We start from the raw sequence: 115,343 nt of genomic DNA, 5'->3' as shown, positions 1-115,343 counted from the left end.
AGTAACATCAGCTGCTTTTCCGATTACTGTCGTGTTGGCAACCAAACAATCATCATAAAAAACCGCAATAAAACGTCGTGTAATAATGTCGTAAACTTGCTGCTGATTGTATGCCAAATTGTTCTGAACGCCAGTCGGAATAATTGCGTGGTGATCGGTTACTTTTTTATCGTTGAAAACCTTTGGCGATTTCTTAATTTTCTTTCCTAAAAGAGGTTCAGTCAATTCAGCATAATTGGTTAATTTTTGCAGAATTCCCGTTACTTTCGGATAAATATCTCCAGGAAGAAAAGTCGTATCTACTCTGGGATACGTGATTACTTTTTGCTCGTATAATGTCTGTGCAATTTTCAGTGTTTCTTCTGCCGAAAATCCAAATTTCTGATTGCAATAAACTTGTAAACCAGTCAAATCGAAAAGCTTTGGAGCATACTCGTTTCCGTTCTTTTTATCAACAGAAACAATTTCGAAATCACTTTCTTTTACTTTTTCGGCTAAAATTTCTCCGTCTTCTTTTTTCAAAAAACGGCCTTCTTCATAACTAAAAAGCGTTTCTCTGTACAAAGTCTGCAATTCCCAATACGGTTGCGGTTTAAAGTTTTCGATTTCTCTAAAACGGTCTACAACCATCGCCAGCGTTGGTGTTTGCACGCGTCCGATAGATAAAACTTGTTTGTAACCGCCATGTTTTACGGTATAGAGACGTGTTGCATTCATTCCTAAAAGCCAATCGCCAATCGCTCTCGAAAATCCAGCGTAGAATAAATTATCGTAGTTTTCAGATGGTTTTAAGTTTTCAAAACCTTCTTTTATGGCTTCTGTTGTAAGTGACGAAATCCATAAACGTTGAATTTCGCCTTTGTAATGCGCTTCGTTCATGACCCAGCGCTGAATCAGTTCTCCTTCTTGTCCAGCATCCCCGCAGTTTATCACCACTTCGGCTTTTTCAAAAAGACTTTTTATGATTTTAAATTGTTTCTGAATTCCAGAATTTTGAACCACTTTGGTTTCGAACTTTTCTGGAAGCATCGGCAGATTATTCAAATCCCAGCTTTTCCAGTGCGGTTTGTAATCGTTGGGCTCTTTTAAAGTGCATAAATGCCCGAAAGTGTAGGTTACCGCATAACCATTGCCTTCATAATAACCATCGTGTTTGGTATTGGCACCCAAAACGGCTGCTATTTCTCGTGCGACACTTGGTTTCTCGGCAATACAGACCTTCATTCTTTCCTTTCTTAATTAAGGAGCGAAAATAAGGATTTTTGGAGAAAGGGACAAAGGTTCTTTTGGTTTTGCCACTAAGACGCTAAGGCACTAAGTTTTTAATTATTGAATAATTTCAATTAAAATTTGTTAGAAATTTTTGTTTAAAATTATCTTAAAATAACAGAAAAACTCTTCTGGATGTGTAATTAAATTTCCTATTTTTGACCGTAACCAAAAACAAAATAATTACCCAAATGACTAACTCTACTCCAAAATCAAGCTTGCCTAAAATTTACAGTACTACCGCATTGGTTGCTTATATTTATGCCGTTTTTACAATTGTTTTTTTAGTCTACAAAGAATTTTTCTATGTAGATCAAACTTGGTTTCATGGATTAATGGCAAATGGTTTGGCTGTTATAAGTACTTTTGTTTGGTTCGGAATATTGATTGTCTTTAAACTTTTTCTAAATCAAATACTTCATTATAAAAAAGCAGATTCTTTAATAATTGCGTATTTAGTTTTCTTGGGTATATCAATTTATTCAGTTGGTAAAGTCCTGCTAGATTCTATATTACTATTTATGTCTTTAGGAAGCGGAGATGAATTAAATGCTTCAATGGCTTTCGCTACGACATCTTTTTCTGGTGTGATCTGGCTGATGCTTTCAACTGCTGTAATGATTTTGCTTACTATTTTATTAGGAAACAGAATTCGAAAAATTACTATTGTCCACAAAAATCTTTTCAAAATTTTAGGTTTTTCATTGATCGTATTAGGCGTCTGTTCAGCGCTTGAGTTATTTCGTGTTGTCGAAAGCGAAATTATCGTGTTTTTACCAAAAGCATTTGTGGTTGCTGTATTAGGTTATATTTTAAATGAAACCAGCAAAATGGAGATAGCCGATTTACCATCTTTACCAGAACCAGTAATAAACAATGTAATTCATTCTAAAGCAAAAGTTTCGTCTCAAAATGAATCTATAAAAGCAGAGAAAACTAAAAGCAAAGAATCTGTTCCAGAACAGATCATAATTCCAAATGTTGATCTTAACGAACTTGAAAATAAAGAAGCAGTTCTTTCGTACTTTGAAAATCTTTCAAGAGAGGAAATAAACAGACTGGAGATTGTGGTTTCTAAAAAATACGATCATATTCCAACAGGCGAACAATTGAAAAATCTGATTATTAACCATATTGCCGAAAAAAGACTTTATGATCATAATCGATATGCACCGCAATAGTAGTTGCTGTCCTAATTTAAGATTTCAAATATTTGAATAAACTTTTCTTCAAATTTCTTCTTTTTAAAATTCATCAGTAAATTAACAATTGTACCTGTGATTGCTATAAATAAATTGAATATTATGAAGACTATAGTTGGTGCGTTCTCAATAATAAATATGGTGTTAAATATGAAGAAAGCTACAATAGGAAGATAACGATTCCAATAATAGCCAAATTTAATTGGAATTATTTCGTAAAAAATTTCAGTTTGATTTTTATTCAAAGATTTAATTTTTCCTTCTAAAATAAAAGGTATAGGATGTAATACCGCATTTCTGGTAATTTTAAAATCATTTTGATTTATTGATCCGAAAAATAATTTGTCTTTTTCTCCTATCATATTAAATGCGTGAAAAGGAGTTCCGCTAATTTTAGGATTGCCACGTTTAGTATTTGTTTTCAGTCTTTGTCGGAATTCCTCAATTCCAATTTGTGAAATCATTATCTTAATTATTAATCATCGGATCCAAATTACTGTCTTTATTTCGTAAATCTAATCCTCCTTCGTAAACCGATTTCAGATTGGTCAGATAAAAATGCCAGCCGTTGGAACAGCCCAATCTGATGTATTGTTTAGAATAATCATCTGTTGGAATATTGTGGTGGCGAAGTTCAACTATGGTATAACCTTCTGCTTCGCTTAGTTTTATATCCACTAGACAGCTTCCCTCAAAAGTAAACTGCAATTGGTCTTGTCCGTTGGCAGAAACGATTTTTCCTTTCATGGCATCTTTGTACAAATGCCAAATCCATTCGTAAGTAGTGTCTGTTACAGCATTTTTGTCTTTGTCTAATGGTTGCTGAGTGGCATCAAAAAAAGAAACTTTTTCTAGAAACCATTTTTCCAATTCATTGGCTTTTGTCCAAGCATTATAAATATCTGAAAGAGTAGCTTTTACAGCTATTTTTTTTGTGAAAGAAGTCCAGTCGAAGTTTTCCATTACTGATTTTTTTAGTTGTTATTTTTTATTCTTATGACGCTTTGGTAATTAGTTTTTTTAAGGGTATTTTTTAATATTCTGTAATAATTTCCAATCAGGACATTCAAGATTTGCGGTTTTCAGCTTCAGATTTTCAATTCCGCCCAGATCTATAATCCAGTTTTCGATTTTCTCTTCAATATCAAAAACATTCCCTATCATATCTGATTTTCCACGAATTCCAATTGCAGGATAACTTTGTTCTAAAAAGTTGTTGAAAGAAATTAGAAAGACTTCTATATCATCGCTATCTACGTTTAAAATAACTGGTATTTCTCTTCGAATACATTCCAGGCAGATTACAATTAAATCATAATCCCAATTTAATTTTTCATAAATATTAAGTTCGATAGGAGTAAAACCAATATTGTTAGTCGATTCCATAATTGAAAGTGTTATGAAATATCACTTTTTCAAATGATTATTTGTTAACTATCAAATATATAAAATAGAATTTACTTTTATCTTTTATTGCTAATTACATGTTTGACTAAAACCGTCTGTGAATATTTTAGAAGCACTTCTCAATTATATAATCAAGTAGATTGTTTTTCTTTTTATAAGAAAAAAGTCATATCTTGCAAACTGATTATAATCGTATTATGATAACGGCAAATACATATTTAGTAAACAGTTCTTTAATGTGCTTAATGAGCGCATTGCTGTATTTGCATGACGATACTTTCTTAAAAAGCTCAAAAGACTTTATTCCATTTGCCCTGTCCTAACTCTAGACAGGGAATTTTCCATTAGTTATAGTTCGTTTTATAAATTTCCATTTTATTCAGGATATGATACGCTGAATGAGATAGAACTGCTAGCTATTCAGTGAAGAGTTGCATTTCATGCCTATGTAAAATGGAACAAATAAGAAAGTCATGTTACAAAATATAATACTAACAACAGGAACATACGATTTAATAAAAGACCACGTAAGAAGAAAAAAAGTTACCGTACAAGAAGAAGAATTATTGCTGAATCAATTAAAAAATGCCTCTCAGGTATTGCGAAAAAATCTGCCTGAAGACATTGTTTCGATAAACCGAAAAGTTACTTATAAAGACCATTTGAAAAATGAAGAAAAAACGATTCTTCTAGTTGGTCCTGCAGAAGCAAAAGCAAGCAAAAACAAGATCTCGGTTCTTTCAGACGAAGGAATTGCAATGTTGGGTTACAAAGTAGGTGACGTTGTAGAATGGCCAGCTAAAAAAGGAAATTTAAAATTAGAGATTTTAAAAGTAGAAGCTTAATATCTTTTTTAGTTTATTAAAAAACATCCCAAAAAGAAGATTTCTTTGCGGGATGTTTTTTTATGATAAAAATATGGAATGTAAAATCTTAATAACAAGATGTATACTTCAAAATCATCGTTCATTGAATGATTAAAATAAGTAAATTAGTTGCTCCAAAATTAAATATAACCAATTGTAAATGAGTATGAAACAAGCGGGAACTATAAACGAAGTCATTCTGTTATTGGACGAAATAATAGAAAGATCAAAACTGGAGCAAAGCAATCTCGGTTTATTTGCGATTCTGTATCGTGAAGTTACGGTAAAAGTAAAGGAAGGTATTAGCGTAGGCGCTTTTCAAAACGGCGAAAGAATGGAAAAACTAGACGTTATTTTTGCCAATAGATATCTGAAAGCGTATTATCAATATCAAGCCAAAGAAGAACCATCTGAATGTTGGGGATTTGCCTTTGAACAAGCCGAAAATTTCTGGCCAATAGTTCTGCAGCACTTACTGCTCGGAATTAATGCGCATATCAATCTTGATTTAGGCATAGCTTCGGCTGAGGTAAGCACGATAGATGATATCGAAGAATTAAAACATGATTTTGACCAGATAAATTTCATTCTTAGCAATCTAGTCGCAGGTGTAGAAAAATGCCTGATCAAGATTTGGCCAACGCTCACGTGGATTCTAAAAGCAACAGGAAAAATAGACAATTTCTTTATCGATTTTAGCATGGAAACCGCCAGAAATGGAGCATGGAAATTTGCCAACGAATTTGTAGCGGTTCCAGAAAACGAAAGAGAAGCCTGCACGCAGTTAAGAGATAAAAGAATAACCGAAATCGCCCGATTGGTTTCGAACCCTGGATATTTTGTTAGCGCCGTTTTCAAAATCATTCGCGTATTTGAAAGAGGTACTATCGCTCAAAAAATAATGGATATGCAGATTATGGAAGAGAAGAATATGGAGTGTGTGGCGGCGTGATTTGAGAAAAACAGCTGGAATTTTGAAGAAATGTCTAGTCAAACCATAAAATAAAGGGTTAATCCAAAAAAGGTAAAGAAACAAATATAATCAAGGAACGTCACCTTCCTTTCATCTAAAAGATCATACTTACCGTATTTTGCTGGTACAACTAACTCTTTTTTCTGAATTGTTAAGCTTATAAATCGTAAAAATTGGTAAAGTAATAATGAAATAATAGTGCTTCTTAAACCAAGAGATGCATGGCCGTTTACAAAAGCTAATTCAGGATCATTTCTAAGAGAAAGAAATAGACTAAAATGTATAATTCCTATTGTAAGCCAGATTAAAAAATAATAAAAATTTCGAAGCGCTCTATATTGACCACCATAAATAAAAAATTGAGTTCCAAAAGTATAGAAAAACAATACTTGTTTTCGATCAAACTTGTTTAAGAGGAAAAAAGTCAATAAGAAAAAAGAAAGCAACAAATAAACACTAAGGGTAATGTAATTCCATTTGTTTAATTTGTAGCAACGAAATAATTTTTTTTCCATTAATGACGATTTGTTTTTTACTTTTCAATGCAATTTGCTTATAAATCCTTTAATCAATTCGCTTGGATGAATTGTTGAAGCTTGAGCAATTTTAAACAAAGTTTTCGATTTTATTTAATACTTTCTCTCTAATTGCTATAATAAGTTCTTGATAATTCTCAAAATGATCTGGGCTAATTAATAATTCTTCACCATTTTCTAGATATAGTTTGCTTTCAAAGTAACCTGTACTTATTTGTCCTGCACGAGAATAAGATCCTTGAATACGTTCTGTTTGAACTTTTAAAACGGAAGAAAAAGGGATAAACTCGACTTTGGACGAAGCTAAAGTTGTTCTTTCTATTCCTTTTTCTAAAACAGCAATTTCGTTAACCGAACTAAGTTTATTAATATGAAAAAATATACTTAAAGCTAAAAAGAAAACCGATGCTAAAATTACGGTATAGTCCTCAGTACGAAAACTGCCAAAGAAATTAGACAGACAAAAGAAATCAAATATGACGAAAAGTATGTTTATCCGAATCAAAAATAAGGTTCGAAATTTTGAATGTATTTTCATTTAGTAATGTTTCAGCGTAACGATTTACAAATCCTTTATCAATTCACTTGGATGAATTTTTAAAGCTTGAGCAATTTTAAATAATGTACTTACTTTCATTTCTTGCGAGCCTTTAATATATTTTCTTAGATTTTCTACATCCAATTCAGCATCATGAGCAACTTCTCTCGGCTTTAATTGATTACTGTCAATCACATTTTTTATCTTAATTCCAAGTTCTTTTACAACTTCTGGAATTTCACTTTTTCTCTCTCTTTTCATAGAAATGAAAGTACAAGTAATAGATTGTTTTGATATGATTGTTAAAAATCGATTGTTTTCAACCGAAATTTTGTATATTTGTTTGAAATATAAACTAACTCTTATATAAATAATGGAGACGCAAAACCAAGAAAGAACCGAAGAATTGTTAGAATTAATAAATAAAGGAAGATATTTTACGAAACTAAAACCAGAGCCTAAAGAAAAGAATTCGTATACAATAACGCTAAAAATATCTTCTTATACCGAATTAAATCTAATGGTTTCAGATTTGCTAAAAGCCAGTATTATATTGCTTAATCCTGATGCTAAAGGTTTGTCGAGTTTTACAAAAGGCAATGATCTTAATGTAATGACTTTGCTTGAAATTGCTTTGCAGTTATTGCCAGATAATGAAATGGAATTGTTGGACGAGGTTTATAAGGTTGGGGTTTGATATTTTTGGGTATAAAAAAAGCTACATGATTTATTGTAGCTTTTGTTTTTATGATTTGTATTGTAGTTATTGTTGTAGGTAGAGATTGCAAATCAGCACTATCTAGTTTTATGCAATTTGAATTAAAACATGTTGCGATCTTTTCTGTTTGTTAAGCCAGATCATTAAATATTAAATCTTGTAGATAACTGCTGATTTCTTCTCGATCATTCACAGTAAATAATTTATATAATTTTTGATCGCCCAATATTTTACGTAAACATCTGCGAATAATTTCATCAGTATCTTTTGCCGTTTCTAATAACAATTTAGCATCATTTTTTAAAAATTTTGATTGGATGCCATCACCATGAACAACAGCAGATCTTATATCGTATGCATTTTGCAGATTTTTATAAACATTCTTTTTTTTAATGAATTCTTTTTCTATGAAGAATGCTACTGTTTCGGACAGACGATGTTTAAGTTCCGAGTTTGAAACAGAAAAAATGCTTTCCAATACAGAACAGTACAATGAAATTTTTGTTCCAATATCAACGGCAGTTCTTGCAGAGTGTATAAAAAAAAGTGCTCTAGAAAGACGTGAGGTTTTAGAAGTTAATTTTATTGCTTCGTTAGCAAGAGGAGTATGTAGTTTATTAATTTTCAAGATGATTTTATATAAAGTTATCGCAGTTCTTATTTCGTCGGATGTAAAAGTTACTTCGTCTAATTTTCCTAAAGAATCAGTATAAAACGAAGCCCAAAGATTTGAATGAATAGCACGTTGCTTATCGTTGTTATATATTAAGTATGCTAATTCACAGTGGACTGCATTGTCTTTTACTAGCCATAATGCATGGTAAAACATTTGTAAATGAATCAAAGTGTTTATAAGGAACTTCCTGTCGTCAAATTCATTAAAATCAACGTGACATGCATTTGTCTGGTAAAAAATGCATTTTGAATTCTCCAAAGAATGTGATTCATTAAATCCAATCATCATACGACATTCTTCGTCACTAAGTAATTCGTGTAAAGGTTTTATATTATTTGTAATGAAAAGATTTAAGCTTTCTAATACATTTTCAGTACATTCTTCTTCGATTTCAAGATAAAAAATTGAAGTGAAAATTTTTGAGTATACCATTCTCTTCTCTCTTAATATTTAAATAGAATTTCTGGTCATGAACTCTAAGATTGAATTTAGAGCCAATTCTACTTGTTCATGTTTATATTCAGAGTATTTTCCATGTGCAGCTTTATTTCTTAGATCTAACCAAGCTGTTACATTTTTTTGATCTAACATATTGTAAATGTTTCCTTTTGCCAATTCACTGTTTAGTAAGTCTGCTTTTTTAGGAATATTTTTGATTCCTCTTAATTCCGTGGTTGCAATACCATTTTTAATACATAACTGCCTTAAATGTTCTTCTAATACGCTTCCAATCATAACAGCAGCAGGATCTTTGTAATTTTCTGAAAGTAAGTGCTCTGCCATTTCAATGAAATCAACAAAAATTTCAGATGATACCAATCCTCTTAAAGTATTTAGCCAACCATTTTGAATTTCAATTTTTATAGATGTAAGAATTCCTCTTCCAGCCTTTGCATCGTATGGACTACTTCTTTTACATTCCTGTTTGAATCCTTCAAAATATGGATGTTTACTTCCATATAAATTGGTTATAAAGGATAGAGAAGCATTTTTAAATTCTGTAAAAATTTCATGATCAACAGAAGAAATTGTAAGTGATCCAGTGCCTCTTTTTTCAGTTTTTAATACATTATCAGCTAATTCTAATAACTGTGTAATGCGTTTTAAAAGCTTATCATTTGTATTCATTTTTTTCTTTTTAAGAATTACAGTTAACATAATCTTCTCAAATCTTATGTGTTTAAATATTGTGAGTTCTATAGCTTTTAGTTTCTTGAAAGAATGGTTTTATATCATTTTTTATTTGATGATACATGTCATTTCCAAATTGCTCCATTAAAGTAATTGATTCTTTGTTAGCGAAATCTAGCTCTATATATTTTGCATGGTCAGATTGAATATTACTGCTTTTAATTCTAAAATACTGAAGGGATGACGTTCTTTGTAATGATTCCAAAAAATTATGTGTGAATTCACTTTGACCAATAAGTGTTAAATCAAAAATTCGGGATCTCCAACCGATAAAAGATCTTTTTCTGCGTGCATATGGTTTGATTTTTGTTCCCACATTTAAACTAGAAATAGATAATAATTGTATTTTGTCATAGTCACGTTCTTCTCCTACAAAATATCTTAATGCTTCTGAGTAACCAATAATAGATGGATTGTTTGCCCAAATTCCACCATCAACATATTGTCTGTTTTCATGCTCTTTAATTTGTGCAACTGGAAAAAAAGTAGGTGCAGCAGATGTAGCCAATGCAACATCTTTCATTAATAATTTATTATCTCTACTCAAATTTCCTTCGGGATGATCATATTTAAATATTTCATAAGTTCCGTGAGACAAATCGAAAGTAGGTATGCATAAAAGACATTTACTGTCTCCAATCTTTTTTTCTTTAAAAATTTTATTCAAAGCATGTTTTAATTTTTTATCGTTATATTTTCCAAAAAATAATGTTTGCTTTAATATTGGTAAAAGACCTTTTGATTTTTCAAAAATCTTAGGTCCATGCTTAGTGTAAAATTTAATAATTATATCTGTAGAAATACCTGCGGACAATGCCAAGGCTATTAGGCCTCCTGTTGAAGTGCCGCAAATCAAATCAAAATAATCTACTATTCGTGCATTCTTATTTCCCGTTTTTTCTCTAATGTCTTTCTCAATTTTATTCAAAATAGTGGCGGAATAAAGTCCTTTAACTCCACCTCCATCAATACTCAAAACTTTAAATGTTTTTTTTGGTTTCATACTCTTCAATTATGGGTTTCCTAACATTCCAGGCATTTCATATATAAATTTTAGTAGCATTTCAACAAAAGTGAGAATTAATCTTGCTTCTTCTTGACTTTTAAATTCGATGCTATGATTGGCTTCATTACCTATTTTTCTTATAGTGTCTACCCAAGCTTTACCTTTTGGAGGAATGAAATTGTTTTCCTCCAAGTAATCTACATAATTTATATAAAATTTTCCTTCTTCGGCACCTTCACTAACTGCAATATTCATGAGCAATTTACGACAGCACATTACAGATGAAGTAAAAGCATTATAAGAAAAACATGTTCTTGCCTCTTCATATAACTTTTCAACATTTGCATCAGGAATATGATTTACAGGGTGACCAAATTGAGCTCCGGGTATTTGAATATCTTGATGGAAAAAAGTTGGCATTTTGCAAAAATGGCATATATAAATATATGCAGATATAATGTTTGATTCTTTACCAGTAAATCCAGTTTGAGCAGCTATTGGGTTTGCGCAGTGTCCGCAGGTATATGATTTTGATTGTAAGTTTGATAAATTTGACCAAGCTATGTTTGCCATTTTTTTACTTTATATTAATAAATTATATTAGTTAATAAAACATTAGTTTTTTTTAAGAGTTAACTATCACGCTTTTCAATTTCAGCTCTTAGATTTTCAGGAATATAGGTTTCATAAAAATCTTTAACTTTTTTTGGTTGACTAATCAATATTTCACAAATTATATTTATAAATCCAAAAAGAGCATATGCAATTTTAGCATCATCATTCAAATCAATTTTTCCAGGATGAACAGCATTATTGCCAATAACTCTAACACTATCCAAGGCTTGTTGCATTGTTTGAGGTAATCCTTTTTTTACTAAACTCTTTATGTCATCATTTATATTTGTACCTTTTTCACCTAAATGAATGCATAATTTTTGTACAGCAAGCCTTAACAAAGCGGCAGCTCCACGAGGAGATATGTTTACGATGTTTTTAGCTTCATTATAATCATTTTTAATATCTTCTGGTAAATCAGAATTTGCCATTTCTACATTTCCTGTTAAAGGAAAAACCATTTTCCCTTCATGCCACAATGAAAACGCATTACAATGTTTACATTTTGCAGTTGACGTATTTTTTAATATATAAAAATTATTCTGATTAGTTCCATTTGCTAAAGCTTCGACATAACCAGCATTTATACCTCTTGTTGACCAAGTTTGCTCAGCTAGTACGCCACAATGAGGACAATGAAATGAATTTGAGTTTAATGCAGGTGCAATATGTTTCATTTTTATTTATATTTTTAATGCTTAATTTCTTAAAAAGTCTTTAAATAATGTTTTACAATAGCCAAAAGCAAACATCGTTTTTAATTTAAATTAATCACCAAGTAAAAATACCTGATTTTGGTTAGAATTTATTTTTATCAAAATAAACTCCTTTCAATCCAATAATCTTACGGAAAACCATAATCCATCTTATGGAAATCAAAACCCTAGCCCTGATAGCAGTGGTATCCTTTTTAGGCAGACGAAAATTTCTTTAATTAATACCGCAGACTTATAGTTCCGATAGTTATCGGGACAGGAAATAGCTCCTAAAACCCCTTCCTAATTCCCCTAAACTTCCCCCTCCAAAAACACAAAAAATCAATTCTAGAATTTTCGATAAAAATTTTGTAATTTTGCAGTCCAAATAAAGGAAAAGAAAATGTTAGATAGACTTCAATATGTAAAGCAGCGTTTTGATGAGATTTCGGATTTGATTATTCAGCCGGATGTTATTTCAGATCAGAAGCGTTATAAGCAGCTCAACCAAGAATATAAAAGTATTAAGGCTTTGGTTGAAAAGAGAGAAGAATACATTATAGTTTTGGCAAATATCGATGAGGCTAACGAAATTATTGCTGACGGTAGTGATGCTGAAATGGTAGAAATGGCGAAAATGCAGTTGGATGAAGCTAAAGATCGTTTGCCAGAATTGGAGGATGAAATCAAATTTATGCTGATTCCTAAAGATCCTGAAGATGCTAAAAACGTGATGGTGGAGATTCGTGCCGGAACGGGTGGAGATGAAGCGAGTATTTTTGCAGGTGACTTATTCAGAATGTATACTAAATATTGCGAAAGCATGGGGTGGAGAACCTCTGTTGTAGATATGAACGAGGGTACTTCGGGTGGTTTCAAAGAGGTTATTTTTGAAGTTACTGGAGAAGATGTTTACGGAACTTTGAAGTTTGAAGCGGGTGTTCACCGTGTGCAGCGTGTTCCTCAGACAGAAACTCAAGGTCGTGTGCATACGTCGGCTGCTACGGTTATGGTTTTGCCCGAAGCGGAGGAGTTTGATGTTCAGGTTGATATGAACGATGTTCGTGTCGATTTCTTCTGTTCGTCTGGTCCTGGAGGGCAGTCGGTAAATACAACGAAATCGGCTGTACGTTTAACGCACATTCCAACAGGATTGGTGGCGCAATGTCAGGATGAGAAATCGCAGCACAAGAATAAAGATAAAGCTTTAATGGTTTTACGTTCTCGTTTGTACGAAATGGAATTGGCCAAAAAGCAAGAGGAAGATGCTAAAAAACGTAGTTCTCAGGTTAGTTCTGGAGACCGTTCGGCAAAAATTCGTACGTACAACTACGCTCAAGGTCGTGTAACCGATCATAGAGTTGGTCTTACACTTTACGATTTAGGAAACATTATGAATGGTGATATTCAGAAAATCGTTGCCGAGCTTCAGTTGGTTAATAATATGGAGAAATTGAAGGAAGCTTCTGAGGTGTACTAATCGTACACAGGTTCAAAGTGACAAAGTAACAAAGGTTCAGAGTTTCCTCTCTGGCTCTAAAATAAAAAAAGGCCGAACATTTTGTTCGGCTTTTTTTGTTTTGAAAATTTTCTAAAATTTATAGTGAAGCTTCGGTATAAGAATCTTAGGAACTTACTATTCTGTAGGGAAAGTATTTTCTTAAGAATTTTAAAATGTTAAAGAAAACTTAAAAAAATAACCTAAAAAATGCATTCCCAAAGTTTTGGGATAGTATCTTAGCGCTTCAGAAACTCTAAAATAAACCAACCAATCAATTTTTAGTTATGAAGAGAACTTTACTTTTATTTTGCTTCTTTGGAAGCTTTTTTTATGCGCGATCGCAATCGTATTTCGGATTTCGGGATGATAATTATGCTGGAATTCAGTCGGCATTATTTAATCCGTCGAATATTGTAGATTCTAAATACAGAGCCGATGTGACGTTTGGATCTATTAGTGCAACGGCACAGAATGACTTGTACGGAGTTAATTTTGCTAATGTTCTAGACGGCGGTTATGATCTGGATACAGAAGCGAGCAAAAATTTTAAATCGAACAACAGAGGAAATTTCAATATTGATATTATGGGGCCTTCTGTAATGTTCAATATTACGCCTGTACATAGTGTGGCAATTTTTACACGTGTACGAAGTGTTACCAATCTTGTCGGCATAAACGGTCAGCTTATTGATGAGGTGAACAAAGATGTCGATGCTTCTGAGAGTTTTTTAATCACGGGCGGAAATCCGAATGGGGTTACAAATTCTTGGGCTGAGATAGGAGCGAGTTATGCTACGGTTTTGTTCAATCGTGATGATCATTTTGTAAAAGGTGGTCTTACCCTTAAATATCTTATGGCAGGTGTTAACGGGTATATCAATGGAAATGATTTAAGCGTGGTTTTCAATAAAAACGATGCCAATCCTTCACAAAGCGAATATTATTCGACAGGAACTATAAAAACGGCTGCAAGTTATGATTATGAGAACGGAGATGATCCAAAATTTGATATGGCTTCGGCTGGAGTAGGAGTCGATTTAGGTTTTACTTACGAATATCAAACCAATTGTCACACTTGCGAAGGAAACCGTTATCAGTTTAAAGTGGCGGCTTCTGTAACGGATATCGGAAAGATAAATTACCACAATATTGTCGAGAATACGTATAGCCTGACAGGAAGTGTAACGCAGCAAGACATTGAAGATGCTGAAGATATTTTTGAATTTTTTGATGCCAATTATACCAAAGTTTCTTCTAGAAAAGGGGTAAAAGCAAATCTTCCAACGGCTTTGCACACCAATTTTGACTGGAACATCAACCAGAAGTTTTACTTGAATCTAAGTGGTGATTTTAGTTTAGTAGACGCCAAAAAAGTAAACGGAACGGCGATTGCCAATTCAGTAACTTTTACGCCAAGATACGAAACCAGACAATTTAGTTTCTACCTTCCTGTAACACACATGCAATACAGCGGAACAACAGTAGGAGCAGGTTTTAGAGCAGGTCCGTTGTTTATCGGCTCAGGAACTCTTTTCTCTAATTTGTTTTCGAATAATTCAAAAGGCTGTAATATTTACGCCGGTTTGAAATTGCCGATTTATCAAGATTATAGATAATAGTGACAAAGATTCAGAGTGCCAAAGTGCCAAAGGTTAAAAAGAACAAGGCGCAAAGGACAAAGAATTAATCTTTGCATCTTTGCACCTTTGTATCTTTGTGACTTATAAAAAATAAAAACCAACTTCCCCAAAAGTTGGTTTTTATTTTTTGTAAAATATATAGTGAAGGTGTTTTTTCATCAACCGTTTCCCCAAAAACGTATGATGAAAATTATACACCTAGAAATACTCTCGTATATTCAAAACATTTATATAGATTAGAGTAAACGTATACACCATTTTTTATCATTATTTCGCTAAACTTTTCCATAATATATAAATTTACGTTAACAAATTACTCTCTAGATGGTTCATATTGTGATGAATCTTCGTCTTCTTCAGAAGATTCTGGATGAGGTTTCGAAACCAGATTCGTTACGATAAGCTGAACGACTGAACCCAAAATTCCTTTAAACATCGAGTCGCCTTTTCCGACAATGAATCTTTTGGCGACATAACCAATTCCGATACTGATTACCGATTGTGCCAAGTGGCTTTTAAAACCAACTGTTTCGTTGATTTCTTCAACCGTATTTCGAATCAGGTTTATCGGTTTTAGGTTTTCCTTAAGCTCATCGATATGGTCTTTTATCGCGCACCATTCTGTATCCTGGCGAACTTCTAATTCCTCAATTTTTCGATTTAACTGATCAATATTGTAAATAGCCTCCATAGTCTTTTTATGTGTATTAATGTTAAATCTAGTTTTTAGTTTCTTTTAAAATACTTGAAATAATAGTATTTCCTATCGGCGTTTTAATCAATTTATGATGTGATTTTACCACAACAATTACTAGAATAAGATAAAATAGTGCCATGATAAAAAAGCCGTAGTAATACTCTCCAAGTTCTTTTCCAATCCACAAACTTATTCCGATGTTTAGGAACAAGGTAAAAAATGCAACAACAATGCCAATCGCTATCTTAGATGCTAATGATGCGGCACCATCAGCCACTGAACATACTGTTTTTAGTTTTAATAATTCTAAACTTGTTTTAGCATAGTTTTCAGCTTTTTCATAAAGATTTAAATCCTCGTTTGTTGTTGCATTTGGTTCCATGATATAGGGTTTTATGGTTTGAAAATTTCACTAATTAATACAATCTATTAATAGTTTGATTTTACTGTTTTAACGTCATCTTTGATTGTGTTAAAATCATCTTTAACTTGGTTAAGTTTAGATTTTCCTTCTTCGATAATATCTTTACCGTTTGAAGTGATTTTGTTTACTACACCATCAAATTTTGTTTTCAAGTTATCGCTATAATCTCTTGATTTATCTTTGATTTTTTTTCTTGTGTTTGACCCTTTGTCTGGTGCAAATAAAACACCTATGAATGCTCCCGCAGCTGCGGCTCCTAAAATTCCTAAAATTGTGCTACTAGTTTTCATAATAAATAATTTTAAATGATTAATATTGATAATTTGTTGATTTAATAAAATGTGATTTTTTAAATTTCCCGACCTTTAATAAGTCGAAGCAGTACGGCAATTATGGCAATTACCAGCAAAATGTGAATAATGCTTCCGAAACTGTAAACAAAGAACCCAAGAGCCCAAAGTATCACCAGAATCACTGCTAGTGTGTATAATAAGTTTGACATGGTTTTTTATTTTAGCGGTTAATAATTAATTTTTCGTTTAGTTTAACTTATACGATAGGTATAAAGTCAAGTTGCTGTTTCTAACGTCAGGAAAAGTAACTGGTTCTCCTAGTACAGTTCTTTCTTTACCAACGGTTGTTAAACCATAATTGTAACGAACTCCGATACTAATTGGATCAAAATCAACTCCTACACCTGCAGCAATACCTGCATCAAACTTGTTTAAATTGTCTCTGTCAACTTCTTCATTGATTTCAACTCCGTCTCCAGTTACTTTTGAACTTACTAAGTAAGAAGCATAACCACCAGCATGAACATTAAAGTTCTTTGTAATATTTACTCTCACAAGCAAAGGAACTTCAATATAATTAAGTCTGAATTTAGCATCACCTTCAAAAAAAACTGCATTATATTCTAGTTTAGCTCCTTTTGTAGTAAACAAAATCTCTGGCTGAATGGCTACAAAATCTGAAACAGGAAGTGTTGCATAAAAACCGGCATTAAAACCAGACAAAATATTATTGTCGTTTACATCATCACCGCTGTCGATTAAGTTAGACATGTTATATCCCCCTTTTACACCGAATTCGGTTGTTACATTAGTGTCCTGAGCGTGCAGCATTCCAAATGATGCTGATAAAAAAAGTGTTAAGGCGCATAAAAAATTGGCTTGTAATTTCATGATAAATAATTTAGTTAATAGATAGATAATAGGCGTTTATTCATTTTGTTTTTTTAATCTTTCAGTCTCTCGTAAGAGTTTATATTGTTCGGGCAAAAATCTAAGAACAAATTCGAGAATTGCTTTGTCGTTTGTTTCTCTAGAAATGGTCTCAAGCAGCTCAATCTGGTCGCAGATTCCTTCTGAAACGGCATCCAAATAAATAGCATTAAAATCGTTGCCGTTAGCATCAATGAGGTTGTACAGGTCTCGTTTGTGCGTGGCGTTTATTTCAGTAATGACAATGAGCTTAGATGTGGCCATTTTGTTAAGTTCTTGCAACAATTGGTTTTCTTGAACTTCGATTCTTTTGCTTAATTCCTGAACAATTATATCTGAACTTTTCTGCTGTGCAATTTGACTTTTTGAAATAATTGATTTAGTGATATTCGCCGTTGAAATAAAAAAGAATACTTCTGTTTCTTCTCTTTCATTTTTTGCAAAAGCCTGGTTTTTCAAAGTATTTTCAATCGGATTAATTTTTCTGCAAGACGTGATGCAAATAACTAACAAGAATGAAAAAAAGACTTTAAAATAAGCAGTCTTCATGGGGGGAATTACTTTCATTATTACTTCATAAAGTATTACATTACAAAGATGCTAACGAATGAAAGATTTTCCTTTACAGCATAAAAATGAAACGTTATATAATTCCCATAATAGAATTACATTTTGGTTTTATCCTTTTAAAATCAATGCTTTAAAGGGTTTTTGTTTAGAGCAAAAAAAAGAAATTACAGATTTGACTATAATTTCTTTTTCTTAATCGTATAAAAATGGAAAGATTTTTTTCTTACAATAATAGAGATCCTATTTATGTGATTGGGTATTTAAAATTTAATCGGGAAGAAATACGGTAAATACCGAGCCTTTGCCCAAAGTACTATCGGCTGTAATATGTCCTTTATGGTTTTCGACAATCTTCTTGCAGATCGCTAATCCGATTCCGGTTCCAGGATAATCTGTTTTGGAATGAAGACGCTGAAAAAGAATAAAAATTGTTTCTTTAAACTGCGGGTCAAATCCCATTCCGTTATCTGTAAAAGTAATTTTATGGAACTTCTTAACAGACTGTTCTAAAATTTCTGGATAATCAGAAGAGTTTACTTTTTCGCTAGAAATGGATATTTCTGGTCTAATATCGGGCTGGCTGTATTTTAGCGAGTTTCCAATTAAATTGATAAAAAGCTGCTCGATCTGATACGGAATTACAGAAAGTTTAGGAAGTTTTGGAGCCGTAATAACCGCTTTCTTTTCTTCTATCATTTCTGCCAGTTCAGATTCGGCATTATTTAAGAGTTCATTCAAGTTTACTTTAATGAATTCTTTTTTAGTCGTATTTGTTCTCGAAAACAAAAGAAGATCGTCTATTAAAACGCGCATTCTTTTTGCAGAGCTTTCAATTTTTGTGATATAATTTTTGCCGCTTTCAGACATTACTTCTTTATCCGCGTCTGAAACTCTGGAAATAAAAGTCTGTATTTTTCTAAGCGGTTCTTGCAAATCATGACTCGCTACGTGGTTAAAAGAAGCCAATTCTTTATTGCTTTTTTCCAACTCTTTATTACGTTCCTGAAGTTCGATATTAAGAAGATGCTCGTCTGTAATATCAAAATTAATTCCAAGCAAAATCTTACTGCCTTGCTGGTCGGTTACTAATTTACCAGTTGTTTTAAAGTAACGGACTTCAAAATCTGGGCGTATAATTTTATAGTATACAAACGGAAGATGTTTCTTGTCTATAATGCCATCTATTGCCTTTGCCACAGATTCTTTATCATCTGGGTGAACATATTTAAGAAGTGTTGCTTTATTTGGAGCAAAAGATTTTGGTTCAAGACCCAATAATCGGAACTGATTGTCTGAAAAATCTATTTTATCAGAATCTAAATCCCATTGCCAAGTGCTGAATTTACCAATGCTTTCAGATTCAGAAATTAAACCGCTAGAGATTAAAAGTCTTTTATTGAAAACTTTTAAACGCTCAAAATCACGGCTTATTTGTCTATAAGCTAGCAATATGAAACTTAAGGCAACTAAGAATAGCGAAATAGAAAAAAGCGGACTTAATGAAATTTCGTCATCGTAAATTTTAAGTCTTTTTTTGAGATATGTTTTTTCAATATCGTTCATTTCGTCGACCTTAAAACGGATGTTTTCCATTAAAATCCTGCCGCCAAACATGTGGTTGTCCAACTTTCTTTTGTCGTAAGTTTTAGGATCGCTGTACTTTAAACAATTTTCAAAAGAAACGAAACGCTGCGTAATGAGTTTAAAAAGTTTTTGCAGGTTTTCTTGCTGTTCCTTATTGTCGGCAGTCAGTTTTTTTAAGGTAATGAAAGAAGTATTTACCTTGTCACGCGAATAAATATAAGGCGTTAAAAAACGGGCATTGCGAGTGATAATATATCCTCGCTGGCCCGTTTCTGCATCTTTTATCGCCGACATTAGTCGCTCGAGCTGTATGTTAATTTCGTAAGTATGCATAACCAGTTTGCTTGATTCATTCAAGTCCTGATTATGTTTGTAAGCAATGGAAGATAGAAATAACAGAATGAAAACTGCGATTACAAAAATAACTCTCAAAGAGTTTGAAGAATTAAAATTTGGTATCCATTTCATTGGTATGCTCTTATTTTAGTCGCAGCAAGAAATTATCACGGTTTAATCCAGAGGTATGATAATGCCAGTTAACAGTCACGACTTCATTAATTATTTTTTTTAATGTATTGAAATCGCTTGGCTTTTTGATGTAAATATTAGCGCCTTGAATAAATGTATCTTCAATATCTTCTTCAGAAGAAGAGGTAGAGTAAATGGCAATAATTATATCTTTTAAATGGTCCGTTTTTTTGATTTCAATCAAACATTCCTTACCTGTTTTCTTAGGCATGTTCAAATCTAGAAACAAAATATCTGGAAGTTTATTGTCTGGGTTCATTAAATGATCCATCAACTGCATTCCGTCATGAACAAAATTTACATTTGTCTGTATTTTTATTTCTTCAAACGCATCTTTAAAAAAAAGACGGTCATCTTCATCATCATCGGCCAATAAAATGTGTAATGCGTTTTTTTGCATTTTGATCGTGGTATTTGGGTTTTATTTTAAATTTTCTCTTCGTTTCTTAATAATTCTCTGAAAAGCAGACGGCGTAATTCCAGTCGTGTTTTTAAACTGCGTACTCAAATGCGCAACACTAGAGTAATTTAGTAAAAAAGCAATTTCGGTCAAACTCATTTCGTTGATAATAATCAGCTGTTTTGCTCTTTCAATTTTCTGCAAAATAATAAAGTTTTCAATAGAAGAGTATGTTACTTCAGAGAAAACATTAGATAAATATCCGTAACTGTGATTTAGCTTCTCTGCCAAGAACACAGAACTTTTGTAATTATTGTTGTCATCCATAAATACAAGCTCAATAATAGCATCTTTTATTTTTTGAACCAAGACACTTTTTTGATTTTCAACTACTTCAAAACCGCACGGAGCCAAATTGGTTTTTAAATTCTCCAGTGCTTCGGCATCAAGATTGTCTTCAATCTCAATTTCGCCAAATCCCAGAGTTGTAAAATTTATATTATTTTGTTCCAGGTTTTGTTTTAAATAAAGAGAGCAAATAGTGTTAATGTCGAACTTTATAAATAGTTTCATTTTATAGAAATTTGGTTAAAGATACTTATTTTATTTGTTGTTTTTGCTTTTAAATGATATAGAATTACAAGTAAATGTGATTTTAAAATAATTTTTTCAAAAAAATACCGTCTAATATTTTTACTAGACGGTATTTCCCTGATTGAGTTGCAAGGATTTACAAATCTGACAGGATTTGATGAAATTCTTCTTTTGTTTTTCCCAGTTTCTGCTGAAGTCTTCCATACATTTCGTCTTCTTTTCCTTCAGCAAACATCAAATCGTCATCTGTTAATTCAGCATATTTTTGCTTTAATTTTCCTTTTAACTCATTCCAGTTTCCTTTTATTTCTGTAGTATTCATGATGTCTCTTTTTATATTTATTTGTATTGTAAAATTGCAATTTATCTGCCAGCTTTCTGTTACATTTATTTTTCTGACTGTTGCATAATTTTCATTTTTTTGAAAACTACTCCTGATATCTTCTCAGAATCCAAGCCATTTTTTCGTGTTGCTGCAACAATCCAGTTACAAAATCTGCAGAACCGGCATCGTTGGTTTCGTCTTCAAAAACAGGGAGATAACCTCTAAATTCTGTTATAAGCTGTTCATGATTTTCTAAAAGTTCAGATAGCATATTTTTTTGCGAAGCATATTCTTTTGGAGATTCTTTTATGGTAGAATTGTCTATAAACTCTTTCATTGTACCAATTGTTTTTTCTCCTAATTGATTAATGCGTTCTGCGACTTCATCAATATTGGCTTCCAGAATGCGATATTGTTCTTCAAACAATTTGTGAAGTTCCATAAAACTATTTCCAGAAATATTCCAGTGAAATTTTCTCGTTTTTACATATAATGTCATCTCGTTAGATAAAATCGTGGCAAGAATAGAAGCGCTCTTTTTTAAGTTTTTTGGCGTAATTCCGATATTTGGGCTCATAATTGTATTTTTAATGTTGTTTTTCAAAGATACTTTTCAAGAGTTTTTTCGCTTTACACAATTTTTAATAGTTGTTGTAGGAATTCAATGTTAATTAGAAAATTAGATAATGTGCCAATTGGAAATTGATTTAAAGACATCTATATATTTATTATCTAATTATTTAATTGGCACATTTTCTAATTATCATTTTGTAATTTTGCCGCACTATAAAATACAACGATGACAACACAACAACTACACGAACAAATTCTTCAAAAAAAATCATTTTTATGCGTTGGCTTAGATCCAGATTTAGCAAAGATTCCACAGCATTTATTAGAAACGGAAGATCCGATTTTTGAGTTTAATAAAGCCATAATCGACGCTACACACGATCTGACTGTTGGATACAAGCCTAACACCGCTTTTTTTGAAGCATACGGAATAAAAGGATGGATGTCTCTGCAAAAAACAATCAATTATATCAACGAAAATTATCCTGATATTTTTACGATTGCAGATGCAAAACGCGGCGACATCGGAAATACGTCTAGCATGTATGCGAAAGCTTTTTTTGAAGATTTGAATTTTGATAGTGTAACGGTTGCTCCTTATATGGGAAAAGATTCTGTTGAGCCTTTTCTGGCTTTCGAAAATAAACATACCATAATGCTGGCTTTAACTTCAAATGAAGGCGCTTTCGATTTCCAGACTTTAAATGCAAACGGAAAAGAATTGTACAAACAAGTTTTAGAAACTTCTAAAACATGGAAAAACAGTGAAAACTTGATGTACGTTGTTGGTGCAACAAAAGCAGAATATTTTACAGAAATTAGAAAAATTGTTCCCGACAGTTTCTTGCTTGTTCCTGGAATTGGAGCGCAAGGCGGAAGTTTGTCTGAAGTATGCAAATACGGAATGAATGATAAAGTTGGTCTTTTGGTAAATTCTGCGAGAGCTATTATCTACGCTTCTAAAGGAACTGATTTTGCTGAAAAGGCTAGAGAAGAAGCTTTGAAAGTACAGCAAGAAATGGAAGAGATTATTGGTTTAAAGTTTCAAGTTTAAAGTTCAAGTTTGCTTTATTTTGAACATAATCTAACCGCAAAGTCCGCAAAGGTTTTACGCTAAGAACGCAAAAGTTATTTCTTTGCGAACCTTGCGAAACCTTTGCGGACTTTGCGGTTAAGTTGACACTCCAATAACTTGAAACAAAAATAAACTTGAAACATGAAACAAATCATCGATCAGCTTGGAACTATTCATTCCTTTGAAAATACTCCAAAACGCATTATTTCGCTTGTTCCTTCGCAAACAGAATTATTATATGATTTAGGTCTCGAAGAAAAAATTATCGGAATAACGAAGTTTTGTGTGCATCCGTTTCATTTTAAATCAACCAAAAAGATTGTGGGAGGGACTAAGAAGATTCATTTTGAAAAAATAAAACTTCTAGAACCAGACATTATTATTTGCAATAAAGAAGAAAATACAGAAGAAATTGTAGCTCAATTGAGCACTATTTGTCCAGTTTGGGTAACGAATATTGTGACAATAGAAGATAACTTTCAAATGATTTCAGATTTCGGTCAATTATTCAATTGCAGAACCGAAGCGCAAAAGTGGAATAACAAACTGGCTTTCGCCTTGAGCGATTTCAAAAACTATGTTCAAGATATAAAGGAAAAAAAAGCGGCTTATTTTATTTGGAAGAATCCTTATATGGTTGCAGGAAAAGATACTTATATAAATGAATTGCTAAAACTGAATCATTTTAAAAATATTTACGAAGATAAAGGTCGTTATCCTGAAATTGAGTTGAAGAAAATGCGTCTCGAAGGCGATCCTGATATTGTTTTTCTTTCTTCAGAACCGTATCCTTTTAAAGAAGAAGATGCTTTTGAAATAGGAAGATTTACGCATCACGCCAAAACCATTTTCGTAGATGGAGAAATGTTTTCATGGCATGGAAGCAGATTGCTAAAGGCTTTTGCTTATTTTAAACTGCTTCACGAAAGGCTAAAAAATTAAAAATAAATTCCAATAAAAAAATTCCAAATTCCAATTTTCCCGCCCAGTAAAATTGGAATTTGGAATTTTTTTATTGGAATTTAATTTAAAATTATTGGTTTTAATGCAAAAAAATAATGCCGGCATCTCGAAGACGCCGGCATTTATTTAACTAACCAAAACCAAAATAATAAATAACCAGTTTATTACATTACAAATGTCCGACATAAATCAATATTATGCTGTTAAGGTCTTGTTATTACTTTGTTGGAGATAAGTTAATGTATATTATGAAAAAAAATCCAATATTTTAAAATTCCAAATTCCAATTGTAAAGTTGGAATTTGGAATTTTTTATTTGGGTCCTTAAAAAAAATGGAATTTCGCCAGAATTTGGAATTTGGAATTTTTTGATTGGAATTTAAATAAATCCTTCAGGATTTATCTAAAAAAGAATGCCGGCATCTCGAAGACGCCGGCATCATTTAACTAACCAAAACCAAAATAATAAATAACCAGTTTATTACATTACAAATGTCCGACATATATCAATTTTATGCTGTTAAGGTTTTGTTATTACTTTGTTGGTCATAAGTTAAGATTTGCCGAATCGCTGTTTTGAGCTTTCTGTAACGTAAAATAATTTTTGATTATTAAAATATAATAACAATCAATTTTGTTTATGAATATGGTAAGAATAAGTTTGTATATTTGATAAAACATTAAAAATCAGCAAAATGGAATCAAACAAAAAATTAACAACCGCAACAGGAACTCCCGTTCCAGACAATCAAAACATTCAAACAGCTGGCCCTCGCGGACCCGTCTTATTACAAGATTTTTGGTTTTTAGAAAAGATGGCGCATTTTGACCGTGAAGTCATTCCCGAAAGAAGAATGCACGCCAAAGGATCTGGTGCTTACGGAACTTTTACTGTAACACATGATATTACCAAATATTCAAAAGCTGACTTATTTTCTGAAATTGGTAAAAAGACCGAAATGTTTGTGCGTTTTTCAACTGTTGCAGGAGAGAGAGGTGCTGCTGATGCCGAAAGAGACATACGTGGTTTTGCCATGAAATTTTACACAAACGAAGGAAATTGGGACTTGGTAGGTAATAATACGCCAGTTTTCTTTTTTCGTGATCCGATGAAATTTCCTGACTTGAACCACGCTGTAAAACGTGATCCAAAAACCAATTTAAGAAGTGCTGATAACAATTGGGATTTTTGGACATTATTACCAGAAGCCTTACACCAAGTTACAATCGTAATGAGTGACAGAGGTATTCCGAGATCGTATAGAGAAATGCATGGATTTGGAAGCCATACATTTAGCTTTATTAATGCGCAAAACGAAAGACACTGGGTAAAATTCCACTTAGTTTCGCAACAAGGAATTGAGAATCTATCGGATGAAGAAGCTGCTTTATTAGTAGGACGAGACCGAGAAAGCCATCAAAGAGATTTATTTGATGCCATTGAAGAAGGAAACTTCCCAAAATGGAAAATGTTTGTTCAAATTATGTCAGAAGAACAGGCTAGAACGTACCGTTTCCATCCATTCGATTTAACTAAAGTTTGGTTAAAAGGAGATTTTCCGCTAATTCCAGTTGGAGAATTCGAATTGAACAAAAATCCAGAAAACTATTTTGCAGAAGTGGAGCAGGCTGCTTTTAACCCAGCGCATGTGCCGCCTGGAATTGGTTTCTCTCCAGACAAAATGCTTCAAGGACGTTTATTCTCTTACGGAGATGCACACCGCTACCGTTTAGGAGTAAACAATTATCAAATTCCAGTAAATGCTTCAAGATGTCCGTATAATACTTTCCACAGAGATGGAGGAATGCGTGTTGACGGAAATAATGGAGGCCGTAAACACTACGAACCAAATAGTTTTGGAGAATGGCAGGACACACCAGAATTAAAAGAACCGCCATTGGCAATTTACGGAGATGCTTATGCGCATAATTTTAGAGAAGACGATAACGATTATTTCACGCAGCCAGGTTTATTATTCAACTTGCTGACAGAAGAAAAGAAACAGCTTTTGTTTAAAAATACCGCTGGACAAGTAGGTGGAGCACAGAAATTTATTCAAGTTCGTCATATTAGAAATTGCTATAAAGCCGATCCAGCATACGGAGCAGGTGTAGCAAACGCTCTAGGAATGACAATGGAGGAAGTAAATGCTTTTGATGATCCAAGATTGAACATTGTTGCTCGTTAAGATGCAAAGAAACAAAGTGACAAAGAAACAAAGGTTTTTATACTAGATTTAAAAAGAAACCCGATAAGTATTTAACTTATCGGGTTTTATATTTTAGAACAGATATTTAAGATAGCCAATAAACTTTGTCTCTCTGTTACTTTGAACCTTTGTCACTTAATTAAGAAAACACCACCGTCTTATTACTATACACCATAGTTTTTCTTTCGGCGTGGAGTTTAATGGCTCTTGCTAAGACAATTCGTTCTAAGTCACGGCCTTTCATGATAAAATCTTCTACCGAGTGAATATGCGAAACTCTGGCAATATCTTGCTCAATGATCGGACCTTCGTCTAATTCTTCTGTAACGTAATGACTCGTTGCACCAATAATTTTTACACCGCGCTTAAAAGCCGAGTGATACGGTTTTGCTCCAGGAAAAGCAGGTAAAAACGAATGGTGGATATTGATGATTTTATTTTCGTAAAGTGAAATCACTTTCGGAGTAACAATCTGCATGTAACGCGCTAAAACAATAAAATTGATCTGATATCTTTTCAGAAGCTCAATTTGTCTTGCTTCACCCTCTTCTTTATTGTCTTTGGTAAAAGGAACATAATGAAACGGAATGTCAAAACGTTCTGCAATAGATCGCAAATCATTATGATTGCTTATAATCATCGGAATTTCGACACCTAATTCATCTGCGCTATAACGTCCTAAAATGTCAAATAAACAGTGATCGTATTTAGAAACAAACAAAGCCATTTTAGGTTTTTGTTCCTGATTGTACAAATCCCAAGACATATTGAATTTAGAAGCAAGAGTTTTGTCAAAATCTTCTTTAAAGCTTTCAATTGTAATTTTAGAGTTTGCAAACTCACATTCCAATCTCATAAAGAAAACATTTTGCTCAACATCAACATGCTGGTCAATGTACGTAATGTTTCCTTCAACTTTGGCAATAAATGTTGTCACTGATGCAATAATTCCTTTTTGGTCCTTACAGTGAATTAAGATGGTTATTTTTTGCATTTTGGTTGGTTTTTTGGTTTTGTTTGCCACAAAGGCACTAAACTCAAAGTTTTTTCTTAGAACCTTAGCCCCTTAGTACCTTAGCAGCTTAAAAAATTACTTCTTATCCTGCATAGCAAACACCTTTTGCAATAAAGGCGTTGTTCTAGCAGAAATATCATTTCGAATATCTTTTTCTTCAACAGCAATCATTTTAAAAACGCCAGTTAAAGCCTGATTAGTTGTATAATCTGTCAAATCTGGATTTACTTTTTTTACTAATGGAATTGTGTTGTATTTTGTTATAATTTTTGTCCAAACTGCATCGGCGCCTACTTTTGCAAAAGAGTTTTTTATCACAGGGCTAAATTTTCCATACAAAGCAGTAGTTGTGCTGTTTTGCAAGTAATTAGTAGCCGCATTGTCGCTTCCTAAAAGAATGTTTTTAGCATCTGTAAAAGTCATATTTTTCACAGCCGAAACAAAAATAGGAGTAGCTTCTTTTACAGCATCTTCTGCAGCGCGATTCAACATTTTGATTCCTTCATCTGCAAGAGAACTTAATCCTACTTTACGCAGGGTTGCATCTACTTTTTGCAATTCTTCTGGCATTAAAATTTTGACCGCTTCATTTTTATAAAAGCCATCTACTGCGGTTAATTTGCTCACTTGTTCTGTAATTCCTTTATTTAGCGCTTCTTTTAAACCAGAAGCGATGTCAACACCGCCAACCTGCGAAGAGATTTGTGGTAATTGATTTAAAATTTGTGGCACCTGCGCACAAGAATTAAGTGAAAAAGCAACGGCTAATAATAAAATTTTTTTCATTTGGGAGTTTTAATTTAAGTTTCAAAAATACTACTTATTCAAAAATAAAGCCATTATTTTATTTGATGAGCAGAAACAATTTGTTTCATAATTAACACTTGTCCCGCTATTCGTTGCAATCTTTTGCTTTTTAAAGAAAAAAGCAAAAGGATTTCCACTACTATCGGGGCTAGAGAAGAACATTTGGTTTTATAAGAAACAAAAAAATCACCTTATAAAAATATAAGATGATTTTAAAGGAAAGCTTTTAAAAACTAATTAATACGATAGTTTAGATTGCGGCTTGTAAATTGGCTTGTTGGTGTTTAAATCTTTTAATATAGTTTCAGTATAATCTTTCCCACCTTTTATGAGATAAAATAAAGATTTTAAGATATAAATCGGCGTGTAAGGAAAAATTCTCCAGCTTGCCGATAAGTTCAAAAAAAAGTGCTTCAATGCATATTTAAAAGTGCCCTCATTCGGGCGTATAAAGTAAATGTTAGACTCTTTAATCCTTTTTACCATTTCAGAAATAATAAAAGGATACATTATAAATTTTCCTCCCTGCTGAATTAAAACGTTTATCTCAAACATTGTAAGACCTTCTATATTATTTGTTTTCATAATAGTTTAGATTTTAAACATTTATAAAAAAAATGGGGCTTGAATATTATAGTGCAAAAAAAAGAAAATTCTAAAAACACGAGTACCCTTAAAAGATTTTAGAATAACACTTTACGGTATTGTTTTTGCCCATTTCGTAAAAATAATAGAGAGAATTCATCAAATCTAATTCTGATAAATTCTCTCTAAAATTATTGGCGTAAATTATTGATTTACAATAGCATTTTCTTGAAGTGGTTCACCATTTAGAATGGCATCTTTTTCATAAACATCTTGAAAGAAACCAACTTCGCCTTTTTCATTTACCAATGAAGTAAAATAAGTAATGTAAATCGGTACTTTTTTAGACAGTTTAAAACTGTTTTCTACTTTACCCGCCATAGCTTTATCAATTTTTGCTTGAGTCCATTCCGGATAATCTTGTAGCATCGCAACAGCTAATTCTTTAGCCATTTTCACATTAATACATCCGTGGCTGAACGTTCTTTTTTCAAAATCGAATAAAGTTTTAGATGGCGTATCGTGCATATAAATGTCATCAGGATTTGGAAACATAAATTTTACTAATCCTAAAGAGTTTTCTGGTCCTGGTTTTTGTCTTACTTGACCGTTAACCATTTCCATATTTTTCTCTGCAAGATAATTTGGATCTGCAGCAATTTTGGATTTCAATTCGTTTTGTACAATACTTTGCGGTACGGTCCAATACGGGCTAAAAACGATTCTGTCAATTTCTCCATCAAAAATGGTGGTTTTAGTTAAAGGTGCTCCAACAAATACAGGTGAAGTCAATTGAACTTTTCCGTTTTTTACATAAACCAATTCGAAAGAAGGTACATTTACCAAAACATACTCATCGCTTGTAGCAATTTTGACAGCAATTTCACGGCATCTTTCCATGTTCAATTTTAAAGTGGCAACCTTATCTTCTAGCGGAATATTCATTTCGTTAATATGTTCCTCTGCCAAAATATAATTAGGTTTAAAACCGTTACGAACTTTATATTTCATTACAGCATCCATCAATTCACGATCGTAAACATCGCTTTTAGAATCGGTTTTTAAATCTCCTAATAAATACAAACGGGTTCTAACTTGTGCAATTGTGCTCGAAACAGCATCTGGACGAAGTTCTTTGTATGGAGTTTCTGCTGGAACAATTGGTTTCCATTTGCGTGATTTTTCTAATTTTTTATATTTTTTCAGAACATCTTGCAATTTATAATATTGCTCATATTCCACTTTTGCATCAGATGCAACCGCTGTTGTTTCCTCTAAAGTGCTGTAGTTTAAAAAATCTTTCAGCATAGCATCATAAGCTAATCTTTTCTTATCAGCATTACTTTTTTTGGTGTAAAGCACATATAATGAACTCAAAAGCATATCTGCATCTGTTTGAGAAAGCGTACTTTTATCTGATGAAGCGCTAAATAATTGGTCAATTTCTTTTTGATAAGGAATTACCAAATCATTTGTTTTTTTTGCTTTTTCATATAAAACAGATCCAAATTCGTTAATTTCGTCTTCATCAAACCAGATGGTTCCTAGAGTTCTGGTTTTGTAAAGAGACATTACCTCCGATTTATATTTTTTCAAATCCGAATATCTTTTAAAGAAGTCGTTTGAAACTTCGTTTACATCATCATTGTTATGGTAAACGGTTAAATGGTTTGAAGCTTTATATGTATGGTTCTTGTTTTCAATTGTGTTAAAAGAAAATACAAAAAAACTCAAACTTAAAATTACGGTGAATGAATAAAATGTTCTCATTTTTTTAATTTTTACGTTATTACTTTTTACGTAAGTTTTTGGTAAAAATTTGGGGCTTTTCTACAATGCTAAATTAATTTAGGAGTGCTCTAAACACGTTTTCTTATTTTATTTAAATGTTGCGAAATTGCCATGTCTTTAAGCTTTCTTTAACTATATCAATTAGTTAGCAGATTTGTTACCCCTAAAGGCTACGAAATCAATTTATTTTTGTTAACATAAAGCTATAGTATTAATCAAATATTAAAATATTTTGTACATTGGTCGCTTAAAATTATCATATTCATAAAATGGAACAACAAATACCATATATTCCTAAAAATAAAGTAAGAATTGTTACTGCTGCTTCGCTTTTTGACGGACATGATGCTGCCATCAATATTATGCGCCGTATTATCCAGTCTACAGGTGTAGAGGTGATTCATTTGGGTCATGATCGAAGCGTTGAAGAAGTGGTAAATACCGCCATTCAAGAAGATGCCAATGCTATTGCCATGACTTCTTACCAAGGCGGACACAATGAATACTTTAAATATATGTATGATCTGCTTCGCGAAAAAGGAGCGGGACACATTAAAATCTTCGGAGGTGGTGGAGGAGTAATTCTTCCTAGCGAAATTGAAGAATTACATGAATATGGTATTACCAGAATATATTCTCCAGACGATGGACGATCTTTAGGACTTCAGGGAATGATTAATGATTTGGTACAACGTGCCGATTTCCCAATTGGAGATAAATTAAACGGAGAAATCGATCATATAGAAAATAAAGTTCCAACCGCAATTGCGCGTTTGATTTCTGCAGCAGAGAATTTTCCAGAAATTGCAAAACCTGTTTTCGATCAGATTCACGAAAATAATACAACGTCTAAAATTCCAGTTTTGGGAATTACAGGAACAGGAGGAGCAGGAAAATCTTCTTTGGTTGACGAATTGGTTCGCCGTTTCTTGATTGATTTTCCAGAAAAAACAATCGGATTAATTTCTGTCGATCCTTCGAAAAGAAAAACCGGAGGAGCGCTTTTAGGAGACAGAATTCGTATGAATGCGATTAATAATCCGAGAGTTTATATGCGTTCGCTGGCCACGCGTCAATCGAATTTGGCTTTATCTAAATATGTCGCCGAAGCGATTCAGGTTTTGAAAGCCGCAAAATACGATTTGATTATTCTGGAAACTTCCGGAATTGGGCAGTCTGATACCGAAATTATGGATCATTCTGATGTTTCTCTTTATGTAATGACGCCAGAATTTGGTGCGGCAACACAATTGGAGAAAATCGATATGCTAGATTTTGCCGATTTAGTGGCCTTAAACAAATTTGACAAACGTGGTGCATTAGACGCTTTACGTGACGTTAAAAAGCAATATCAAAGAAACCATAATCTTTGGGATAAAAATCCAGATGAAATGCCAGTTTTCGGAACCATTGCTTCGCAGTTTAACGATCCAGGAATGAACACGCTTTATAAAGCGATCATGGATAAAGTGGCAGAAAAAACCGATTCTGACTTGAAATCGACTTTTGAAATCACGAAAGAAATGAGCGAGAAGATATTTGTGATTCCGCCAGGAAGAACAAGATATCTTTCTGAAATTGCTGAGAATAATAGAAATTATGACGAAACGGCACTTGCACAGCAAAAAGTAGCTCAGAAATTATACGGAATCTTCAAAACCATAGAATCTGTTTCTGGAAAAGTACCTCAGATTACAAAAGCAGGAATCGACGACGATAGCGTCTTCCTGAGCGGAGTCGAAGGACTTAGAGCTGCCGAAACACACGATGAAAATAGAATCTTTTTAAACCTTTTACTAAATCAATTTGATAAAGTAAAAATGGATTTAGATCCGTACAATTGGGAAATTATCCTGAATTGGGCAGATAAAGTAGCAAAATATAAAAATCCAGTTTACAGCTTTAAAGTTCGTGATAAAGAAATTAAAATCGCGACACATTCTGAAAGTTTATCGCATTTACAGATCCCTAAAATTGCGTTGCCTAAATATGAAGGCTGGGGCGATATTCTGCGTTGGAATTTACAAGAAAATGTTCCTGGAGAATTTCCATTTGCTTCGGGATTGTATCCGTTTAAACGTGAAGGCGAAGACCCTTCAAGAATGTTTGCGGGCGAGGGCGGACCAGAAAGAACCAATAAACGTTTTCACTACGTAAGTGCGGGAATGCCTGCAAAACGTCTTTCAACCGCTTTTGACAGCGTAACTTTATACGGAAACGATCCAGATTTGCGTCCAGACATTTACGGAAAAATCGGAAATGCTGGGGTTTCAATCTGCTGTTTGGATGATGCTAAAAAACTATATTCAGGTTTCGATTTGGTTCATGCTTTAACATCAGTAAGTATGACGATAAATGGGCCTGCACCAATGCTTTTAGGTTTCTTTATGAATGCCGCAATCGATCAGCAATGTGAGATTTACATCAAAGAAAATAGTTTAGAAAAAGAAGTTGAGGCAAAAATCAACAAATTATACAAAGATAAAGGAATCGAAAGACCGAAATACCAAGGCGAACTTCCAGCTGGAAACAACGGTTTAGGATTGATGCTTTTGGGTGTTACAGGAGATCAGGTTTTACCTTTGGAGGTTTATAACGAAATAAAAGTAAAAACACTTTCACAAGTTCGTGGAACCGTTCAGGCCGATATTTTAAAAGAAGATCAGGCGCAGAATACCTGTATTTTCTCGACCGAATTTGCGTTGCGATTAATGGGAGACGTTCAGGAATATTTTATTACGAAGAACGTTCGTAATTTCTATTCGGTTTCCATTTCTGGATATCATATTGCAGAAGCGGGAGCGAACCCAATTACGCAATTGGCGTTTACGCTTTCAAATGGTTTCACTTACGTGGAATATTATTTGAGCCGAGGCATGAACATCAACGATTTTGGACCAAACTTATCGTTCTTCTTCTCTAATGGAGTAGATCCAGAATATTCAGTTATTGGTCGTGTGGCACGTAAAATCTGGGCAAAAGCCATGAAACTGAAATACGGAGCCAACGAAAGAGCTCAAATGCTGAAATATCATATTCAGACTTCAGGACGTTCTTTGCACGCACAGGAAATTGATTTTAATGATATTAGAACAACGTTGCAAGCTTTGTATGCGATTTATGATAACTGTAATTCATTGCACACGAATGCGTACGACGAAGCCATTACAACACCAACAGAAGAATCAGTTCGTAGAGCCATGGCGATTCAGCTGATTATTAATAAAGAATTAGGTTTAGCGAAAAACGAAAACCCAATTCAAGGTTCGTTCATCATCGAAGAATTAACCGATTTGGTTGAAGAAGCCGTATTGCAAGAATTCGATAGAATCACAGAACGTGGAGGCGTTCTTGGAGCAATGGAAACGATGTACCAGCGTTCTAAAATTCAGGAAGAAAGTTTGTATTACGAAACCCTAAAGCACAACGGAGATTTCCCTATTGTGGGTGTAAATACTTTCTTGAGTTCAAAAGGTTCGCCAACGGTAATTCCGGCTGAGGTAATTCGTGCCACAGAAGAAGAAAAACAATACCAGATTACGATGTTGGATAATCTGCATAATTTCCACGAAGCAAAAGTAAATGAGCATTTAAGCCAATTACAAGAAGCCGCAATTAAAAACGAAAACTTATTCGATTATTTAATGGAAGCTACAAAGGTTTGTTCGTTAGGGCAGATTACTTCGGCGTTGTTTGAAGTTGGCGGGCAGTATAGAAGGAATATGTAGAAGTACATTTCAACTGTCCGAAATTAGCGGACGTTTAATCAATATGAAAAAACCTCTCATGTAAATGGGAGGTTTTTTGTTTGTGTTTTCTTAGCTTTATTTTCTATTAGCTTAGCTAGCAATTTGAAATACTAGTTAGAAAAATTTGTAATGTAACTTTTTGGTAAAACAATTTTTATCAATTTGGTTAAATAAGATGAAAATAGTATTGCCAATAACAAAACTATAAAATAAACAATATCATTATTGGTAATATTAAAAAAGGCTGCATTTCTATAAAAAAGTAAACGACTAAGAAACCACAAGGGATTATTGCAGAATATTAATATTAAAAAGAATGTCAGCGATGTATTTATAAAACTATCGGCATTATCTAATTTTAAATTCTTTTTTGATACGATTATTAGAATAATAACTAATTGGATTATCGCAATGCTACAAGATGCTAAATCATTAGCAGTAAAATTTGTGTCATAATCAAAAAGTATAATAAAATGCCTTGAAACAGTAAGAAATATTAGTGCTATAAATAGAAATGAAGAACTATTTTGTAAAGATGGTTCTATTGGCTTTAATTTATTTTTAAACTGTAATTTTTCCAGTTTTTTATCTAGTATACGAGTTCTTGTAGATAAGAAAATTGATATAATGCCACATATTAAATACAAGTTAGTTGCATATTGATATCCATGCAAATATTTTAAAATGAAACAGAAAATAGATAAAGTTCCAATTATAGTAAATGCAAATTGTAAGATTGAAATGTTTTTAATTTTCGCAAAGAATGAATTAAGAGTTAAAAGGAATACAGGAAGTATCACATGAAGTGATAAATCTTTAATGAGATACATGTTATCTTTTTCATAATGAGGGAATTTAAATAAAAATTCTTGTAAATTATAAAGAAATAAAGTCCATAAAAATAAGATGAATACAAAATGATTACTATTAATTGATATATCTTTTTCTACTAACAATCTAAAAACTAATGGAGAGCTCAAAGTAAAAAGTAAGATGATAATACGGAAAGTAAATTCAAAAGGATTTATTGAAACAAACCCATAATCCCAGAAAAAATAAAAATATAAAAGAATTGAAATCATTGAAAAAACAAAAATATAATTCGAGTGTATTTCAGAATAAGAATTAATTTGTCTAATAATAAATTTTATGATGTTCCTGTGAAATAAAATTAAAACAAGAAGTATAATTGGTCTATTGGAGAATATTGCGCTCCAAAAGCTTATGTCTCTTGGAGTGAGGAAATAAATAAGAAATTGAAAAAAAATAAATGTTATAAAAATAATTTTTAAAATTCGATACTGATTTATCTCATTTAGTTCAACAATGTAATTTTTTAGATAAAAAAGGGAAGTCAGAAAATTTGAGTTTTTAATTAAAATTACAAAGCATAAAATGCAAATAAAGGCAACATTCCAATTTAAAGAATATCCGCCAGAAAGACCAGAAGTTATGCTATTTTTATTGATTTCAAACACAGCTTCTATTGTATATTTGAAGAGCAAACCATAGATTATAAATAGACCTGAAAGTTTAAAAATTAGATTGCTAAATTGCCTTAACTCCATTTTTTATATTATAATTTTTAGGTGAATATGAATTTTCAAATATAGTTTGTTTTTTAAAAAGACAACTATTTTTTGTGTATTAAAAAACTTTCATTTTATGCACGAGCGCGACGCTCGCGCCAGCAATAAATTTCATAAAGTTTGTCATTTCGACGTAAGGAGAAATCTCCACAAGTAGCTCCGTACAGAATGTCGTCATCTTTGTGGAGTTTCTCGCGAAGATTTGTCCTCCGTCGAAATGACAAGATTGTAGAAATATTATCTTAAAAAAATAAAAAACCTCTCATTTCTGAGAGGTTCATATATCTATTTTCAAGTTCTATTAAACTTAACTTTTTCTTGATGTTTTCGGTTTTCGTTTTAATTTTTCGATAAGAGCATCGGCTTTTTCATTTTCAGAAATAAAACGTAAAGATTCTGCGTAACGATAATAATAAACGGGATCTAAATCTGTGGTTAAAGCGAAGAGTTTAGTATACCATTCGGCAGCTTTTTCTAGTTCACATTGAGAATAAGAAGAATTTCCTAGTTTTTGAAATAAGTCGACAGATTTATAGCCCTTTGCTGCCACTTTTTCGTAAGTTTTTATAACATCGACATAAGCGTAATTTTCGCCGACTTTGTCAGTTTTATAAAAGGTTTCATTTTGTGCAGCTGCACGAAATGAAAATACGATTAACGGTACTAAAATGGCTAGTTTTTTCTGCATTGGTTTTAGTTTGAGTTGTGGTATTTAATCGTATTCTTAATTGTTTTTAAAAATCTTTTTTACTGCAAAAAACAGCTATCAGCAATAATAAACTGCAATTTTTTATTTTTATTATATGCTTAATACATTTTTTGCTGTACAAATATATGTAAATCAGGAACATAAAATGTTTTTGAACGATGTTTTTATAATTTCGTCGATTTTATAATATATTAAAAATCAATTGGTTTTGTTTGATTCAGATTTAATGTAATAACTTTATACTGCTAAAGAATATCAGGATGACTATAAAAGAATATCTGAATAAATTAGAATCTTTACAGAGTGAAAAAAATACATTTGTGTATTCTGATAATGCTGATTTGGAGTTTTGCATTCAAAAAATAAAACAAAATAGTGAGGAGCCGTCTTTTACTCTCGATATTTTTTTGAAGAAACAAAATTCAGAAACTACGATATTAAATCATGAGATAATAAAACTGTTTGAAAATAAGTTAGGATTGCTTTTTTTGGAAGAAGAATCTGGAAATGTTTGTTTTGCCAACAGCGACGAAGTGCGAGAAGAATATCGGCAGAGTTTTAAATTGATGGATCTGTTGGATTACATTTATGCTTTTGCACATTCTCTGTTTTTGCAGTATTTCAAAAAATAATTATACCATCTGAAACGGAACTTTTTTGGAAATTGGTAAAAATAGCGTCGAGTTTAAGAGAGGAATATAAATAAAAAAAGCAGCTCCTGGTACGAGCTGCTTTCTAATTCTTTGGGGGCAAAAAATTAACGACGGAAAGATGGACTCTGGTTAACAGATTGATCTAACTTTACAGTCTTTACTTTTTTAGCAGCAACTTTGATTTCGTGTTTCGCAACTTTGTCGTTTGCTTTCACTTCAAGAACATAAGTTCCAGCAGGAAAACTTTCTAAACTAATTGTTTTTGAAACTTCCAACTTGTCTGCTGCAGATTCTCCCGCATAAAGTAAGTTGTGATTCTCGTCGTAGATAGAGAAAGATGCATTTTCTACAGTGTCTAAAGTAAAGCTAACTACTTTTCCGTTTCCTGTTTTGATATTTAAAATGTAATCACCTTTTCCGTCTAAGGCATAGGTAAACACAGTCGCTAAAAAAAAGGCAGCAACTAAACCAGCTTTGGTAAATTTTGTCATGTTTTTTTTAAATTGTTAATTACTAAATGTGGAACGCGTAAAACTACAAATACAAATTTAATTTTTAGCAATAAATTAGCAATTTTAAATGCTTAAGTTGTTGAATTGTAATTATTTCTGTACTTTGTTTGAACTATGTACGTAATTACTGGGATTGCGGTTTTTTGAATTTTGAATTTTTTTTAAGTGTTTTAAAAGCACTTATTTAATTAATAAGAATACTTTCCTAAAATCAACCCAGAGTATATTTGTCATTACGATTAGAAACAAAAAAAAAACAGCTCGATAACCTCACAGAGCTGTTTTCTTTAAACGTAATTTCAATTTTTTCTAACCTTAATTATACCTTTTGAGTATAAATTTCTTATCGTGCAGCAACACTTGAATTTTTAGCAAAACCTGATTTGTAAACTGAAGAAATTGCATTTTTAGATAAAACGGCATTATCAGTAATTGTAATCTCATATTTTGCTTTTTTTACATTGTCTTCTACTTCTAAGAAATAAGTTCCTTCAGGAAATTCTTCTAGACTGAAAGTTCTTAAAATTCCATCTTTACCAGAGGCACTTTCAGAATAAATTAAAGTTCCGTCCTTGTCATAAATAGCTAAATTGGCTTTCGGTACTTTGTTAAGTGCGAAAGTGATCAGTTTTCCATTAGCTTTTAATACATGAAGATTAAATTCTCCATTTCCATCAATTGCGTAAGTGCTTATTCCTGTGAAAAGCAACGCTGCTACTAAACTCAATTTTGCAATCTTTTTCATGGTACTTAGTTTTTAAATTATTAGTTCTAATTCTCTGATGCTAAATTACTTATATAGTACTGTGAAAAATGCAACTGTATTTTCTTATTTCTATGCTATATTCTCATTTACGAAACCGTTATAGGTTAAAATTTGAATTATATTTATCGTTTTTGTTAATTCGGTTATTATTTTCTAACGTTTTTGTAAAATTTAGATTGGTTTTTGCCACAGAGATTCGCAAAGAAATAAAGCAGAGATTCACAAAGTTTTTATAATAATCCGATAAAAAAATGCTCGCAAAGTCGCGAAGTCGCCAAGTTTAGTTAAAGAAGATTTAATAGAAAAATCTTTGTGTCTTCGCGACTTTGCGAGATTAAATATAAGAATGGATTAAAAAATCTTTGCGAATCTCTGCGAGAATCTCTGTGTGTCTCTGTGAAATAAATCCTTCATAAAAAGCAAAAAAAAACAGCTCAATAACCACAAAGAGCTGTTTTTAAAACTTTTGAAAGTTTTTAAACTTACTAACTATCTAACCTCACTTTTATACTTTATGAAAGCATAACTTTTTTAGCGTGTTGCAACGCTTGTATTTTTATCAAAACCTGCTTTGTAAACAGAAGAAACTGCTTTTTGAGTTAAAACAGAAACATCATCACTTACTACGATTTCGTATTTTGCTTTTTTTGTATTGTCTTCTACTTCTAAGAAGTAAGTTCCTTCTGGAAATTCTTCTAGACTGAAAGTTCTTAAAATCCCGTCTTTACCTGAAGCGCTTTCAGAATAAATTAAAGTTCCTTCTTTGTCATAAATAGCTAAGTTGGCTTTTTGAGTTTGGTTAAGACCAAAAGTGATCAATTTTCCATTAGCTTTAATTACGTGCAGATTAAAATCCGCTTCTCCATCAATTGCATATGTGCTTATTCCTGTGAAAAGCAATGCTGCTACTAAACTCAATCTAACAATCTTTTTCATGGTATTTAGTTTTTAAATTAATAGTTCTAATTCTCTGATGCTAAATTACTTCTGTTGTAAGTAAAAAAACACAACTGTATTTTCCTATTTATATGCTATATTCTCATTTACGAAACCGTTATAGGTTAAAAATTGAATTATATTTATCGTTTTCGTTAATTCGGTTTTTATTTTTCAAAGATTTTGATGATTTTTAATTTACATTGAGGTAAAGATTTGTTTAAAAATGTAGGAATTTTTGAAAAGCTTCTAAGATGCTAAGGTGCTGAGCTTCTAAGTTTATTGAGTTTGGGTGTTTTAACGCAGAGAGCGCAGAGGTTTTCGCAGAGAACGCTAAGTTTTTGAGAGAACTTTATAAATAAAGAAGTTCGCAAAGCTATATGGATGAAGCTTTGCGAACTTTGCGGTTATTTTTTGTTCTGTATTTTAACGCAGAGGGCGCAAAGGTTTTTACGCAAAGAGCGCAAAGTTTTTGCAGTGAATTTTATAAATAAAAAAGTTCGCAAAGCTATATGGATAAAGCTTTGCGTTCTTTGCGTAAATTATTTTATTTGGCTTGAGTGTTTTAGCGCAAAGTTCGCGGAGGTTTTTCGCAGAGGGCGCTAAGTTTTTTGAGGAATTTTATAAATAAAAAAGCTCACAAAGCTATATGGCTAAAGCTTAGCGAACTTTGTATTTTATGAGCGTAATTTTAAAATAAAAATCTTTGCGAATCTCTGCGAAACCTTTGTGTATCTCTGTGAAACAAATCCTTATAAAAAAGCAAAAAAAAACAGCTCAGTAACCACAAAGAGCTGTTTTTAAAACTTTTGAAAGTTTTTAACTTACTAACTATCTAACCTCACTTTTTATACTGTATTAGAGTATAAAATTTTAAGTGCCGTGAAGAATTGCACTTAACCTTAATATTTTCTTAGTTTAATGAAGTAGTTCCTTTTGAAGACAAAGTAGAACTATCTGCATTTACTGTAATGTCGTATTTTACTTTTTTGAAGCTATCAGCAACTTCTAAAATATATTTTCCTTGTGGAAATTCTTCTAAACTGAAAGTTCTTAAGATTCCAGTTTTACCAGAAGCGTTTTCAGTGTAAAGTAAATTACCATTTGTATCATATATACTGATAACCGCTTTCTGTAATTGATTAATTCCAAAAGCAATTACCTTGCCATTTCCCTTTAATACATGAAGATTTAATGCTTCATTTCCATCAATTGCATAAGTACTCATTCCTGTTAGAAGTACTGCACATACTAAACTTAATTTCATAATCTTTTTCATATTCTATAGTATTAAATTTTTTTCTTTCATTTCTCTGATGCAAAGTTATAGCAGCATGTGTGGTATTTTAACATCTATATTTTCCAATTTATATGCTATATTCTCATTTACGAAACCGTTATATGTTAAAATTTGGCTTTAATGTTGTGTTTTTGTTAATTTGATTGTTTTTCTTCAAAGTTTTTCAAAAACTGCATACTTCATAAAATTTCCATTTTTCTTACAATTTTTAACATATTTGTATAAAATCAGGTTTTAAATAGGATAAATAGAAAAAAAGTCAAGAAAAAAAATAAGACCCTAAAAAAAATCGGATTTTGATATAGATTTCTCAGTGTTAAGAACGTTATTTTAATGTAAAATTCGCATTTACGAAACCGTTATAGGTTAAAATTTAAATTATTTTAGGTTTTTTTGTTAAATTTGCTATTATTTTTTAAAGAAATTATCATGAAGACTATTGCCCCAGCTCTTGAAGTGATAACTAACTCATACGGAAGTTCTTTTACCTACGCTAAACACGCCGAAAAGACCAATAGTAAAGCTCATTTATGGCACTATCATCCAGAAATTGAGTTGGTTTATATAAATGGCGGCGCAGGAAAAAGACAAATAGGAAGCCATGTTTCTTATTATACCAATGGTAGTTTACTTTTAATAGGAGCTAATTTGCCGCATTGCGGTTTTACAAATGAGCAGACAGGAAATACAACTGAAACTGTAATTCATATAAAACCTGAATTTTTAGGTAGCGATTTTTTTGTTGCTCCCGAAATGAAAAGGGTGCAGAATATTTTGAAACAGGCTAAAGGCGGAATTGCTTTTGGCGGTGAAACAAAAAAACGTATCGGAAAGAAAATTGAAATGATGGAAAACGAACCGCCATTTCAAAGACTAATAACGCTTTTGAGTGTTTTAGACGAATTGGAATCGGCTCAGGAATACACCATTTTAAATGCCGACGGATTTTCGATGGAGCTCCAAACTCAGGATAACGATCGTATGAATGTGGTTTTCAATTTTGTGAAAGATCATTTCCAAGAATCGATTTCTATAGATGAGGTTTCGAGTCTAGTGAGTATGACAACACCTTCTTTCTGTCGATATTTTAAGAAGATTTCAAACAAAACATTTACGGAATTTGTAAATGAATATCGTTTGGTGCACGCTTCTAAGCTTTTGGCAGAACAGCCAATGAGTATTAATGAAGTTTGTTTCGAAAGTGGATTTAATAATTTCAGCCACTTTAGTAAATCATTCAAACAATATACAGGTAAGAGCGCATCGCAATACCGACACGAGCATAAAATTATAATTAGCTAGTTTTTTAGCTGAGATTTTTTTTAGCCGCGAATTCACGATTTTTTTTAAATTAATTCGTGAACTCGTGGCTAATTTTTTTACGCCATAATTAGATTTTTTATCTGCAGAATCTCCAAAATCTGCGAGAGTAATTTTATATGCTCTCGCAGATTTAGCAGATTTAGCAGATTTTTATTTTTTTGCTATTGGGAAATCAGATTTTTTAGATTCTTAAGGATTACTGACTACAAATGTCAATTAGTGAAATTATGAGTGATAAATTACACAAAGTATTTAAAATAAAATTCGTGAATTAGTGGCTATCTTTTTAAGCACAAACCACAAGTCGGATTTTTCATATATTTTTATTCTGAAAAAAGTTATATTTACAAACCCTAATCAGAAAAAAAATATCAAAAATGAAAAAAATCAAAATGCTATTGTCTGCATTGTTACTTTGTCTAACCACGATGACATACGCTGCAAAAGTAGACACTTTACAAGTTGCCAGCACCGCTATGGGAAAAACCTATAAAGCTGCGGTAGTTTTACCAAATTCTTATGCAAAAAGCAAATCTAAATTTCCTGTTATGTACCTGCTGCATGGCGCTTACGGACATTTTGGCGACTGGCTTAAAAATACTCCAAACAAAAAATTGGTTCATAATCTGGCAGACCAATATAATATGATTATTGTAATGCCAGAAGGAGAAACGTTTAGTTTTTATTTGGATAGTCCCGTAAACAAAGAAAGTCAGTTTGAGACTTTTATTACGCAAGAGGTAATTCAGAAAGTAGATAAAACCTATAAAACAATTGCAAGCAAAAGTGGAAGAGTAATTACAGGTCTTTCTATGGGCGGACATGGGGCTTTATATTTATCTACAAGACATCCTGATTTATTTTGCGCAGCGGGAAGTATGAGTGGGGCAGTAGATATGGGAACGATGTTAAACAGAGAGTCATCTGCTCAAGTTGTAAAATTAATGCAGCCTGTTTTTGGAGATAAAAGCGGCAATACCGAATTATATGAACAGAATGCAGTAATAGGAATGATTGATAAAATAAAAGCGAATAAATTGCCACTTATTATCGACTGCGGTGTAGATGATTTTTTAATTGAACCCAACAGAGAATTGCACAGAAGATTGGTTTATTCTAAAGTAGATCATGATTATACAGAAAGACCAGGAGCGCATACTTGGGAATATTGGGAAAATTCGCTTCCGTATCACGCCTTGTTTTTTAATAAAATACTAGCTAAGAATCAGCTTGGTACAAAAAAATAAAGATATTTTTATTTGAAAATAAACCAAATCGCTTTTTTTGGTTTAATTTTTGGAATACCTTTATAGTATAATACTTAAAAAAATAAAATTATGAAAAAGATACTTACCTTATTTGCAGTTATCGGTTTAATTGCATTTTCTAGCTGTGAAGGACCAGAAGGGCCTCCGGGAGAACCGGGATATAATATAGTTGGAACTGTTTATGAAAATGTTCCGCCGAACTATTATAATTTCACAACAAGTAATAATTTTAGAGTTAGATATGTTTTCCCACAACGAATTTTGGATTCAGATGTTGTTTTAGTTTACAGATTTGGAGGCGTTGACAGTGGTAGAGACATTTGGGAGTTTTTACCTGAAACTCATTATTTTGATGATGGCACAAGAGATTTTTCTTTTGATTTTACATTTAGTGATTCATTCGTTGATATTTATTTGAATGGTGGAAATCTTACTGATCCAGCACTTGATCAATATAGACTTAATCAGATTTTTAGAATTGTAGTAGTTCCTGCTGATTTTGCTTCATCTGTAAATAAAAATAATATTAATGACGTAATGAAAGCTGCTAAATTAAGTGAGAGTCAAGTACAGAAAATTAAGCTTTAATAGCTTTATAGGATAGGTTAAAAAAAAGGAAATCATTTAGTTGATTTCCTTTTTTTTATACATATATGTTTCTGAAAACTATTCTTTATCAGAATCTGTCAATATTTTTTCCTTTCCAAATTTCAGAGAAACTAAGATTCCAACTAAAAGAGATAAGGCGATAAATCCTAAAGAAGCCCATTCTGGAACGTGGAAGAAATCATGAAGCAGCATTTTTAATCCGACGAAAGCTAAAATTGCTACTAAGCTATATTCTAAATAACTGAATTTTGCCAGCATATTTGCTAAGAAGAAATACATAGAACGTAGGCCAAGAATAGCAAAAATATTAGAACTAAATACTAAAAACGGATCTGAAGTAATTGCTAAGATTGCAGGAACACTATCCACTGCAAAAAGAACATCCATAACTTCAATCACAATCAGCGCCACAAATAAAGGCGTTGCAGCTTTTTTTGCAGTTTTGGTGGAAATAAAGAATTTCTCTCCATCCATTTCTGCGGTAATCGGCATCACTTTTCCTAAAGCTTTGTAAATAAAAGAGTCTTTTGGGTGAAAATCTTCTTCTTCGCCAGAGAATAGCATTTTTAACGCGGTGAAAATCAGGAATATTCCAAATACATAAGTCGTCCAGCTAAATTTATTGATTAGCATTACTCCAAAGAAAATCATCAATCCACGGAAAACGATGGCTCCGAGAATTCCCCAGAATAATACGCGGTGCTGGTATTTTTGCGGAATTTTAAATGAAGCAAAAATAATAGCTATAACAAAGATATTATCGACACTCAGCGAAAGCTCAATCAAATAACCGGTAATGAACTTCATTGAAGCTACGGCTGGTTTTAAGTTGTCTGGATTTGCAATATAATCTGTAGTATAAAGCCAGTAGATTACTCCTGAGAATAAAAAAGATAAGGTAACCCAAACGAGTGTCCATTTGCTGGCTTCTTTAGTACTAATAATATGTGGTGTTTTGTTAAAGACGCCTAAGTCTAAAGCAAGAATAAAAACTACAGCAAGTAAAAAGATAATCCAGACTATCATAATGGTTTTTGTTTAAATGATATACAAAGATAGCTTTTGATGTTAAACTTCAAAAATTAATTCAACTAGAAAAAGTTGTTTAAAGCTACTATTTTCTGCTTTATTGATTTAACTCAATAACTAAAACTATTGTCTCTATAATTTAGGAGCAAGAACTTTGTTAAAGTTTTAAACTTTGACAAAGTTGCACGTGTAATTATCTTCAAATCATTGAGAATGATAAAACAAAAACAAAAAAAGTGCCAGCAAATAAATGCTGGCACTTTAGAGTATAATTTAAGCTTTGAATTATAGAGCTGATTTAACAGTTTTGATAATTCTAGCAGCAATTTTGTATGGATCTCCGTTTGAAGCTGGTCTTCTGTCTTCCAACCATCCTTTCCATCCTTTTTGAACAGTCATTAAAGGAATTCTGATAGAACATCCTCTGTCTGAAACTCCATAAGAGAAATCGTGGATAGAAGCAGTTTCGTGTTTACCAGTTAAACGTTGGTCATTGTAAGCTCCGTAAACTGCGATGTGCTCAGCAGTAACAGGACGGAAAGCCTCACAAATTCTTTCGTAAGTAGCTTGATCACCACATGTTCTTAATACTTCGTTAGAGAAGTTAGCATGCATTCCAGAACCATTCCAGTCAGTATCTCCTAGAGGTTTTGGGTGATATTCGATATAGTAACCATATTTCTCAGTTAAACGGTCTAATAAGTAACGAGCAACCCAGATTTCATCTCCAGCTTTTTTAGCTCCTTTAGCGAATAATTGGAATTCCCATTGTCCGCAAGCAACCTCTTGGTTGATTCCTTCAAAGTTGATTCCAGCAGCGATACATAAGTCAGCGTGCTCTTCAACTAATTTTCTTCCGTGTGTGTTTTTTCCACCTACTGAACAGTAGTACATCCCTTGTGGAGCAGGGTATCCTCCAACTGGGAAACCAAGTGGAAGTTGAGTTTTAGTATCCATGATGAAATACTCTTGTTCGAAACCAAACCAAAAATCATCATTATCATCATCAATTGTAGCTCTACCGTTAGAAGGGTGTGGAGTTCCGTCTGCATACATAACTTCAGACATTACTAACCATCCGTTGATACGAGTTGGATCTGGATAGATTGCAACAGGAACTAAAAGACAGTCAGAAGAACCACCTTCGGCTTGTTTTGTTGACGAACCATCAAATGACCAATTTCCAAGTTCTTCTAATGTTCCTTTGAAATTCTCGTGCTCTTCAACTTTAGTTTTACTTCTAAGATTTTGAGTTGGTTCATATCCGTCTAACCAAATGTACTCTAACTTAATTTTAGCCATAATAATATAAATTAATTTTTTTGTTTTTTTTCGTTGGGTCAAATATAGATTTATTTTTTTAGTCCCAAAAATTAGGGGGCTATTTTGTTTTATGAACTATAATTTTTTGGATAAGCGCAATTTTGGCAGGGGTATATTTTAAAAAAAGCAATTTTAATAACCTTAAAAATACAAATTCGTAATAATTACGGCAGATTTTTGAATTTCTGAGTTAAGAAATTATGAAAAAATGTTTATTTAATCAATATTACCGTACAGTTTTGTTATATTTTTGTCATTTGTATTCATTATTCTTCATAAAAAGCATCTTCTGTTGAAAAATCGGTGACTAAAAATCTAGAATTAATGTTTAAAACAGGCTTATTTATTGTTTATATTTGTCACTTATTTTTTTAATGAAAATTAGTACGAATTTAAACTTTACATACCATGTCAACATTACGTTTTCAAGCTTTACAACAAGCTTCTAACAGAAAGCCGGTACATTTTGAAGAAATTGACCGAAAGTCTAATCTTTTCGGATCAAATGTGTTTAATGAGAAAGCAATGAAGCAATATTTGACTTCAGATGCTTTTAGAGGAGTGAGAGATGCTATTCAGCATGGTACAAAAATAGACAGAAAGCTTGCCGACTATATTGCCATGGGAATGAAAGAATGGGCACTTGCAAAAGGAGTTACACATTATACACACTGGTTTCAGCCTTTAACGGGAACAACTGCAGAAAAACACGATGCCTTTTTTGAAACTTCTTATGATGGAAGCGATCCTGTAGAGAAATTTGGCGGAGCGCAATTGGTACAGCAAGAACCAGATGCATCTAGTTTCCCGAACGGCGGAATCAGAAATACTTTTGAGGCGAGAGGATATACGGCCTGGGATCCGACTTCTCCAGCTTTTATATATGGTACAACTTTATGTATTCCAACAGTTTTTATCGCTTACACAGGTGAAGCTTTAGACAATAAAATACCTTTATTAAGAGCATTGTCTGCAATTGACGAAGCGGCAACAGAAGTTTGCAAATACTTTGACAAAAACGTAAAGAAAGTAACCGCTACATTAGGATGGGAGCAAGAATATTTCTTAATTGATAAAGCTTTGGCAAATTCTCGTCCAGACTTAATGATGACAGGAAGAACTTTACTAGGACATACTTCTGCAAAAGGACAGCAGTTAGACGATCACTATTTCGGATCGATTCCAACGCGCGCGCTTACTTATATGAGAGATTTGGAGCAAGAATGTATGCTTTTAGGAATTCCTGTAAAAACGCGTCATAATGAGGTAGCGCCAAATCAGTTTGAGCTGGCTCCGATTTTTGAGGAAACCAATTTAGCAGTAGATCACAACTCTTTATTAATGGATGTAATGCAGAGAGTTGCAGAACGCCATGATTTTAAAGTATTATTTCACGAAAAACCATTTAAAGGAGTAAACGGTTCTGGAAAACACAATAACTGGTCTTTGGCTACAGACACGGGAGTTAATTTATTAAGTCCGAGCAAAACGCCAATGAGCAATTTACAGTTTTTGACTTTCTTCATTAATACAATTAAAGCCGTAAACGATAACGAAACTTTATTAAGAGCTTCTATCGCAACAGCAAGTAACGATCACAGGTTAGGGGCAAACGAAGCGCCGCCAGCAATTATGTCGGTATTTATTGGAGCGCAATTAACTAAAGTTTTATCTGAATTAGAAAGCGTTACAACAGGAAAACTTTCGCCAGAAGAAAAAACAGATTTAAAATTGAACGTTGTTGGTAAAATTCCAGACGTATTATTAGATAACACAGATCGTAACAGAACTTCGCCTTTTGCTTTTACAGGAAATAAATTTGAGTTTAGAGCGGTTGGTTCAAATTCGAACTGTTCAAACGCAATGACAACTTTGAATGCTATTGTGGCAAAACAGTTAATCGACTTTAAAAATGAAGTAGAGAATTTGATCGACTCAAAAGACATGAAAAAGGATGATGCTATTTTCAATGTTTTAAGAGAATACATTAAACAATCTAAAAAGATTCTTTTTGAAGGTGACGGATACAGCGAAGCTTGGGAAAAAGAAGCAACGAAAAGAGGATTAAGCAATTTTAAAACAACTCCAGAAGCTATAAAAGCAAAAGTTTCGAAACAAGCTTTAGAGTTATTTGAACAATTAGGAATCTTTAATCATGTGGAAGCCGAAGCACGTTATGAAATCGAATTGGAAGAATACACTAAAAAAATCCAGATTGAAGGGCGTGTTTTAGGAGATATTGCGAGAAACCATGTTATTCCAACTGCAATTCGCTACCAAAATACATTGATTGACAATGTTAAAGGCTTAAAAGAAATTTTCGGAAAAGAATTTGAAACGATTGCAAAAGAGCAGATTGTTTTAATTAAAGAAATTTCAGGCCATATTGAAGGAATCAATTCAAAAGTGTTGGCAATGACAAATGAAAGAAAGAAAGCCAACCAATTGACAGATGCTCAAAAAATGGCAGAGGCGTATTGCAATAACGTAAAACCATACTTTGAAGATATTCGTAATCACTGTGATAAATTAGAATTATTAGTAGATGATGAAACTTGGACTTTGACCAAATACAGAGAATTATTGTTTACGAAGTAATATTTAGCTAACAATTTGTTAAAGCCTGTCTCAAAAAGACAGGCTTTTTTTGTTGTTATGTTAAAAATAAGATTGCTAATGAGTTTTTTTAGCAATTATATAGCTCTAAATGTAAATAAATTGTAATAAGTATCTTTTTTCCTATGAAAATTTTAGTGCATTTGGGCAGTTCATCGAGATAGTTTTACAGTTTATCGAAAAGAGGTTAATATCTTGTAAAATAGGTATTTATACGTGAACTTGTTTTGAATAAGTTTTTCTAATTTTGGTCATGAAGTTGAAAAAACAGATTTAAAATTTGTTTTTAAAACGGTTAAAAAGCCCTCTTTTTTTTCCTCCCCCGGAATACAAACCTACAGAACCTACATAATAAGTTGTATTAATAACCAATTAAATATATTTATTATGAAAAAAGTAATTTTAAGCATCTCAGCGATGCTGTTTGTAGGAGTAGCGGCAATCGCTCAAGGCAACACCTCTTCAGTAAACCAGGTTGGAAATTCTGACACAGGTATTGTAAATCAAAATGGTCAAACCAACGATTCTAAAATCGACCAATTAGGAGATTCAAACAAATCTGAAGTTTATCAAGGAATTCAGCCAGGAGTTTACAATGCTAAAAACAACATAGCAGACGTAAAACAAAAAGGTAACAGCAACACTGCTTTTGTTTCTCAAAGTAACCATGACAACAAAGCTTACCAAACTCAAACTGGAGATTTAAACAAAGCTACAATCTGGCAAGATCAAATCGCTGGCCCAAGCAATGCATTAGGAGGATGGGACAAAGCAACTCAAGTACAAACAGGAAAAAGCAATACTGCTACTGTTGACCAAGGAACTACAGGTAACGAAAAACCAACTGGACTTCCATTCAACGCTACTCAGTTAGGACACGTTGCTGCAGTTAATGTTCCATTTGCACCTCATAGCCAAAATGATGCAACTCAAACTCAAAATGGAGACAATAACACAGCTTATGCAAGCCAAGGTGGGGTGAAAAACGTTTCTTCTCAAACTCAAACTTCTCCTTCTGGAACTTCTGCTGCTGATGGTAATAAATCTAACCACTATCAATACGGGGATGAAAATAAAGCTACTTCTGTACAAAACGGTACTAAATTGACTGAGAATACATTACAAATTGGAAACAAAAATACTGCTACTGTAACACAAACTGGTGCGGCTCACAACAGTATTGCTTTCTCAAAAGGAAACATGAATACAATTACTGTAACTCAAAGCAACTAACATGCTATTCTAAAAATGTGATAGCCGTAGAACGGTTATCACATTTTTTTAATTTAAATCAATCAAGATGAAAGCCTTCATTTTAAATATTGTATTTCTATTTGTTTTCTGTCCCTTGCTTTCAGCACAGGAAAAAGAAGATAGTTCGGAGTTTAAAAATTATAGCTCATCACTTTTTAATTCAAAAGAGAAAGCCTTCAGTGTGGTTTCAAATTTGAATAAAAATGAACGTGAGGAGTTAAATTCTAGAATTCAAGCTGGTGTAGTAATACAACAAATCGGCGATTTTAATAAGGTTCAAGCTTCTTTAAAATCTAACGATACAAAACTTGCTGTAGATCAAAACGGTGACAAAAACGCGCTGATTTTAGATAAAAATGCCAAAACAATCACACAAAGCGTTATACAGCAGGGTGACAATAATAAAATTTCAGACTTTACATTGCATACCAATTACAATGTAAATATGGAAATGATTCAAAAAGGTGATAACCAAAGTATCCAAAATATTGGTACCAATTCACTGTCAAAAAACATGACAATTACCCAGACAGGAAACGGTGCATCAATAATTCTTATAAATAAATGATATGCATTTTTTTAACAGATATATAACCTCTTTTTTTCTGCTTTTTTCTTTTCTAATTTATGGGCAAGTTCCTCAGGATAAGATAAAAGCAAAATTAGAAATTGTACAAGTAGAAGGTACCGTAAAAATTACCGGTACAGCCGAAAATTTTACAGATGTAATTCGGAGTGCTGCGTACAGATTATCTGTAATAAAAAATAATAATAAAAGTAATAATCAGTCTAACAACGATCAAGTTGGTGTTTTTACATTGCAGCCCAATGAAATCCAAAAATTATCTAGCTCGCAGATTAATCTCTCGGCAGATGATGAAGTAATTGTTTTGCTATTGTTTTATGATGAAGATAAACAAATTATAGCAAAAGACAGAGTGGTGCTGGGTGAAGAAAAAAAAAAGATGATGTAATAGTGCTTCCCGTTGACGGATTTGTTTTGAAAGGTATTATAACCGATGATACCAAAACAAAAATGGGAAAAGATTTTTACGATAGATATTATTACAAATACAATGAACTTGGAATAAATGCAGAAAAAATAGTCACAATAGGTGAAGAATATAGTTTCGCGAGAAATACAGCCATTTCGATAATCATCGATAATGAAGTTATTTATGAATTTTTAGCACAGCCAAACGACGAATTTTTAGAAGCGGTTGCAGAAGAATCTGTAAACGCAACCTTTACTTATTTGAAAGAAAAAGAAAAAGAACGCAAATATTTCACTCAGTATTAATTTTATTATTAGCGCCATGAAATTTATTTTAACCTTCACAGTAGTACTCTTTATCTCTCCGTTTATAAATGCACAAGCTCTAGTTTATAAACCGGTCAATCCAGCTTTTGGAGGAGATACCTTCAATTATCAATGGCTTTTAAGTAGTGCCGAAGCACAAAATAAGCAAAAAGATAAAGCGGCAGAAACCAAAATGCAAACAGACTTAGAAAGATTTAAAGCCAATTTAAATTCGCAATTATTAAGTCAGATTTCCAGTTCTCTCTATAAACAGCAATTTGGTACAGATGGTATCAAAGAAGGCTCTTATACTTTCGGAAGTTATTCTGTCGATGTTTACCCTTCATCAGACGGATTAACGCTCAATATCTTAGATACCAATACAGGAGAACAAACCCAAGTAATCATCCCAAATCAATAACATGCGATTCCATTACTATCTAATCATTGTATTTGGATTTCTTTTTACTGGTTGCGGCGCTTATTATAACCAACCCACTGGAGTACAGAAAGCTGTTTTGGGAGAAGGTACGCCTGCGACTTCATTGCTAAAAGATTTGCCAAAACCTAAGGAACAAGTCGTGGTTGGTGTCTACAAATTTAGAGATCAGACAGGACAATACAAACCTCAGGAAAACGGAAGCAGTTTTAGTACTGCCGTAACTCAGGGTGCAACTTCAATTTTGATAAAAGCACTAGAAGACTCAAAATGGTTTGTGCCGATCGAACGTGAAAATATCGGAAACCTTTTGCAGGAAAGAAATCTTATTCGAGCCACCAGACAAGAATATATCAAAAATGCAAATCCGAACGAACCGCAATTAACGCCCCTTTTATATGCAGGAGTATTATTGGAAGGAGGAATTGTTTCTTATGATTCTAATATTATTACCGGCGGATTCGGAGCAAGGTATTTTGGCGCAGGAGCATCTGTAAAATACCGCCAAGATCGCGTTACGATATATCTGAGAATGATTTCTACCTCAAACGGAAAAATTTTAAAATCAGTTTATATCTCCAAAACCATTTTGTCTCAAGCTATTGATGAAAGCCTTTTTAGATATGTCAATTTTAAAAGACTTCTGGAAGTAGAAACAGGATATACAACCAACGAACCTGTGCATATGGCTGTAACAGAAGCCATAGAAAAAGCAGTAGAATCTTTAGTTATAGAAGGAATAAAAGATAATATCTGGGAAGCCGATGCACCAAAATGGCAAGTAGATAATTTGATCAAAGCCTATAATGAAGAAACCAGAACAGCAGAAGTAACCGAATTGTACGGAAGAACTCTTGAAAAAAGAAGAAGCAAATTTGGAATAGAACTTTCTGGTGGCGGAACTTTAATGGATGGCGATTACCAAGATCCGCTTTTCAGACCGTTTGGACGTGGAGCTCTAAAATTTATGCTTACACCAAGTTTTACAGTAAGCGCTTCTACCAATGTAGTGAATCTTGCAAACAAAAATCTGCTCGACGTAGGATATATATCATACGACTTAAATCTGGAATGGATTTTACTTCCTAAAGACCGATTTACTCCCTATCTCTATGGAGGAGGTGGATTTGCAATGAACAGAAAATTTGAAAACACCTATAGTAAAGTTCAGTTTGGTGCTGGTTTAGAATATATGGCAGCAGATTACTTAGGCATTAAATTGTTTGCAGAACAGAATATCAATTTTAGTGATAATGTTGATTACAAAATAGCAGGGACCAGAGATGATTACTATTATAAATTTGGATTAGGACTGACGTTTTATTTCGGCGTGAAGAAGAAATAAGACCGTATTTCTGAATTTAAAAAGTAATTAAGTTTAAAATTTAAAACAAGTAGCAATGAAGTATATATATAAAATAACGAGCATACTTTTTTTATTGTTTTTGGTTTCCTGCAGCGAAGAAAAAATTGGAGAATCTGAGTTTGGAACAGTAACAGGAAAAGTAGTCAACAGTGAGACTTTTGAACCAATGGAAAATGTCAAAATATTATCAAGTCCGACAACCAGCACTGTTTTTACAGATGCCGAAGGAAAATTTACAGTTTCAAACATAAAAACGGGAGAATATTCTTTTCAAGCTCAAAAAGATGGTTTTGTAGCAAAATTTGAAGCAGTTACCGTAACAGCAAATAATACCTCTGAAATTGTATTTGAATTGAGCAAATCTACTGCAAATAATAAGCCTCCAACAGTTCCGGTTCTGGCAGCTCCAGTAGATAATAGTGTAAATCAACCGGTAAGTTTAGAATTAACTTGGACCGTAACAGACCCAGATAATGATGCAATGACGTATACTGTAAATTTGAGAAATGATAAAAATAGCGATGTAGCAGTTTTTGCAGACATAAAAGACAAAAAAATAGTACTCACAGATTTAATATATGGTGCTAAATATTACTGGCAGGTTTCTGTAAGCGACGGAATTAATACCCCTGTTTTAAGTACGGTAAGTGCATTTTCTACCGTTGCATTCCCTTCAACAAGACATTTATTTGTGAAAACTGTAAATGGAAATAATGTGATTTTTACCGCAGATGACGCAGGTAAACAATATCAATTGACAAGTTCGGAAAAAAATTACTGGCGTCCGAGACGAAATAATCAGGCTCAGAAAATAGCATTTATAGGAACAAGCGGTTCGCAAAATGATATTTATACAATGAATTTTGATGGATCAGATATTAAAAAAGTAACCAGTTCTGTTCCAATTGCAGGATTCAATTCAGATTATTTAGGCTATTCTTGGAATGCTTCAGGAAGCGAATTTATTTATCCGAGCTTTGATAAATTGTATCGAATTAAAAGCGATGGAAGCGGATTAGCCAAAATATTCCAAACACCAAACGGGAAATTTATTTCTGAATGCGATTGGAGTGCTGACGGAAGTAAAATAGCGCTTAAAGTAAACGATATAAACGGTTACGGTGTTGAAATTTACGTTATAAATCCTTCAGGAGTTATAGAAACGCCAGTATTAGCAGGATTGCCTGGAGCAGTCAGCGGATTGAATTTTTCGGTTTCTGGTTTAAAACTTGTTTACACCAGAGATGTTTCTGGATTTGAAAACAGCAATTATCGTCAATTAGATTCTAAAATTTTTGAATATAGCTTTCTCTTAGGAAATTCATACGGAATTGCGACAGAAAAAGCTGCAGGAACAAACGATCTGGATGTGCGATATTCTCCAAACGAAGCAGAATTGATTTTTACGAATACCTCAAACGATGGAATTTCAGTAAAAAATACCGTGAAATGCGGAATAGGCGTAGCAAATTCTAGAACAACCTTATTTTCAGGAACAGCAATGCCTGATTGGGAATAAAAAATATATAGAAAATCGCTTAAATTGTAGTCTGGTTTCATGCAGATTTACAGATTTAAGCGGATTTTTGAATATTCAAGATTATCAGATTCTAAGAGAAAACTTAGCATCTTAGTGCCTCAGTACCTTATCACCTTTAATCAGCAAGCCAAACCTTCATAACCAATTTTATTTGAGAAGATCGGCAGAAGATATACTTCTGCCGATTTTTTTATCAATCAAATAATCGAATACCGCAAAGAATTAAAAAAAGGGATTATCTTTGCACCACATCAACACAAACTAATTTTCATGAGTTCAGATTCTAGCAAAAGATATGCACAAAGAGGTGTTTCGGCATCAAAAGAAGACGTACATAACGCTATAAAAAATATTGACAAAGGTTTATTTCCGCAGGCATTCTGCAAAATTGTTCCAGATTATTTAACGCAAGATGAGGAGCACTGCCTTATTATGCATGCTGATGGAGCAGGTACAAAGTCGTCTTTGGCGTATATGTATTGGAAAGAAACTGGAGATCTTTCTGTTTGGAAAGGAATCGCTCAAGATGCTTTAATCATGAATATTGACGATTTATTGTGTGTAGGTGCAACAGACAATATCTTACTTTCTTCAACTATTGGAAGAAATAAAAACTTAATTCCTGCCGAAGTAATTTCTGCAATTATCAACGGAACAGAAGAATTAATAAATGAATTAAAATCATTTGGAGTTACTATTCATTCAACAGGAGGAGAAACAGCCGATGTTGGTGATGTAGTTCGTACTATTATTGTCGACTCGACAGTTACCGCACGCATGAAACGCAGCGATGTTGTAGATAATGCAAATATTAAAGCTGGAGACGTAATTGTAGGTTTGGCTTCTTTCGGACAAGCTTCTTATGAAAAAGGGTATAACGGTGGAATGGGAAGCAACGGACTTACTTCTGCACGTCACGACGTTTTCGGAAAATATTTGGCTAAAAAATATCCAGAAAGTTACGATGCAGCAGTTCCAGAAGAATTGATTTATTCTGGGCAGGTAAATTTAACTGATGAGGTAGAAAACAGTGCAATCAATGCAGGACAGTTAGTACTTTCTCCAACAAGAACGTATGCACCGATTATTAAAAAGATTTTAGATAAATATACTCCAGAAGATATTCACGGAATGGTGCACTGCAGCGGTGGAGCACAAACTAAAATTTTACATTTCGTAAAAGATTTACACGTTATAAAAGACAATTTATTTCCAGTTCCGCCATTGTTCAAGTTAATTCAAGAACAGTCAAAAACAGATTGGAAAGAAATGTATCAGGTTTTCAACTGCGGTCACAGAATGGAGCTTTACGTTCCGGAAAGTATTGCACAAGATATCATTGAAATCTCAAAATCTTTCAATGTAGAAGCACAAATCGTAGGTAGAGTAGAAGCAGCAGACGCTAAAAAACTTACTATTACAAGCGAATACGGAACATTCAATTATTAAAAAAAATATTTAAACCATATAAGTTATATAGGTTCATTTTAAATTTAAAAGGATTAACTGTCAGGCTGAGCGGAGTCGAAGCCACGTTCCAATTAAAGCCTTCTTTTATATTTTCTTATATCACTTATATGGTTTCAAAACACACATAGTATGTACGAATTACTTTTTTGGAGATATCTGGACGAAATTTACCTTAATAATCAGGAGGTTTATGAAGCTCTTCTTGAAAATGAAGAAGTAGAAGGTCTTGCTGTTCTTCAAACTGACGTAATCGTAAATAGAATCAATTCTGTTTTTTCTGACTGGGAAAGAGTTGATGAAAACAGCTGGAAAAATCCAAAAGGAAAAGGAGCATTTCAAGTTCTTACTACACCACAAAGCATCAAAATAGATTGCTACGGAACAGAAGGAAAAACCATGAATAAATTGGTTGAGATCATGGAAGAATTCAAATTGCCACTTTACGACCCGCAGGTTCCCGAGCGTTATGATGAAATGAGTGAATAAGAATTATGAATTATGAGTTATGGATTGTTGCTTATTAATTTCACAACTCACAACTCATAATTCATTAATTGAATCTACCCATCCTTCAAAATCAAATTCTGTTCTTTTCTCAATTTAATAACCAATTGATCCAAATACGTTTTTATTTTCTGAGGAAGCGTATTCCAATTCTGATCTTTTTTAAAACTTCTGCAATCGTCTAATTCACACTCAACAGCACGAATCACGTATTTTTTATTTTTATAAACCGTAATAATCTTTACGCGTCTTATTTCATCATATTCAGTTCTTGTGCCATAAACGATTACAGGATCAATATAGCCATCGTTATCAAGATCTTTTGTACTGCAGTATTTAGTCCAAAACCAAATGTTCGTTTCTTTCGGAACATAATCTTCAAGCAGATCATTAATTCTCCATTTTTCTAGAAATCCGCCGTGATCATTCATCACGCAAATTGCTTGAATTTTGGTATTTAAAGTATCTTTTTTAGAAATTGTTTTCTGATTTTCTCCTAAAACCAAATTGTATACACCGCCTTTATCACTAAATTCAAAAGCTCTGTAAATAGGAAAATCGGTTACGCCTTCAAGTTCGCGCTGTGAAATTTCCTGTTTGGATAATCTATGGCTTTCTGTTTTTTGAGAAAAAATAAAGGACGAATAAAAGGAAAGTAAAATTAAAATATATTTTTTCATGCTTTTGCTAGGCTTTTAGTATATCAAAGATATTTAAACCTTTTGAGTTCTGCTAAAATTATGTTTTTTAGAATAGAAATTATTGTATTTTTCTGAATTAAAACAACAACGAAGATTTCAAAGAAAAACAATAAAAATGATTACAATAAAACGCAGTAATTTTCTTCTCGGAGCTCTGATTTCGGTACTTTCCATAAATAATGCAGTAGGACAGAAGAAGACGGCAGAAAAGCAAAATCTTATTCAATATGTCGACCCAATGATCGGCACAGCAAAAATGGGGCATACCTATCCTGGTGCAACAGTTCCGTTTGGAAGCGTACAATTAAGTCCGGAAACCGATACAATTGCCTACAGTTTAAACGGAAAATATAACGGTGAAGTTTATAAATACTGTGCTGGCTATCAGTATGAAGATAAAACCATTGTCGGTTTCAGCCATACCCATTTCAGCGGAACTGGACATTCCGATTTGGGCGATTTCTTAATTATGCCGACAACAGGAAAACTGCAATTGAATCCAGGTGTAGCCTCAAAACCATTGTCGGGTTATAGATCAGCATTCTCACATTCGACAGAAAAAGCAGAACCCGCTTATTACAGCGTTTTGTTGGAGGATCATAAAATTAAAGCAGAATTGACGGCAACAACTCGAGTGGGAATGCATCAGTATACTTTTCCAAAATCTAATGAAGCGCATATTATCCTCGATTTGACTTCGGGAATTTACAATTACGACAAAAAGAATGTTTGGACATTTGTTCGTGTAGAAAACGATACTTTAATAACAGGTTACCGTCAGACCAATGGTTGGGCGAGAACCCGAACGGTTTATTTTGCCATGTCATTCAGTAAGCCCATCAAAAGTTACGGACAAGCTGCTCAGGAAAAAAGTGTTTATAGAGGCTTTTGGGGAAGATTTGACCAAACGAAAAACTTCCCAGAAATGGCAGGACAAAACTTAAAATTGTTCTTTGATTTTGATACTAATGAAGGCGAAAAAATCAAAATAAAAATGGCATTATCGCCAGTGAGTTCTGCTGGAGCTTTAGAAAATATGAAAAAAGAAACGCCTGACTGGGATTTCGAAAAAGTAAAAAAACAAAGTCAGGAAGTTTGGAATAAAGAATTGAATAAAATTCAGATCGAAACTATTCAAAAAGAAGATTTGGTGAACTTTTATACCGCAATGTATCACGCTTTTCTAGGTCCAACAGAATACATGGATTTGGATCGAAATTATAAAGGTCTCGATATGAATGTTCATAAAGCTGAAAATTTTACCAACTATACCAGTTATTCGCTTTGGGATACCTATCGCGCTTTGCATCCATTATTTAATATTGTTCAGCCGAAAAGAAATGCTGATATGGTGAGTTCAATGCTCGCACACTCAGACCAGAGTGTACATAAAATGTTGCCAATTTGGTCGCATTATGCCAATGAAAATTGGTGTATGATTGGCTATCATTCGGTTTCGGTTGTGGCAGATGCCATTGTAAAAGGCAATATTTCTTTTGATGCAGAAAAAGCGCTTCAGGCCTGTGTAAATACGGCAAAAGTTCCGTATTACGACGGCTTAGAATATTATATGAATAAAGGTTACGTTCCAGAAGATAAAAGTGGCGCTTCGGTTTCTAAAACTTTAGAATATGCTTACGATGATTGGGCAATTGCACAAGCAGCAAAGAAATTGGGTAAAACTGATATTTATAATGAATTCATCAATAGATCGAAAAATTATAAAAATGTCTACGATGAGAAAACAGGTTTCATGCGTCCGAAATTGAATGATGGCACTTTCAAGAAAGAGTTTGATCCGTTAGATACGCACGGACAAGGTTTTATTGAAGGAAATTCTTGGAACTATAGTCTATATATTCCGCAAGATCCTGCTAGTATGATTAATTTAATGGGGGGAAACGAGAAATTTAAAGTCCGTTTGGATTCGTTATTTAACATGCATCTTCCAGATAAATATTTTGAAAACACAGAAGATATTACCCGAGATGGAATTATCGGAAACTATGTTCACGGAAATGAGCCTTCGCATCATGTAGTTTATTTATACAATTGGACAGATTCGCCTTGGAAATCGCAAGATAAAATTAGAATGATTTTGAAAAAAATGTACAGAAACGGTGCCGATGGCTTGGGCGGAAATGACGATTTCGGGCAAATGAGCGCTTGGTACATTTTCAGCAGTTTAGGATTTTATCCAGTCGCACCAGGTTCTGATGAATACGCTTTAGGAAGTCCGTTATTGAAAAACGCTGTTTTAAATTTAGAAAACGGGAAAACTTTTGAAGTTACAACAGTGAATCAATCCGATAAAAATGTGTTTGTTTCAAAAGTGCTTTTGAATGGAAAAGAACTTTCTAAACCTTTCTTAAAACATGAAGATGTTATGAATGGTGGAAAAATTACTTTTTATATGACTTCAAAACCAAATAAAAGTTATGGATTATAAATTATGAATGTTGCCGTGATGTCACCCTGAGCGGAGTCGAAGGGCGTTCCAATTGGCTCGGGGCTTCTCCCGAAGTCTCGGGACGCTCAACCTAACAAGAGAGATGTAAAAATCGAGAAATTTGTGCAATTCGTGAAATTCGTGGCGAAAAAAAAGCGAAATTTGCATTCTAAATAAAGAAACGAAATATGAAAATAAATTTAAAATCAGGAATCGATAAATTACTTTTCGGAATGAAGCAGAACGATGTAACGGCTGCTTTAGGAAAACCTGATAAAAACTATAAAGACGAAGACGACAACGTAATTTTTGTTTACAATGCATTAAAAGCAAGATTGACATTCTATCAGGAAGAAGATTTGAAATTGGGTTACATTGTAGCATCTAGCAATGATCTAGAAGTTTTCGGATTCAAATTAATCGGAAGAAAAATTGCTCATGTAAAGAAAGATTTCGCTGCAAAAGGAATTACAAAATACAATCAAGAAACTTTTGATACTTTCGAAAATTACTTCAACGAAGACAATTGGTTTATCCTTCAAACGGAATTTGATGAGGTTGTGAAATTTGAAATTGGAGCAATCATCAACAGTAAGGATGAATTTGACTGGAAATTTCCTGTGAAGAAATAACGCAATTTTGTCATTCCGAGGAACGAGGAATCACACGCGAAGGTCGGCAAAGATTGGCGACTTCCTTTATGGAATTTCTAGTGCGATCCTTCGTTCCTCAGGATGACAAAAATGAGAATCGCTTTGACAAAAACGAAAACACAAAATTTGTCAGGCTGAGCGAAGTCGAAGCCCGTCATGCTGAATCACGTTGCGGGGCTTCGACTCCGCTCAGCCTGACAAAACAAAAAACCGATAATTATACGATTATCGGTTTTTTTTATGAGTTGCAATTAAAAAGAAATTATCCTTTTAACCATGCATTTTTAAGTTTCTCTTTTGAAGGATCAGTAGCTTTAAAAGTTTCAGATTCTTCGAAAGGCAATTTTACGGTTCCTTTAATAGTTTCTTCTTTAGTACCGCGTTTAACTTTTAAGGTAATTGGATCGTTTTCTTTCCAATTTTCACTTTCTGTAATCAAATCGTAAATGTTGTCTAAATTGTATGATTTGTTGTTTACCGCTAAGATTTTATCGCCACCTTTTAAATTCAAGTTTTTAAAGAATTCAATTGATTCTGAATCTGGACGAACTGCGATTTCTTTTGTTGCTTTATCAATTGTGATATATGGAGTTTGTCCTTTAATAAACGGATTTCCAGCTTTTTTCTCCGTTGCTTTTGTAACACCAACTTTAGCTAAATAAAAATCGTAAGGAATTGGAGTAGTTCCTGCAACATATTTATTTAAAAACTCACCAACTTCAGGATAGGTTAACAAAGTGATTTTTGCAAATAATTCATTATCATTAAACGGTTTTTCAACACCATATTCATCAGATAATTTATGCATTAAATCCAAAATTCCTCTTTCTCCATTACTTTTCTCTCTGATGATAATGTCGATGCACATACCAATTAAAGCTCCTTTTTGGTATACATTTAAGTATTGGTCTTTGTATGGCTGCTCTAATACATTTTTACTCATAACGGTAAATGACATTGTATCATTTAAACCTTTTGCTTGTTCAATTTTATCAGCAATACGAGTATAGAATTCAGCTTCATCAATCAAACCTTGGTTGATTTGGAAAAGATTTGCAAAATATTCTGTTACACCTTCATACATCCATAAATGCTCAGACATTTTTGGTGCATTGTAATCAAAAAACTGAATTTCTTTCGAGTGAATAGTTAATGGAGTTACGATATGAAAGAATTCGTGAGAAACCACATCTTTCATAGATTCTACCAATTTTTCTTTAGGCATAGATTCTGGCAAAACCACTGTTGTAGCAGTTGGGTGTTCTAAAGCCCCAAAACCATGCGCATCATCTTTTGCCATGCTTGATAAGTACAATAACACCGTATATTTTTTAGTAGAGTTTACCTTTCCTAAAAAGTTTTTCTGTGCTGTCATCATCGTTTTCATCTCTGGCGTAATGCTTTCAGCAGTATATTTTCCAGTAGGAGAGTACACCGCAATTAAGATATCCATTCCGTTTACATTAAAAGTAGTGTAATCTGGTTTAGAATACATAATTGGGTTTTCTACCAAAATCGCATAACGAGAAGTTGTAAAAGTATCAGAAGTATTGCTTGCATCTTGATCTGTCATAGAAGTAGCGCCCCAAAGCGTCTCAGGATGCGTAATCGTAACTTTGTACGGAACATCTAATTTATCTTGAAAATACCCAACAAACCCATGTGTGTTTACCATGAAATTTTTTCCTGCATCGATGTTTGTTCCTGCTGGTGAGAAAACGTCATCATTTCCAAATCCAGTTCCTTTTTCAGTATCGAAAGTGTCATTTACCAAGTAAGTGATTTTCTTTAAGGATTTTGCATTTGAGATAGACCAAGAATTATCGTCTAATCTCTTTACTGTAAGCGGATTTCCTTTAGCATCAAACGCTTTAAAGTCTTCTGAAAATTTCCCGTAATTATCTGTTGAATAAGTACCTGGAACGGTTTTAGGAATACTATAAACAATTTCCTCAGTTTTAATAGCAGGAGGCGTAACAGTTACCAAAACTTTATCGTCTTTAACATCGGTTAAATTGATATTCACTTCAACTATATTGCTTTTTGCGGCTCCAGTGCTCCCTGTTTTACAGCTCCAAAAAGTTACCGCTAGAGCTAAGGTGTAAAGTATTTTTTTCATTTGTATATGTTTAGTTAATTGTATTTGACACAAAAAGCATTAAAAAGTTACTAAAAAATCACATTAATTTTAAAGATAAAAAAAACTCCTGAAAAAACAGGAGCTTTATCTTAGTCTAATTTATTTTTTATATAATACTTTCCGTCCAAATCTTCATCAAAATCATCTATTTTTACTGGTTTTGGTTTCGGTTTGTTTGCAACTGCCTTCTTTTTCCACATCTCAAATTTTTCTGCAGGCATTTTCTTCTTCATGATTTCCAGAACTTCTTTTTCTGCTAATCCAAATTCTTTTTTTATAATTTCAAATGGATTTCTTTCTTCTAAAGCTAACGAAACAAGTTTTTCCGTTTCTTCCCAAGTTAATTCTTTGCGGCTACTCTTTTTCATCTCGTGAAAATTAATTCAAAATAGGGTGTTAATGATTAATAGATTGATTTTCAATTCTAGTATCAATATTATAAAAAAAAATAATACGTTGTTTCAGCAGAGTGCATTTTTTTTAATGATTTTAGCTGTTTTTGAAGGATCTTGATTTTTGAAATGGAATTTTTAATAAATTTTTCAATTGATTGTTTTCCTCGGGCAGCATGTGAGTATCTACACCGTATACCAGCTGATCTTTGGGTAAATAGGTAAAGGTTCCAAAAATTCTGTCCCAAACAGAAAAAATATTTCCATAATTACTGTCTGTATAAGGCAGAACATAATGATGGTGCACTTTATGCATATTTGGAGAAACGATAAAGTAGCTTAAAAAAAGATCTAGTTTTTCTGGAAGTGAAATATTAGCGTGATTAAATTGTGAAGCCACAACAGATAGCGACTGATAAAGAAAAACCATCCACATTGGAGTTCCCACAATTAGTACGCCCAAAGTGGTAAAAACAAAGCGGACAACACTTTCTCCTGGATGGTGTCTGTTTGCTGTTGTGGTATCAATCCAAGTGTCGGTGTGATGCACTAAATGAAACTGCCACAGAATTTTTACTTTGTGTTCTACCAAATGAGCCAAATAAGCGCCAATTAAATCCAAAAGCAGTAAGCCAAGAATGGTATAAAGCCAAATAGGCATTTGCGGAAGCCATTGCAGAATTCCAAAATTATGCTCGACAGTCCAAGCTGCGGTTTTTATTAAAATAAAAGCTAAAATAAAGTTGACCACAATGGTAGTAAACGTAAAAAAGAAATTTATTCCCGCATGAGGCCATTTTCTATATTGCATTTTGAACAATGGAAAACTGTTTTCGATGAGCCAGAAAATGGTAATACCGCCAACCAAAATCAAACTTCTGTGCGAAGAAGGAATTGTAGAAAAATAAGTGATAATGTCATTCATACTACATAATATTTGAATTGAAGTAAAAATTTCTTTCGGTTTTATCCAATAAAAAAGAGAAAACCAAATATAAATATATCTGATTTTCTCTTTAGAAATAATTTTTTAGAGTATTATTTTTTGATTAGGCTTATTATAAACAATAAAACCCAGGCACCTCCAACTGCGATTAAGATCTGCCAGAGAAGTCCGCCACCGCCAATACCAAGTTTGCCTGCAATCCATCCGCCGATAAATCCGCCGATAATTCCAACAATGATATTACCTAGTAATCCAAAACCTCCGCCTTTCCAGATTTGACCGGCTAACCAGCCAGAAATAGCGCCAATAAGTAAAAAATATAAAAATTCCATGTGTATGTTTAGTTTATTTTTGAGAATGATTTTTGAAAGCAACATTATGCTTCTGCATGATTTTGTAGTAAAGTTTTATAGAGAAAACCTCCTGCTAAAGCCCCGAGAATAGGAGCGACCCAAAACAGCCAAACCTGAGATAATGGTTCTCCGCCAACAAAAATAGCTTGTGACAAAGATCTCGCTGGGTTTACAGAAGTATTCGTAATTGGAATACTGATTAAATGGATTAAAGTTAAAGCCAAACCGATTGCGATGCCACAGAAAGGAGTATTTGATAATTTGTCTGTTGCGCCTAAAATTATTAGGATAAAGAATAAGGTAAGCACAAACTCAGCGATAAAACAAGCTTGTAAGGAATAACCATCAGGAGAAAAAGCGCCAAAACCGTTAGAAGCAAAGGCTCCAGCTTTTGTACTGTCAATTGCAAAACCAGCTTTTCCAGAAGCTATTGTGTATAAAGTTCCTGCCGCTGCAGCAGCTCCAACACATTGCGCAATGATATACGGAATAAGATCTTTGGCAGAAAACCTTCCGCCAGCCCATAAACCAAAAGAAACGGCAGGATTAAAATGACCTCCAGAAATGTGTCCAACAGCATAGGCCATCGTAAGTACTGTTAAACCAAAAGCCAGCGCAACACCCGCAAACCCGATTCCTAAATCTGGAATACCTGCAGCAAAAATCGCGCTCCCGCATCCACCAAAAACAAGCCAATAAGTTCCGAAAAACTCAGCAAATAATTTTTTCATAATAAAATAATTTAAATGGTTAATGTTAGAATGTATATTGGTATGCCCAATAAATTAAAACAAATTGTAAGGGCAAACGTACAAATAAAATCCATATTGGTAAACCAAAACCTGCTTTTTTATTTTCCAACATATACAAATTGGCAGGGAAAACAGCAATTAATAGCATTATAATTCCCCAAGCGGCATAATGTGTTGTAAAAGGCAGGATTAGAAAGATGCCCAAAATAATCTCGGAGGCACCACTTAAAATATTTATTAATTTGGGGTTTTTGAATGCGGGCGGAATGATTCTTATGTACATTCCAGGTTTTCTAAAATGATTTATACCAGCAAGAATATATAAGGAAGCCATTAGATATAAATGCCAAGGTAGAATCATGATAAATATTTGTTTATCACGAATTTATAAAAAAATTAACAATTATTGCATTACAGATCTTATTTTTTTAATAATGCCTGTTTGAAGTTATTTTTTAGGCTTGAAATTTACATTCATAATGATTATGGCAAGTATAATTAATACAATACCAATCCATTGAGAAAGGATTACTTTTTCGTTTAGTAAAACAAATGCCATCATTACAGAAACGGGCAGTTCAAGGGCAGAAACAATACTTCCCAATCCAATTCCAGTTAAAGGAAAACCTGCAGTCATCAAAAGTGGCGGAATAATAGTTCCAAACAAAGACAAAACAATTCCCCATTTCAAGAAAATTTCCATATTGAAAGCCGTTACTTGAGTTGCAAAAGCAAACGAAAAAACAATAACGGCGCCACCTAAAAGCATGTAAAGGCTTCTCTGTGCTGATGAAATTTCTGTAGCAACGCTATTTGCAGTAAACATAGTTGTAGTAAATGAAGCTGCAGCGAGCATTCCCCAAACTAAACCTCTCCAGTCTAGTTCGATGTCATTATTGATAATATTGGTCGCTAAAACAGTTCCAAAAAGCACTATACAAACCGCAATGACTTTTTGTTTTGAAGGAAGTTTTTTTTCTAAAATCATTTCAAGCAAAACACCCATCCAAACGGTTTGCATCAATAAAACGATTCCGATAGAAACAGGAATGTATTTTACAGCCAGATAATAAAATAAGCTAGTCATTCCTAATGAAGTTCCCGCAAGCATTAAACTGAAAATATTTTTAGGAGATGCTTTTACAGCAGTATTTTTATTTTTAATACGCTGAAAAAGGTTGATTAAAAGAATACCTAAAATTCCATAAATAAATTGTGAGGTCGTTACTTCTGCAGTTGTGTATCCTTCCGTATAAGCCATTTTTACAAAGGTAGCTAGCATTCCGTATGTGGTTGCTCCCAAGGCAACAAGAAAAACACCTTTTAATACATTATTTTGCGACGTCATAAATTATCTGTTTTAAAAAAATTAGCCGGCAAAGGTAAGTTATTTTGTTTAGGATTTCATTGTACTATGTTGAAAATAGTAATTTAATGACAATAAAATTCATTTTTAAAGTCTTGAATTAAGAATTCTTTAAAAAATGAAAACGCCGAAAAAGAGGAAAGCCATCAAAAATAATTCTGATGGCTTTTTATTGGTAAAGAACAAATGTTCTCTATTATAATTACTTAGGCTGATTTTGGTAGGTTTCAATTTCGAACACTAAAGTTGCATTTGGTGGAATTACACCGCCAGCACCTTTTTCGCCATAAGCTAAGTTTGAAGGCAGGAAGAAAGTTGCTTTTTCTCCGTCTGTCATCATATCTAGCGCTTCGATGAAACCAGGAATCATTCCTTCTTTTTTACCAACTGTAAAAGGAAAAGCTTTGTACCCGCCTTGAGCATCTCTGTTAGCATCATATTTTCCGTATGCTTTTGCTACTGGAGCCATGCTGCTGTCAAATAAGTTACCGTCTTCAAAATATCCCGCGTAGTGAAAATAGATGTTAGATCCTTCAGCACCTTTAACGCCAGTTCCTTTTTGTGTAACAACATATTTTAGACCTGTCGCAGTTGCAGTAGCTTTTGCTTTTAAGTCTTTAAAATAAGCCGCTTTAGCCGTTACTACTTTTTTAGCTTCTTCTTTTTTAGCAGCCTCTTTTTTTACATCATCGCTAAGAACTTTTAATGCATCAAATTTCTTTGCGGCTGCACCTTTGCGTGTAATAACGATTTTTGTCATTACATCATCTTGAACAATTTTGTTTACATTGTCCATTCCAGAAACTACATGACCAAAAATAGTATGTTTTCCGTTTAGCCAAGGAGTATCTTTATGCGTAATAAAAAATTGGCTTCCGTTTGTTGCTGGACCAGAATTTGCCATTGCTAAAACACCGCCTTTTTCAAATTTTAAATCGTCTACAAATTCATCTTTAAATGAATATCCTGGACCTCCAGAACCATTTCCGTCTGGATCACCACCTTGGATCATGAAGTCATTAATAACTCTGTGGAATTTTAATCCGTTATAAAATGGTTTTCCTTTAAGAGACGCTTTTACATTAGGATTTGTGCCTTCTGCCAAAGTGATAAAATTAGCCACTGTAACAGGAGCTTTTACATATTCTAGCGATAAAACGATATCTCCTTTTGTAGTAGAGATTGTAGCAAAAATTCCGTCGCCAGGATTTGCAGCAACCGCTGTTTTAGTTGTAGGTTTTGCTGCTGGTTTTGCAGCAGGCTTTTTAGTTTGAGCCTGAATATTTACTACTGCCAAGCAGAATAAAAAAAGAAATTTAAACTTCATTATTATTTAAATTTAAGTCTGTGATTAAATAATTACGGTTTCTCTAATAACTGAATCTCAAAAATGATGTTTGCATTTGGTGGAATAACTCCTCCAGCTCCAGTCGCTCCATAAGCTAAGTGAGAAGGAATAAATAAAACTGCTTTATCTCCAAATGATAGTTGCTCAATTCCTTCGATAAAACCAGGAATTAGGCCATCTTTTTTCCCTGCCTGAAACGGAATTGGCTGATAGCCGTTTTGTTCAGCTCTTGCAGCATCATATTTTCCAAAAGCTTTATTTACATCAGCAACGCTTGAATCAAATAAAGTTCCATCTTCAAGAAATCCTGAATAAGAAATATAAATTTGAGTTCCAATAGCTGGTTTTTTACCAGAACCTTTTTCTGTAATAACAAATTCTAAACCAGAGTTTGTTTTAGTTGCTTTTGGTTTAATAGAAGCATAATAAGCTACTTTTTCTTTCTGAACTTCAGCATATTTACTTTGTTCTTTTGCAATGTCAGCAAAATAATCGTGGAATACTTTTACAGCGTCAAATTTCTTTGCAGCTTCACCATTTCTGATGATTTTTACAGAAACAATATTATCGCCTTGCACTACTTTGTTTACGACTTCCTGATCTTTAGCCTCTACAACATGACCAAAAATAGTATGTTTTCCGTCTAACCAAGGAGTTTCGACATGCGTAATGAAAAATTGGCTGCTATTTGTTCCAGGTCCGTTATTGGCCATTGCTAAGACTCCAGCTTTGTCAAATTTTAAATCAGAGAATTCATCTTTAAATTTATAACCAGTATCTCCAGAACCTGTTCCTAATGGGTCTCCAGTCTGAATCATGAAACTTTCGATAACTCTATGAAATTTTAAACCATCAAAAAAAGGTTTCTTTTTAAGGTCTTCATGTGTTACAAACTCGTTTTTACCTTCTGCAAGAGTTACAAAGTTTGCAACTGTAATTGGCGCTTTTTTGTAATCAAGCTCTACAATGATGTGACCTTTGTTTGTTTCGATATCGGCATATAAACCATCTGGCAGATTACTGTGATCGTCTTTACAAGAATAAAATGAGCTTACGGCTATTAGTAATAATAAAATACTCTTTTTCATTTTAAGATATTGTTTTATTGAGTTAATGTGTCTTTTTTAGCTGGAGCCGCAGGTTTTGCAGCGGCAGGTTTTGGTGTTACGGTTTGTGAAGGCTGTGCTGCTGGTTTTGCAGTTGGTGCAGCCGGATCTGGAACAAAATTTCTAAGTGTTACAGTAACCATTAAAGATTCGTTTGTTCCAATTTTTTTGTTGTCACCGTGATATCCGTACGCCATGTGTGATGGAAATAAAAAAGTCACAGTTTCATTTTTGTGCATTCTTTTAATTCCGTCACGAAGCCCCATCATAATGTCTTGTTTGTCTACATAATAGGTTTGTGGACCAAGATCAGATTCGGAATAAATGACATTTCCTTTTATATCTTTCACTTCCATATTAAAGTAAGCAATATCGCCTTTTCTTGGAGCCAAAGTTTCGGTTGCATTTTTTTCTTCATAGCAAAACCAATAGCCTTTTGGAGTGGCATAATATTTTACTTTCGGATTGCTTTTGATTATTTTTTTAATGACATCTTCTTCATTTGCCACTAATTTCTTGTTTCGGTCAGCCGATTTTTTCATGAATGTTCCCGAAGCACTCGAAATAGGTCTTCTGGCTTCTTCAGGATGCTTACAGCTGATTGACAAAACAGCAATAAGCAAAGTGTAAATGCTAAGTTTTAGGTTATTCATGATTTGGACTATAATTTTAGTTTCTTTACTAAATCTTCAAATTTATTTACTGTTTCTTCCATCGAAACTTCCGATCTTCCGCCAGCTGCATTACTGTGTCCGCCGCCGTTAAAATGATCTCGTGCAAACTGATTCACATCAAAACCTCCTTGTGAACGGAAAGAAATCTTGATAATGCCTTCTTCTTTATTTTCGATAAAAATAGCAGTAAAAACAATATCTTTTATACTTAAGCCATAATTAACAATTCCTTCTGTATCGCCTTTAACATAATTAAAAGAATCTAGCTCTTCTTGTGTTAACGTCATATACGAAGTTTTATGATCTTCAAGTATCTTCATGTTTTGCAAAGCGCGCCCTAATAGCTGCAATCTGCTGAAAGAACTATTATCAAAAAGCAATACCGGAATCTGTGTATTTTCGACTCCTAAATCAATTAATTCGGCTATGATTCTGTGCGTGTTTCCAGTTGTTCCTGGAAAACGAAACGAACCAGAATCAGTAAGAATTCCTGTGTAGATGCAAGTTGCAATGTCTTTATCGATATCTTCTCTTTTGTTTAAGAAATCGATGAAATTATAAACCATCTCACAAGTCGATCCGTATGAAGTGTCTGAATAAGTATAAGCAGCATAATCATCAGGTTTCTGATGATGATCGATCATGATAAAAGTAGCATTCAGTTTTGCTAAAACATTCTCCATCATTTCGCCTGTACGGTGAAAAGCATTAAAATCAAGCGTAAAAATTATTTCGGCTTCTTCTAAAAGCTGTGTACAGATTTCAGTTTCTTTTTCGAAAATTTTTACCGTTTCAGATCCTGGAAGCCAAGCTAAAAAATTAGGAAAATCATTCGGAGCAATTACCGTTGCTTGATGATTGTTTTTAATTAAAAAATGGTATAAACCCAATGTAGATCCCATTGCATCGCCATCTGGCCCTCTATGCGGAATAATGACAATTTTCTTTGGGGTGGCGAGTAATAATTGAATCGCTTGAATATCTTGTATTTTCATAGTGTGCGAATTTACAGTTTTTAATGTAATGCTGAAAATATTTTTAGATCTCAGTGGTTAGTGGTCAGATTTTTTAAGTGGTCAGTGTTCAGATTGTTTAGTGTTCAGTCCTGTTATGGAATTTGGGATTTAAATTGTTGTGTAAAAGTAGAACGCAGATGACACGGATTCGCTATCGCAAAAACGCTGATTGACGCAGATTTTTTTGAATGTTTAAGTTCCTTAGGAACGATTTGTTTTGTAGCAACGGATTTTAATCCGTTGTAGTAGTTGAAGTAAATTAATTGGGATTTGGAATTTAAAAATTTGAATTTTTATTTTTTATAAATTCTGAAGTTCTTTCTTCTGAAACTTCTGATACAACTTATACTTCGCACCTTTCACAATCTGTGATTTGTAAATTCCAACAGAACCCGAAGAAAAATAAGCAATTGTGCAGGCAATTGCGATAAAGATACCTGGAGCAATTCCGAATAATTCCATTCCCATAACGGTGCAGGCAATAGGAGTGTGGGTTGCGCCTGAGAAAACAGCCACAAATCCGATTCCGGCTAAAAGAGCAATCGGCATCGGAATAACGGTTGACAAAGCACTGCCTAAAGTCGCGCCAACAAAAAAGAGCGGTGTAACTTCTCCGCCTTTAAAACCAGCGCCTAAAGTAAATCCTGTAAATAAAATTTTAAGCAGAAAATCGTACCAAGGGTTTGGATTTGAAAAGGAATCTACAATTACAGGAACTCCCAAACCAGAAAATTTAGTAAAACCGAAACCAGCAATGGCAATCGCTAAAACAATTCCGCCAATTACGGGACGAAGCGGAGGATGTTTAATGTTTTTTGAAAAAAGTGAACCCCAAAAGTGTGTGCTTCGCGAAAATAATAAAGCCGCAAATCCAGAAAGAAGACCTACAATTATAGTATAAAAAACGTTGTTTAAACTAAGTTCTGGAATTGTTGGAATGCTGTAATGCGTATGTTTTATTTGCCAAAATTCTACCGTAAAATAAGCAACGTAAGCAACTAGAAAAGAAAGTAAAATGCTTTTGAAATTGATTTTACTAAAATATAAAACTTCTAAAGCGAAAATTGCACCAGCTAAAGGAGTTCCGAAAACAGAAGCAAAACCCGCGCTTATTCCGAGAATGATTAAAATTCTGCGTTCTGCATTATCAAGTTTAAAAAGCTTTGTAAACTGATCGGCAATTGCGCCTCCCATTTGTACCGCAGTTCCTTCGCGACCAGCTGAACCTCCAAATAAATGTGTGAGCAAAGTTCCTAAAAGAACTAAAGGCGCCATTTTGAACGGAATGATTTTCTTGGGATCTTGGTATTCTTCCAATAAAAGATTGTTTCCTTTTGCAACAGATTCTCCCCAATAATAATAACTCAAACCAACCAGAAATCCGCCGAAAGGCAAAAGCCACACAATCCAATCGTGCTGAATTCTAAATTGCGTAACCCATTCTAAGGAAACTAAGAAAAAAGCAGAAGCCGAGCCAGAAAGAAATCCTATCAATACACAAATAACAATCCATTTAGGAATATCAAGAAGTAATTGTTTTGGATTTAGGGAAGTCATTTAGGATTGCTAAAAATAGTTTGCCACGAATTTCACCAATTTTCACGAATTAATATGTTTTAATTTTAAAAATAAAAAAAAAGAAATCTTTTTAAATTCTTTTAATCTGTGGCAAAAAAGAAAAAATTAGTGCAATTCGTGAAATTCGTGGCAAAAAAAAATTACTGAACAACAGCAGTAAATTCTATTTCAACCAAGTATTCTGGAGCAACCAGTTTACTGATTTCATAAAATCCCGTTGTTGGTTTTATATCTTTAAAAAAAGCAGAATGCGCTCTTGCCACTTCTTCAAAAGTAGAAACATCGGTAGTGAAAATTCTAGTTCTAATAACATCTTTCATTCCCACATTTAAATCTTCCAAAACTTTTTCAACTCGCTCCAAAATATTATAGGTTTGCGCGTAAGCGTCATCAGCTTTTACTTTATCGCCGTCAACAATGGCTACAGTTCCAGAAACTTCAACGATGTTGCCAATTCTTACCGCTCGGCAATATCCCATTTTGTCTTCCCACGGAGATCCAGTTAAGATGTTTTCTCTTTTCATTTTTACAATTTTTGCGAATTTGTCAGTATGGTTTTAAAAGCAAATTCAGGTTAATTTTAAGATGCTGCAATTTAAGAATTATGCTCCTGAAAGGAATTAAAAAAAGCTTGAAATCAATTCAGAAATTCAAGCTTTTTTGTGATATTAATTTGTTAATCGGTTTGTTTTTCTTCGTAAAGGCGAAGCTTATTTTGCACCGTATTCAAATTCTGCTGTAAGATTTCAATTTTATTCAGAAGATTTGCAATGGCATCAATTCCTTCCAGATTAATTTTGAGATCATAATGCATGCGAATCATTTTTTCTATGGTTGGCAATTGTTCTGGTTCTAAAAATTCGTCATTTTCTTCCACAACAATATGTATCAAACCATAATTGTGAAGTTCGGTTATAAAAGTATTTTCAATTTCGTGGTACAAACAAAACTGTTTTATCTGGATTAAATTTCTGTTTTTCATGACTTTCTTAGTTTTGCTAATTCTTCAAATAATTCTTTTTCTTTGTCCGACAGATTCGTTGGAATTTTGATTGTGTACGTGATGTACAAATCGCCAAATTGATTCTCTTTTTTGTAAACAGGAAATCCTTTTCCTTTCAGTTTTACCTTAGTTCCGGGCTGAGTTTCTGCTGGAACCTTGATTTTTACTTTTCCGTCAAAAGTATTGATGTAGGTTTCTCCACCCAAAATTGCCGTGTATAAATCAATCGGAGCTTCGGCATACAAATTATTTCCTTCACGTTTAAAATCTGAATTATTCGAGATATTAAAAGTGATATACAAATCGCCATTTGGACCTCCGTTTACACCAGGACCGCCATGATTTGGAATTTTTATAATCTGTCCGTTTTCGACGCCTGCAGGAATGGTGATTCGGATATTTTTTCCGTTTACAGTTAGATTTTGTTTGTGTGTAGTGTAAGCAGACTTCAGATCCAATTCCAATTCAGCATTAAAATCCTGACCTCTATATTTGGACTGCGATCTGCTTCTTCCGCCGCCATACATCGAATTGAAAAAATCTGAAAAATCACTTCCAGAAAAGTCTCCGCCAAAACCAGAAAAATCGCCTTCAGAATATTGAGAACTGCTTTGTCTGCTTTGCTGCTGATTCGGATCGTAACCTGCTTTTTCGAACTCGTCGGCATGTTTCCAGTCTTTTCCGTATTTGTCGTATTTTTTTCGATTTTCGGGATTGCTTAAAACTTCATTAGCTTCATTTATTTCCTTAAATTTTTTTTCGGCTTCTTTATCATTCGGATTCAAATCAGGATGATATTTCCTCGCCAGTTTTCTATATGCTTTTTTGATGTCTGCTTCAGTAGCAGCTTTCGTAACATCTAATACTTTGTAATAATCTATATAATCCATTTTCTTATGATTTTATAAATGGTAAATAAAGCTTTGAAGTTAAGAAAAATCTGCTGATTTTCAAAATGATATTAATCTGCTTTTGGAATTTGGAATTTTAGGTTTGAGATTTTTTTTCGAAGAAAAACCATCTTTTGGCAGGTTTTTTGATTCCAAAAATTAGCTTAATTTAATGTTATAAAACTCCTAAAGTTGTAGTAGCTAACTTAATTATACTATTTTTGTGAAGCAGGACTTTTGGTTATATTAATCATAAAAAGCCGATTCGATAATACTTTTTTCAATGAAGCACATTTTATTTTTCATATTATTTTTTACTGCATTGTCAGTATCAGCCCAAGCCGAATTTAATACTAAATTCAAAACTATTCCTGGAGGAAAGTTTACTGCAAAGCCCAAAAAGACTCCAATTCCTGACGTAAAAGATCCGCAGGCAAATACGCTTGATGTTCCGAGTATTAAAACACCCAACGTTTTTGAAAATACGACCATAACTCCAAAATCAAAATTTCAGATAGGAGAAGAAAAAAGCAAGTTTACCATGTCTACCGAGACCGATTTTGCTAATCCTGGCGATCGTTACGTAGCCAAAATGGAAAAAGATTTGGATAAAGCCTTGAAAGATGCAGGATTGCGAGAAGGCCGTGGCGTTTTGGTAAAGAGAAATATTTCTTTGGGTGATTTTAAAACCAAATCGGAATATTTTATAGTGAAGTTCCGAGACTTTGGAGCTATCGACGGCGATTTGGTAAAAGTATCTTCAAATGATCAGGTAATCCGCGACCGACTTTTATTAGACTCCAATTTCCAGCAAGTAAAAATTAACCTCGGACAAGGTTTTAATAAATTAGATTTCGAAGCCTTAAATATAGGTACACTAGGAGGAAACACCGCAGAAATACAAGTCTACGACGATAAAGGCAATCTGGTAACAAATGATTATTGGGACAATCTTGCCGCAGGATTTAAGGCGTCTATTGTCGTAACTAAAGAATAGAGCGCTTGCAGCGCTAGTAACAAAGAGACAAAGGTTCAAAGAGACAAAGTTTTTACACTTACTTTCTTTGAACCTTTGTTACTCTGTCACTTTGTTACTTTGATCAAAATGGATCTGCAGTAACCTTAAATTTCATTTCTGCTTTTACCGTTACATCTTTTGTCAAAGTTTCTTTTAGGGTAACTTTAGTTCTTATTTTGTAGCTATCTGCTTTAATATATTCATCCAATCTTTTATCGGTACAAATCAAATCGATCGTGTTGCTTGAGACGTTAATATTGTCTTGGTACGCTAATTCGATTTCTTCTGAATTGGCTGTGGAAATATACAGATGAATCGATTTTAAAAACGTAAAAGTCTTATCTGAAGGTTCTGTAATCGCTAATTTCAGCGATCTGATTTTTACGTCTTTTACTAAACTGGCCTTTGTTTTATTATTTTCAAATTCAGCTGAAGAATTGGTTGTGACTTCTGGCGTAATAATCTCCGAAGGAAGATTAATTGGTGAAGTACTCTGGATTTTAATCGAAGCATTATTCGAAATAGTAAAAGTCAATAAATCATCGACAGCATCACAAGAAGAAAAAAAGATAGACAGAAAAGCCGTCAGAGCGATAAGTTTTGATTTCATAGTTAATTTTTAGTTACAAAGTTGCAAAGTTTCAAAGTGACAGAGAAACTAAGAAAAAATGAAACTTTGTTTTTTGGGTTTGTTTAAAATTGTTTTTTCCTAATTACGAAGTTTTTGGGAAAATGGATTTCTTTAGAGTGACAAAGTTACAAAGGCTCAAAGTTGCAAAGGTTAATGCCTTTTGAATTTTACCTCTGAACCTTTGTTACTTTGTCACTTTGAACCTAAAATCGGAAGTATGAAAAAAAAATATTTTTTTTCATACTTCCGATTTTTACTTTTCGAATATAAAAAGTACTTTTGCGCATGCAACACAACGTACTTATTTTAGATTTCGGATCGCAATATACTCAGCTTATTGCGCGTAGAGTTCGCGAATTAAATATATTCTGCGAAATTTTTCCTTACAATCACATTCCAAGTGATTTATCAAGTTATAAAGCCGTAATTTTAGGAGGAAGCCCTTTCTCTGTTCGTGGAGAAGACGCACCGCATCCTGATTTATCGCAAATTAGAGGTAAAATGCCTTTACTTGCTGTTTGTTACGGAGCACAATATTTAGCACACTTTAGTGGTGGAGAAGTTGCTGCTTCAAACACAAGAGAATATGGTAGAGCTAACTTGTCTTATATTAAAGAAGGTGAAACTTTTTTTGATGGAGTTTCAGAAAATAGCCAAGTTTGGATGTCTCATAGTGACAGTATCAAAGCTTTACCAACAAATGCGGTAAAATTGGCAAGCACGCATGATGTAGAATATGCTGCTTATAAAATTGAAGGCGAGACTACTTATGCAATTCAGTACCATCCAGAAGTTTACCATTCAACTGATGGAAAAAAGATGTTGGAAAACTTCTTAGTTAAAATTGCTGAAGTTCCTCAAAACTTTACTCCAAATGCTTTCGTTGACGAAATGGTAGCAGAATTGAAAGAAAAACTAGGAAACGATAAAGTAGTTCTAGGCCTTTCTGGTGGAGTAGATTCTACTGTAGCCGCAGTTTTATTAAACAAAGCAATCGGACAAAATTTATATTGCATTTTCGTTAACAACGGACTTTTGCGTAAAAACGAATTCCAAAATGTATTAGATCAATACAAAGGAATGGGATTAAACGTAAAAGGTGTAGATGCAGGAGATCGTTTCCTTGGCGAATTAGCCGGAATCAGCGATCCTGAAACCAAACGTAAAACTATCGGGCGTGTATTTATCGAAGTTTTTGATGATGAATCACACCTTCTAGAAGACGTAAAATGGTTGGCGCAAGGAACAATTTACCCAGACGTTATTGAGTCTGTTTCTGTAAAAGGACCTTCTGCAACAATCAAATCGCATCACAACGTTGGTGGATTGCCAGATTATATGAAATTGAAAATTGTAGAACCGCTTAGAATGCTTTTCAAAGACGAAGTAAGACGAGTTGGAGCTACATTAGGAATTGATCCAGAACTATTAGGAAGACACCCTTTCCCAGGACCTGGATTATCTATCAGAATCTTAGGAGATATTACTCCAGAGAAAGTTAGAATTTTACAAGACGTTGATTCTGTTTTCATCGAAGGATTAAAATCTTGGGGATTATACGATAAAGTTTGGCAGGCTGGAGCAATTCTGCTTCCTGTAAACAGTGTTGGTGTTATGGGTGATGAGCGTACTTACGAAAAAGTAGTAGCGCTTAGAGCTGTAGAATCGACAGATGGTATGACGGCTGACTGGGTTCATTTACCTTACGACTTCTTGATGAAAGTGTCTAACGACATTATCAACAAAGTAAAAGGTGTGAATCGTGTCGTTTACGATATTAGTTCAAAACCACCTGCAACAATTGAGTGGGAATAAAAAATATTGCTTTTAAATGATAAAAAATGCTCACTTTTGTGGGCATTTTTTTGTTTATATAGGAGTGAAATCATAACTTTTTGATGCGAAACTCTTTAGTGTTCTAAGTTGTAACAAACCTAGAGATAATAGTAGTATTTTTTTAAAATTAAGTTACATTTGTAAAGCCCTAATTTTTATAACCTACTATTTATGAGAGAGTTTTTAACGATTTCTCTTGTGTTTATTCTGTCTTTTAACAAAATAACTGCACAAGATTCAATTATTGAATATCAAATTCAGAAAGGAGAAACTGCTTATTTTATTGCCCAAAAGTATAAGGTTTCTATTGATGAGATTTACAAACTTAATCCAGAATCTCAAAACGGCATTAAGGAAAATCAAATTTTAAAGATTCCCGTTCATGCTGAAACGGCTCCAAGTCATAATGCGCAATTAAAACATGTCGTTCAGCCAAAAGAAACACTTTTCGGACTTTCAAAACAGTACCATGTTTCGGTAGAAGCCATTCAAAATGCAAATCAGGAAATTCTGGCTAGCGGACTTCAAATAGGTCAAGAATTAATTATTCCTCAAAATTCAGATCATAATCTAAAAACAGAAATTCCAAGTTCTTCAAAAGCAACGCATCAAGTTGTTGCCAAAGAATCGTTATTCAGCATTGCGAGACAATACAATGTTTCGGTTCAGGATTTAGAAAATTTAAATAAAGACATTTTGATTAACGGATTGCAGATTGGTCAGACGATTTCTATTCCGAACAAAAGAAAAACTTTAGATGGAAGAGTTCGTGTCATTAATCAAGAAACGGTTTTTCATGTTGTAGAACCGAAAGAAACTAAATTTTCGATCGCCAAGAAATACGGTATCTCAATCGATCAGTTAGAATCTCAAAATCCTGAAATCGTAAACGGATTAATTGTTGGAAATAAATTGGCTATTAACACTTCCGCGATAAAACCAACAAATGAAAGCGAAGAACTGATGCTGGCTTTAGCTGAAAAACAAGTTGTAGTTGAAAAAACAAAAGCCAAAACGGTTGAAATTGAAGATTTGAAGGATCGTTTGGTGGTGCAGAAAGAAATGAATCAGAAAATTATAAAGATTAATGATCTGAAAGTGAATCTGAACGATATGAATGGTTCTAAAGAAAATTCGGTTGAAAAGCTGCGTTTGGTTTTAGAAGCAAATAAAAATGTTCAAGATATTTTAATGGCAAAATTAGATTCGCTGGTTACTTCAATGAATAATGATTTGAAAGAACTGAAGCGAATGGATATTTTGAATGTAGAAGAATCTAAAAGATTAGAAAAGCAATCTTCTGAAGGAATCAATCAAACCAATGAATTATCGTCTCAACTGAAAAAAGAATTGGCAGAAAACAGAAAAGTGTATGCCGGTTTGATGAATAAGGTTGAAAAAATCGCAGTTGAGGAAAATCAGGAGTATAAGAGGAAAATCCGCGAAAGCGAAAAAAATAACAATACTACTTCTTTACAACAGCGACTTTCTTTAGAAGAAATAAAAAAATATAAAATTGAGCAGGAGCAAGGCGATAAACAGAATCAGCTTTTAATTGCTAAAATTGATTCGTTGGATATTCAAAAGAAAATTGAAGTAAAAAGACATATTAGTAAAGCTTCTTATTATAGCATGGAAGCGCGAAAATTTGATGATAAATTGGCTTTAGTTAAACTGAAAAAATATCAGGATGAAGCGATCAAAAAACAGAAGAACAATAATTCGGGAGAAAATTCAAAAACTATTTCTTTAGAAGAAATGAAACAGGAATTGAAAGACAATCCGTTAAGGACTGATAAAACCGTAAAAGTGGAAGTTTATGATAATCTTAAAGAAGTTTCAAACGGGTATTACTTAGTTTTAGGTATATTTACAGACGCGGTTGACCGAGATAAGTTTATTATGAAACTGATTGATTCTGGAGAATTTAACGCTAGTTTCTTTTTCAACATTAACAGCCTTTCGTATTATGTTTACGCCGATAAGTTCGAAAACATGGAAGAAGTGCTTTACAAATGCAAGAAAAAAGAAGAAGATGAGTTATATAAAGAAATCATTATTGCAAAAGTAGAAATCGATCTGAGGTAATTTTTACAGCAATAAAACAAACGGCGCGAATTTTGCTTTTAGTAAAATTGTAACTTATTTTAGAATTAGAAATTAAATTGTTTTAAGCCTTATTATGAAATATTATTTAACAGTATTGTCCTTCGTATTTTTTATGACTTCAACTGCATTTTCGCAAGAAAAAGTGGTGAAATATAAAGTATCGAGCGGTGAGACGATTAATCAGATTGCGCAGAAATTTAAGGTAACGCCTTATGATATTTACCAATATAATCCAGACGCAAGAACGGGTTTGGTGCCGAATTCTGTGTTGCTGATTCCGACAAAATCAGGAGAAGCAAAAAAAGAAGTTTCTGAAACTAAAACAGCTGCTGCTTCAGGAAAAGAGATTATTCATGAAGTGCAACCAAAAGAAACGTTTTACAGCATTACGCACAAGTATGGAATTTCAGAGGAAACTTTAAAAGCGGCAAATCCTACTTTGGAAAAAACAGGTGTTCAGATTGGACAGAAACTGGTTATTCCTGCAAAAGGATCTGCTCCAAAAACAGCTGCAAAACCTGCTAAAGAAAAAGGTGCTGAAAAATATGTTTACCACGATGTACAGCCAAAAGAAACTAAGTTTGGAATTGCAAAACAGTACAATATGACGGTTGACGAATTGGAAAAACGCAATCCAGATATTGTAAATAGTCTGCCAGTTGGTTATAGATTGACGATAAAAGGAAAAGCTCCAAAAACAGAAGCTGCTCCAGTAGAAACTGCAAAAGCTGCAGAAAATAAAAAGCCTGTAGAAACTTCTAAAAAAGCAGTTTCTTATATGGAATATCAGGTGAAACCTAAAGAAACATTTTATAGTTTAGGAAGGGTTTTCCATTTATCTCAAGAAGAATTAGTGGCGTTAAACCCGTCACTTTCTGAAGGTGTAAAAGAGGGAATGGTTTTAAAAGTTCCTGCCGGATATGTGGCTCCAGCTCCAATTATTGCAGCTCAAGTGCCTGTTACTAGTGGTGGGGCAACAGTTGCCAAACCAGTTGAAAACACTGGTGGTGGCGGTATTAAAATTGTAGACAGAGTAGAATCTGAAGAAAATAATGCTGAAGTTGTGGCTTTGACTAAAAAGAAAACAAACGAACGCAAAAAAGTAGTTTTATTGCTTCCGTTTAATTTAGCAAAAGTGCAAAGCGATACTTCTGGAACGGCTAACAGAATTAAAAATGATAAGTTCTTAAATATGACTTTAGATTTTTATTCTGGAGCTATGATGGCGATTGATTCTGCAAAAACATTAAAACTGCCAATTGATGTTTCTATTTATGATTCGCAAGAAACCAAAACAACGTCTAATGTGGTAGGATTGCTTTCGAAACTTCAAGATGCAGATGCTGTAATTGGACCATTTTACCAGAATAATGCAGAAACAACAGCAAACATGCTTCTTTCTAATGGCGTTCCGGTAATTTCGCCTTTATCAAAAGACAGCGCGAATCCGATTAATAATTTATATCAAACAGTACCTTCAAGCGACGTAATCAGAAATGCGGTTTTTGATTTTATGCGTTCTAAAAACGGAAATATTGTAGCGGTAGTAGATAAGAAAAAAGAGTCGGTTATTAACTACATCAAACAAAATCAAAGAGGAGTTGCTTTTGCTACTTTGACTGAAACGGGAGGTTTGGATGTGGCTAATTTAAAAAGTCTATTGATGCCAAATCGTATGAATTATGTTGTGATGGAAACGGGTAATACAGCGATGGTTAAAGCAACAATAAAAGCGTTGTTGGATTCTCAGAAAACATGTCAGGTTCAGTTGGTAATTTTAGAACCAAACAGTACTTTGGATACCGATGAAATCAATTTCGAGAATTTGGTAAAACTGAAATTAATGTATCCATCTGTAACTCGCGAAAGTGACGAACAGCCAGTTTTGATTTATGAAAAACAATACCGTCTTAAAAACAAAGCCAATCCAACGTCTTATGCAACGAGAGGTTTTGACGTTACGTTTGACACAATGATGCGTTTAGTTCAAGGAAAAACATTTCAAGAAACTGCCGATTTGATGACGACTCAGCAAGTAGATAATAAATTTCAATATTACAGAAAAGAAGATGGCGGACACGCTAATAAAGGAGTGTACATCTTGTATTACGATAGCGATTTAACTTTAAAAGTAGCAAATTAATGACATCAAAAGTAACCTATTTAGGAGATTTAAGAACAAGCTCAATTCACGTGCAATCAGGAAGTGAAATCATTTCTGATGCTCCACTAGATAATAACGGAAAAGGAGAAGCGTTTTCTCCAACAGATACAGTTGCAAATGCTTTAGCAAGCTGCATGATGACCATTATGGGAATTAAAGCCCGTGATTTGGAAGTTGATTTTGTTGGATCGACAGCAGAAGTAACTAAAATTATGAACGCAGAACCAAGAAGAATTGGTGCAATCGAAATTGTTTTTGAAATGAAAAGCAATGCCGATGAAAAAAGCAGAACTATTCTAGAACGTGCTGCTATGACTTGTCCGGTGTTTTTGAGTTTAAGCAGTGAAATTGAAAAGAAAATTTCTTTTAACTGGAATTAAATCTTAGCAAAAAACAAATAAGAAAGGGCGTCTAAATTAAATTTTAGATGCCCTTTTCGCTACTAACTAATCAACCAATAAATTATTTATTCTGAAAACTCTAATTTTTTAAGTTTGTTCCAGCCTCCGCGAGTAAAATCGGGTATTTCTACAGGAGCAGAATTATGGTCTAAAGAAATTTCGGTTAACGGGCCAAGACAAGACCATTCAGCCAAATCGTAGACATCCATATCAAGCGGAAGCCCTTTTTGAAGGCAGTGGATTAAACGGTAATCCATAATAAAATCCATTCCGCCGTGACCGCCAACTTTTTTTGCTTGTTCTTCGATTCCTTTTGCGATCGGATGTTTGTATTTTTCCATTAAAGCTTTTTTCACTTCTTCAGGAACAAAAGAATGTGCGCTCAATTTTTCGTGATTTGGTTTTACATCGTCGCCTAATTCTTTTCCGTCAAGCGCATAACCTTCAAGCGGATATTTATTTGCAAAACCTTTTGTACCGCTCAGCTGATACATTCTGCTGTAGGGACGAGGAGAAGTAACATCGTGTTGAATATGAATCGTTTTTCCGTTTTCGGTGCGAATCATTGTCATGGTATGATCTCCGTTTCTAAAATCTTTAATTTCCTGACCCGATTTTTCTTTGATGTAAGCAGGATTTCCAACTGCTTTTGTATCCATAGAAACCAAGAAATTCATTTTGTCACCACGATGAATGTTTAATGCCTGACAAGCGGGCCCCATACCGTGTGTCGCATAAATATCACCGCGGTGTTTAATGTTATAATCCATTCTCCAGTTGTTCCAATATTCACCCCAAAATGGCTGTAAACCATGAATATAAGAACCTTCAGCATGAAGAATTTCTCCAAAAAGCCCTTGCTGTGCCATGTTTAAAGTCGTTAATTCGAAGAAATCGTAAACGCAATTTTCCAGCTGCATGCAGTGTTTTCTCGTTTTTTCAGAAGTATCAATCAGTTCCCAGATTTCTTTCATGGTTAAAGCTCCCGGAACTTCTATAGCAACATGTTTTCCGTCTTTCATGGCCTGAACGCCAATAACTGCGTGATGAAGCCAGTCTGTTGCAACATAAACTAAATCAACATTTGGAAGAGCGGTTACTTTACGCCATGCATTTTCATCGCCATAAAATTCTTGCGCTTTTGGAAAACCGGCTTTGGTTAATATTTCATTTGATTTAGCCGTATTTTCCTGAGTCATATCGCAAAGCGCCACAATTTCAACACCCGGAATATGTGTCATACGCTCTACAGCGCCTGGGCCACGCATACCAAGTCCGATAAAGGCAACACGAACTGTCGGAATCGGATCTGCGGCCATTCTTAATACATCTTGCTGTCCTTTTGGACGAGAAGGTGTTTTGGTCTTAATCATTTGTGCGGAAGCAATTGTCCATCCGAACAAAAGAAAAAGAACTATAAAAGGTTTAAAAAAAGTAATTTTCATAAATGCGTAATTTTTTTATTCAATGGTGATATTCATTTTTATACGTTGGGTATATTTTTTTAACACATAGAAACATAGTTATTGTAAACTTAAAAAAAGGCGTTTCACTAATCTTAATGCACATAGAAAACGATGTGTTAAAGCTTGCTTTTTTTGTAATCTTATTCTAGAAGTGGCAAAAACCTATGTTTCTATGTGTTTAAATTTCAATCTAAAATTAACCTCTCTAATGAACCAAATTAGAGAGGTTTTCAAAAACAAAACAATCCAAGGATTTTAATAATTATTTTTGACTACTAAATCTTTTCATTAAAGGCGCTACATGTTTTTTAGTATCGTCGTCTAATGAATTTAATGCTTTATCTGCTTCGGTTGGAGCGTATTTTGTCAATCCTATTATTCCTGCTGCAATTACATTATAAGATTGTTCTTTGGCGCTTTCCTCCATCAAACCTTTATAAGAAGCATCTTCTGTAGAAGCTAGTTTTATAATCGCATTTGCTCTCGCAATTGTTTTCTTATCGTTTTTAGCTATATCAAGAAGCGTTTTTAAAACCTGATCTTTGGTTTGTTTTTCATTCAAATCAATTGCTTTAATGCTCAAAACTCTTAAATCTTCTTGCTGATCTTTTAAGCCTTCAAGCAAGATCAATTGCGATTCCTGACTTCTGTCTTTTGATGCAAATTTTATAGCTTCGATTCGGTTATAGTATGATGGTGCATTTTTATATTGAAAAAGATAATCAGCTGCTGTTTTTTTATCGATGTTAACTTCGCCAACCAAAATTTTATCAGGATCTAAATCTATAAATTCGGGTTTTGAAGGAAGATCAAAACTGAAACTTTGCTGCCTTTTGTTAATTAAAATATCCTTTCTGATTTTGTTTCCATTTACATAAAAATCAACTTTTAACGGAAGAGTAAAAGTCTGCACAGCACTATCCTGAGATTGATTTATAGTAATGATGATTTTTCCGTTTGCATATCTATAACTAACATCCAAAATCGGACTTCCAGCATTAAAATACCATTGATCAAAATAAGGCAACCAGTCTTTTCCCGTAACATCTTCCATCGCCAAACGCAATTGATGCGGTTCTCCCGATTTATAAGCATTTGTAGTTAAATACTGTTTCAGCGATTTAAAAAATGCTTCGTCGCCCATATGGTTTTTCAAAGCATACAAAATAATCGAACCTTTAGAATAACTGATGTTATCAAACATATCATCGGCTTTTCGGTAATGAAAACGTGTTAAAATTTCGCTGTTTCCATTTTTTTGCGAACGAAGATAATTTTGCAGTTTTTCATAACGGGATCTGTCTTCTGCGTCTTGTCCCGCGTCGTGACCGTGCCAAAGGACTTCTCCAAAAGTGGCGAAAGATTCGTTAATTGTTAAATTTGACCAGGATTCAGCAGTGACCAAATCTCCAAACCACTGATGAAAAAGTTCGTGTGCTACAGTGCTTTCTTCGTTATTGTCCAATAATTCTCTTGCCGTTTTTTGTACATAACCGCCGTGAACCGTTGCAGACGTATTTTCCATTGCGCCGCCAAAAAAATCCGTCACTACAATCTGTGAATATTTTGCCCACGGATATTCTACGCCCAACATTTTGCTGTAGAAATTAATCATATCAGGAGTTTTTCCGAAAAGCTGTTTGGCATAAGGCGCGTATTTTGGCTCTAGATAATAACTAACTTCTTTTCCGTTATATGAATCTTTATAGATTTTAAAATCTCCAACGGCCATCATAAATAAATAAGGCGCATTCGGTTGTTCCATTTTCCAGATGTCTGTTCTTGTGCCGTCTTTATTTATTTTTTGAGAAGCTAATTTTCCGTTTGAAAGTGTTGTGTATTTTGACTCCACTGTCATCGCAATCTCCGAAGTTGTTTTCTGATTCGGTTTGTCGATTGTTGGAAACCAGCAAGACGAAGCTTCTGTTTCGCCCTGTGTCCAGATTTGAGTTGGCTTATCTGCTTTTCCGTCAGGATTTACAAAATACAAACCTTTAGAATCCACAATAGATTCTCCTTCTTTGCTTTTTAATTCTTCTGGTTTAGCTGTGTAATTAATGTAAATCGTATATTTTTCTGTGCTTTTATATTTTCTGTTTAAAGCAATAGAAAGCTCTTCGTTGTTGTATTTGTATTGTAACGGAATACTTTTTTTCCCGTCAATAATAGCAATTTCTTTAAAATCCATTCCTTTTGCGTCAAGTTTAAGAGAGTCACTTTCGTAAAAATGAGGTTTTAAAGTAATCCATTCTTTTCCATACAAATAACGCTTTCCGTAATCGAAAGAAACTTCTAGTTTGGTATGAATTAAATCATGTGTTTTTAAAGGAACAGCACGATAAATGGATAATTCATCTGTCTTTTCCGCTTTGTTTTGAGCTTCTGTATTTGGACTCAGAAAACAAGCCAATCCAAGAAGAGTATATTTTAAAAAATGTTTTTTCATTTTATATTTTTTGAAAGTTCTTTACAGTTTTTCGATAATTCTGACTTCGCCGTCTTTTTCATCTTCGCTTAAAATATTCGATTGTTTTTTGGTGTAAGCCAATAAACTCCATTGGATTATTTTATTTGTCGGATATAAATCAGCTTGCTTTTTCAGCCATTTTTCAGCTTCCTGAGAAGAAGAAGTTTTTTCAATCGCCCAAGCCGAAACCAATTGATTTGCTGGAAGAAAGTTCATCACCGTATTATCAACTATTGGATGAAAAGCCACGATTTTATCCAAAGATTTTGAAGCCATTTCTTTGTTTCCAAGATTGGTGTAACATTGATAATCGAGCCAGTTTTCTAAACGTTCATCAATATTTTCGTCATACGGTTTTCCAACGCCTAAATTTTCTGGAAACAGTTTGGCATCGGCAATAAATTGCAAGGCTTTTTTATAATTTTTGTTTTTCATTTCAGCCAAAGCCTGCATCAATTTCGCTTCGTGATACAATTGCCTTCCTGCGATTGCGCCTTCAAATGGAAGAATTTGCAATTTGGTTAAGAACCGGTCGGCTTCAGCATATTTTTTATTTAGCAATAAAGTTTTAGCGTACAGCATTCCAAGCAAATAATTGTCTTGATGTTTTTTATAGAAAGGCTCAACAGTAGCAAGCGCTTTATCAAATTGTTTTTGAACTATATAATGTTCAGCCAGCATTTTATGATATCTCCAACCTTGCGGATCTAATTTTATGGCTTGTTGCAAACTTGCCAATACAATTGTAGCATCATCTTTAAATAAAGAAGCTTTGGCGCCATAAAAAGCAGGATCATTTGGTTTTGTGCCACATTGTGAAAACAATTCTTTAGCGGAAGCGATATTATTTCGATTCCATTCAATTAAACCTAAATGATATTTTAATTGATATTGATCGTTGGTTTTTATTAATGATTTTAATATTTCAGCCGTTTCATTTCTAAAAGGAAAACTCGTTCCAGGCTTAATTTTATTTAAATCAACCGATTTGTTTTCTAAGAAAGCTTTCCAATAAATAATTTCTGCGCTTGGTTCTGCAATAGAAAAAACTTTTAAAGCGTCTTCTTTTCGGCTTATATTATTGTACCAAATACCTAATTCTAAAAATGTCTGTTCCGGCATTTCATTTTGAATAGCTGATGTAAAAGCCAATTTGGATTCGTTTGAATTGTTCCAAAGGTATTTTTCGAAATCAGCAAAATGATTCAATGGATCAAGTGTTGCAATGGTTTTTAAAACCGAATTTACTTTTTCAGCACTATTCTGAAGACGATATAAAACCGCTAAAACTTGTAAACCTTCTTCATTGTATTGATTGTTTACGAGACTTTTTTCAGCATATTCAACTGCTTTTGGCAGATTGTTTTCTGCTAAATAAATTTTGCTTAAAGCCGTATAAGCTGGACTTCTAAACTCTACACTTGCAGCTGCGATGTCAAAACCATCTTTTGCATCGGTTATATTTCCTAAATGTAAATTCGCTAAAGCGTAAAAATAATTCGCAGCTGCATCATAAGTATCAATGGCTAAAGCTTTGCTCGCTGAATTTATAGCACCTTTATAATCTAATTTTCTGATTTGTAAAGAAGCCAATGCAGAAAGAGCAGGAGCGTAGTTAGCATCTAATTTTAGGCAGGCATTAAGTTTTTCTTCGGCAAGTATATAATCTTTAAAACTGATGTAATTCTTCCCCTGCAAATACAATCCGTAAATGGAATTATGATCGAAATCTTTCGGAATTTCTAAAGGACGATTGATGTTTCCGTCTTCCGGAGCCGAATTCCAAACCAATTTATTTTCGCCCAAAACAAATTTCAATTTATTCGAATCGACTTTTATCTTAACGGAATCTTTGAAAGTTTGCATCGTATTTAATGCGATATCTTTAGAATATACTTTTTTGTCGTTTTCAAAAACTTCGATTTTTTCGTTTAATTTTTGAAGCGGAGAAAAGTAGATTTTCAGCCAGCCATTTTCATTTTTAATATTCACAGAACCATAATTATTGGCTTTTACAAAACCTTTGGTCTGTTTTACAGGAAACCAGTATTCTGTCCAAGTATCGGTTTGATAAGGAGCAAACGAACGCTGTTTGAAAGGCGTAAGATTACTGCCTTCGCTCGCCTGATTAAATAATCTTCCACTTTGAACTTCAACGTATTGCCCGTCAGTATCGGTTAATAATTTTTCCCAAATCATTCCTTGTTGAGATAATCCCCAAATCCAGATTTTCTTGCCTGGTTTGTCATCATGATTGCCATATCTTCCCATTCCGAAGTCTTCATCGTGATAATATCCTCCAAAGAAATCATCGTATTTTCCGAATACGTGATACGATTTGTAACCGCCGAAATTGTTGTTTTTGTAGAATGATAAATCTTTGCCATTTTCTTTGTCAATTGGCCACGAATTGTATTCGCCGTTATGACCAATATAAGTTTGTCCCGGATAAATAAACTGCAGATTTTCAGCTGCTTTTATACCCGTATTCATCCAAGTGTAATATGGCTGTTCGAATTCGGTTGTGTTTGACCAAAATGAATTTGTAGTAAAATAAGCTTTGTCTTTTGGCAGGTTAATGTCTAATTTCCAAGAAGTTCTCGTTAATAAATCCAAAACTCCAATAACGCAGCTAATGCTTCCGTCTTCTCGGTTTATGATTTTATAATCGACAGGAGTCGCGCAGTTTGGTGTGTGCCCGATGATTCCGTAGTTGCCTTCAACGCCGCCGCTTGTCCACGGTCCGCGCATGGCAATGTCTCTGAATTTCACAACGTGATTATTGTAAACAATATCTTTTCCTGTAGATTTTTCGATTGCTGACCAAACTTTTCCGCCAATTTCAGGCAAGATTGTCAGTTTGATATAATCGTTTTCAATTTCGATTACTTTCCATTCTTTCTGGATTGGTTTATCGGTAAACCCATCAAAACGGAAATACGGATAAAACTTAGTATCCGGCTTCGGAATCGGATCAGGATCTGAAAAAGGATAAGTCGTAAATGCTTTTTTGTATTCTTTTACAGTGGTTTTGTTTTGTGCAGTGACAAAAAGGCTTCCAAAAAGTAGAATGGATAATATTGGTCTAAATTTCATGTGGATAGCTAGTTTTTTGGGTTTGTTTTTTAACACATAGAATCATAGTTTACTTTGTCTATAAAGGCATTTCATTTGTCTAAATTCACATAGCTATGTCTATGTGTTCAAATCTAGATTTGTTTTTAAACTCTTTTGCTCAAAGAAAAGAACTATGTTTCTATGTGCTTAATTTTTCTGCTTTTTTGTCATTTCGACGAAGGAGAAATCACACTAGTAGCTCCACAAAGTGAATTGTCTAATCTGTGCCGAATCCCGCGTGCGATTTCTCCTTCGTCGAAATGACAAACTGGATGTGTTTACTTCACAATCAACAGCAAGCCTTTTCCTTTAGAAACTGGTATTTCGTCTGTTGGTTTAAAAGTTTGTGCAGACTGAAATTTAAGAACTTCAGGCGCTGTAATTGTTGCTTTTGAAGGATTGATTCCTAATTTTTTCCAGTCGATATTCAGTTTTACTTTTGTATCAGCATCTGCCCAGCTTGCAATTGAAATTAAAGCCGTTCCGTTCTTTTTGTAAACCGTTGCCAGAACTTTGTCGTTGTTTGTTTTTACAGGACAGTTTTCGCTCCAATATCCAATCATTTCAGAACCTTTAATTCCGAAAGAATCCCATAATTTCCAGATTTGTCTTGGATCTGCACCGTCGCTCCAAGGCAATCTGTTTGTCATTCCGTAAACCATTCCTCTCCACGGATTTCCGCCATCCTGAAGCATTTCTCCCATTAATCCAAACGGAATTCCGCTTACTTCTGTTAAGAAAAAGTCAGGCTGATTTTTTTCATAATCAAAATATTCCCCAAACCATAATTTATTGATGTACGGAAAATGTTCCATGTATAAATTGGCACTGTTATTAAATCCGTCGCTTTTATTGTATTGGTTCGCGCTATGCAAATCGATAATTCCAGGGTGACCGTCTTTTGTCAAAACACGTTTGATACGTTTCATTGTGATTCTGTCAAAAGCAACGTCATCTAAGTAGATTCCATCGATACCAACGTTTTGTGTTAGCCAGTTCATGCCTTCTACATAATAGTTGTGCCAACGGTTCATACCACTGTTTACGATTGCAGCATCTTTAATTTCTGGAACAAACCAAGCAGCGATATAATCGTCGCCAACGTGTTCTTGCAACCAAGAGAATCCGCCTCCTTTTCCTGGAGAATAAATTTCGTGGCCTAAACTTCTTAAAGCGAAAGTTTCATACGCTTTGTTTGAAACCTCTCTAACCGTGTTGTAGATTTTTACTTTTAAACCTTTTTCGTGAGCTTCATCAATATACGTTTTCATCTTTTTAAATTCGATAAAAGGATAATTGATGTACGGATTGATCGCATTCGCATGGTGAATATTAATTACTGTTGCACCCGTTTTTGCAATTGAATCGATCGGACTGTATTTGTGATAGAATTTTGTATCCCACTGAAAATCTGTGTTTATGGTATGGAAAGGTGTGATTAATAAGTTGAAATTATAATACAAAACATCACCTTTTTTCATCGTTCTTGCTCCGCTGTAAGCATTCACCACAACCGATTTCTGGTTTGGAGTAATTGTAATGCCGCCCTTATTTTCGTTCCCCCAAGAAGTTGGCAACAATAATGGCTTTTGTAAATAGAAATTAGTATTTAAAGGGCGGCTATATTTTTCGTCTCTTAAAGAAAACTGCAATCCAGAATTTACGGCACCAATCCAAGCGCCATCTTGATTTTTGTGTGCAACATCCCATTTCCAGTCAAAAGTGGCTGGGCGATCGCCACCTTTCTGACCTAATCCCATCATGTATTTCGCAGATGCTGGTTGCATTGGCATTTGGAAATTGATGTCATTAAACGTAACATCTTCAAGAGCCGTAACTTTTACTGTATAATGTACAAAACCGTCAAATTCAACAGAAGCGTTTACTTCCATTTGAGCTGATTTTGAAGTCGAAGTATTTTCAAAAGAAACGGTTCCTGCTTCTTTTTTAGTGAATTTTACTCCGCTGTTTTTCCATTGCAATTCTTTTCCAGAAGCATCAACAAAATGAAAATCGATTGGAGCACTTAAAATATCATTGGCTTTTGTTCCTACAGCAGTCATTTCTGGAGTAAAGAAAGTCTGAATTTGAGCTGGAAATCCGTTTGGCGCTAAAATTAGTTTTCTTCCTAATAAAGCGATTTCAGAATTGTTTACTATTAGTGAAGTATAAGGCGCGATAACTGTATTTTCTTGCGCTAAAGTGGAGTTCAGCCATTTTAAACGCATCATTTTTTCTGGACTGTCGATTCCACCGTTTTTCGTTACTTCGTTTGAAACAGTGATTTGAAGATTGATTTCTTTCGATTTTCCATCAGCAATAACTGTAGCTTTTCCAGTATAAGTTCCTGCTGTAGCGTTTTGCGGAACGTCGATACCACACCACATTGCCTGAATTTTTCCTTTAGAAACAGAAACAGTATTAGTGAAAGGATTTCCATCATATTTAGTTCCGTCAGTATTGATGCAGCTGATGTTTTTTGCATCAATTGTATTTCCACCACTTTTTAAATCGGAGAAAGTTACTTTTATATTTTTCAAATCTTCAAGAGCATAAACGCCCAATTGAAAAGCCAGATATTCGCCTTTCATTGCCGTATCAGAAAAATTGTTTTGAACGCCTTTCTGAATCCATCTTTGCGGTAAATCTGATTTTAATTTGATGGAATGCAATCTGTCTTCTGGGAAAACTAAGAAAGAATTTCCAGTATTTTTTGCAATCAAATCTTTGGTTTCAGCAGCCGTTGCAATAACTTCCATCGGATAAAAACTGTTGAAAGCATTCACACTCTGAATTTCTGTAACCGAACAATTGTCTTTTATATTTGATTTGATGTTAGAAAGCCATTTTGCATCGGCTTTATCTTCTGGTTTTGCATAAATTCCTTTCGGATAATTTGCACTTCCTTCATCAATATAAGGCATATAATAAACGTAATACGTTCCTTTTCCTGAAATTGGCTCAAAGAAAATTGTACCATTTTCTCTACTGATGTTTTCGGTTTTTATATTTTGAATTTCTTTTCCTGATGCATCTTGAACGATGATTTTTTTAAGTTCCGGATTAGTATCTCTTCTTCGCCATTCGATTGTAGTTTTAGCAACATTTCCTGAACCAGAAAAAGCAATTACAGCGCGATGATTTCCTAATTTATCAGGATTCCAGCTGTCATTTCCGTCTGAATATTTTATTTGTGCCGTTAATGGAATACTGATTGTGAAAAGATACATCATCATTATTCTGGTCAAAAGCGTTGTGTGTTTTAGGTTTAGTTTCATTGTATTGTATAATCAGGTTAAATAGTATATTTTGAGTTTAGTAAACCGCTTTCCAGCCTTGTTTTTTCCAGTAGGCAATAATAGGTTTGTAAGGTCCATATTTGTGCTGTTCTTCAGAAAAATTATCATTAAATGGACTGTGCGCATAATCAATTGGTTTGCCCATTTTATCTGGATAATCAAACGTTTTTGGATTTGGTCTTGTGTGTACAGAATCATCGTTTACATAAGCCGCAATATCAAGTGCTTCTTTGTCTGTAAGATACGGTTTTCCGGGTTGAACTTTATCGTATGGCATATTGCTTTTTAGCCATTGTGCTTGTTTGATTACGCGGTGCATGCTTGAACCCGGTTGATAGGCATATTCTCCCCAAAGCGGCGGATAGGTATAACCCGATTTATCAGCATTATAAACTCCTTCACCGTTATTTCCGTGGCATCTTGCGCAATTTTCTATAAACAATGCTTTTCCTCTTTCTGGACTTGCAGCAACATCTGGAAATTCGATTTCTAAATTTTTTGCTCCTTTAAAATTACCGTCTTTCGGAACAAATTTGCTTATCCATTTAAAATACGATAAAAAGGCTACCATTTCTTTGCTGTCTAACGGAAGCGGTTTTCCAGAATGCGGACGCATAATGCAGTTATTAACTCGTTCTGCTAGTGTAAGCACTTTGTTTTCGCGCCCGCGGTATTGTGGATAATTATCGTGTGAAGACATTAAATTGAACGCATGCGGTTTTGTTCCAGCATCTTGATGGCAGTTGGTGCAGTTCATTTTATTGCCTAAATATTTTCCGTTGATTCCGTTTGGACCAATATAATAAGCCGTTTTCATCATTAATTCTCTTCCATAACGAATTGATTCTCCAAATTGATCGTCTGGAATTTTTGAAGTATCAATTTTGATGTAACCTTCATCTTCGGCTTCTTGATTTACAGCAGCTAAAGTTTGTGAATTTGATTTGGTGCACGAATTGAAAAATACAATTGGCAATGCTGAAAAAAGTCCGATAAGAATTGTTTTTTTCATGTGTAGAATTTTTAATCTTGTTCTTCTCCTGCGAGGTTTTCGAAACCTCGTAGGTATTCGTTTTATATTTAGACCTACAAGGTTTTGAAAACCTTGCAGGAAGATCATCATTAGTTAAGAAGAAATGGTTTCAATTTTTCCTCTTCAATAAATTGTGTGCGATAAGGCGGAATCTCAGATTCCAGCGCCCATAAAAGGACTCCTTTTTTGTTTGTTAAAACCGTAATATGTCTTTTGGAACAGCAACATAAAATCAAATCTTTATTGATCATATAAGCGCTTCCCATTCGGTCGTTGTAAATATCTTTGGGCAATTTGATTTGAAAATCCAGTTTTACGGCATTGTTCTTTTCGTCCACTTTTAAAGCAAAAACAGAAGATTGTTTTTTGTCAACACCATTGTCAAAAAATAGTAAACTTCCTTCCTGATCAATGTGTGCAGCGTGTGCTTGAGAAAAATTGCTGTCTGCCGACATTTTCATAGTTCCGTTTTTGCCTAATTTCCACATTACTTTTCCGGTTTTAGAATCAACTTTCCAAATCTGACCGTTGTTGTAAAATGAAATAAGGAAATTGCCGTCTTTGTCATAATTCAAACTGTTGGCGTGTGTCCAGTCTTTTTTTGTTTTTAAAATATCTTTGTCTTTCAGCGGATCTAAATCATCAAAAACAGTCCATTTCCAAAGTTGTTTTCCTTTTTTATCTAAGATTACAATTCCGTCACCGCTAATAGTGTCTTTTTCTTTTCCGCCGACAGATTTCAGATTCATTATTTTTTCTTCCACCGTTAAAGTCACAATTTCATTAGCCGATTTTTTGATGATTTCGTGATGAATAGTCTGTTTTAAATCGCCTTGTCCTTTTTTAATATGCGTTAAAGTATCGCCTTGAAGATTGATTTCCAGAATTTCACTTCCGTAACTTGTAGGTTCGTCGTTTGTTCCTAAAATGGAAAGAATACTTTGTTCTTTTGTAAAATGGGCTACTTTAAATCCTGTTCCTTCAAGCGTATGATACCATCTTAAATTTCCTTTGTAATCTACAATGTATGCCGTTCCCGGAGTTTCTCTTTTCGCTAAAAGCATAAAACCTTTTTTGAAATTTTCTGGCAATAACTCAGGCTTTGGGCAATTGGCTTTGAATTGTTTTTGAAGCCATTCGGGTAATTTTCTGGATTTAAAAGTATAAACCTTGCTTGTTGTTTTATCGCTGCCTTGAACCGTAACTATTTGAAAACTATAATTGGTTTCTGGAATAATGTTGCAAAGCACTAAAGAATGCTTAAGACCAGAATTTGAAATAGGGGAAGTTATTTTATTTTGAATTCCTTTTTTGTCCGACCAATATTCTGCATATACCTGAGCTTGGTCATTCGTAGTAACATCGATCTGAATTTTCAGTTCGTTGTTGCCATGAGTGCCAATGTTGATATTGGAGATAATCTGGTTTTTAGAACAACTTGCCAATGCAAGTAAGACTAAAATAAAACTTCCTTTTAATATTAATTTTTTGATCATCTGAAAAGCTTCTTTTGTGAAACAGAAAAGCACTTTTTATATAAAAATCAAGAACAGACAGGCTATTCTACTGCCTGTCCTTGAAATACATTATTTATTGTCTGTCGGCGTTGCTTAAGTTTGGATTAAGATCTACCTGACTCTGCGGATACGTGTAATATTTGTTTTGTGGCATTTTAATCAAAGCAGCCTCGCCAACTCTTAAATGATAAGCGTTTACCAAAACATCATATTTGTTCATTCGAATTAAATCGGCACGACGTTTTCCTTCATAAAACAATTCCCAGCCTCTTTCTTGCAAAATAGCATCTCGCAAACTAGTTTGAGTATGTTCTGATAAAACCAGAAGTTTGGCGTGAGATCTTCCTTTTACCTGATTGATAAGATCGATTGCTTCTTGAGTTGGGCCGCTGATTTCGTTTAGCGCTTCGGCTCTGCTCAATAAAACATCAGCATAACGAAGGATGTTTACGCTATGACCATCGTAATACGTTGTCGTTTCGTCATCGGCATATTTTTTTGTAGAAACGTCTTGCATGTACAATTCGCCTTCTGGCGGTTCAGCGCCTAAGTACGGAGGCTGCTTGTGCAATAATCCATCTGTACCCATAAATTCTGGGAAGAAACATTGTTTTCTTTCGTCTTCGTCACCAAAAGTGTTGTAAAAGTCCCAGTTTACAGTATAATACTGCCATCTGTTTTGAACAACAGGGTGATCAACTGGCCCAAAATGGTTTAGTAACTCAGTTCCGTTTGTGTTGGCATCACTTAAAGAAGAGAAGATATTTTCGCTGCACCATTTGTTACTTTCTTTAAACAAACCTAAATAAGAAGGGTAAAGGCTATATTGGTTTAAATCCATAACTTGTTTGGTTAAAGAAACTACTTTTTGCCAATCGTGGCTTCTTAAATACAATTTAGCTAATAAGGTAAGCGCTGCACCTTTTGTTGCACGCCCCACATCGTTTGTGCCATAAATTTCATTGTTTTGATAATTAAGAGGAAGAACATCAGCAGCTTCTGTTAATTCTTTAATCATAAAAGCATCAATTTCTTCAACAGACGATGGCGGAGTTTGATCTAAGTATCCAGGATTTCCTAAGTTCGCTTCGGTAATTAAAATTACAGGTCCCCAAGAATCTGTCAAATCCATATAAGCAGAACATCTTAAGAATTTGGCTTCTGCAATAAATTGTGCTTTTTCTGCTGCTGTAATGCCACCCATAGGTAAAATGTTGAAAATGGCATTGTTGGCATTAGCAATTAGTTTGTACATCGCGTTCCAGTCTTCTTTAAGAAGTCCGTTAGCAGAATTCCAAGTTCCTAGTGACAATTGTCCAGGATCTCCACCAAATTGGCAATGTCCTAAATCTGTAGCAATATCAGTCAAGGCAAAGTGTCTCGTAGCCCAATACGAAAAGTTATCGCCTACGGACGGACCTTTTAATCTTCCATAAATAGAATTGATGGCCGCAATAGCATCTGACTTTGTTTGGTATCCATTGGTATTAGTCAAACTGCTATATACCGTGGGATCAAGATCTTGGTTGCACGAAATTTGTGCCCCAGCGGTAAGTAAAAGTAATAAGATTGTATATTTTTTCATTTGAATCAATTTAATGTTACTAAAAAGCATTTTAGACTAGTGAATGGCTACTTTAATTCCAAGTATAAAAGTTCTTGAAGCCGGGAACGAGTTAAAATCAATTCCTCCACCTAAATTATTAGAAGAATGCCCGTTTACTTCAGGGTCATTTCCAGAATAATTGGTAATCGTCAATAAATTTTGTCCGATAGCATATAATCTGATGCTGTCAATAAATTTTACTGTTTTCAAAGCGCTTTCAGGAATAGTGTATCCAATAGAAACATTTTTTAGACGTAGGTAAGAAGCTTCTTCAACAAATTTTGAATTCACATAACTTCCGTATTTGCTTTTGTAATAACCGTCTCTCGGAATATCTGTGTTTTCATTCGTTCCAGCAACCCAGCGGTTTAATGCATCTGTACTGGTAGAAGATTCTCCAACCATTTTAGTCATATTGTAAACAGAATAATCAAAAGCACCTTGGAAAAAGATATTCATATCAAAATTTCTGTATCTGAAATCGTTATTAAAACCAGCCACATAATGCGGAATAGAATTTCCTAGATACGTTCTGTCTGCCGCTGTAATTGTACCGTCTCCATCAACATCTACATATTTTGGATCTCCAGGCACAGATAACGGCTGAGGAGCATAAGTTTCTCCAGTTTTAATTACTCCAGCATATTTATAACCAAACAAAACACCCATTTCTTTTCCAGGTTCCAATCTTGTAAATTCTTGACCAGAAACTGTTCCACTCGGGTTAGAAGTGTTTGTACTAATGATTTTTACATTATCTGCAAGAGAAACGATTTCTTGTTTGTTGTAAGCCAGATTTAATGAAGTTGTCCAAGAAAATTTATCAGATCTAAAGTTGGTTGTAGTGATTCCTAATTCAATACCTTGATTGTCAATAACTCCAGAGTTAATTCTTTGAGTGCCAAATCCCCACCATCCTCCAACAGGAACATTTAAAAGAGCATCTGTAGTTCTTTTTTTGTAATAATCGAATGTTATAGAAAGTTTATCATTAAATAAACCTAAATCCAAACCAATATCAGTTTGAGCTGTTTCTTCCCATTTAAGGTTCGGATTGGCTAAGTTGGCAGGTTCTGTACCAGCAACAAAATCGTCTGGCGCAATGGTAACTCCCCAAGAAGTCAATCGGCTCATGTATGAATAATCTCCAATACCATCGCTACCAGTAATACCGTAACTCGCTCTTAATTTAAGTTCAGAAATTGCTTTTACGTTTTGCATAAAAGATTCGTTAGATACTTTCCATGCAACTGCTCCAGAAGGGAAAATACCAAATCTGTTATTTGGTCCAAAACGAGAAGAACCGTCTTTTCTGATTGTAAAAGTGGCTAAATATTTATCATTAAATGCATAATTTAACCTCCCAAAATAAGAAGTCAATTTCGTTTCTGTTTTTTCTGTTTCAGGTTTCAAATAAACCGAAGCGCCTTGCAGATTGTAATACGTCAATAAATCGTTAGAAAAACCAGTTCCAGCCGCTCTTACTCTCTCGTAAGTATCCTTTTGGTTTGAAGTACCAATCATTGCAGTAATGGAATGTACTTCTTTAATATCAAATTTATAGGTCAAATATTGTTCTGTACTCCATCTGAAATAGGTTTTGTTTTCCTCAGAAGCAGAACCTTTTAGCGCTGCTCCAGCTACTAAAGTACTTGGAGTATATTTTCCTTGAATATTTTCTTGCCATTCAGCACCAGCACCAAAATGATACGTTAAACCTTTAATGATCTGATAATCTAAAAACATGCTTCCATTTACCAATCTGTTGATCGTGTGGTCTGTCGGTTCCAATAAAAGTGCTAACGCATTATCTTTTCCTTGAAATTTATAATAAGAACCGTCTGGATTGTAAATCGGAATTGTTGGCGGAGCAGTCTGGATAGAGAACATTGGAGACAAAATGTTATCGCCAAAATCACTGTTATTTCCTTCAGCAACAGCGCCGTAAACATTTGTACCCATGTTGAGTCTTTCATTGAATCTTTTTTCACCGCCCATTCTCACACTATATCTTTCAAAATCAGTGTTTACGATAGCTCCCGTTTGTTTTAAATAGTTTCCAGAAAGAAAAAATTTAGAACTTTGATCGCTTCCGCTAAAGGTAAGCGTTCTGTTTAGCACTTCTCCCGGGCGAGTTGCAGCATCAAACCAGTTGGTGTTGGCAACAGGAAAGCTAGAAGGAAAAAGTGGAGGTCTTCCATTTTCAGCATTAAGTGCGTTTTGATAATCAGCATATTGCTGCCCAGTCAATAAAGAAGGCTCTTTTATGATGTTTTGAAAACCATCAGAAATCTCAGCTTCTACATTCATTTTTCCAGCTTTACCTTTTTTAGTGGTAATTAAAATTACTCCATTTCCTCCACGCGCACCATAAATTGCTGTAGAAGCAGCGTCTTTTAAAATCTGAATGTTTTCAATATCATTTGGACTAATAGAAGCTCCAGTGCTGGTAATGAATCCGTCAACTACATACAGCGGAGCATTAGAAGTATTGATTGAGTTTCCACCTCTAATTACAACTGAAGGATTTGTTCCTGGCGCATAGCTATTTTGCTGCACTTGCACTCCAGAAGCGCGTCCTTGTAGCGCCTGACCAACATTGGCCACTGTTCCGCCCAAGTTTAAATTGTCTTTGCTAAGCGAACTTACAGAACCGGTAAGATCTTTTTTCTTAGATTTTCCGTATCCAATTACCACTTCTTCTAGTTTTTGTCCCGCTTCTTTCATGACAATTTTTAGAGGCGCGCTTCCAATAGTTACTTCCTGATCTTCCATTCCGATGAAAGTAATGACCAGTTTTGTAGCATTATCTGGAACCGTAATAGCAAAAGTTCCGTCTACATCAGTCTGAACACCTTTTGTAGTGCCTTTAACTACCACATTGGCACCCGGAAGAGGCAAACCTTTTTCATCTGTAACCTTTCCTTTCACTGTTTTTTCAAAAAACAGCGCCGTTTTGTTCTTGTCTGAAATATGTATAGAAGAAGCTGCAGAAGCTTGAAATGTAAAAACTAATAACGAGAGAACCGTTATTCCGATTTCTTTGCGGGATAAATTGTTAATCCGAAAATCTCTTGGCTTTTTTTGGGTTAATAATTTCATACTTTAAATTGGTTTTGGTTAATGTTTAATTGTTTTCTTCTTTGTTTGTAGGTTTTAGACTTCTTTTTTAATCGTGGAGTTCATTTTGTCTTTTTAGTTAAGTTTTGATTGAGTTGTTTTTTATACAAATCAGAGGCTTCAATTTTTACTTTAAACTCGGCTTGTTTAGTTTGGTTTTCTACTTTCTACAAGCTTAAAAATCACCTGAAAATCTGCATAATTAACTTAGTTTTAAGATTAATCTCTGACGAAACTAGAGATTATATTTTTATAAAACAAGAAAAAACATAAAAAATGTGCTCGAACACACAAAATTTATGTTCTCGAGCACATAAAATTGTGCGAAACGTTTTTTTGGACTTAAAAAGATGAGATATTTTTAAAATATTTTCGAAATAATGAGTAGGCTGAAATAAGGTGTTTTTTGAATAATAATTGCTGATTTTGTAAAAACTTGTGAATTTCGCAACTACTAATCCTAAAACATAAAAATTAAACAGGCTTTTCTTATGGGTTTTACATGCAAATTTTGGGTTTATTTTGAAAAGAATAATGGTATTTATTCAATTTTGAACTAACTTGGCTTATTCAAAAATGATTGGATTAAATAAGCCGAATCTAGAATGGAATCCAGTTTTTTGAAAAATCAAAAATTAACAAATTTTAAGAATTAGTATTGTGAAGGAATATCAAGTAGTTTTAATTGATAAAAATCAAGCTGGCAAGAGTGAAATTTTAAATCCGATTTTCTGGGAAAAAGCAAATTGCTTGACCGATTTTTCTTCTCCGTGGAATGATAATCCAATTTTAAAAATCGAATTTCGAGCGCTTTGGGATCAAGAAAACTTCTATTTTAATTTTAGAGTTTTTGATACTGATATATATATCGACCAAAAAGATGATAGCGTAGACAGCATTTGCAATTCAGATCGTGTGGAGCTTTTTTTTAGAAGTAATGATAGTCTTAATCCTTACTATTGTTTAGAAATCGATCCGTCAACAAGGCTATTGGATTTTTACGCGCTTCCTGATAAAGTTTTTGATTACGAATGGAAATGGCCTCAAAATCATATAAAACTAGAATCTTCTGCAGATGAGGTTTCTTTTACAGTTGCAGGCGCAATTAGTATTGGATCGTTAAAAGAATTAGATTTAGTTCATGACAATACAATTGAAACAGGAGTTTATAGAGCCAAGTTTTCTAAAGACGAAAAAGGAGAATATCAGCCAACTTGGATTTCATGGGTGAATCCAAATACTGCAGAACCGAATTTTCATATCGCTTCGTCTTTCGGGAAATTTATTTTACAGAAATGATTTGCCGCAAAGACGCGAAGACACAAAGTTTTTTTAATCTGCGTGAAATACTTTGCGCATAAATTTCTTCGCGCAGATTTGGCAGATCTTGCAGATAAAAAAAATCCCCATAATCTGCTAAATCTGCGGGAGGAAAAAAAATGTGACTTAGTGTCTTTGCGTATAAATTTCTTCCCGCAGATTTAGGAGATCTTGCAGATAAAAAAAATCCTCATAATCTGCTAAATTTGCGAGAGGAAAAAAAAATGTGACTTAGTGTCTTTGCGTGTAAATTTTTTCCCGCAGATTTAGGAGATCTTGCAGATAAAAAAAATCCTCATAATCTGCTAAATCTGCGAGAGAAAAAAAACTTTATGTCTTCGCGCCTTTGTGGCAAAAAAAACTTACTTGGTGTAAAAAGAAGCATTTTCGACATTGATGATGTCAATAGGAAGCAAAATAGTCTCTGGAATATCTTTTCTAAAAATAAAATGATCCGCCAAAGTGCTTACGCCTAAATAAGCCTGTCTTTTTTGGTTTTGGTGAATTAAAAAATGAACCAATCCCTGATTTAAAAAACTAACATTTTTATCAATTAAATCGTAGCCAATCAGAGCAATTTTTTTATCTGTAACCGAGGATAAGATAGAAGCAATTTGATAAGCTTTAGAAGTAGTAATAAAAATACCGCTTAAATCAGGATTTTCGTTTAAGAAAGCCGTAAGCTTATTTTCTATATTAGAATATTTTAGTTTTAATGTAGTTACAGAAAAATCAGGAAGGTTTTTTTCGTCAAAATAACTTCTAAATCCTCGTTCTTTTTCTTGCATGTGAACCGCATTTTTCAGACTTTCATCAATATGAATAATGGCAATCTGACCTTTTGGGAGAATCAGATTCATTAAACTCGCGGCAACACGGCCACTTTTGTATAAATCCTGTCCCACAAAACTTTTAATAGAAGAAGATTCGACCTGGTTGTTGAAAGTGTTGACAATAATTCCCAGTTCGTCATATTGTTTTATGATTTCAATGGTTTCCTTATGGAAAAGAGGAGTCAGTAAAACTGCATCTGGCGATTGTGTAATAATCGTTTCGTTGGTTTTTAAAAAAGCTTTAGTGCTTTCTGGATTGAAATAATGGATGTCTATAGCGACATTGTAGGCTTTAAATTCCTTAATTGCATCTTGTATTCCGTTAACGCAAGGAAGCCAGTACGGGTCAAATACAGGATCTGGAAGCAAAACACAAATGCGGTAAACTTTGGTGCTTTTTAAATTTCGTGCAATTAAGTTAGGCTCGTAATCAATAACATTCAAAACTTCGTTGATTTTTTCGAGTGCAGCAGGAGAGACTTTTCCTCTATTATGCAGAACACGGTCCACAGTTCCTTTAGAAACTCCAGCCATTTGTGCAATATCCTTAATCGTGTACTTTTTATCCATGTAGACAAATATAAAAACTTTGATTTAATAAACGTGAATTTTTTGTAAGAATTAATAAATGTGCTCGAGAACATAAAAATAGTGTGTTCGAGCACATTTTTGTATTTTTTCTTGTTTTATAAAAATATAATCTATAGTTTCGTGAAATCAAAACCGAAAATCTAAAATAAATTTACAACCAAATAACGTTTTAATTTATTGAATTAAAGTGTTTTAATACAAAGTGTTTAAGTGAAAAAAATTACGTCATTAGCTCCCGGCCGAACCTGTCTTTTTGGAGATCATCAAGATTATTTAGGATTGCCTGTTATAGCCTGTGCGATAGATCGAAATATTAAATTAATTGCAGAAGAAAATCAGACCGATACATTTGTTCTGAATATGATTGATATTAATGAAATTAGAATTATCAATATACACGAGGCTTTTGAAAAATTAGAACCAAGAGATTACTTTGCTTCCTCGCTGCGGGTACTGCGTAGGTATGGCTGCGTGCCGACATCTGGCTATACGATTTTCATTACCGGAGATATTCCGATTAATTCAGGAACATCAAGTTCGTCAGCTTTATTAATGGCTTGGATTCGTTTCTTGATCGAAGCTTTCGGAATTGATCATGAAGTTACACCTGAATTTCTTTCCAAATTAGGATACGAATCTGAAGTTTTAGAACATGGAGAACCAGGCGGAATGATGGATCATTTCAGTATCGGCGTCGGAAATATTGTGTACATCAATACTAAAAAGCCATTTTCGTTTAATATAATCGGAACAGAATTAAAAGGTCTTATTACAGGTGTTTCTGGAGTTCCAAAAGAAACTATCGGACTGCTTGGCGAGTTAAAAGGAAATGCTTTAACTGCAATTGATCTGGTAAAACAGAATTATCCAAAGTTTGATTTAAATACTTCTGAAGCTGAAGATGTGGATAAATATCGAAACTGTCTCCCAGACCGTTTGATTCCGTTTTTTGAAGCGGCGGTTAAAAATTATTATTATACCAAAGAAGCTTTAAAAGAATTTGAAAAACCAGTTTTGGATCTTAAGAAAATTGGTGCTTTAATGAATGGTCATCATGAAATTTTACGCGATTTGCTGAAAATTACAGTTCCAAGAATTGATGCAATGGTCAATGCTGCGCTAAAAGCGGGTGCATACGGAGCAAAAATTGTGGGTTCTGGCGGTGGCGGAAGCATTGTTGTAATTGCTGATCCTAAGAATGAAGATGCGGTGATAAAAGCGATTTTAGACGCTGGAGCGCAAGAAGCGTATGCGGTAAATGTTGATCCCGGAGTACGAATTATTGATAATATTGAAAATTAAATAAAATGCACGACAATTTAGTGATTTTAGCCGGTGGAGCTTCTTCTCGAATGAAAAAAGAAGCGGTTACAGATAATCTTTCTCCAGAAGAAATTGCACAGGCCAACGAAAGAAGTAAAGGTTTGATTGGTGTTGGCGCAAGCGGAAGACCTTTACTGGATTATCTTTTGTGGAATGCGAAAAAAGCGGGTTACAAAAATATCTACATTATAATAGGAGAACAAGGAGAGTTGTTTAAAGAGTTTTATGGAAGTAAAATGAAGGATAATGATTTTCATGGACTTACTATTTCATTTGCGGTTCAATATATTCCGGAAGGAAGAATAAAACCTTTTGGAACTGCAGATGCTTTGTTGCAGGCTGTTGAACAATATCCAGAATTAAATTCACAGTTTTATTCGGTTTGCAATAGCGATAATTTGTATTCGGCAGAAGCGTTGCGCGCATTGAGAGAAACCGAAAGTCCGAACGCATTTATTAGTTATGATCGAGATGCAATGGATTTTCCGCAAGAGCGTATTTCTCGCTTTGCAATTGCAAAATTAGATGCTAATAATCAGCTTTTGGATATTTTAGAAAAACCTTCAGAAGAAGTTTTGGAACAATATATGGATAGTGAAGGGAAGATACGCGTGAGTATGAATGCTTTTAAGTTTAATGGTAAGACTTTATATAAACATCTTAAAAATTGTCCCGTTCATCCAGAGCGTGATGAAAAGGAGTTGCCAACAGTACTTTTAAACTCTGTGAAGGAAAATCCGAATACTACAGTCGGAATTCCGTTTTCTGAGCACGTTCCGGATCTAACTGCTAAGGAAGATATTACCGATGTAAAAACATATTTGGCAAAATATTATCCTGATTTAAATTGGAATAACAAAAATTAACAAAACTTTGATATCTAAATTAGAGAATAAGGAAATTTAATGTACTACTTTTGTTTTGCAAAAAAAATGCAGATATTTGCATAAATTACGCAATCAATAATGTGAGAGTTGATTCTAATTTAGATTTTAAAGTAAATAAATCTATAACTAATCAACCAAAAATTATGACAAACATTCAAAGTACATTACAAGTAGAGAAAAAAAGTGCCATTGTTCCGATGGTAATTTTAACCTTATTGTTTTTTATTCTAGGATTCGTAACCTGGCTTAACGGGCCACTTATTCCGTTTTTTGAATTAGCTTGCGAGCTTACTTCTTCGCAAGCCTATTTTGTGACTTTTGCCTTTTATATTGCCTATTTTGTAATGGCAGTTCCTTCTTCTTATATTATTGAAAAAGTGGGATATAAAAACGGAATTTCTCTAGGGTTATTGATTATTGCCGCTGGAGCATTTATGTTTTATCCTGCAGCAGCAAGCCGTACATTTCTCTTATTTTTATTAGCGCTTTTTGTAATGGGAACTGGTTTAGCGGTTTTGCAGACAGCTTCAAATCCATATGTTGTGGTAATTGGTCCGAGAGAAAGCGCTGCGGCAAGAATCAGTGTTTTAGGAATTGCCAATAAACTGGCCGGATTTGTAGCTCCAATCGTGCTTACAGTTTTGGTTTTGTCTAATATGCAAGACTTTACGGCAGACAAAATTGCCATGATGGATGAAGCTGCCAAAACGAGTGCATTAAATTCTCTTGCTTTGCAATTACAAACTCCTTATCTTTATATGGGGTTGATTATTACTGTTTTAGCTTTGATGGTTAAGTTTTCTCCTCTGCCAGAAATTGATTTGGACGAAGAAGGAAATGTTTCGAGTTTAAGTGTTTTTAAACAGATAAAAAATGCTTTCAAACATCCGCAGCTGGTTTTAGGAGTAATTACTTTAATGTTGTATTTATCTGCAGAGGTTTTGGCGGGAGATTCTATTGGGGCTTTCGGAAAACAGCTTGGAGTTTACGGTGAAGAAGGAAATTTCTACCTCAAATTAACATCATTTACGATGTCAGCAATGGTTGTTGGATACGTTCTTGGAATAGTTCTGATACCTAAATATGTTTCGCAAGTAACTGCTTTAAAAGTGTCTGGAATTTTTGGTTTAATACTGGTTTTGGCCATTGTTTTGATTTCGCCAAAAATAATGATTGCATTTCCAGGAACTCCAAATATACCGTTGGTAATACTTTTAGTAGCACTTTTAGGATTGGCAAATGCTTTATGCTGGCCGGCAATCTGGCCAATGGCTTTGCAAGATTTGGGAGGTTATACTAAAATAGGAAGCGCTATTTTGATTATGGGAATTATCGGTGGAGCTGTTTTTCCATTGTTTTACGGAATGATTACAGAAAGCATTAATTCGGCAAATGTTGCAAAAAATCTGCAAGATGTTTCAAAAAGCGGAAATCAATTGGCGTATTTAATGCTATTGCCTTCTTATGCAATGATTTTGTTTTATGCTGTAAAAGGGCATAAGTACAGGAAATGGAATAGTTGAACAAAAAATAAAAATTAATATATCATGTTAAAAAGTAAAATCGACAAAGCAACAGGTTTCGAAAAACGATTCGAAAACATCAATACAGTTGTTTTTGAAAACTCTACGGAAGCTTCAAAAGAAGTAGCGCAGGAAATTGCGGCTTTAATCAGAGAAAAACAAAAAGAAGGAAAACCATGTATTTTGGGTTTGGCAACCGGTTCTTCTCCAAAAGGATTATATGCTGAATTAGTGCGCTTGCATAAAGAAGAAGGTTTGAGTTTCAAGAACGTAATCAGTTTTAACTTGGATGAATACTATCCAATGGAACCGAATTCTATCAACAGTTATGTTCGTTTCATGAAAGAACTTTTGTTTGATCATGTCGATATTTTACCTGAAAACGCTCACGTACCAGACGGACTTTTGACAAAAGAACAAATTGCAGATTACTGCCACGAATATGAAGCTAAAATCGAAGCTTTAGGCGGAATCGATCTTCAGATTCTTGGAATTGGAGGTAACGGACATATTGGTTTTAACGAATCTGGTTCGCTTCAAAACTCAAAAACACGTTTAGTGGCTTTAGATCACATTACAAGAGTTGCTGCAAGTAAAGATTTTTATGGTTTAAATAATACGCCAAGAACTGCAATTACGCTTGGGGTAAAGAAAATCATGGAAGCAAAAAGAGTAATCTTATTAGCTTGGGGTGAAGGAAAAGCCAATATTGTAAAGAGATCTGTTGAGGATGAAGTTACAAATAGAGTTCCTGCTTCATTTTTGCAAGAGCACAACAATGCCGTTTTTATTTTAGATAAAGAAGCTTCTTCAAAACTAACAAGAATCAACAAGCCTTGGTTGGTTGAGAAAATTGTTTGGACAGATAAATTAACTCGTAAAGCGGTTTTAGGATTAGCATTAGATCTTAAAAAACCAATTTTAATGCTTACAGACGCCGATTATATCGAAAATGGTATGAGCGATTTGTTAGCAGATTCTGGTCCAGCTTACGATACGAATATTAAAATTTTCAATAAATTACAAAATACAATTACAGGTTGGCCAGGTGGAAAACCAAATGCTGACGATTCAAACCGTCCAGAAAGAGCGGAACCAGCTAAAAAACGCGTATTGATTTTCTCTCCACACCCAGATGACGATATCATCAGTATGGGAGGAACTTTTATGCGTCTGCAAGAGCAAGGGCATGAAGTGCACGTTGCGTACCAAACTTCTGGAAACATTGCAGTTGCTGACGATGAAGCATTGCGTTTTGCAAGATTCGTAATTGATTACAACGAAAAATTCGGAATCAAAAGCGAAGAAGCTGATAACATTTATAAAAAAGCAGAAGCTTTCTTGCAGAACAAAAAGAACAGCGAAATTGATATTCCTGAAGTTCGTTACATTAAAGGTTTAATTAGAAAAGGTGAGGCGAGAGCTACAAGTTATTTTGTTGGTCTTCCAGACGAACAGATTCACTTTATGGAATTGCCTTTCTATGAAACAGGAACAATCGAGAAAAAACCAATCGGACCAGAAGATATTCAGTTGACAGTTGATTTAATCGAAAAAATTAAGCCACACCAAATCTACGCAGCAGGAGATTTAGCAGATCCACACGGAACGCACAAAGTTTGTTTGGATGCTATTTTTGAAGCCGTAAAAGTTCTGAAACCAAAAGAATTCATGAACGACTGTTGGTTATGGTTGTACCGTGGAGCTTGGCAAGAATGGGGAATTGACGAAGTTGAAATGGCAGTTCCGATGAGTCCTGATCAGGTTTTAGCAAAACGTCACGGAATCTTCAAACACCAGTCTCAAAAAGACGGAGTTGTTTTCCAAGGAACAGATGCAAGAGAGTTCTGGCAGAGAGCTGAAGACAGAAACCGCGAAACAGCTGAATTGTACCACCAATTAGGTTTAGCAACTTATGCGGCAATGGAGGCTTTTGTGAGATGGCATTACTAAGTTGCTAAGGTTCTAAGATGCTGAGATGCTAAGTTTTTTTCTTAGTTTTTTAGAAAATTAGTGACAAGTTAAATAATATTTTTGAAGCAGGAAGAGGGAACGAATATAGGTTCTTTTTTCTTGCTTCTTTTTTTGTTTAAGTTCTAAGTTTTTAAACCATATAAGTGATATAAGTAAATTTAAGTTTTGGGTGGGTTTGAATCGCAAAGCTCATTTAAGCGTACTGTATGTATTTACTTGTATTGTATGGCTTATTTGGTTTAAAATGATTTTTTATATGATCTTAAATCGCAAAGTTTATTTAAGCGCATAGTTTACATGTTCTTATATAGCTTATATGGTTTAAATAATTTTTATATGACCTTAAAATCGCAAAGTTTATTTAAGCGCATAGTTTATATGTTCTTACATCGCTTATATGGTTTAAAAATAATTTACCCTTTAACGGTCTAATTGTTTGAAATATTAATAGCTTTGCAAGAGAAGCAAGAAAAGGAATTATATATTCTTTTTTCTTGCTTCTTTTTTTGTTTAGGTTCTAAGATGCTAAGGTTCTGAGGTTCTAGTTTTTTTAATCTGTGTGAATCCTTTTAATCTGTGGCAAAAGAAAAATAAGTCATAATTTTGTAAGCAATCAAAGTAAGTAAGGGAAGGTATTAAGTCTTTCATCTTGCTTCTTTCCTCTTCTAAACTATGGAACAAGACAAAAAACAACTCATAAAATTAGCACACACCAAAATGCCTTTCGGAAAATACGAAGGAAGATATTTAATTGATCTTCCAGAATATTACGTGGTTTGGTATCATACTAAAGGATTTCCAAAAGGAGAATTAGGGCAACAACTGCAATTGATTTATGAATTGAAATTGAATGGGTTGGAAGAGTTGATTCGAAATATAAAGAAGCAGTATCCCAAGCCTTAAAACAAATTAGATAATGAGATAATGAGAAAATTAGATAATCTTTAGAGAGATAAATGTAAAATGTCTATTTAAGATGAATTTAATTCATGTTTTGCAATTAACACTTGTCTATTTCTTAAATTTTTTAATTGACACATTTTCTGATTTTCTAATTAGCAAATTGTCTAATTAAATTTGTACTTTTGCCAAGTTTTTTACACAACTACTTACAAACAACAACAGAATGAATCAAACAAAATATATTTTTGTTACAGGAGGTGTGACCTCTTCATTAGGAAAAGGGATTATCGCGGCATCTTTGGCAAAATTGTTACAAGGAAGAGGATACCGTACTACTATTCAGAAATTTGATCCGTATATTAACGTTGACCCGGGGACACTAAACCCGTATGAGCACGGAGAATGCTACGTGACAGATGATGGAGCTGAAACTGACTTAGACTTAGGACACTACGAGCGTTTCTTAAACGTTCCTACTTCTCAGGCTAATAACGTTACTACAGGAAGAGTTTATCTTTCGGTTATTGAAAAAGAAAGAAGAGGAGAATTTTTAGGAAAAACAGTTCAGGTTGTTCCTCATATCACAAACGAAATCAAAGACAGAATGCAATTGCTAGGAAAATCTGGCGATTATGACATTGTTATTACTGAAATTGGTGGAACAGTTGGTGATATCGAATCTTTACCTTATATAGAATCTGTTCGTCAGTTGGTTTGGGAATTAGGTGAAAATAACGGAATCGTAATTCATTTGACTTTAGTTCCATTTTTGGCTGCTGCAGGTGAATTAAAAACAAAACCAACACAGCACTCTGTTAAAACGTTAATGGAGAGCGGTATTAAAGCGGATATCTTAGTTTGTAGAACGGAGCACGAATTGTCTCAGGAATTACGCCAGAAATTAGCTTTATTCTGTAATGTGAAAAAAGAAGCAGTTATTCAGTCAATTGATGCTTCTACTATATATGAAGTTCCAAATTTAATGCTTGAAGAAGGATTAGATGTTGTGGCTTTAAAGAAATTAGATTTACCTAAAAAAGCATCTCCAGATCTTAAAAACTGGAATACTTTCTTAAAAAGATTAAAAAGTCCAAAACAAACCGTAAATATTGGTTTGGTTGGAAAATATGTGGAAATGCAGGATTGTTACAAATCTATTTTAGAGGCGTTTATCCATGCAGGTGCAGCAAACGAAACTAAAGTAAACGTAATTTCTATTCACTCAGAGCACATTAATGCTGACAATGTTCAAGAGAAATTAGGAACACTTGACGGGGTTTTAGTTGCTCCAGGTTTTGGTGAAAGAGGTATTGAAGGAAAAATCGAAGCAGTTCGTTATGTTCGTGAAAACAATATTCCTTTCTTCGGAATTTGTTTAGGAATGCAAATGTCTGTTATCGAATATTCTAGAAATATTTTAGGTTACGCTGATGCGAATTCTACTGAGATGAACGATAAAACGCCTCATCCGGTTGTGAATTTAATGGAAGAACAGAAAAATGTTACCGATAAAGGAGGAACAATGCGTCTAGGTGCTTGGAAATGTGATATTAAACCAAACACTCTAGCATACAAAATTTACGGAGAAAAAACTATTTCGGAGCGTCACCGCCACCGTTACGAGTACAACAATAAATATGCTGATGAATTGCAAAAAGCTGGTTTAAAAGCTTCTGGAGTTAATCCTGATACAGGATTAGTAGAAATCGTAGAACTTGAAAACCACCCATTTTTCATTGGTGTACAATACCACCCAGAATACAAAAGTACAGTTGCTAACCCGCACCCAATTTTTGTAAACTTTGTGGCTGCTGCAGTTAATGCGCATAAAAAATAATAATTAATTCGAAGAAAATGTAACTTTTGAGTTCAACTCATTACTAATTCAACGGATAACTTTTTTAAATAATAATGGAAGAAAAAAAATTAGACTTTAATTCGATCATCGGTTTTGTATTGATATTCGGAATTTTGATTTGGATTATGTACCAAAATCAGCCTTCTGAAAAGGAAATTGCTGCTGAAAAAGCCAAGAAAGAATTAGTCGCTAAACAAGAAGCACAAGCAAAAGCAGATAAAGCTAAAACTGCGACATTACCAGCTGCGGCTGTAACTCCTGGAGATACAGTTCAATTGGCTCAATTGCAAAAAACTTTAGGAGGATTTGCTTATTCTGCAACACTTCCTTCTGCAAAAGAAGCTTTTACTACAATCGAAAACGAAAAGTTAAGATTGAAAATCGCTAATAAAGGTGGTTATATTGTTGAAGCTACTTTAAAAGAATTCGAAAGATTAAAAAAGGGTTCTGGACAATTGGTTGAGTTAATTAAAAATAATAACTCAAATTTAAATTTACAGCTTCTTACTACAGACAATAGAACATTAAATTCTAAAGATTTATATTTTGAACCAACATTAGAAAAAATTGGTGCAGACCAGGTTTTATCTATGCGTTTGAAAGCCGGAGCAAATGAATTTTTAGAGTATAAATATATTTTAAAACCAAACGACTATTTAGTTGGTTTTGATATTCGTTCTCAAGGTTTGAACAGAGTTTTAAATGCTGCAAAACCAGTTGATTTGCAATGGGATTTAAAAACATACAGAAACGAGAAAAGTGTTTCTTATGAAAATCGTTATGCTGAAATTAACTATGAGTACGGAGATGAAAAATACAGTTATGTAAATAACCGTGGTCAAGGAAAAGAAGAAACTCCTGAGAAAGTAAAATATGTAGCTTTTAAACAGCATTTCTTTACTACAATTTTATCTACAGAAAAACCTTTTGAAACTTCAAAATTACAATCTGACGATTTAGTTAAAGACGAAAAAATCGATACTGTTTTTACAAAACAGTTTAGAGCAAACTTGCCTTTAGCTTTTACAAATGGAGAGATCGATTACAAAATGAATTTGTATATGGGTCCTGCAGATTACAAAACTTTAAAAGCTTACGATAAAAACTTCGAAAAAATTATTCCATTAGGTTGGGGAATCTTCGGATGGATCAACAAATGGATTTTCATTCCGTTATTCGGATTCTTAAGTTCTAACATTGGACTTTCTTTAGGAATTGCAATTATCATTTTTACGATTATCATCAAATTGGCTATGTCGCCAATTACGTATAAGTCGTTTTTGTCTCAGGCAAAAATGAAAGTTTTAAGACCTGATATTGCAGAGTTGGGAGAAAAATTCAAAAAAGACCCAATGAAGAAACAACAGGAAACAATGAAATTGTACAACAAAGCGGGCGTAAACCCAATGGCAGGATGTATTCCAGCATTGATTCAGCTTCCTTTTATGTATGCATCGTTTCAGTTTTTCCCTGCAGCATTTGAGTTGAGACAAAAAAGTTTCCTTTGGGCAGACGATTTATCATCTTTTGACTCAGTTGTAAAATTACCGTTCAACATTCCATTGTATGGAGATCACATCAGTTTGTTTCCAATTTTGGCAGCGATTGCGATTTTCTTCTATATGAAAATGACTTCTGGAGATCAGCAAATGGCTGCTCCTCAGCAAGAAGGTATGCCAGATATGGCAAAAATGATGAAAATCATGATTTATGTTTCACCTTTAATGATGTTAATTTTCTTCAATAGTTACGGTGCTGGTTTGAGTTTGTACAACTTTATTTCGAACTTAATTACAATCGGAATTATGTTTGTAATCAAGAATTATATTGTTGATAGCGAGAAAATTCACGCTCAGATTCAAGAAAACAAATTGAAAGAGCCTAAGAAACCAAGTAAGTTTCAGCAGCGTCTTCAAGAAGTGATGGAACAGCAAGAAGCAGCAAAAGCTCAGAATAAGAAAAAGAAATAATTATAAATAAAAAAATCTCGATTTATCGGGATTTTTTTATACCATTATACTTTATAAGTAAGATTTTCGTTAAGCTTAAAAAATAGAATTTACTCATGATCTCAAAAAAAATCATATTTGGATTAGTATTCCTAACTGCATTAGTTTCAAATGCGCAAACAGACATTAATAAAGTTGACACAGCAGGAAAAAAAGACGGACTTTGGAAAGGTACTTATACTGAATCTAAACGTCCGCGCTATGAAGGAACTTTTGACCACGGAAAAGAAACAGGTATTTTTAAATTTTTTGATGATACGAAAAAAGGAGATGTTCTGGCTACAAGAGATTTTAGTGCCAATGATGGAAGTTCGTACACTATTTTTTATGATCAGAATAAAAATAAAGTAAGTGAAGGAAAAGAGATCGGAAAAGCTCGTGAAGGTGAATGGAAATATTACCATAAAGCGTCTAAAGTTCTTATGACAGTTGAGAACTATAAAAACGGGAAATTAGAAGGCAAGAGAACTATTTATTATCCAAATGCTCAGATTGCTGAAGAGATGATGTATAAAAATGGTTTAAAAGAAGGACCATATAAAAAAATAGGGCAGGACGGAACGCTTTTGGAAGAATCAAATTTCAAAAACGATCAATATAATGGAGATGCAGTTTTTTATGATTCAGACAAATCTATTGCTTCTAAAGGCAAATTTGTAAATGGTAAAAAAGCTGGAATGTGGCAGTTTTATGCTAAAGGAAAATTGGTAAAGGAACTTAATATGAGCGATCCTAAAAACGCAAACAAAGCGTCTGAAAAAGGAGAAAAGAAAAAATAATCGAAGGCTGTCTGTAAAGACGGCCTTTTTTATGCCCAAATAAAAATTAGTGCAGCTGAGTGAAATTCGTGGCAAACTATTTTTTAAATTTGATTTCACTAACACATTAACTAAATGGATTTAAGCGAGCTTTTAGGACGATTTTTACTATTGTTTTTCTCGATTTTAGTTTTGTATTTTTTCTCCAATAGAAAAGATAACGCAACCATAAATCCGTTGATGGTTATTGTCGGACTTTGTACTTTTTCGCTTTGTTATCTTTTTACCAAAATAGAAATCGGAGTCGGCATTGGTTTTGGTCTTTTTGCCATCTTTTCAATTCTCCGATTTAGAACGCAGTCTTTTACAGTAAACGCGATAATCTTTCTTTTCGCAACTATTACATTGTCAATTCTGGATATTATGTATCCTTTTGAAAAGATGGAATTACTATTGTTCTTTCAAATTAGCATTATCGGATTTTATATCGCCGCTTCAATCATAGTAAATAAAAAAGCTTCAAAATATCTGAATTCGGTCGATGTGAAAATTCCGCTTGACGAAAACTTTTCTTTAAACTCAGAAGTCATTCGGAAATCTATTCAAGAGAAAATTAAAATTGAAGATTTTGATTTTAGAATTGTTTTAATCAACGCGGCAAGCAACGAAATTGATGTTTTAGTTTTCTATTAATTTCCTTATTATTAAGTTTTGGTTTTGTCTGGCTGAGTGAAGTCGAAGCCTTTTTTACGTAAACCGAGCCTTCGACTTCGCTCAGGATGACAATTGCTTTAAACAAGGACAAATTAATCAAACAGCTTATTCATTAAATGGCCGAACCTGTTTGATGTATAAATCTCTTTTTTCGCCCACAATTTTAAACTCAATATCTACAGGATGAAATTGGTTTTTACGCCAATAGCGATACATTTTACTTTCAATTTTCTTGCTGACGTCATACAGATTACTCATTTCTTTTCGACTCAATAAAGGTTCATTATCGTTCAGATTGGAGTTAGAAGTATAATCGATATCAAAATCGGTTTCGTCTTTTCCATCATTAAAATGATAGGCAACAAACTGCTCGCAGATTTCACCTTTTTCGGGTTTTACAACCGAGTTTTCTCCTTTTTGAACATTGACCGTAATTCCTGGAAAATTCTCTCTAAATATATTTTTAGTGATGATTACGCCATTAGCCAATTCATCAGGAAAAGAGCGATGAACCAAAACTCCCATTGCAATATTTTGCTGGTCAATTCCGAAAAGTTCCCTTTCGTTGTACGAAGCTTCATTCCAAACGCTTGCCCAAACTTGTTTAATTGCCTTTTCAAAAGTCTTAATGCTGTCGCCTAAAATTCCAGTTTTTGAATCGTACAATCCAGCGCCATTAAAATCATCCAAATCCTCAGCATTGGTGGAAGAACGAAATCTGAAATTTTTGAATTTGGCATTTTTGAAAGTTTCGTTGAGTTTGGTAATTAAAGCAGGATCAACATTTTCTTTTTTTATTGCATCTCTAATTTTCTTTAATTGCTTATTAATCCAAACGGTAGAATCTTTATGCGGATTTGCCAACAGTTCTGCTATCAAAGGTGAAATTGAAGCTTTTTGAATATGTTTCGTATAATAATAAAATGGAATCGCATGTGCATTTTCTGGCGTTCGAAATGGAATCTCTTTTGAAATCGCAATCAGATATGCCATGTTTTGCGCCTTCGAACCAATGTAATTTACTCCTTTTTTGGGAATAACATCTAA

General features: G+C 33.8%; 104 protein-coding genes (2 of these 104 only partly in view). 42 read left to right on the top strand and 62 right to left on the bottom strand.

Annotated features, from left to right (window positions below):
* Nucleotides 1-1,224: the 5' portion of a type IA DNA topoisomerase gene (locus AC3E9W_RS10005; protein ID WP_488768228.1), read on the bottom strand. It extends 1,083 nt beyond the left edge of the window; 1,224 of the gene's 2,307 nt are visible here — the first part of the coding sequence; it begins with the start codon at nucleotides 1,222-1,224; its stop codon lies off the left edge, out of view.
* Nucleotides 1,225-1,460: 236 nt separating this feature from the next.
* Between AC3E9W_RS10005 and AC3E9W_RS10000 the strand changes: the two genes are divergently transcribed.
* Nucleotides 1,461-2,450, top strand: a complete 990-nt coding sequence (locus tag AC3E9W_RS10000; RefSeq protein ID WP_488768227.1) for a hypothetical protein — start codon at nucleotides 1,461-1,463, stop codon at nucleotides 2,448-2,450.
* Nucleotides 2,451-2,461: 11 nt separating this feature from the next.
* Here AC3E9W_RS10000 and AC3E9W_RS09995 read toward each other — a convergent pair whose 3' ends face one another.
* Genes AC3E9W_RS09995 through AC3E9W_RS09985 form a run of 3 tightly spaced genes read right to left on the bottom strand, consistent with a single transcriptional unit; the run spans nucleotide 2,462 to nucleotide 3,857 of the window.
* Nucleotides 2,462-2,935, bottom strand: coding sequence for a hypothetical protein (locus AC3E9W_RS09995; RefSeq protein WP_488768226.1), 474 nt, complete (start codon nucleotides 2,933-2,935; stop codon nucleotides 2,462-2,464).
* 4 nt (nucleotides 2,936-2,939) lie between these two features.
* Nucleotides 2,940-3,434 carry an SRPBCC family protein gene (locus AC3E9W_RS09990; protein ID WP_306156852.1) on the bottom strand — a complete coding sequence of 165 codons (495 nt, stop codon included), beginning with the start codon at nucleotides 3,432-3,434 and terminating at the stop codon, nucleotides 2,940-2,942.
* A gap of 57 nt (nucleotides 3,435-3,491) precedes the next feature.
* Nucleotides 3,492-3,857, bottom strand: coding sequence for a hypothetical protein (locus tag AC3E9W_RS09985; protein WP_306156850.1), 366 nt, complete (start codon nucleotides 3,855-3,857; stop codon nucleotides 3,492-3,494).
* Between the two features lie 494 nt (nucleotides 3,858-4,351).
* On the opposite strand from AC3E9W_RS09985, the gene AC3E9W_RS09980 reads away from it, so the two are divergent.
* Both AC3E9W_RS09980 and AC3E9W_RS09975 read left to right on the top strand, forming a co-directional pair.
* The gene (locus tag AC3E9W_RS09980; protein WP_306156848.1) at nucleotides 4,352-4,723 is read left to right on the top strand and encodes a GreA/GreB family elongation factor; all 372 of its coding nucleotides are present in this window, start codon (nucleotides 4,352-4,354) and stop codon (nucleotides 4,721-4,723) included.
* Between the two features lie 181 nt (nucleotides 4,724-4,904).
* Nucleotides 4,905-5,696, top strand: coding sequence for a DUF5995 family protein (locus AC3E9W_RS09975; RefSeq protein ID WP_488768225.1), 792 nt, complete (start codon nucleotides 4,905-4,907; stop codon nucleotides 5,694-5,696).
* 38 nt (nucleotides 5,697-5,734) lie between these two features.
* Here AC3E9W_RS09975 and AC3E9W_RS09970 read toward each other — a convergent pair whose 3' ends face one another.
* From AC3E9W_RS09970 to AC3E9W_RS09960, 3 genes are all read right to left on the bottom strand, one after another.
* Nucleotides 5,735-6,232, bottom strand: a complete 498-nt coding sequence (locus tag AC3E9W_RS09970) for a hypothetical protein (RefSeq protein ID WP_306156844.1) — start codon at nucleotides 6,230-6,232, stop codon at nucleotides 5,735-5,737.
* A 91-nt stretch (nucleotides 6,233-6,323) separates the two neighbouring features.
* Entirely contained in the window at nucleotides 6,324-6,791 is a 468-nt protein-coding gene (locus AC3E9W_RS09965) for a hypothetical protein (RefSeq protein WP_488768224.1), read from the bottom strand.
* 24 nt (nucleotides 6,792-6,815) lie between these two features.
* The gene (locus tag AC3E9W_RS09960; RefSeq protein WP_488768223.1) at nucleotides 6,816-7,052 is read right to left on the bottom strand and encodes a helix-turn-helix domain-containing protein; all 237 of its coding nucleotides are present in this window, start codon (nucleotides 7,050-7,052) and stop codon (nucleotides 6,816-6,818) included.
* Between the two features lie 112 nt (nucleotides 7,053-7,164).
* Here AC3E9W_RS09960 and AC3E9W_RS09955 point away from each other — a divergent pair, with 112 nt between their 5' ends.
* The gene (locus tag AC3E9W_RS09955; protein ID WP_488768222.1) at nucleotides 7,165-7,488 is read left to right on the top strand and encodes a hypothetical protein; all 324 of its coding nucleotides are present in this window, start codon (nucleotides 7,165-7,167) and stop codon (nucleotides 7,486-7,488) included.
* Between the two features lie 151 nt (nucleotides 7,489-7,639).
* Here the strand turns inward: AC3E9W_RS09955 and AC3E9W_RS09950 are convergent, their stop codons facing one another.
* The 5 genes from AC3E9W_RS09950 to AC3E9W_RS09930 are packed head-to-tail and all read right to left on the bottom strand — an operon-like array spanning nucleotide 7,640 to nucleotide 11,674.
* Nucleotides 7,640-8,617 carry a hypothetical protein gene (locus AC3E9W_RS09950; RefSeq protein WP_488768221.1) on the bottom strand — a complete coding sequence of 326 codons (978 nt, stop codon included), beginning with the start codon at nucleotides 8,615-8,617 and terminating at the stop codon, nucleotides 7,640-7,642.
* An 18-nt stretch (nucleotides 8,618-8,635) separates the two neighbouring features.
* Nucleotides 8,636-9,313 carry a hypothetical protein gene (locus tag AC3E9W_RS09945; RefSeq protein ID WP_488768220.1) on the bottom strand — a complete coding sequence of 226 codons (678 nt, stop codon included), beginning with the start codon at nucleotides 9,311-9,313 and terminating at the stop codon, nucleotides 8,636-8,638.
* A gap of 52 nt (nucleotides 9,314-9,365) precedes the next feature.
* On the bottom strand, nucleotides 9,366-10,379 hold the full coding sequence (locus AC3E9W_RS09940; RefSeq protein WP_488768219.1) for a CBASS cGAMP-activated phospholipase: 1,014 nt from the start codon (nucleotides 10,377-10,379) through the stop codon (nucleotides 9,366-9,368).
* A 9-nt stretch (nucleotides 10,380-10,388) separates the two neighbouring features.
* Nucleotides 10,389-10,955 carry a DUF4145 domain-containing protein gene (locus AC3E9W_RS09935; protein ID WP_488768218.1) on the bottom strand — a complete coding sequence of 189 codons (567 nt, stop codon included), beginning with the start codon at nucleotides 10,953-10,955 and terminating at the stop codon, nucleotides 10,389-10,391.
* 59 nt (nucleotides 10,956-11,014) lie between these two features.
* A complete protein-coding gene (locus tag AC3E9W_RS09930; protein WP_488768217.1) occupies nucleotides 11,015-11,674 on the bottom strand; it encodes a DUF4145 domain-containing protein in 660 nt (219 codons plus the stop codon).
* A 421-nt stretch (nucleotides 11,675-12,095) separates the two neighbouring features.
* Here AC3E9W_RS09930 and prfA point away from each other — a divergent pair, with 421 nt between their 5' ends.
* Entirely contained in the window at nucleotides 12,096-13,172 is a 1,077-nt protein-coding gene (prfA, locus tag AC3E9W_RS09925; RefSeq protein ID WP_125719152.1) for a peptide chain release factor 1, read from the top strand.
* Nucleotides 13,173-13,477: 305 nt separating this feature from the next.
* A complete protein-coding gene (locus AC3E9W_RS09920; RefSeq protein WP_488768216.1) occupies nucleotides 13,478-14,809 on the top strand; it encodes a DUF5723 family protein in 1,332 nt (443 codons plus the stop codon).
* A gap of 337 nt (nucleotides 14,810-15,146) precedes the next feature.
* On the opposite strand, the gene AC3E9W_RS09915 is transcribed toward AC3E9W_RS09920, so the two are convergent.
* The 6 genes from AC3E9W_RS09915 to AC3E9W_RS09890 are packed head-to-tail and all read right to left on the bottom strand — an operon-like array spanning nucleotide 15,147 to nucleotide 17,744.
* Nucleotides 15,147-15,524 carry a hypothetical protein gene (locus tag AC3E9W_RS09915; protein ID WP_488768215.1) on the bottom strand — a complete coding sequence of 126 codons (378 nt, stop codon included), beginning with the start codon at nucleotides 15,522-15,524 and terminating at the stop codon, nucleotides 15,147-15,149.
* Nucleotides 15,525-15,552: 28 nt separating this feature from the next.
* Nucleotides 15,553-15,912: a hypothetical protein gene (locus AC3E9W_RS09910; RefSeq protein WP_306156825.1), complete on the bottom strand. Its 360-nt coding sequence runs from the start codon at nucleotides 15,910-15,912 to the stop codon at nucleotides 15,553-15,555.
* Between the two features lie 47 nt (nucleotides 15,913-15,959).
* Nucleotides 15,960-16,244 carry a YtxH domain-containing protein gene (locus AC3E9W_RS09905; RefSeq protein ID WP_306156823.1) on the bottom strand — a complete coding sequence of 95 codons (285 nt, stop codon included), beginning with the start codon at nucleotides 16,242-16,244 and terminating at the stop codon, nucleotides 15,960-15,962.
* 59 nt (nucleotides 16,245-16,303) lie between these two features.
* Nucleotides 16,304-16,456, bottom strand: coding sequence for a lmo0937 family membrane protein (locus tag AC3E9W_RS09900; protein ID WP_141248143.1), 153 nt, complete (start codon nucleotides 16,454-16,456; stop codon nucleotides 16,304-16,306).
* A 37-nt stretch (nucleotides 16,457-16,493) separates the two neighbouring features.
* Nucleotides 16,494-17,138, bottom strand: a complete 645-nt coding sequence (locus AC3E9W_RS09895; protein WP_488768214.1) for a porin family protein — start codon at nucleotides 17,136-17,138, stop codon at nucleotides 16,494-16,496.
* Nucleotides 17,139-17,174: 36 nt separating this feature from the next.
* A complete protein-coding gene (locus AC3E9W_RS09890; RefSeq protein WP_488768213.1) occupies nucleotides 17,175-17,744 on the bottom strand; it encodes a DUF4142 domain-containing protein in 570 nt (189 codons plus the stop codon).
* Between the two features lie 40 nt (nucleotides 17,745-17,784).
* On the opposite strand from AC3E9W_RS09890, the gene AC3E9W_RS09885 reads away from it, so the two are divergent.
* Entirely contained in the window at nucleotides 17,785-17,943 is a 159-nt protein-coding gene (locus AC3E9W_RS09885; protein WP_488768212.1) for a hypothetical protein, read from the top strand.
* Nucleotides 17,944-18,014: 71 nt separating this feature from the next.
* On the opposite strand, the gene AC3E9W_RS09880 is transcribed toward AC3E9W_RS09885, so the two are convergent.
* From AC3E9W_RS09880 to AC3E9W_RS09860, 5 genes are all read right to left on the bottom strand, one after another.
* Nucleotides 18,015-19,799, bottom strand: coding sequence for a CHASE3 domain-containing protein (locus AC3E9W_RS09880; protein ID WP_456893552.1), 1,785 nt, complete (start codon nucleotides 19,797-19,799; stop codon nucleotides 18,015-18,017).
* A 10-nt stretch (nucleotides 19,800-19,809) separates the two neighbouring features.
* Nucleotides 19,810-20,259, bottom strand: a complete 450-nt coding sequence (locus AC3E9W_RS09875; RefSeq protein WP_125719171.1) for a response regulator — start codon at nucleotides 20,257-20,259, stop codon at nucleotides 19,810-19,812.
* A gap of 21 nt (nucleotides 20,260-20,280) precedes the next feature.
* The gene (locus AC3E9W_RS09870) at nucleotides 20,281-20,832 is read right to left on the bottom strand and encodes a helix-turn-helix domain-containing protein (RefSeq protein WP_306156812.1); all 552 of its coding nucleotides are present in this window, start codon (nucleotides 20,830-20,832) and stop codon (nucleotides 20,281-20,283) included.
* Between the two features lie 157 nt (nucleotides 20,833-20,989).
* Entirely contained in the window at nucleotides 20,990-21,175 is a 186-nt protein-coding gene (locus AC3E9W_RS09865; RefSeq protein WP_012024385.1) for a CsbD family protein, read from the bottom strand.
* A 106-nt stretch (nucleotides 21,176-21,281) separates the two neighbouring features.
* A complete protein-coding gene (locus AC3E9W_RS09860) occupies nucleotides 21,282-21,755 on the bottom strand; it encodes a Dps family protein (RefSeq protein ID WP_306156805.1) in 474 nt (157 codons plus the stop codon).
* 222 nt (nucleotides 21,756-21,977) lie between these two features.
* Between AC3E9W_RS09860 and pyrF the strand changes: the two genes are divergently transcribed.
* The 3 genes from pyrF (at nucleotide 21,978) to AC3E9W_RS09845 (ending at nucleotide 25,978) form a co-directional block, all read left to right on the top strand.
* Entirely contained in the window at nucleotides 21,978-22,805 is an 828-nt protein-coding gene (gene pyrF, locus AC3E9W_RS09855) for an orotidine-5'-phosphate decarboxylase (protein WP_488768211.1), read from the top strand.
* 162 nt (nucleotides 22,806-22,967) lie between these two features.
* Complete coding sequence (locus AC3E9W_RS09850; protein WP_488768210.1) at nucleotides 22,968-23,768, top strand: ABC transporter substrate-binding protein; 801 nt, start codon at nucleotides 22,968-22,970, stop codon at nucleotides 23,766-23,768.
* Nucleotides 23,769-24,484: 716 nt separating this feature from the next.
* Nucleotides 24,485-25,978 (top strand): catalase, encoded by a 1,494-nt coding sequence (locus AC3E9W_RS09845; protein ID WP_456893549.1) that lies wholly within the window; start codon nucleotides 24,485-24,487, stop codon nucleotides 25,976-25,978.
* A gap of 160 nt (nucleotides 25,979-26,138) precedes the next feature.
* On the opposite strand, the gene purU is transcribed toward AC3E9W_RS09845, so the two are convergent.
* The 4 genes from purU to AC3E9W_RS09825 all read right to left on the bottom strand — a co-directional run bounded on the left by purU (nucleotide 26,139) and on the right by AC3E9W_RS09825 (nucleotide 30,176).
* Nucleotides 26,139-26,993 carry a formyltetrahydrofolate deformylase gene (purU, locus tag AC3E9W_RS09840; protein ID WP_488768209.1) on the bottom strand — a complete coding sequence of 285 codons (855 nt, stop codon included), beginning with the start codon at nucleotides 26,991-26,993 and terminating at the stop codon, nucleotides 26,139-26,141.
* Between the two features lie 96 nt (nucleotides 26,994-27,089).
* Nucleotides 27,090-27,800 (bottom strand): DUF4197 domain-containing protein, encoded by a 711-nt coding sequence (locus AC3E9W_RS09835; protein ID WP_456893547.1) that lies wholly within the window; start codon nucleotides 27,798-27,800, stop codon nucleotides 27,090-27,092.
* 258 nt (nucleotides 27,801-28,058) lie between these two features.
* Nucleotides 28,059-28,406, bottom strand: a complete 348-nt coding sequence (locus AC3E9W_RS09830) for a hypothetical protein (protein ID WP_456893546.1) — start codon at nucleotides 28,404-28,406, stop codon at nucleotides 28,059-28,061.
* A gap of 204 nt (nucleotides 28,407-28,610) precedes the next feature.
* Complete coding sequence (locus tag AC3E9W_RS09825; RefSeq protein WP_488768208.1) at nucleotides 28,611-30,176, bottom strand: L,D-transpeptidase family protein; 1,566 nt, start codon at nucleotides 30,174-30,176, stop codon at nucleotides 28,611-28,613.
* A 290-nt stretch (nucleotides 30,177-30,466) separates the two neighbouring features.
* On the opposite strand from AC3E9W_RS09825, the gene AC3E9W_RS09820 reads away from it, so the two are divergent.
* Complete coding sequence (locus AC3E9W_RS09820) at nucleotides 30,467-33,925, top strand: methylmalonyl-CoA mutase family protein (protein ID WP_488768207.1); 3,459 nt, start codon at nucleotides 30,467-30,469, stop codon at nucleotides 33,923-33,925.
* Nucleotides 33,926-34,056: 131 nt separating this feature from the next.
* Here the strand turns inward: AC3E9W_RS09820 and AC3E9W_RS09815 are convergent, their stop codons facing one another.
* Nucleotides 34,057-35,514 (bottom strand): hypothetical protein, encoded by a 1,458-nt coding sequence (locus tag AC3E9W_RS09815; RefSeq protein ID WP_488768206.1) that lies wholly within the window; start codon nucleotides 35,512-35,514, stop codon nucleotides 34,057-34,059.
* Nucleotides 35,515-35,842: 328 nt separating this feature from the next.
* Nucleotides 35,843-36,223 (bottom strand): tetratricopeptide repeat protein, encoded by a 381-nt coding sequence (locus AC3E9W_RS09810; protein WP_488768205.1) that lies wholly within the window; start codon nucleotides 36,221-36,223, stop codon nucleotides 35,843-35,845.
* Between the two features lie 281 nt (nucleotides 36,224-36,504).
* On the opposite strand from AC3E9W_RS09810, the gene AC3E9W_RS09805 reads away from it, so the two are divergent.
* The gene (locus AC3E9W_RS09805; protein WP_488768204.1) at nucleotides 36,505-36,876 is read left to right on the top strand and encodes a hypothetical protein; all 372 of its coding nucleotides are present in this window, start codon (nucleotides 36,505-36,507) and stop codon (nucleotides 36,874-36,876) included.
* Between the two features lie 125 nt (nucleotides 36,877-37,001).
* Here the strand turns inward: AC3E9W_RS09805 and AC3E9W_RS09800 are convergent, their stop codons facing one another.
* The 4 genes from AC3E9W_RS09800 to AC3E9W_RS09785 all read right to left on the bottom strand — a co-directional run bounded on the left by AC3E9W_RS09800 (nucleotide 37,002) and on the right by AC3E9W_RS09785 (nucleotide 40,390).
* Nucleotides 37,002-37,388 (bottom strand): T9SS type A sorting domain-containing protein, encoded by a 387-nt coding sequence (locus tag AC3E9W_RS09800; RefSeq protein WP_306156779.1) that lies wholly within the window; start codon nucleotides 37,386-37,388, stop codon nucleotides 37,002-37,004.
* 364 nt (nucleotides 37,389-37,752) lie between these two features.
* Nucleotides 37,753-38,154 (bottom strand): T9SS type A sorting domain-containing protein, encoded by a 402-nt coding sequence (locus AC3E9W_RS09795; protein ID WP_306156777.1) that lies wholly within the window; start codon nucleotides 38,152-38,154, stop codon nucleotides 37,753-37,755.
* Between the two features lie 552 nt (nucleotides 38,155-38,706).
* Entirely contained in the window at nucleotides 38,707-39,111 is a 405-nt protein-coding gene (locus AC3E9W_RS09790) for a T9SS type A sorting domain-containing protein (RefSeq protein ID WP_306156775.1), read from the bottom strand.
* A 913-nt stretch (nucleotides 39,112-40,024) separates the two neighbouring features.
* Nucleotides 40,025-40,390 (bottom strand): T9SS type A sorting domain-containing protein, encoded by a 366-nt coding sequence (locus tag AC3E9W_RS09785; RefSeq protein WP_456893539.1) that lies wholly within the window; start codon nucleotides 40,388-40,390, stop codon nucleotides 40,025-40,027.
* Nucleotides 40,391-40,840: 450 nt separating this feature from the next.
* Here AC3E9W_RS09785 and AC3E9W_RS09780 point away from each other — a divergent pair, with 450 nt between their 5' ends.
* The 3 genes from AC3E9W_RS09780 to AC3E9W_RS09770 all read left to right on the top strand — a co-directional run bounded on the left by AC3E9W_RS09780 (nucleotide 40,841) and on the right by AC3E9W_RS09770 (nucleotide 43,590).
* Entirely contained in the window at nucleotides 40,841-41,713 is an 873-nt protein-coding gene (locus tag AC3E9W_RS09780; protein ID WP_306156771.1) for an AraC family transcriptional regulator, read from the top strand.
* A gap of 398 nt (nucleotides 41,714-42,111) precedes the next feature.
* Entirely contained in the window at nucleotides 42,112-42,981 is an 870-nt protein-coding gene (locus tag AC3E9W_RS09775) for an alpha/beta hydrolase (RefSeq protein WP_488768203.1), read from the top strand.
* A gap of 90 nt (nucleotides 42,982-43,071) precedes the next feature.
* Nucleotides 43,072-43,590 (top strand): hypothetical protein, encoded by a 519-nt coding sequence (locus AC3E9W_RS09770; RefSeq protein WP_306156768.1) that lies wholly within the window; start codon nucleotides 43,072-43,074, stop codon nucleotides 43,588-43,590.
* 78 nt (nucleotides 43,591-43,668) lie between these two features.
* On the opposite strand, the gene AC3E9W_RS09765 is transcribed toward AC3E9W_RS09770, so the two are convergent.
* Nucleotides 43,669-44,637 (bottom strand): TerC family protein, encoded by a 969-nt coding sequence (locus AC3E9W_RS09765; protein ID WP_306156766.1) that lies wholly within the window; start codon nucleotides 44,635-44,637, stop codon nucleotides 43,669-43,671.
* Between the two features lie 288 nt (nucleotides 44,638-44,925).
* Entirely contained in the window at nucleotides 44,926-45,942 is a 1,017-nt protein-coding gene (locus tag AC3E9W_RS09760) for a glutamine synthetase beta-grasp domain-containing protein (RefSeq protein WP_012024410.1), read from the bottom strand.
* 429 nt (nucleotides 45,943-46,371) lie between these two features.
* Here AC3E9W_RS09760 and AC3E9W_RS09755 point away from each other — a divergent pair, with 429 nt between their 5' ends.
* From AC3E9W_RS09755 to AC3E9W_RS09710, 10 genes are all read left to right on the top strand, one after another.
* Complete coding sequence (locus AC3E9W_RS09755) at nucleotides 46,372-48,561, top strand: glutamine synthetase III family protein (RefSeq protein WP_488768202.1); 2,190 nt, start codon at nucleotides 46,372-46,374, stop codon at nucleotides 48,559-48,561.
* A gap of 405 nt (nucleotides 48,562-48,966) precedes the next feature.
* Complete coding sequence (locus AC3E9W_RS09750; RefSeq protein ID WP_306156757.1) at nucleotides 48,967-49,812, top strand: hypothetical protein; 846 nt, start codon at nucleotides 48,967-48,969, stop codon at nucleotides 49,810-49,812.
* Between the two features lie 67 nt (nucleotides 49,813-49,879).
* Entirely contained in the window at nucleotides 49,880-50,401 is a 522-nt protein-coding gene (locus AC3E9W_RS09745) for a hypothetical protein (protein ID WP_488768201.1), read from the top strand.
* Between the two features lies 1 nt (nucleotide 50,402).
* A complete protein-coding gene (locus AC3E9W_RS09740) occupies nucleotides 50,403-50,807 on the top strand; it encodes a hypothetical protein (protein WP_488768200.1) in 405 nt (134 codons plus the stop codon).
* Between the two features lie 2 nt (nucleotides 50,808-50,809).
* A complete protein-coding gene (locus tag AC3E9W_RS09735; RefSeq protein ID WP_306156751.1) occupies nucleotides 50,810-51,133 on the top strand; it encodes a CsgE family curli-type amyloid fiber assembly protein in 324 nt (107 codons plus the stop codon).
* A 16-nt stretch (nucleotides 51,134-51,149) separates the two neighbouring features.
* A complete protein-coding gene (locus tag AC3E9W_RS09730; protein ID WP_488768199.1) occupies nucleotides 51,150-51,554 on the top strand; it encodes a curli assembly protein CsgF in 405 nt (134 codons plus the stop codon).
* Between the two features lies 1 nt (nucleotide 51,555).
* Nucleotides 51,556-52,917, top strand: a complete 1,362-nt coding sequence (locus tag AC3E9W_RS09725; RefSeq protein ID WP_488768198.1) for a CsgG/HfaB family protein — start codon at nucleotides 51,556-51,558, stop codon at nucleotides 52,915-52,917.
* Nucleotides 52,918-52,972: 55 nt separating this feature from the next.
* Nucleotides 52,973-54,457: a carboxypeptidase regulatory-like domain-containing protein gene (locus AC3E9W_RS09720; protein WP_488768197.1), complete on the top strand. Its 1,485-nt coding sequence runs from the start codon at nucleotides 52,973-52,975 to the stop codon at nucleotides 54,455-54,457.
* A 291-nt stretch (nucleotides 54,458-54,748) separates the two neighbouring features.
* A complete protein-coding gene (locus AC3E9W_RS09715; RefSeq protein ID WP_488768196.1) occupies nucleotides 54,749-55,927 on the top strand; it encodes an AIR synthase related protein in 1,179 nt (392 codons plus the stop codon).
* 150 nt (nucleotides 55,928-56,077) lie between these two features.
* Nucleotides 56,078-56,434: a hypothetical protein gene (locus tag AC3E9W_RS09710; protein ID WP_456893530.1), complete on the top strand. Its 357-nt coding sequence runs from the start codon at nucleotides 56,078-56,080 to the stop codon at nucleotides 56,432-56,434.
* A gap of 74 nt (nucleotides 56,435-56,508) precedes the next feature.
* Here the strand turns inward: AC3E9W_RS09710 and AC3E9W_RS09705 are convergent, their stop codons facing one another.
* On the bottom strand, nucleotides 56,509-57,132 hold the full coding sequence (locus AC3E9W_RS09705) for a M949_RS01915 family surface polysaccharide biosynthesis protein (RefSeq protein ID WP_488768195.1): 624 nt from the start codon (nucleotides 57,130-57,132) through the stop codon (nucleotides 56,509-56,511).
* Nucleotides 57,133-57,268: 136 nt separating this feature from the next.
* Here AC3E9W_RS09705 and AC3E9W_RS09700 point away from each other — a divergent pair, with 136 nt between their 5' ends.
* The gene (locus AC3E9W_RS09700; RefSeq protein WP_488768194.1) at nucleotides 57,269-59,602 is read left to right on the top strand and encodes a GH92 family glycosyl hydrolase; all 2,334 of its coding nucleotides are present in this window, start codon (nucleotides 57,269-57,271) and stop codon (nucleotides 59,600-59,602) included.
* 188 nt (nucleotides 59,603-59,790) lie between these two features.
* Nucleotides 59,791-60,234, top strand: a complete 444-nt coding sequence (locus AC3E9W_RS09695; RefSeq protein ID WP_488768193.1) for a hypothetical protein — start codon at nucleotides 59,791-59,793, stop codon at nucleotides 60,232-60,234.
* Nucleotides 60,235-60,517: 283 nt separating this feature from the next.
* Here the strand turns inward: AC3E9W_RS09695 and AC3E9W_RS09690 are convergent, their stop codons facing one another.
* From AC3E9W_RS09690 to AC3E9W_RS09620, 15 genes are all read right to left on the bottom strand, one after another.
* Nucleotides 60,518-62,374 carry a M61 family metallopeptidase gene (locus tag AC3E9W_RS09690; protein ID WP_488768192.1) on the bottom strand — a complete coding sequence of 619 codons (1,857 nt, stop codon included), beginning with the start codon at nucleotides 62,372-62,374 and terminating at the stop codon, nucleotides 60,518-60,520.
* Nucleotides 62,375-62,484: 110 nt separating this feature from the next.
* The gene (locus AC3E9W_RS09685) at nucleotides 62,485-62,763 is read right to left on the bottom strand and encodes a DUF2805 domain-containing protein (RefSeq protein WP_306156732.1); all 279 of its coding nucleotides are present in this window, start codon (nucleotides 62,761-62,763) and stop codon (nucleotides 62,485-62,487) included.
* Nucleotides 62,764-62,884: 121 nt separating this feature from the next.
* Entirely contained in the window at nucleotides 62,885-63,712 is an 828-nt protein-coding gene (locus AC3E9W_RS09680; RefSeq protein ID WP_488768191.1) for a sterol desaturase family protein, read from the bottom strand.
* Nucleotides 63,713-63,825: 113 nt separating this feature from the next.
* Nucleotides 63,826-64,065, bottom strand: coding sequence for a GlsB/YeaQ/YmgE family stress response membrane protein (locus AC3E9W_RS09675; RefSeq protein WP_306156729.1), 240 nt, complete (start codon nucleotides 64,063-64,065; stop codon nucleotides 63,826-63,828).
* A gap of 44 nt (nucleotides 64,066-64,109) precedes the next feature.
* Entirely contained in the window at nucleotides 64,110-64,817 is a 708-nt protein-coding gene (gene aqpZ / locus AC3E9W_RS09670) for an aquaporin Z (RefSeq protein ID WP_488768190.1), read from the bottom strand.
* Nucleotides 64,818-64,842: 25 nt separating this feature from the next.
* On the bottom strand, nucleotides 64,843-65,199 hold the full coding sequence (locus AC3E9W_RS09665) for a DoxX family protein (protein ID WP_306156725.1): 357 nt from the start codon (nucleotides 65,197-65,199) through the stop codon (nucleotides 64,843-64,845).
* 87 nt (nucleotides 65,200-65,286) lie between these two features.
* Entirely contained in the window at nucleotides 65,287-66,186 is a 900-nt protein-coding gene (locus tag AC3E9W_RS09660) for an EamA family transporter (RefSeq protein ID WP_306156723.1), read from the bottom strand.
* 220 nt (nucleotides 66,187-66,406) lie between these two features.
* A complete protein-coding gene (locus AC3E9W_RS09655) occupies nucleotides 66,407-67,531 on the bottom strand; it encodes a peptidylprolyl isomerase (RefSeq protein WP_488768189.1) in 1,125 nt (374 codons plus the stop codon).
* A gap of 32 nt (nucleotides 67,532-67,563) precedes the next feature.
* A complete protein-coding gene (locus AC3E9W_RS09650; protein WP_488768188.1) occupies nucleotides 67,564-68,640 on the bottom strand; it encodes a peptidylprolyl isomerase in 1,077 nt (358 codons plus the stop codon).
* Nucleotides 68,641-68,654: 14 nt separating this feature from the next.
* A complete protein-coding gene (gene gldI, locus AC3E9W_RS09645) occupies nucleotides 68,655-69,311 on the bottom strand; it encodes a gliding motility-associated peptidyl-prolyl isomerase GldI (protein ID WP_306156718.1) in 657 nt (218 codons plus the stop codon).
* A gap of 8 nt (nucleotides 69,312-69,319) precedes the next feature.
* Nucleotides 69,320-70,327 (bottom strand): DHH family phosphoesterase, encoded by a 1,008-nt coding sequence (locus AC3E9W_RS09640; RefSeq protein WP_488768187.1) that lies wholly within the window; start codon nucleotides 70,325-70,327, stop codon nucleotides 69,320-69,322.
* Between the two features lie 321 nt (nucleotides 70,328-70,648).
* Nucleotides 70,649-71,905, bottom strand: a complete 1,257-nt coding sequence (locus AC3E9W_RS09635; protein WP_488768186.1) for a voltage-gated chloride channel family protein — start codon at nucleotides 71,903-71,905, stop codon at nucleotides 70,649-70,651.
* Nucleotides 71,906-72,066: 161 nt separating this feature from the next.
* Nucleotides 72,067-72,450 (bottom strand): RidA family protein, encoded by a 384-nt coding sequence (locus AC3E9W_RS09630; protein WP_125719262.1) that lies wholly within the window; start codon nucleotides 72,448-72,450, stop codon nucleotides 72,067-72,069.
* 152 nt (nucleotides 72,451-72,602) lie between these two features.
* On the bottom strand, nucleotides 72,603-72,908 hold the full coding sequence (locus AC3E9W_RS09625) for a chaperone modulator CbpM (RefSeq protein ID WP_488768185.1): 306 nt from the start codon (nucleotides 72,906-72,908) through the stop codon (nucleotides 72,603-72,605).
* Nucleotides 72,905-73,819, bottom strand: coding sequence for a DnaJ C-terminal domain-containing protein (locus AC3E9W_RS09620; RefSeq protein ID WP_488768184.1), 915 nt, complete (start codon nucleotides 73,817-73,819; stop codon nucleotides 72,905-72,907). The genes AC3E9W_RS09625 and AC3E9W_RS09620 overlap by 4 nt, the downstream gene beginning before the upstream one ends.
* Nucleotides 73,820-74,141: 322 nt before the next feature.
* On the opposite strand from AC3E9W_RS09620, the gene AC3E9W_RS09615 reads away from it, so the two are divergent.
* Entirely contained in the window at nucleotides 74,142-74,816 is a 675-nt protein-coding gene (locus tag AC3E9W_RS09615) for a hypothetical protein (RefSeq protein WP_456893517.1), read from the top strand.
* 103 nt (nucleotides 74,817-74,919) lie between these two features.
* Here AC3E9W_RS09615 and AC3E9W_RS09610 read toward each other — a convergent pair whose 3' ends face one another.
* Nucleotides 74,920-75,447, bottom strand: a complete 528-nt coding sequence (locus AC3E9W_RS09610; protein WP_306156704.1) for a hypothetical protein — start codon at nucleotides 75,445-75,447, stop codon at nucleotides 74,920-74,922.
* Nucleotides 75,448-75,753: 306 nt separating this feature from the next.
* Between AC3E9W_RS09610 and guaA the strand changes: the two genes are divergently transcribed.
* From guaA to AC3E9W_RS09590, 4 genes are all read left to right on the top strand, one after another.
* The gene (gene guaA, locus AC3E9W_RS09605) at nucleotides 75,754-77,283 is read left to right on the top strand and encodes a glutamine-hydrolyzing GMP synthase (protein WP_184164142.1); all 1,530 of its coding nucleotides are present in this window, start codon (nucleotides 75,754-75,756) and stop codon (nucleotides 77,281-77,283) included.
* Between the two features lie 192 nt (nucleotides 77,284-77,475).
* Complete coding sequence (locus AC3E9W_RS09600; protein ID WP_488768183.1) at nucleotides 77,476-79,392, top strand: LysM peptidoglycan-binding domain-containing protein; 1,917 nt, start codon at nucleotides 77,476-77,478, stop codon at nucleotides 79,390-79,392.
* A gap of 94 nt (nucleotides 79,393-79,486) precedes the next feature.
* The gene (locus AC3E9W_RS09595) at nucleotides 79,487-81,556 is read left to right on the top strand and encodes a LysM peptidoglycan-binding domain-containing protein (RefSeq protein WP_488768182.1); all 2,070 of its coding nucleotides are present in this window, start codon (nucleotides 79,487-79,489) and stop codon (nucleotides 81,554-81,556) included.
* Nucleotides 81,556-81,957, top strand: coding sequence for an OsmC family protein (locus AC3E9W_RS09590; protein WP_306156697.1), 402 nt, complete (start codon nucleotides 81,556-81,558; stop codon nucleotides 81,955-81,957). Before AC3E9W_RS09595 ends, AC3E9W_RS09590 begins: the two co-directional genes overlap by 1 nt.
* A gap of 86 nt (nucleotides 81,958-82,043) precedes the next feature.
* Here the strand turns inward: AC3E9W_RS09590 and AC3E9W_RS09585 are convergent, their stop codons facing one another.
* The 8 genes from AC3E9W_RS09585 to AC3E9W_RS09550 form a co-directional block, all read right to left on the bottom strand.
* Entirely contained in the window at nucleotides 82,044-83,423 is a 1,380-nt protein-coding gene (locus AC3E9W_RS09585) for a Gfo/Idh/MocA family protein (RefSeq protein WP_488768181.1), read from the bottom strand.
* Between the two features lie 283 nt (nucleotides 83,424-83,706).
* Nucleotides 83,707-85,890 (bottom strand): M1 family metallopeptidase, encoded by a 2,184-nt coding sequence (locus tag AC3E9W_RS09580; protein ID WP_488768180.1) that lies wholly within the window; start codon nucleotides 85,888-85,890, stop codon nucleotides 83,707-83,709.
* Between the two features lie 21 nt (nucleotides 85,891-85,911).
* A complete protein-coding gene (locus AC3E9W_RS09575; RefSeq protein WP_488768179.1) occupies nucleotides 85,912-89,007 on the bottom strand; it encodes a DUF5107 domain-containing protein in 3,096 nt (1,031 codons plus the stop codon).
* 299 nt (nucleotides 89,008-89,306) lie between these two features.
* Complete coding sequence (locus AC3E9W_RS09570; protein ID WP_488768178.1) at nucleotides 89,307-92,306, bottom strand: glycoside hydrolase domain-containing protein; 3,000 nt, start codon at nucleotides 92,304-92,306, stop codon at nucleotides 89,307-89,309.
* 37 nt (nucleotides 92,307-92,343) lie between these two features.
* Complete coding sequence (locus AC3E9W_RS09565; RefSeq protein ID WP_488768177.1) at nucleotides 92,344-93,339, bottom strand: c-type cytochrome; 996 nt, start codon at nucleotides 93,337-93,339, stop codon at nucleotides 92,344-92,346.
* A 110-nt stretch (nucleotides 93,340-93,449) separates the two neighbouring features.
* The gene (locus AC3E9W_RS09560; protein WP_488768176.1) at nucleotides 93,450-94,856 is read right to left on the bottom strand and encodes an aryl-sulfate sulfotransferase; all 1,407 of its coding nucleotides are present in this window, start codon (nucleotides 94,854-94,856) and stop codon (nucleotides 93,450-93,452) included.
* A 94-nt stretch (nucleotides 94,857-94,950) separates the two neighbouring features.
* Nucleotides 94,951-96,462 carry a RagB/SusD family nutrient uptake outer membrane protein gene (locus tag AC3E9W_RS09555; RefSeq protein ID WP_488768175.1) on the bottom strand — a complete coding sequence of 504 codons (1,512 nt, stop codon included), beginning with the start codon at nucleotides 96,460-96,462 and terminating at the stop codon, nucleotides 94,951-94,953.
* Nucleotides 96,463-96,498: 36 nt separating this feature from the next.
* Nucleotides 96,499-99,585 (bottom strand): SusC/RagA family TonB-linked outer membrane protein, encoded by a 3,087-nt coding sequence (locus AC3E9W_RS09550; RefSeq protein ID WP_488768174.1) that lies wholly within the window; start codon nucleotides 99,583-99,585, stop codon nucleotides 96,499-96,501.
* 678 nt (nucleotides 99,586-100,263) lie between these two features.
* Here AC3E9W_RS09550 and AC3E9W_RS09545 point away from each other — a divergent pair.
* Complete coding sequence (locus tag AC3E9W_RS09545) at nucleotides 100,264-100,902, top strand: carbohydrate-binding family 9-like protein (protein WP_488768173.1); 639 nt, start codon at nucleotides 100,264-100,266, stop codon at nucleotides 100,900-100,902.
* Between the two features lie 383 nt (nucleotides 100,903-101,285).
* On the opposite strand, the gene AC3E9W_RS09540 is transcribed toward AC3E9W_RS09545, so the two are convergent.
* Complete coding sequence (locus tag AC3E9W_RS09540; RefSeq protein WP_488768172.1) at nucleotides 101,286-102,326, bottom strand: LacI family DNA-binding transcriptional regulator; 1,041 nt, start codon at nucleotides 102,324-102,326, stop codon at nucleotides 101,286-101,288.
* Nucleotides 102,327-102,557: 231 nt separating this feature from the next.
* Between AC3E9W_RS09540 and AC3E9W_RS09535 the strand changes: the two genes are divergently transcribed.
* The 9 genes from AC3E9W_RS09535 to AC3E9W_RS09495 all read left to right on the top strand — a co-directional run bounded on the left by AC3E9W_RS09535 (nucleotide 102,558) and on the right by AC3E9W_RS09495 (nucleotide 114,275).
* Nucleotides 102,558-103,649, top strand: a complete 1,092-nt coding sequence (locus AC3E9W_RS09535) for a mevalonate kinase family protein (RefSeq protein WP_488768171.1) — start codon at nucleotides 102,558-102,560, stop codon at nucleotides 103,647-103,649.
* A 5-nt stretch (nucleotides 103,650-103,654) separates the two neighbouring features.
* Nucleotides 103,655-104,536: a sugar phosphate nucleotidyltransferase gene (locus tag AC3E9W_RS09530; RefSeq protein ID WP_488768170.1), complete on the top strand. Its 882-nt coding sequence runs from the start codon at nucleotides 103,655-103,657 to the stop codon at nucleotides 104,534-104,536.
* 164 nt (nucleotides 104,537-104,700) lie between these two features.
* Nucleotides 104,701-106,080 carry a sugar MFS transporter gene (locus AC3E9W_RS09525; protein ID WP_488768169.1) on the top strand — a complete coding sequence of 460 codons (1,380 nt, stop codon included), beginning with the start codon at nucleotides 104,701-104,703 and terminating at the stop codon, nucleotides 106,078-106,080.
* 24 nt (nucleotides 106,081-106,104) lie between these two features.
* Complete coding sequence (gene nagB, locus AC3E9W_RS09520; protein ID WP_306156667.1) at nucleotides 106,105-108,033, top strand: glucosamine-6-phosphate deaminase; 1,929 nt, start codon at nucleotides 106,105-106,107, stop codon at nucleotides 108,031-108,033.
* A 693-nt stretch (nucleotides 108,034-108,726) separates the two neighbouring features.
* Nucleotides 108,727-108,957 carry a DUF3820 family protein gene (locus AC3E9W_RS09515; protein ID WP_306156665.1) on the top strand — a complete coding sequence of 77 codons (231 nt, stop codon included), beginning with the start codon at nucleotides 108,727-108,729 and terminating at the stop codon, nucleotides 108,955-108,957.
* 223 nt (nucleotides 108,958-109,180) lie between these two features.
* On the top strand, nucleotides 109,181-110,794 hold the full coding sequence (gene pyrG / locus AC3E9W_RS09510) for a CTP synthase (RefSeq protein ID WP_488768168.1): 1,614 nt from the start codon (nucleotides 109,181-109,183) through the stop codon (nucleotides 110,792-110,794).
* Between the two features lie 74 nt (nucleotides 110,795-110,868).
* Nucleotides 110,869-112,785 (top strand): membrane protein insertase YidC, encoded by a 1,917-nt coding sequence (gene yidC, locus AC3E9W_RS09505; RefSeq protein ID WP_488768167.1) that lies wholly within the window; start codon nucleotides 110,869-110,871, stop codon nucleotides 112,783-112,785.
* Between the two features lie 95 nt (nucleotides 112,786-112,880).
* Nucleotides 112,881-113,603 (top strand): toxin-antitoxin system YwqK family antitoxin, encoded by a 723-nt coding sequence (locus AC3E9W_RS09500; RefSeq protein ID WP_488768166.1) that lies wholly within the window; start codon nucleotides 112,881-112,883, stop codon nucleotides 113,601-113,603.
* A 114-nt stretch (nucleotides 113,604-113,717) separates the two neighbouring features.
* Nucleotides 113,718-114,275 carry a DUF4956 domain-containing protein gene (locus tag AC3E9W_RS09495; RefSeq protein ID WP_306156657.1) on the top strand — a complete coding sequence of 186 codons (558 nt, stop codon included), beginning with the start codon at nucleotides 113,718-113,720 and terminating at the stop codon, nucleotides 114,273-114,275.
* A 126-nt stretch (nucleotides 114,276-114,401) separates the two neighbouring features.
* On the opposite strand, the gene AC3E9W_RS09490 is transcribed toward AC3E9W_RS09495, so the two are convergent.
* Nucleotides 114,402-115,343, bottom strand: partial view of a PEP/pyruvate-binding domain-containing protein gene (locus tag AC3E9W_RS09490; protein WP_488768165.1) — the 3' portion only. Its footprint extends 936 nt past the window's final position; 942 of the gene's 1,878 nt are visible here — the last part of the coding sequence; the start codon falls outside the window, past its right edge — the gene reads right to left on this strand; its stop codon occupies nucleotides 114,402-114,404.

Source organism: Flavobacterium sp. 38, assembly GCF_057799715.1.
Note: the sequence above shows the minus strand (reverse complement) of the source record. Positions and strands in the feature narration are given on the sequence as shown.

Excerpts from the sequence above, each read along its gene's own strand:
- AC3E9W_RS09950 (WP_488768221.1), bottom strand. The coding sequence starts at position 8,617 with ATGGTATACTCAAAAATTTTCACTTCAATTTTTTATCTTGAAATCGAA.
- guaA (WP_184164142.1), top strand. The coding sequence starts at position 75,754 with ATGCAACACAACGTACTTATTTTAGATTTCGGATCGCAATATACTCAG.
- AC3E9W_RS09550 (WP_488768174.1), bottom strand. The coding sequence starts at position 99,585 with ATGAAATTATTAACCCAAAAAAAGCCAAGAGATTTTCGGATTAACAAT.
- AC3E9W_RS09875 (WP_125719171.1), bottom strand. The coding sequence starts at position 20,259 with ATGCAAAAAAACGCATTACACATTTTATTGGCCGATGATGATGAAGAT.
- AC3E9W_RS09515 (WP_306156665.1), top strand. The coding sequence starts at position 108,727 with ATGGAACAAGACAAAAAACAACTCATAAAATTAGCACACACCAAAATG.
- AC3E9W_RS09660 (WP_306156723.1), bottom strand. The coding sequence starts at position 66,186 with ATGACGTCGCAAAATAATGTATTAAAAGGTGTTTTTCTTGTTGCCTTG.
- AC3E9W_RS09985 (WP_306156850.1), bottom strand. The coding sequence starts at position 3,857 with ATGGAATCGACTAACAATATTGGTTTTACTCCTATCGAACTTAATATT.
- nagB (WP_306156667.1), top strand. The coding sequence starts at position 106,105 with ATGTTAAAAAGTAAAATCGACAAAGCAACAGGTTTCGAAAAACGATTC.
- AC3E9W_RS09590 (WP_306156697.1), top strand. The coding sequence starts at position 81,556 with ATGACATCAAAAGTAACCTATTTAGGAGATTTAAGAACAAGCTCAATT.
- AC3E9W_RS09635 (WP_488768186.1), bottom strand. The coding sequence starts at position 71,905 with ATGACTTCCCTAAATCCAAAACAATTACTTCTTGATATTCCTAAATGG.
- AC3E9W_RS09695 (WP_488768193.1), top strand. The coding sequence starts at position 59,791 with ATGAAAATAAATTTAAAATCAGGAATCGATAAATTACTTTTCGGAATG.
- AC3E9W_RS09995 (WP_488768226.1), bottom strand. The coding sequence starts at position 2,935 with ATGATTTCACAAATTGGAATTGAGGAATTCCGACAAAGACTGAAAACA.
- AC3E9W_RS09800 (WP_306156779.1), bottom strand. The coding sequence starts at position 37,388 with ATGACAAAATTTACCAAAGCTGGTTTAGTTGCTGCCTTTTTTTTAGCG.
- AC3E9W_RS09525 (WP_488768169.1), top strand. The coding sequence starts at position 104,701 with ATGACAAACATTCAAAGTACATTACAAGTAGAGAAAAAAAGTGCCATT.
- AC3E9W_RS09845 (WP_456893549.1), top strand. The coding sequence starts at position 24,485 with ATGGAATCAAACAAAAAATTAACAACCGCAACAGGAACTCCCGTTCCA.
- AC3E9W_RS09955 (WP_488768222.1), top strand. The coding sequence starts at position 7,165 with ATGGAGACGCAAAACCAAGAAAGAACCGAAGAATTGTTAGAATTAATA.
- prfA (WP_125719152.1), top strand. The coding sequence starts at position 12,096 with ATGTTAGATAGACTTCAATATGTAAAGCAGCGTTTTGATGAGATTTCG.
- AC3E9W_RS09920 (WP_488768216.1), top strand. The coding sequence starts at position 13,478 with ATGAAGAGAACTTTACTTTTATTTTGCTTCTTTGGAAGCTTTTTTTAT.
- AC3E9W_RS09680 (WP_488768191.1), bottom strand. The coding sequence starts at position 63,712 with ATGAATGACATTATCACTTATTTTTCTACAATTCCTTCTTCGCACAGA.
- AC3E9W_RS09895 (WP_488768214.1), bottom strand. The coding sequence starts at position 17,138 with ATGAAATTACAAGCCAATTTTTTATGCGCCTTAACACTTTTTTTATCA.
- AC3E9W_RS09600 (WP_488768183.1), top strand. The coding sequence starts at position 77,476 with ATGAGAGAGTTTTTAACGATTTCTCTTGTGTTTATTCTGTCTTTTAAC.
- AC3E9W_RS09495 (WP_306156657.1), top strand. The coding sequence starts at position 113,718 with ATGGATTTAAGCGAGCTTTTAGGACGATTTTTACTATTGTTTTTCTCG.
- AC3E9W_RS09500 (WP_488768166.1), top strand. The coding sequence starts at position 112,881 with ATGATCTCAAAAAAAATCATATTTGGATTAGTATTCCTAACTGCATTA.
- AC3E9W_RS09570 (WP_488768178.1), bottom strand. The coding sequence starts at position 92,306 with ATGAAACTAAACCTAAAACACACAACGCTTTTGACCAGAATAATGATG.
- AC3E9W_RS09790 (WP_306156775.1), bottom strand. The coding sequence starts at position 39,111 with ATGAAAAAGATTGTTAGATTGAGTTTAGTAGCAGCATTGCTTTTCACA.
- AC3E9W_RS09665 (WP_306156725.1), bottom strand. The coding sequence starts at position 65,199 with ATGATTCTACCTTGGCATTTATATCTAATGGCTTCCTTATATATTCTT.
- AC3E9W_RS09900 (WP_141248143.1), bottom strand. The coding sequence starts at position 16,456 with ATGTCAAACTTATTATACACACTAGCAGTGATTCTGGTGATACTTTGG.
- AC3E9W_RS09725 (WP_488768198.1), top strand. The coding sequence starts at position 51,556 with ATGCGATTCCATTACTATCTAATCATTGTATTTGGATTTCTTTTTACT.
- AC3E9W_RS09945 (WP_488768220.1), bottom strand. The coding sequence starts at position 9,313 with ATGAATACAAATGATAAGCTTTTAAAACGCATTACACAGTTATTAGAA.
- AC3E9W_RS09965 (WP_488768224.1), bottom strand. The coding sequence starts at position 6,791 with ATGAAAATACATTCAAAATTTCGAACCTTATTTTTGATTCGGATAAAC.
- AC3E9W_RS09930 (WP_488768217.1), bottom strand. The coding sequence starts at position 11,674 with ATGAAACATATTGCACCTGCATTAAACTCAAATTCATTTCATTGTCCT.
- yidC (WP_488768167.1), top strand. The coding sequence starts at position 110,869 with ATGGAAGAAAAAAAATTAGACTTTAATTCGATCATCGGTTTTGTATTG.
- AC3E9W_RS09730 (WP_488768199.1), top strand. The coding sequence starts at position 51,150 with ATGAAATTTATTTTAACCTTCACAGTAGTACTCTTTATCTCTCCGTTT.
- AC3E9W_RS09710 (WP_456893530.1), top strand. The coding sequence starts at position 56,078 with ATGTACGAATTACTTTTTTGGAGATATCTGGACGAAATTTACCTTAAT.
- AC3E9W_RS09835 (WP_456893547.1), bottom strand. The coding sequence starts at position 27,800 with ATGAAAAAAATTTTATTATTAGCCGTTGCTTTTTCACTTAATTCTTGT.
- AC3E9W_RS09675 (WP_306156729.1), bottom strand. The coding sequence starts at position 64,065 with ATGGAATTTTTATATTTTTTACTTATTGGCGCTATTTCTGGCTGGTTA.
- AC3E9W_RS09765 (WP_306156766.1), bottom strand. The coding sequence starts at position 44,637 with ATGATAGTCTGGATTATCTTTTTACTTGCTGTAGTTTTTATTCTTGCT.
- AC3E9W_RS09720 (WP_488768197.1), top strand. The coding sequence starts at position 52,973 with ATGAAGTATATATATAAAATAACGAGCATACTTTTTTTATTGTTTTTG.
- AC3E9W_RS09685 (WP_306156732.1), bottom strand. The coding sequence starts at position 62,763 with ATGAAAAAGAGTAGCCGCAAAGAATTAACTTGGGAAGAAACGGAAAAA.
- AC3E9W_RS09890 (WP_488768213.1), bottom strand. The coding sequence starts at position 17,744 with ATGAAAGTAATTCCCCCCATGAAGACTGCTTATTTTAAAGTCTTTTTT.
- gldI (WP_306156718.1), bottom strand. The coding sequence starts at position 69,311 with ATGAATAACCTAAAACTTAGCATTTACACTTTGCTTATTGCTGTTTTG.
- AC3E9W_RS09795 (WP_306156777.1), bottom strand. The coding sequence starts at position 38,154 with ATGAAAAAGATTGCAAAATTGAGTTTAGTAGCAGCGTTGCTTTTCACA.
- AC3E9W_RS09740 (WP_488768200.1), top strand. The coding sequence starts at position 50,403 with ATGCATTTTTTTAACAGATATATAACCTCTTTTTTTCTGCTTTTTTCT.
- AC3E9W_RS09565 (WP_488768177.1), bottom strand. The coding sequence starts at position 93,339 with ATGAAAAAAACAATTCTTATCGGACTTTTTTCAGCATTGCCAATTGTA.
- AC3E9W_RS09770 (WP_306156768.1), top strand. The coding sequence starts at position 43,072 with ATGAAAAAGATACTTACCTTATTTGCAGTTATCGGTTTAATTGCATTT.
- AC3E9W_RS09625 (WP_488768185.1), bottom strand. The coding sequence starts at position 72,908 with ATGAAAAACAGAAATTTAATCCAGATAAAACAGTTTTGTTTGTACCAC.
- AC3E9W_RS09935 (WP_488768218.1), bottom strand. The coding sequence starts at position 10,955 with ATGGCAAACATAGCTTGGTCAAATTTATCAAACTTACAATCAAAATCA.
- AC3E9W_RS09700 (WP_488768194.1), top strand. The coding sequence starts at position 57,269 with ATGATTACAATAAAACGCAGTAATTTTCTTCTCGGAGCTCTGATTTCG.
- AC3E9W_RS09830 (WP_456893546.1), bottom strand. The coding sequence starts at position 28,406 with ATGAAAACAAATAATATAGAAGGTCTTACAATGTTTGAGATAAACGTT.
- AC3E9W_RS09745 (WP_488768201.1), top strand. The coding sequence starts at position 49,880 with ATGAAAGCCTTCATTTTAAATATTGTATTTCTATTTGTTTTCTGTCCC.
- AC3E9W_RS09915 (WP_488768215.1), bottom strand. The coding sequence starts at position 15,524 with ATGGAGGCTATTTACAATATTGATCAGTTAAATCGAAAAATTGAGGAA.
- AC3E9W_RS09705 (WP_488768195.1), bottom strand. The coding sequence starts at position 57,132 with ATGAAAAAATATATTTTAATTTTACTTTCCTTTTATTCGTCCTTTATT.
- AC3E9W_RS09785 (WP_456893539.1), bottom strand. The coding sequence starts at position 40,390 with ATGAAAAAGATTATGAAATTAAGTTTAGTATGTGCAGTACTTCTAACA.
- AC3E9W_RS09815 (WP_488768206.1), bottom strand. The coding sequence starts at position 35,514 with ATGGAGTTAAGGCAATTTAGCAATCTAATTTTTAAACTTTCAGGTCTA.
- AC3E9W_RS09865 (WP_012024385.1), bottom strand. The coding sequence starts at position 21,175 with ATGAATACTACAGAAATAAAAGGAAACTGGAATGAGTTAAAAGGAAAA.
- AC3E9W_RS09975 (WP_488768225.1), top strand. The coding sequence starts at position 4,905 with ATGAGTATGAAACAAGCGGGAACTATAAACGAAGTCATTCTGTTATTG.
- AC3E9W_RS09780 (WP_306156771.1), top strand. The coding sequence starts at position 40,841 with ATGAAGACTATTGCCCCAGCTCTTGAAGTGATAACTAACTCATACGGA.
- AC3E9W_RS09560 (WP_488768176.1), bottom strand. The coding sequence starts at position 94,856 with ATGATCAAAAAATTAATATTAAAAGGAAGTTTTATTTTAGTCTTACTT.
- AC3E9W_RS09750 (WP_306156757.1), top strand. The coding sequence starts at position 48,967 with ATGAAAAAAGTAATTTTAAGCATCTCAGCGATGCTGTTTGTAGGAGTA.
- AC3E9W_RS09575 (WP_488768179.1), bottom strand. The coding sequence starts at position 89,007 with ATGAAATTTAGACCAATATTATCCATTCTACTTTTTGGAAGCCTTTTT.
- AC3E9W_RS09585 (WP_488768181.1), bottom strand. The coding sequence starts at position 83,423 with ATGAAAATTACTTTTTTTAAACCTTTTATAGTTCTTTTTCTTTTGTTC.
- AC3E9W_RS09870 (WP_306156812.1), bottom strand. The coding sequence starts at position 20,832 with ATGAAACTATTTATAAAGTTCGACATTAACACTATTTGCTCTCTTTAT.
- AC3E9W_RS09595 (WP_488768182.1), top strand. The coding sequence starts at position 79,487 with ATGAAATATTATTTAACAGTATTGTCCTTCGTATTTTTTATGACTTCA.
- AC3E9W_RS09555 (WP_488768175.1), bottom strand. The coding sequence starts at position 96,462 with ATGAAAAAATATACAATCTTATTACTTTTACTTACCGCTGGGGCACAA.
- AC3E9W_RS09540 (WP_488768172.1), bottom strand. The coding sequence starts at position 102,326 with ATGGATAAAAAGTACACGATTAAGGATATTGCACAAATGGCTGGAGTT.
- AC3E9W_RS09820 (WP_488768207.1), top strand. The coding sequence starts at position 30,467 with ATGGAACAACAAATACCATATATTCCTAAAAATAAAGTAAGAATTGTT.
- AC3E9W_RS09690 (WP_488768192.1), bottom strand. The coding sequence starts at position 62,374 with ATGAAAAAAATACTTTACACCTTAGCTCTAGCGGTAACTTTTTGGAGC.
- AC3E9W_RS09630 (WP_125719262.1), bottom strand. The coding sequence starts at position 72,450 with ATGAAAAGAGAAAACATCTTAACTGGATCTCCGTGGGAAGACAAAATG.
- AC3E9W_RS09610 (WP_306156704.1), bottom strand. The coding sequence starts at position 75,447 with ATGAAATCAAAACTTATCGCTCTGACGGCTTTTCTGTCTATCTTTTTT.
- AC3E9W_RS09850 (WP_488768210.1), top strand. The coding sequence starts at position 22,968 with ATGAAACAAATCATCGATCAGCTTGGAACTATTCATTCCTTTGAAAAT.
- AC3E9W_RS09580 (WP_488768180.1), bottom strand. The coding sequence starts at position 85,890 with ATGAAAAAACATTTTTTAAAATATACTCTTCTTGGATTGGCTTGTTTT.
- AC3E9W_RS09940 (WP_488768219.1), bottom strand. The coding sequence starts at position 10,379 with ATGAAACCAAAAAAAACATTTAAAGTTTTGAGTATTGATGGAGGTGGA.
- AC3E9W_RS09960 (WP_488768223.1), bottom strand. The coding sequence starts at position 7,052 with ATGAAAAGAGAGAGAAAAAGTGAAATTCCAGAAGTTGTAAAAGAACTT.
- AC3E9W_RS09970 (WP_306156844.1), bottom strand. The coding sequence starts at position 6,232 with ATGGAAAAAAAATTATTTCGTTGCTACAAATTAAACAAATGGAATTAC.
- AC3E9W_RS09620 (WP_488768184.1), bottom strand. The coding sequence starts at position 73,819 with ATGGATTATATAGATTATTACAAAGTATTAGATGTTACGAAAGCTGCT.
- AC3E9W_RS09825 (WP_488768208.1), bottom strand. The coding sequence starts at position 30,176 with ATGAGAACATTTTATTCATTCACCGTAATTTTAAGTTTGAGTTTTTTT.
- AC3E9W_RS09760 (WP_012024410.1), bottom strand. The coding sequence starts at position 45,942 with ATGGCTAAAATTAAGTTAGAGTACATTTGGTTAGACGGATATGAACCA.
- aqpZ (WP_488768190.1), bottom strand. The coding sequence starts at position 64,817 with ATGAAAAAATTATTTGCTGAGTTTTTCGGAACTTATTGGCTTGTTTTT.
- AC3E9W_RS09990 (WP_306156852.1), bottom strand. The coding sequence starts at position 3,434 with ATGGAAAACTTCGACTGGACTTCTTTCACAAAAAAAATAGCTGTAAAA.
- pyrG (WP_488768168.1), top strand. The coding sequence starts at position 109,181 with ATGAATCAAACAAAATATATTTTTGTTACAGGAGGTGTGACCTCTTCA.
- AC3E9W_RS09980 (WP_306156848.1), top strand. The coding sequence starts at position 4,352 with ATGTTACAAAATATAATACTAACAACAGGAACATACGATTTAATAAAA.
- AC3E9W_RS09715 (WP_488768196.1), top strand. The coding sequence starts at position 54,749 with ATGAGTTCAGATTCTAGCAAAAGATATGCACAAAGAGGTGTTTCGGCA.
- AC3E9W_RS09905 (WP_306156823.1), bottom strand. The coding sequence starts at position 16,244 with ATGAAAACTAGTAGCACAATTTTAGGAATTTTAGGAGCCGCAGCTGCG.
- pyrF (WP_488768211.1), top strand. The coding sequence starts at position 21,978 with ATGACAACACAACAACTACACGAACAAATTCTTCAAAAAAAATCATTT.
- AC3E9W_RS09755 (WP_488768202.1), top strand. The coding sequence starts at position 46,372 with ATGTCAACATTACGTTTTCAAGCTTTACAACAAGCTTCTAACAGAAAG.
- AC3E9W_RS09880 (WP_456893552.1), bottom strand. The coding sequence starts at position 19,799 with ATGAAATGGATACCAAATTTTAATTCTTCAAACTCTTTGAGAGTTATT.
- AC3E9W_RS09655 (WP_488768189.1), bottom strand. The coding sequence starts at position 67,531 with ATGAAGTTTAAATTTCTTTTTTTATTCTGCTTGGCAGTAGTAAATATT.
- AC3E9W_RS09860 (WP_306156805.1), bottom strand. The coding sequence starts at position 21,755 with ATGAGCCCAAATATCGGAATTACGCCAAAAAACTTAAAAAAGAGCGCT.
- AC3E9W_RS09650 (WP_488768188.1), bottom strand. The coding sequence starts at position 68,640 with ATGAAAAAGAGTATTTTATTATTACTAATAGCCGTAAGCTCATTTTAT.
- AC3E9W_RS09805 (WP_488768204.1), top strand. The coding sequence starts at position 36,505 with ATGACTATAAAAGAATATCTGAATAAATTAGAATCTTTACAGAGTGAA.
- AC3E9W_RS09885 (WP_488768212.1), top strand. The coding sequence starts at position 17,785 with ATGAAAGATTTTCCTTTACAGCATAAAAATGAAACGTTATATAATTCC.
- AC3E9W_RS09640 (WP_488768187.1), bottom strand. The coding sequence starts at position 70,327 with ATGAAAATACAAGATATTCAAGCGATTCAATTATTACTCGCCACCCCA.
- AC3E9W_RS09530 (WP_488768170.1), top strand. The coding sequence starts at position 103,655 with ATGCACGACAATTTAGTGATTTTAGCCGGTGGAGCTTCTTCTCGAATG.
- AC3E9W_RS09775 (WP_488768203.1), top strand. The coding sequence starts at position 42,112 with ATGAAAAAAATCAAAATGCTATTGTCTGCATTGTTACTTTGTCTAACC.
- AC3E9W_RS09910 (WP_306156825.1), bottom strand. The coding sequence starts at position 15,912 with ATGGAACCAAATGCAACAACAAACGAGGATTTAAATCTTTATGAAAAA.
- AC3E9W_RS10000 (WP_488768227.1), top strand. The coding sequence starts at position 1,461 with ATGACTAACTCTACTCCAAAATCAAGCTTGCCTAAAATTTACAGTACT.
- purU (WP_488768209.1), bottom strand. The coding sequence starts at position 26,993 with ATGCAAAAAATAACCATCTTAATTCACTGTAAGGACCAAAAAGGAATT.
- AC3E9W_RS09810 (WP_488768205.1), bottom strand. The coding sequence starts at position 36,223 with ATGCAGAAAAAACTAGCCATTTTAGTACCGTTAATCGTATTTTCATTT.